Annotated in this window: 90 protein-coding genes and 1 tRNA gene (1 of these 91 running past the window's edge); 34 read left to right on the top strand and 57 right to left on the bottom strand. The window is 38.2% G+C overall.

What is annotated here, in order from left to right; all coding sequences use genetic code 11:
- The 4 genes from recG to HRT55_RS03630 form a co-directional block, all read left to right on the top strand.
- A protein-coding gene (recG, locus tag HRT55_RS03645; RefSeq protein WP_291618990.1) for an ATP-dependent DNA helicase RecG crosses the window boundary here: on the top strand, positions 1 to 2,013 show its 3' portion. Its footprint begins 81 nt before the window's first position; the window shows 2,013 of its 2,094 coding nt (coding positions 82-2,094); the start codon falls outside the window, past its left edge; the stop codon is at positions 2,011 to 2,013.
- Between the two features lie 205 nt (positions 2,014 to 2,218).
- Complete coding sequence (locus tag HRT55_RS03640; protein ID WP_291618988.1) at positions 2,219 to 5,146, top strand: DUF748 domain-containing protein; 2,928 nt, start codon at positions 2,219 to 2,221, stop codon at positions 5,144 to 5,146.
- A 79-nt stretch (positions 5,147 to 5,225) separates the two neighbouring features.
- Positions 5,226 to 6,602, top strand: a complete 1,377-nt coding sequence (locus tag HRT55_RS03635; RefSeq protein ID WP_291618986.1) for an SLC13 family permease — start codon at positions 5,226 to 5,228, stop codon at positions 6,600 to 6,602.
- Positions 6,603 to 6,720: 118 nt separating this feature from the next.
- Positions 6,721 to 7,767 (top strand): ABC transporter substrate-binding protein, encoded by a 1,047-nt coding sequence (locus HRT55_RS03630; protein WP_291618984.1) that lies wholly within the window; start codon positions 6,721 to 6,723, stop codon positions 7,765 to 7,767.
- 126 nt (positions 7,768 to 7,893) lie between these two features.
- On the opposite strand, the gene polA is transcribed toward HRT55_RS03630, so the two are convergent.
- The 5 genes from polA to HRT55_RS03605 all read right to left on the bottom strand — a co-directional run bounded on the left by polA (position 7,894) and on the right by HRT55_RS03605 (position 17,626).
- Positions 7,894 to 10,680, bottom strand: coding sequence for a DNA polymerase I (polA, locus tag HRT55_RS03625; RefSeq protein WP_291618982.1), 2,787 nt, complete (start codon positions 10,678 to 10,680; stop codon positions 7,894 to 7,896).
- Positions 10,681 to 11,281: 601 nt separating this feature from the next.
- The gene (locus HRT55_RS03620; RefSeq protein ID WP_291618980.1) at positions 11,282 to 14,482 is read right to left on the bottom strand and encodes a CusA/CzcA family heavy metal efflux RND transporter; all 3,201 of its coding nucleotides are present in this window, start codon (positions 14,480 to 14,482) and stop codon (positions 11,282 to 11,284) included.
- A gap of 15 nt (positions 14,483 to 14,497) precedes the next feature.
- Positions 14,498 to 15,841, bottom strand: a complete 1,344-nt coding sequence (locus HRT55_RS03615) for an efflux RND transporter periplasmic adaptor subunit (protein ID WP_291618978.1) — start codon at positions 15,839 to 15,841, stop codon at positions 14,498 to 14,500.
- Between the two features lie 69 nt (positions 15,842 to 15,910).
- On the bottom strand, positions 15,911 to 17,149 hold the full coding sequence (locus HRT55_RS03610; RefSeq protein WP_291618977.1) for a TolC family protein: 1,239 nt from the start codon (positions 17,147 to 17,149) through the stop codon (positions 15,911 to 15,913).
- Positions 17,150 to 17,278: 129 nt separating this feature from the next.
- A complete protein-coding gene (locus HRT55_RS03605; protein ID WP_291618975.1) occupies positions 17,279 to 17,626 on the bottom strand; it encodes a DUF2946 domain-containing protein in 348 nt (115 codons plus the stop codon).
- 351 nt (positions 17,627 to 17,977) lie between these two features.
- Between HRT55_RS03605 and HRT55_RS03600 the strand changes: the two genes are divergently transcribed.
- Both HRT55_RS03600 and HRT55_RS03595 read left to right on the top strand, forming a co-directional pair.
- Positions 17,978 to 18,679, top strand: coding sequence for a hypothetical protein (locus HRT55_RS03600; RefSeq protein WP_291618973.1), 702 nt, complete (start codon positions 17,978 to 17,980; stop codon positions 18,677 to 18,679).
- A 103-nt stretch (positions 18,680 to 18,782) separates the two neighbouring features.
- The gene (locus HRT55_RS03595; RefSeq protein WP_291618971.1) at positions 18,783 to 19,223 is read left to right on the top strand and encodes a DUF4399 domain-containing protein; all 441 of its coding nucleotides are present in this window, start codon (positions 18,783 to 18,785) and stop codon (positions 19,221 to 19,223) included.
- Between the two features lie 132 nt (positions 19,224 to 19,355).
- On the opposite strand, the gene gorA is transcribed toward HRT55_RS03595, so the two are convergent.
- Positions 19,356 to 20,723 (bottom strand): glutathione-disulfide reductase, encoded by a 1,368-nt coding sequence (gene gorA, locus HRT55_RS03590; protein WP_291618969.1) that lies wholly within the window; start codon positions 20,721 to 20,723, stop codon positions 19,356 to 19,358.
- Between the two features lie 187 nt (positions 20,724 to 20,910).
- Here gorA and prlC point away from each other — a divergent pair, with 187 nt between their 5' ends.
- Together prlC and HRT55_RS03580 are read left to right on the top strand one after the other, a co-directional pair.
- Entirely contained in the window at positions 20,911 to 22,962 is a 2,052-nt protein-coding gene (gene prlC / locus HRT55_RS03585; protein ID WP_291618968.1) for an oligopeptidase A, read from the top strand.
- Between the two features lie 155 nt (positions 22,963 to 23,117).
- Complete coding sequence (locus HRT55_RS03580; protein WP_291618966.1) at positions 23,118 to 23,849, top strand: DNA-3-methyladenine glycosylase I; 732 nt, start codon at positions 23,118 to 23,120, stop codon at positions 23,847 to 23,849.
- Positions 23,850 to 23,868: 19 nt separating this feature from the next.
- Here the strand turns inward: HRT55_RS03580 and HRT55_RS03575 are convergent, their stop codons facing one another.
- The 25 genes from HRT55_RS03575 to HRT55_RS03455 form a co-directional block, all read right to left on the bottom strand.
- Positions 23,869 to 25,299, bottom strand: a complete 1,431-nt coding sequence (locus HRT55_RS03575; RefSeq protein ID WP_291618964.1) for a mannose-1-phosphate guanylyltransferase/mannose-6-phosphate isomerase — start codon at positions 25,297 to 25,299, stop codon at positions 23,869 to 23,871.
- Between the two features lie 119 nt (positions 25,300 to 25,418).
- A complete protein-coding gene (locus HRT55_RS03570) occupies positions 25,419 to 26,540 on the bottom strand; it encodes a sugar-transfer associated ATP-grasp domain-containing protein (protein ID WP_291618963.1) in 1,122 nt (373 codons plus the stop codon).
- A gap of 55 nt (positions 26,541 to 26,595) precedes the next feature.
- Positions 26,596 to 27,612 (bottom strand): polysaccharide deacetylase family protein, encoded by a 1,017-nt coding sequence (locus HRT55_RS03565; RefSeq protein ID WP_291618961.1) that lies wholly within the window; start codon positions 27,610 to 27,612, stop codon positions 26,596 to 26,598.
- Positions 27,613 to 27,662: 50 nt separating this feature from the next.
- Positions 27,663 to 28,547 carry a hypothetical protein gene (locus tag HRT55_RS03560; RefSeq protein WP_291618959.1) on the bottom strand — a complete coding sequence of 295 codons (885 nt, stop codon included), beginning with the start codon at positions 28,545 to 28,547 and terminating at the stop codon, positions 27,663 to 27,665.
- 112 nt (positions 28,548 to 28,659) lie between these two features.
- Positions 28,660 to 29,337, bottom strand: a complete 678-nt coding sequence (locus HRT55_RS03555; RefSeq protein ID WP_291618957.1) for a hypothetical protein — start codon at positions 29,335 to 29,337, stop codon at positions 28,660 to 28,662.
- Positions 29,338 to 29,392: 55 nt separating this feature from the next.
- Positions 29,393 to 30,580, bottom strand: a complete 1,188-nt coding sequence (locus HRT55_RS03550; RefSeq protein WP_291618955.1) for a hypothetical protein — start codon at positions 30,578 to 30,580, stop codon at positions 29,393 to 29,395.
- Positions 30,577 to 32,049 (bottom strand): hypothetical protein, encoded by a 1,473-nt coding sequence (locus HRT55_RS03545; protein ID WP_291618953.1) that lies wholly within the window; start codon positions 32,047 to 32,049, stop codon positions 30,577 to 30,579. The genes HRT55_RS03550 and HRT55_RS03545 overlap by 4 nt, the downstream gene beginning before the upstream one ends.
- Before the next feature lie 27 nt (positions 32,050 to 32,076).
- On the bottom strand, positions 32,077 to 33,072 hold the full coding sequence (locus HRT55_RS03540; protein ID WP_291618951.1) for a hypothetical protein: 996 nt from the start codon (positions 33,070 to 33,072) through the stop codon (positions 32,077 to 32,079).
- Positions 33,073 to 33,120: 48 nt separating this feature from the next.
- Positions 33,121 to 34,260 (bottom strand): glycosyltransferase, encoded by a 1,140-nt coding sequence (locus tag HRT55_RS03535; RefSeq protein ID WP_291618949.1) that lies wholly within the window; start codon positions 34,258 to 34,260, stop codon positions 33,121 to 33,123.
- Positions 34,260 to 35,480: a glycosyltransferase gene (locus HRT55_RS03530; RefSeq protein WP_291618947.1), complete on the bottom strand. Its 1,221-nt coding sequence runs from the start codon at positions 35,478 to 35,480 to the stop codon at positions 34,260 to 34,262. Before HRT55_RS03530 ends, HRT55_RS03535 begins: the two co-directional genes overlap by 1 nt.
- A 74-nt stretch (positions 35,481 to 35,554) precedes the next feature.
- The gene (locus tag HRT55_RS03525) at positions 35,555 to 36,769 is read right to left on the bottom strand and encodes a polysaccharide pyruvyl transferase family protein (protein WP_291618945.1); all 1,215 of its coding nucleotides are present in this window, start codon (positions 36,767 to 36,769) and stop codon (positions 35,555 to 35,557) included.
- The gene (locus HRT55_RS03520; protein ID WP_291618943.1) at positions 36,766 to 38,232 is read right to left on the bottom strand and encodes a lipopolysaccharide biosynthesis protein; all 1,467 of its coding nucleotides are present in this window, start codon (positions 38,230 to 38,232) and stop codon (positions 36,766 to 36,768) included. The genes HRT55_RS03525 and HRT55_RS03520 overlap by 4 nt, the downstream gene beginning before the upstream one ends.
- Entirely contained in the window at positions 38,233 to 39,699 is a 1,467-nt protein-coding gene (locus tag HRT55_RS03515) for a lipopolysaccharide biosynthesis protein (RefSeq protein WP_291618941.1), read from the bottom strand. It abuts the gene before it with no gap.
- Between the two features lie 35 nt (positions 39,700 to 39,734).
- The gene (locus tag HRT55_RS03510) at positions 39,735 to 40,943 is read right to left on the bottom strand and encodes a glycosyltransferase (RefSeq protein ID WP_291618939.1); all 1,209 of its coding nucleotides are present in this window, start codon (positions 40,941 to 40,943) and stop codon (positions 39,735 to 39,737) included.
- A complete protein-coding gene (locus tag HRT55_RS03505; protein ID WP_291618937.1) occupies positions 40,944 to 41,906 on the bottom strand; it encodes a polysaccharide deacetylase family protein in 963 nt (320 codons plus the stop codon). It abuts the gene before it with no gap.
- Positions 41,899 to 43,227, bottom strand: coding sequence for a putative O-glycosylation ligase, exosortase A system-associated (locus HRT55_RS03500; RefSeq protein WP_291618935.1), 1,329 nt, complete (start codon positions 43,225 to 43,227; stop codon positions 41,899 to 41,901). The genes HRT55_RS03505 and HRT55_RS03500 overlap by 8 nt, the downstream gene beginning before the upstream one ends.
- Positions 43,228 to 43,313: 86 nt before the next feature.
- A complete protein-coding gene (locus HRT55_RS03495) occupies positions 43,314 to 44,498 on the bottom strand; it encodes a glycosyltransferase family 4 protein (RefSeq protein WP_291618933.1) in 1,185 nt (394 codons plus the stop codon).
- Positions 44,498 to 45,721, bottom strand: coding sequence for a TIGR04063 family PEP-CTERM/XrtA system glycosyltransferase (locus tag HRT55_RS03490; RefSeq protein ID WP_291618931.1), 1,224 nt, complete (start codon positions 45,719 to 45,721; stop codon positions 44,498 to 44,500). Before HRT55_RS03490 ends, HRT55_RS03495 begins: the two co-directional genes overlap by 1 nt.
- Positions 45,722 to 45,881: 160 nt before the next feature.
- Positions 45,882 to 47,846 carry an XrtA/PEP-CTERM system amidotransferase gene (locus HRT55_RS03485; RefSeq protein WP_291618929.1) on the bottom strand — a complete coding sequence of 655 codons (1,965 nt, stop codon included), beginning with the start codon at positions 47,844 to 47,846 and terminating at the stop codon, positions 45,882 to 45,884.
- Positions 47,847 to 47,853: 7 nt separating this feature from the next.
- On the bottom strand, positions 47,854 to 48,972 hold the full coding sequence (locus HRT55_RS03480) for a TIGR03088 family PEP-CTERM/XrtA system glycosyltransferase (protein WP_291618928.1): 1,119 nt from the start codon (positions 48,970 to 48,972) through the stop codon (positions 47,854 to 47,856).
- Complete coding sequence (gene xrtA / locus HRT55_RS03475; RefSeq protein WP_291618926.1) at positions 48,962 to 50,434, bottom strand: exosortase A; 1,473 nt, start codon at positions 50,432 to 50,434, stop codon at positions 48,962 to 48,964. The genes HRT55_RS03480 and xrtA overlap by 11 nt, the downstream gene beginning before the upstream one ends.
- Positions 50,434 to 51,705, bottom strand: coding sequence for a TIGR03087 family PEP-CTERM/XrtA system glycosyltransferase (locus tag HRT55_RS03470; RefSeq protein WP_291618923.1), 1,272 nt, complete (start codon positions 51,703 to 51,705; stop codon positions 50,434 to 50,436). The genes xrtA and HRT55_RS03470 overlap by 1 nt, the downstream gene beginning before the upstream one ends.
- 5 nt (positions 51,706 to 51,710) lie before the next feature.
- Positions 51,711 to 52,793, bottom strand: coding sequence for a FemAB family XrtA/PEP-CTERM system-associated protein (locus HRT55_RS03465; protein ID WP_291618922.1), 1,083 nt, complete (start codon positions 52,791 to 52,793; stop codon positions 51,711 to 51,713).
- A 70-nt stretch (positions 52,794 to 52,863) separates the two neighbouring features.
- Positions 52,864 to 53,721 carry an XrtA system polysaccharide deacetylase gene (locus tag HRT55_RS03460; RefSeq protein WP_291618920.1) on the bottom strand — a complete coding sequence of 286 codons (858 nt, stop codon included), beginning with the start codon at positions 53,719 to 53,721 and terminating at the stop codon, positions 52,864 to 52,866.
- 5 nt (positions 53,722 to 53,726) lie between these two features.
- Complete coding sequence (locus tag HRT55_RS03455; protein WP_291618918.1) at positions 53,727 to 55,130, bottom strand: TIGR03013 family XrtA/PEP-CTERM system glycosyltransferase; 1,404 nt, start codon at positions 55,128 to 55,130, stop codon at positions 53,727 to 53,729.
- A 199-nt stretch (positions 55,131 to 55,329) separates the two neighbouring features.
- On the opposite strand from HRT55_RS03455, the gene HRT55_RS03450 reads away from it, so the two are divergent.
- From HRT55_RS03450 to HRT55_RS03430, 5 genes are read left to right on the top strand one after another with little or no spacing between them, the layout of a single operon-like run.
- Entirely contained in the window at positions 55,330 to 55,965 is a 636-nt protein-coding gene (locus HRT55_RS03450; RefSeq protein ID WP_291618916.1) for an XrtA/PEP-CTERM system exopolysaccharide export protein, read from the top strand.
- A gap of 51 nt (positions 55,966 to 56,016) precedes the next feature.
- Entirely contained in the window at positions 56,017 to 57,603 is a 1,587-nt protein-coding gene (locus tag HRT55_RS03445; RefSeq protein ID WP_291618914.1) for an XrtA system polysaccharide chain length determinant, read from the top strand.
- 2 nt (positions 57,604 to 57,605) lie between these two features.
- Positions 57,606 to 58,511 carry an XrtA-associated tyrosine autokinase gene (locus tag HRT55_RS03440; RefSeq protein WP_291618912.1) on the top strand — a complete coding sequence of 302 codons (906 nt, stop codon included), beginning with the start codon at positions 57,606 to 57,608 and terminating at the stop codon, positions 58,509 to 58,511.
- Positions 58,471 to 60,069 carry a TIGR03016 family PEP-CTERM system-associated outer membrane protein gene (locus HRT55_RS03435; RefSeq protein WP_291618910.1) on the top strand — a complete coding sequence of 533 codons (1,599 nt, stop codon included), beginning with the start codon at positions 58,471 to 58,473 and terminating at the stop codon, positions 60,067 to 60,069. The genes HRT55_RS03440 and HRT55_RS03435 overlap by 41 nt, the downstream gene beginning before the upstream one ends.
- Before the next feature lies 1 nt (position 60,070).
- A complete protein-coding gene (locus HRT55_RS03430; protein ID WP_291618908.1) occupies positions 60,071 to 61,105 on the top strand; it encodes an XrtA/PEP-CTERM system-associated ATPase in 1,035 nt (344 codons plus the stop codon).
- Between the two features lie 39 nt (positions 61,106 to 61,144).
- Here HRT55_RS03430 and prsR read toward each other — a convergent pair whose 3' ends face one another.
- The 4 genes from prsR to HRT55_RS03410 all read right to left on the bottom strand — a co-directional run bounded on the left by prsR (position 61,145) and on the right by HRT55_RS03410 (position 68,888).
- Positions 61,145 to 62,494, bottom strand: coding sequence for a PEP-CTERM-box response regulator transcription factor (prsR, locus tag HRT55_RS03425; protein WP_291618906.1), 1,350 nt, complete (start codon positions 62,492 to 62,494; stop codon positions 61,145 to 61,147).
- A 39-nt stretch (positions 62,495 to 62,533) separates the two neighbouring features.
- On the bottom strand, positions 62,534 to 64,564 hold the full coding sequence (gene prsK, locus HRT55_RS03420; protein ID WP_291618905.1) for an XrtA/PEP-CTERM system histidine kinase PrsK: 2,031 nt from the start codon (positions 64,562 to 64,564) through the stop codon (positions 62,534 to 62,536).
- A gap of 166 nt (positions 64,565 to 64,730) precedes the next feature.
- A complete protein-coding gene (locus HRT55_RS03415; protein WP_291618903.1) occupies positions 64,731 to 67,805 on the bottom strand; it encodes an efflux RND transporter permease subunit in 3,075 nt (1,024 codons plus the stop codon).
- A gap of 12 nt (positions 67,806 to 67,817) precedes the next feature.
- Positions 67,818 to 68,888 (bottom strand): efflux RND transporter periplasmic adaptor subunit, encoded by a 1,071-nt coding sequence (locus HRT55_RS03410; RefSeq protein ID WP_291618901.1) that lies wholly within the window; start codon positions 68,886 to 68,888, stop codon positions 67,818 to 67,820.
- A 219-nt stretch (positions 68,889 to 69,107) separates the two neighbouring features.
- Here HRT55_RS03410 and HRT55_RS03405 point away from each other — a divergent pair.
- Positions 69,108 to 69,184: transfer RNA gene (locus tag HRT55_RS03405), tRNA-Arg, on the top strand.
- 350 nt (positions 69,185 to 69,534) lie between these two features.
- Here HRT55_RS03405 and HRT55_RS03400 read toward each other — a convergent pair.
- The 12 genes from HRT55_RS03400 to rpmH form a co-directional block, all read right to left on the bottom strand.
- Positions 69,535 to 69,714 carry a hypothetical protein gene (locus HRT55_RS03400; RefSeq protein WP_291611214.1) on the bottom strand — a complete coding sequence of 60 codons (180 nt, stop codon included), beginning with the start codon at positions 69,712 to 69,714 and terminating at the stop codon, positions 69,535 to 69,537.
- 111 nt (positions 69,715 to 69,825) lie between these two features.
- Positions 69,826 to 70,080: a hypothetical protein gene (locus tag HRT55_RS03395; RefSeq protein WP_291618900.1), complete on the bottom strand. Its 255-nt coding sequence runs from the start codon at positions 70,078 to 70,080 to the stop codon at positions 69,826 to 69,828.
- A gap of 473 nt (positions 70,081 to 70,553) precedes the next feature.
- Positions 70,554 to 71,450 (bottom strand): ParB/RepB/Spo0J family partition protein, encoded by an 897-nt coding sequence (locus HRT55_RS03390; RefSeq protein ID WP_291618898.1) that lies wholly within the window; start codon positions 71,448 to 71,450, stop codon positions 70,554 to 70,556.
- Between the two features lie 14 nt (positions 71,451 to 71,464).
- Entirely contained in the window at positions 71,465 to 72,271 is an 807-nt protein-coding gene (locus tag HRT55_RS03385) for a ParA family protein (RefSeq protein WP_291618896.1), read from the bottom strand.
- Positions 72,272 to 72,296: 25 nt separating this feature from the next.
- A complete protein-coding gene (gene rsmG, locus HRT55_RS03380; RefSeq protein ID WP_291611222.1) occupies positions 72,297 to 72,926 on the bottom strand; it encodes a 16S rRNA (guanine(527)-N(7))-methyltransferase RsmG in 630 nt (209 codons plus the stop codon).
- Positions 72,927 to 72,986: 60 nt separating this feature from the next.
- Entirely contained in the window at positions 72,987 to 74,876 is a 1,890-nt protein-coding gene (gene mnmG / locus HRT55_RS03375) for a tRNA uridine-5-carboxymethylaminomethyl(34) synthesis enzyme MnmG (RefSeq protein ID WP_291618894.1), read from the bottom strand.
- Positions 74,877 to 75,335: 459 nt separating this feature from the next.
- Entirely contained in the window at positions 75,336 to 75,833 is a 498-nt protein-coding gene (locus HRT55_RS03370; RefSeq protein WP_291618891.1) for a flavodoxin domain-containing protein, read from the bottom strand.
- A 710-nt stretch (positions 75,834 to 76,543) separates the two neighbouring features.
- Positions 76,544 to 77,959 carry a tRNA uridine-5-carboxymethylaminomethyl(34) synthesis GTPase MnmE gene (gene mnmE, locus HRT55_RS03365; protein WP_291618889.1) on the bottom strand — a complete coding sequence of 472 codons (1,416 nt, stop codon included), beginning with the start codon at positions 77,957 to 77,959 and terminating at the stop codon, positions 76,544 to 76,546.
- A 182-nt stretch (positions 77,960 to 78,141) separates the two neighbouring features.
- A complete protein-coding gene (gene yidC, locus HRT55_RS03360) occupies positions 78,142 to 79,773 on the bottom strand; it encodes a membrane protein insertase YidC (RefSeq protein WP_291618887.1) in 1,632 nt (543 codons plus the stop codon).
- Between the two features lie 121 nt (positions 79,774 to 79,894).
- Positions 79,895 to 80,143, bottom strand: a complete 249-nt coding sequence (gene yidD, locus HRT55_RS03355; protein WP_291611232.1) for a membrane protein insertion efficiency factor YidD — start codon at positions 80,141 to 80,143, stop codon at positions 79,895 to 79,897.
- The gene (gene rnpA / locus HRT55_RS03350; protein ID WP_291611234.1) at positions 80,110 to 80,496 is read right to left on the bottom strand and encodes a ribonuclease P protein component; all 387 of its coding nucleotides are present in this window, start codon (positions 80,494 to 80,496) and stop codon (positions 80,110 to 80,112) included. Before rnpA ends, yidD begins: the two co-directional genes overlap by 34 nt.
- Before the next feature lie 43 nt (positions 80,497 to 80,539).
- Complete coding sequence (gene rpmH, locus HRT55_RS03345; protein ID WP_019028786.1) at positions 80,540 to 80,674, bottom strand: 50S ribosomal protein L34; 135 nt, start codon at positions 80,672 to 80,674, stop codon at positions 80,540 to 80,542.
- 443 nt (positions 80,675 to 81,117) lie between these two features.
- Here rpmH and dnaA point away from each other — a divergent pair, with 443 nt between their 5' ends.
- The 8 genes from dnaA to HRT55_RS03305 all read left to right on the top strand — a co-directional run bounded on the left by dnaA (position 81,118) and on the right by HRT55_RS03305 (position 91,217).
- The gene (gene dnaA, locus HRT55_RS03340; protein ID WP_291618885.1) at positions 81,118 to 82,491 is read left to right on the top strand and encodes a chromosomal replication initiator protein DnaA; all 1,374 of its coding nucleotides are present in this window, start codon (positions 81,118 to 81,120) and stop codon (positions 82,489 to 82,491) included.
- 44 nt (positions 82,492 to 82,535) lie between these two features.
- Complete coding sequence (gene dnaN / locus HRT55_RS03335; RefSeq protein ID WP_291618884.1) at positions 82,536 to 83,639, top strand: DNA polymerase III subunit beta; 1,104 nt, start codon at positions 82,536 to 82,538, stop codon at positions 83,637 to 83,639.
- A 27-nt stretch (positions 83,640 to 83,666) separates the two neighbouring features.
- On the top strand, positions 83,667 to 84,800 hold the full coding sequence (gene recF / locus HRT55_RS03330) for a DNA replication/repair protein RecF (protein WP_291618882.1): 1,134 nt from the start codon (positions 83,667 to 83,669) through the stop codon (positions 84,798 to 84,800).
- A gap of 9 nt (positions 84,801 to 84,809) precedes the next feature.
- Positions 84,810 to 87,251 carry a DNA topoisomerase (ATP-hydrolyzing) subunit B gene (gene gyrB / locus HRT55_RS03325; RefSeq protein WP_291618880.1) on the top strand — a complete coding sequence of 814 codons (2,442 nt, stop codon included), beginning with the start codon at positions 84,810 to 84,812 and terminating at the stop codon, positions 87,249 to 87,251.
- Positions 87,252 to 87,428: 177 nt separating this feature from the next.
- Positions 87,429 to 88,370, top strand: a complete 942-nt coding sequence (gene glyQ / locus HRT55_RS03320) for a glycine--tRNA ligase subunit alpha (protein ID WP_291618878.1) — start codon at positions 87,429 to 87,431, stop codon at positions 88,368 to 88,370.
- On the top strand, positions 88,370 to 90,436 hold the full coding sequence (gene glyS / locus HRT55_RS03315; protein ID WP_291618876.1) for a glycine--tRNA ligase subunit beta: 2,067 nt from the start codon (positions 88,370 to 88,372) through the stop codon (positions 90,434 to 90,436). Before glyQ ends, glyS begins: the two co-directional genes overlap by 1 nt.
- A gap of 183 nt (positions 90,437 to 90,619) precedes the next feature.
- Positions 90,620 to 90,934: a TraR/DksA family transcriptional regulator gene (locus HRT55_RS03310; RefSeq protein WP_291618874.1), complete on the top strand. Its 315-nt coding sequence runs from the start codon at positions 90,620 to 90,622 to the stop codon at positions 90,932 to 90,934.
- 31 nt (positions 90,935 to 90,965) lie between these two features.
- Complete coding sequence (locus HRT55_RS03305; RefSeq protein WP_291618872.1) at positions 90,966 to 91,217, top strand: YdcH family protein; 252 nt, start codon at positions 90,966 to 90,968, stop codon at positions 91,215 to 91,217.
- Positions 91,218 to 91,289: 72 nt separating this feature from the next.
- Here HRT55_RS03305 and lepB read toward each other — a convergent pair whose 3' ends face one another.
- Positions 91,290 to 91,982, bottom strand: a complete 693-nt coding sequence (gene lepB, locus HRT55_RS03300; RefSeq protein ID WP_291618870.1) for a signal peptidase I — start codon at positions 91,980 to 91,982, stop codon at positions 91,290 to 91,292.
- A gap of 122 nt (positions 91,983 to 92,104) precedes the next feature.
- Positions 92,105 to 92,350: a sulfurtransferase TusA gene (gene tusA / locus HRT55_RS03295; RefSeq protein ID WP_291618868.1), complete on the bottom strand. Its 246-nt coding sequence runs from the start codon at positions 92,348 to 92,350 to the stop codon at positions 92,105 to 92,107.
- 183 nt (positions 92,351 to 92,533) lie between these two features.
- Here tusA and HRT55_RS03290 point away from each other — a divergent pair, with 183 nt between their 5' ends.
- The 4 genes from HRT55_RS03290 (at position 92,534) to HRT55_RS03275 (ending at position 98,364) form a co-directional block, all read left to right on the top strand.
- On the top strand, positions 92,534 to 94,465 hold the full coding sequence (locus HRT55_RS03290) for a transglycosylase SLT domain-containing protein (RefSeq protein WP_291618866.1): 1,932 nt from the start codon (positions 92,534 to 92,536) through the stop codon (positions 94,463 to 94,465).
- Between the two features lie 152 nt (positions 94,466 to 94,617).
- Positions 94,618 to 95,949 (top strand): Xaa-Pro dipeptidase, encoded by a 1,332-nt coding sequence (pepQ, locus tag HRT55_RS03285; protein WP_291618864.1) that lies wholly within the window; start codon positions 94,618 to 94,620, stop codon positions 95,947 to 95,949.
- A 287-nt stretch (positions 95,950 to 96,236) separates the two neighbouring features.
- Positions 96,237 to 96,854 (top strand): YigZ family protein, encoded by a 618-nt coding sequence (locus HRT55_RS03280; RefSeq protein WP_291618861.1) that lies wholly within the window; start codon positions 96,237 to 96,239, stop codon positions 96,852 to 96,854.
- Positions 96,855 to 96,912: 58 nt separating this feature from the next.
- Positions 96,913 to 98,364, top strand: a complete 1,452-nt coding sequence (locus HRT55_RS03275) for a TrkH family potassium uptake protein (RefSeq protein WP_291618859.1) — start codon at positions 96,913 to 96,915, stop codon at positions 98,362 to 98,364.
- Between the two features lie 81 nt (positions 98,365 to 98,445).
- On the opposite strand, the gene HRT55_RS03270 is transcribed toward HRT55_RS03275, so the two are convergent.
- The 5 genes from HRT55_RS03270 to def all read right to left on the bottom strand — a co-directional run bounded on the left by HRT55_RS03270 (position 98,446) and on the right by def (position 105,810).
- Positions 98,446 to 101,385 carry a hypothetical protein gene (locus HRT55_RS03270; RefSeq protein WP_291618857.1) on the bottom strand — a complete coding sequence of 980 codons (2,940 nt, stop codon included), beginning with the start codon at positions 101,383 to 101,385 and terminating at the stop codon, positions 98,446 to 98,448.
- Between the two features lie 152 nt (positions 101,386 to 101,537).
- On the bottom strand, positions 101,538 to 102,914 hold the full coding sequence (trkA, locus tag HRT55_RS03265; protein WP_291618855.1) for a Trk system potassium transporter TrkA: 1,377 nt from the start codon (positions 102,912 to 102,914) through the stop codon (positions 101,538 to 101,540).
- Positions 102,915 to 102,945: 31 nt separating this feature from the next.
- Positions 102,946 to 104,268 carry a 16S rRNA (cytosine(967)-C(5))-methyltransferase RsmB gene (gene rsmB / locus HRT55_RS03260; protein WP_291618853.1) on the bottom strand — a complete coding sequence of 441 codons (1,323 nt, stop codon included), beginning with the start codon at positions 104,266 to 104,268 and terminating at the stop codon, positions 102,946 to 102,948.
- 8 nt (positions 104,269 to 104,276) lie between these two features.
- Entirely contained in the window at positions 104,277 to 105,260 is a 984-nt protein-coding gene (gene fmt / locus HRT55_RS03255; RefSeq protein WP_291618851.1) for a methionyl-tRNA formyltransferase, read from the bottom strand.
- Positions 105,261 to 105,303: 43 nt separating this feature from the next.
- Positions 105,304 to 105,810: a peptide deformylase gene (def, locus tag HRT55_RS03250; protein WP_291618849.1), complete on the bottom strand. Its 507-nt coding sequence runs from the start codon at positions 105,808 to 105,810 to the stop codon at positions 105,304 to 105,306.
- A gap of 155 nt (positions 105,811 to 105,965) precedes the next feature.
- Here def and HRT55_RS03245 point away from each other — a divergent pair, with 155 nt between their 5' ends.
- From HRT55_RS03245 to HRT55_RS03230, 4 genes are all read left to right on the top strand, one after another.
- Entirely contained in the window at positions 105,966 to 107,054 is a 1,089-nt protein-coding gene (locus tag HRT55_RS03245) for a LysM peptidoglycan-binding domain-containing protein (protein ID WP_291618847.1), read from the top strand.
- An 81-nt stretch (positions 107,055 to 107,135) separates the two neighbouring features.
- Complete coding sequence (gene dprA, locus HRT55_RS03240; protein WP_291618845.1) at positions 107,136 to 108,293, top strand: DNA-processing protein DprA; 1,158 nt, start codon at positions 107,136 to 107,138, stop codon at positions 108,291 to 108,293.
- Positions 108,294 to 108,303: 10 nt separating this feature from the next.
- A complete protein-coding gene (locus HRT55_RS03235; protein WP_291611280.1) occupies positions 108,304 to 108,777 on the top strand; it encodes a DUF494 family protein in 474 nt (157 codons plus the stop codon).
- 121 nt (positions 108,778 to 108,898) lie between these two features.
- Positions 108,899 to 109,459 carry a topoisomerase DNA-binding C4 zinc finger domain-containing protein gene (locus tag HRT55_RS03230; RefSeq protein ID WP_291618844.1) on the top strand — a complete coding sequence of 187 codons (561 nt, stop codon included), beginning with the start codon at positions 108,899 to 108,901 and terminating at the stop codon, positions 109,457 to 109,459.
- An 87-nt stretch (positions 109,460 to 109,546) separates the two neighbouring features.
- On the opposite strand, the gene HRT55_RS03225 is transcribed toward HRT55_RS03230, so the two are convergent.
- On the bottom strand, positions 109,547 to 110,704 hold the full coding sequence (locus HRT55_RS03225; protein WP_291618843.1) for a 5-(carboxyamino)imidazole ribonucleotide synthase: 1,158 nt from the start codon (positions 110,702 to 110,704) through the stop codon (positions 109,547 to 109,549).
- A 10-nt stretch (positions 110,705 to 110,714) separates the two neighbouring features.
- Positions 110,715 to 111,197, bottom strand: coding sequence for a 5-(carboxyamino)imidazole ribonucleotide mutase (gene purE, locus HRT55_RS03220; RefSeq protein ID WP_291618841.1), 483 nt, complete (start codon positions 111,195 to 111,197; stop codon positions 110,715 to 110,717).
- Positions 111,198 to 111,388: 191 nt separating this feature from the next.
- Between purE and HRT55_RS03215 the strand changes: the two genes are divergently transcribed.
- The 4 genes from HRT55_RS03215 to HRT55_RS03200 all read left to right on the top strand — a co-directional run bounded on the left by HRT55_RS03215 (position 111,389) and on the right by HRT55_RS03200 (position 113,977).
- Positions 111,389 to 111,940 (top strand): Sua5/YciO/YrdC/YwlC family protein, encoded by a 552-nt coding sequence (locus tag HRT55_RS03215; protein ID WP_291618839.1) that lies wholly within the window; start codon positions 111,389 to 111,391, stop codon positions 111,938 to 111,940.
- A 164-nt stretch (positions 111,941 to 112,104) separates the two neighbouring features.
- Positions 112,105 to 112,779 carry an OmpW family outer membrane protein gene (locus HRT55_RS03210; protein WP_291618838.1) on the top strand — a complete coding sequence of 225 codons (675 nt, stop codon included), beginning with the start codon at positions 112,105 to 112,107 and terminating at the stop codon, positions 112,777 to 112,779.
- A gap of 122 nt (positions 112,780 to 112,901) precedes the next feature.
- Positions 112,902 to 113,735: a shikimate dehydrogenase gene (aroE, locus tag HRT55_RS03205; RefSeq protein WP_291618836.1), complete on the top strand. Its 834-nt coding sequence runs from the start codon at positions 112,902 to 112,904 to the stop codon at positions 113,733 to 113,735.
- 8 nt (positions 113,736 to 113,743) lie between these two features.
- Positions 113,744 to 113,977 carry a hypothetical protein gene (locus tag HRT55_RS03200; protein ID WP_291611295.1) on the top strand — a complete coding sequence of 78 codons (234 nt, stop codon included), beginning with the start codon at positions 113,744 to 113,746 and terminating at the stop codon, positions 113,975 to 113,977.
- Between the two features lie 37 nt (positions 113,978 to 114,014).
- Here the strand turns inward: HRT55_RS03200 and HRT55_RS03195 are convergent, their stop codons facing one another.
- Positions 114,015 to 114,554 (bottom strand): gamma carbonic anhydrase family protein, encoded by a 540-nt coding sequence (locus tag HRT55_RS03195; protein ID WP_291618834.1) that lies wholly within the window; start codon positions 114,552 to 114,554, stop codon positions 114,015 to 114,017.
- Positions 114,555 to 115,343: the final 789 nt, after the last annotated feature.

The following is a 115,343-nucleotide window of genomic DNA, read 5'->3' as shown; positions in this document are numbered from 1 at the left end:
CTTGAGAAAATAGGCTTGCTGTCTGTGCAAGACATGCTCTTTCATTTACCACTGCGTTATGAAGATAAAACCCGTGTCAGCACAGTGCGCGAATTATTAGTGGGTACCTCAACCAATATTATTGGTGAAATTACCGATAACCAGATCACCCACGGTAAACGACGCATGATGGTGGTTACTCTCCATGATGGCACTGGCAGTATTCAACTGTGTTTTTTCAGCTTTTCCGCCAGTCAAAAAAATAGCTTAGCCATTGGTAACAACATTCGCTGTTATGGTGAAGTAAAACGCGGCCCTCGTGGTTATCAAATAGTTCATCCTGAGTACAAAACCCTTGATGACGATAGAGCATTAACCTCTGTAGAAGAGACCTTAACACCGGTTTATCCCAGTACCGATGGCTTAAGACAAGTTTCACTACGCAGCTTAACCGAACAATCTTTAATTCGCTTGCAGCGCGGCCAAGTAGAAGAATTACTGCCAAGCAATATTTTTAATGAGCAATACACGCTCAGTGATGCCTTAGCCATTATTCACCGCCCACCGCCCGATGTTTCTATTGAGCAATTAGAGCAAGGCCGTCATCCAGCACAGCAACGATTAATTAAAGAAGAGTTACTTGCTCACAACCTGAGCATGCTTAAGCTCAGACAAAATAGTGATGTGCATGATGCGTTACCTTTGTTGGGTGATGAAAAAGTTAATCAAAAATTCCTCAAAGCATTGCCATTTACGCCAACCAATGCGCAAACTCGTGTGGTTGATGAAATAAAAACTGACCTGGCTAAAAGTCAGCCTATGATGCGCTTGGTTCAAGGTGATGTCGGCTCAGGTAAAACCTTAGTGGCTGCGCTTGCCGCCTTAACGGCCATTAGTGAGGGTTATCAAGTTGCCTTAATGGCACCGACGGAAATTCTTGCCGAACAACACGCGATTAACTTTGCCAACTGGTTTACCCCGCTAGATATTAGTGTCGGTTGGTTGGCTGGCAAAACTAAAGTAAAAGCGAAAAGAGAAGCCCTTGAGAAAATAGCCAGTGGTGAAATGCAAATGGTTATTGGCACCCATGCGCTATTTCAAGCCGATGTGATATTTAAAAATTTGGTACTGGTTATTATTGATGAGCAACATAAATTTGGTGTTCATCAACGCCTGACCCTGAGGGAAAAAGGTGTCTTTGATAACAAGTATCCACACCAACTGATCATGACGGCAACACCTATTCCTCGTACTTTATCGATGACCGCCTATGCGGATTTAGATGCCTCTATTATTGATGAATTACCTCCAGGTCGCACACCAATAAACACCGTGGCATTACCCGATTCACGCCGCGGGGATGTTATTGAACGTATTCGCCAAGGCTGTGTTAATGATGGCAGGCAAGCTTATTGGGTATGTACCTTAATTGAAGAGTCGGAAGTATTACAGTGCCAAGCCGCCGAAGCAACTGCGCTTTTATTAGCAGCACAACTGCCGGAATTAAAAATTGGCTTAGTACATGGGCGGATGAAAGCGGTTGAAAAACAACAAGTGATGGATGCTTTTAAAGCCGGCGATCTTCACTTGCTTATCGCTACTACAGTAATAGAAGTAGGCGTTGATGTGCCTAATTCCAGCTTAATGGTCATTGAGAACCCAGAGCGTTTAGGCTTAGCACAACTGCACCAATTACGTGGTCGTGTCGGTCGAGGCTCTGTCGCCTCTTTTTGTGTATTAATGTATAAAGCACCACTATCAAAAACCGCCGTTAAACGCTTAAAAGTATTACGTGAAAGTAATGACGGTTTTGTTATCGCAGAAAAAGACTTGGAAATCCGTGGTCCCGGAGAGTTGTTAGGTACCAGACAAACCGGTTTAGCCGATCTTAAAATTGCCGATCTGGTACGAGATGGTTACCTAATCCCTGAAATACGGCAACAGGCGTATTTATTATCGCGCCAGCACCCTGAATGTGCGCAAGCATTAATTCAACGTTGGTTAGGTAATAAAGAACAATACTCCAACGCCTAACTAAAACTTAACTAATAGCTAACTTATACTTAATTAAGCCTTAACTAACCTCTTAGTTAATACTTAGCCAACGACAGTAATTAATAATACTGTCGCGCCCTCCTGATCACAATAAGTCAGCAAAAATTGCATTTAAGCAAAATAGGGTAGTATTGAGAAAACATATGAATTACCATAAATAACAATGGAATAGATAAGGTAAATAATGTTATTTAATACGTTTATACAAAACAATAAGAAGTTATTAAAAATAACCTTAATAGCGCTCAGCACCATTGCTCTTTATGCCTTGCTGTTAGGTTTACTGACGCCTTATTTACTCAAAGAAAAACTTCCGGCCATAGTCAGTGAAAACTCTTCATATACCATGCAAGTGGCAGATATTGATATCAACCCCTTTTACTTATCCCTTGAAGTTAAACAATTAAAAATACTCGATAAAAATGGTGACGATTTTACCGGATTTAAGCGCTTATTTGTCAATTTCCAAATGTCCTCACTATTTCGTTGGTTATGGACTTTTGATGAATTCACCCTAGAAGCCCCGCACTTGCACTACCAGATATACCAAGATAACAGTAGTAACTTTGATGAGCTTATTGGTTCACAAAGCAGCACAAAAACTAAAGAAAATGCTGAAGGGAGTGCGGAAGAAAATGCTATTCCAGAGATCCTAATCTCGCGTTTAAATATTGAGCAATTAAATTTACGCTTTACCGACCATGCTAAACAAGAGCCATTTGATGCCAACGTTGGCCCATTAACTATTGAACTGGATAACTTCACCACGCAACGAGAGTTAAATAGTCCCTATAAGCTAAAAGCAACCTCTGCCGGTGGTGTTATTGGTTCTAGCCTTGAATGGCAAGGTCATGTCACTATTTTACCATTACGCTCTTCCGGTAAAATTAAAATAGACGGTATTGATCTGCCAACACTGTACCAATATTTTCAAGAGGACCTGCCAACGGCACTCAGCTCAGGTGAATTAAATATCAGTGCCGAATATACCGTAGATCTCTCTCAACCAGAGATGATACTTAAGATCAAGAATACTAACCTGTTGTTTACTGATTTATTTATTAAACAAAAAGCCGCCAATATTGATGATGTGCAATTAAATAGCCTTGCTATCAATGGTCTTAATTATTCATTACCAGAAAACCAAGTAACACTAGAAGAAATTGTGCTTACTGACAGCTTAATAAATGTCATTCGCAGTAAAAGCGGGGAGCTGAACTTACTACAAATGTTACCGCCAAGCCCTAACGAAGAAAGCCCTAATGAAAAAGGCGCTAAACCAGAAAGTAAAACCACTGCACCACAAAAAATGCAACTAGCTATTGATAAAATAAGCCTAGTAAACAACCAATTGAAACTAACCGATAACACCACAGATGTAGCAACTCAGGTACATTTAACGGCTATTAATATGAACTTAGCTAAGTTCAACTTACAAGCAGAGGCTATGTTCCCCTTAGACTTTTCAGCGGTTGTTGAACAAACTGGTAATATTTCCGCCAATGGAAAGCTGTCCTTATATCCGCTAACAGCCGAACTCGACTTTAACGCCGAAACTGTTCCATTGCTTAGCATTGAGCCTTATATGCATCAATTTATTATTTCAGAGCTGATTGCCGGTAATTTTGATGCAAAATTACATATTAATTATGCCGAAGCGCTTGCCGCCAATATATCAATGGCTGCCAGCCCGGAAAAATTCCGTATCACTGGCGATATGGCATTAAATAACTGGCGTACCCGAGTTACAGACAAAGATGAAGATTATATACGTATTAATAAAGTTTCAGTTCAAGGCATTAATATTGTTCAGCCAGAAAACACCATAGACATAGACAAGGTCACTATTGATAAGTTGTGGCTTAATGCTCAGCGTAATGAACAAGGTGTTATGAATGTTGCTAGCATTCGTAAAGAACGTATGGAGCAACGCCACGAAGCTGCTGAAGCAGGTAATGCCGCGGTAATTAACCTTAAACATTTTCAGCTGAATTCCTCTGCCGTGGTTTATACCGACTATTCGGTAAGTCCGCGTTATAAAATGCGTATTGAGCCTTTACAAGCAACAATTAAGGGCCTTTCAAGTAAAGTGAATAGCCGAGCAACCATTGATTTACAAGGTAAGATAAATAAATTTGCCCCGCTTAAATTAACCGGTAGTGTGAATTTATTATCTGAGACCTTGTATACCAATTTCAACTTGCTATTAAATGATGTGCAAATGAGCGACTTTACTCCTTTCTCTGGCACTTATGTTGGCCGCGAGATTGATAAAGGTAAGCTAAACCTTAATATAAATTACTTAATTGAAGATCAAGAGCTTACTGCCGACAATACTATTTTTATCGATAAATTCCACTTAGGTGAAGAAGTCGAAAGTGAAGAGGCAACCAGCTTACCAATTGGTCTTGCGGTGAGTTTATTAAAAGACAGTAAAGATGAAATTCATATTGATATGCCAATAAGTGGTAACCTTAGTGATCCTGATTTTAGTTATGGAAAACTGGTTTGGGGTACCTTAGGTAATCTGATTATTAAAGCCGTTACTTCACCATTCAGCTTACTTGCTGGTCTAGTTGATAGTGACGAAGATTTGGGCACTATTGAGTTTATTGCTGGCAGTCCAACTCCTGATGAAGCAATGATGGAACGTTTAAACTCGCTAAAACAAGCACTAATGCAAAGACCTGAATTACAACTAGAAATTACTGGCTGTTATCATCCGCAAGATAGCGAAGCGCTAAAACAGCAAATATTCAAACAAACTATTAATCCAAATGCTGTAGAGCTAAGTAATAGCCAACGCTTAGCTGCATTAGAAAATGCCTATAGCCAAAGCTATGGTCAAAGGTATAACTTTAGCGAAGCGCCAAACATGGCAGTCGATGCTTTACTCAGTTGGAAAATAGAGCAAGTTGAAGCAGTATTATTAGCAAAAGTAGTGATTGATAATAATATGTTGGTCAATTTAGCCCAAGAGCGTAGCCGTAGTATTCAACAGGTGCTACTAAGTGATGATCAGCTTGCAGCCAATCGTCTCATTATCGGTAAAGTAGAAGTACTTGCCGCGTCACCAAGTGATATTAGCTGTTCACTAGCGCCAGCAGGATAAGCAAAAATTTATTTTTAAATAAACAAATAATAAAAGCACCGTTAACTGAGTGCTACTAATAATAGAGTTTGTAATCATTATGAAATTAACCCGTCAGCACTTTATCCCACTTGGGCCAGCTATTGCCTTTGGCTTTTATTTATTACTAGGTTACTTTGGTTTAGCTGATAAACCTGCCATAGCCGCAGCAATTACGCTACTAACGGTAATATGGTGGATCACTGAAGCTATCCCAATTCCGGCAACCTCATTAGTACCTTTTGCTTTGTTGCCCTTGTTTGGCATTGTTGATCACAAAACCGTGGCGTCCTCATTAGGTAGCCATGTAATTCTATTGCTGATGGGAGCATTCATGCTTTCAAAAGCCTTAGAGAAGAGTGGCGCCCATGAAAGGCTGGCTGTTTACATGGTACGACTTGTCGGTGTCTCTAGCGGTAGAAGATTGGTACTAGGCTTTATGCTGGCTGCCGGCATATTGAGTATGTGGATATCAAATACGGCGACTACTTTAATCATGTTACCAATGGCTTTAGCAATACTGAGCCATGTAGATAATAGAAGATTAAAGGTTGCTCTGATATTAGGTATCGCTTATGCAGCTAGTGTTGGTGGACTAGGCACTTTGATTGGAACTCCCCCTAACATAATCTTCGCGGCTATCTATGAAGAGCACACAGGTAAAGAATTTGGCTTCTTTGCGTGGATGAAAATCGGTGTACCTGTGGTACTTATATCTTTACCAATCATGGCGCTATGGTTAACACGTAAAGTAAAACTTGAACATGAGCTAACTTTACCTGAGTTGGGTAAATGGCGACCTGAGGAAAAGCGTACCTTATGGGTATTTGGTTTAACCGCTCTAGCTTGGATTACAAGGGGTGAACCCTTTGGTGGCTGGAGTTCATTGCTGGATATAAAGATTGCCGGTGATAGCACAGTAGCGCTGCTAGCCGTAGTTATTATGTTTGTTGTGCCCAATGGCAAAGGCGGCAGATTACTTGACTGGAAGACAGCCAATTCAATTCCGTGGGGTATGCTGTTGTTGTTCGCCGGTGGTATTGCCATAGCAAAAGGTTTTACAGCTTCTGGTCTTAGTACCATTCTTGGTGAATGGTTAACATCATTATCTAGCCTACCGCCAATGCTGATGATATTGACTATTTGTTTGGTGGTTACCTATTTAACAGAGATAACCAGTAATACTGCCACGGCAACGTTACTAATGCCTATATTAGCTGTTGCAGCTATATCATCGGGACTCAACCCTGAGATACTTATGATACCCGCAGCGATGGCCGCTAGTTGTGCGTTTATGCTGCCTGTAGCAACAGCTCCTAATGCTATTGCCTATGGTACCGGCGAAATTGAAATTCAAGATATGGTTAAAGAAGGGTTTATTTTGAGCGTTATAGTATCAAGTATTGTCGCTATGGTTTGTTACGCGTTTCTTATTTAAATAGAAAAATGGGGCAGTGTTTTGCCGCTCTACTAAACAGACGATTATTCACCATGAAATAATCGTGATGAACAGCTACAGTTAGAAGTAGCACACCTAAGTAATGGGATTTTAGCTGATGTTATTCTATTTCTCAACGACACAAGATCAAAGCTTCTCCTCGATAAAAGCTAATGTACATACAGGTCCGTTAGCTTTACTTTTACCTGCTATTCAAGGCATTACTTTCAGCCTTATCCTCATCATTAGTTTGAATTTAGGCTTAAGCCAAGTCGCACAAGCTAAAGTTCAAGTCGAAGCTCTAAGCGATAGTCAAAACGAACAGTTAACGGTTACTTATTTCAGCGAAGGCCAACAACATACCATTCAAGGAAAACAAACAGCTCAAGGTTATCGCTTTAACGAAAGATCCAATAAAGTCATTAACCTAGCCAGCTTAAATTGGCCGCCTTATATTAGTGAAGAGCTCTGCAATAAAGGTTGGGTTTTCCAATTTGCCGTCGCAGTACTCGTCAGTAAAGGTTACCAAGTAAATATCCACTTTTACCCTTGGGCAAGATCTGTGATGTTAGTGGAGCAGGGTAAAATGGACATACTCTTCCCAGAGTATTTTATTGAAAGTTCCGCACCATCAGATGCTGTGCCAGGTAAAAAACGCAGTGAACTACTAGTGCTGTCAAATAAGTTTTCTGGCGGTGAGTTATCTTTATTGAAAAGGCTAGGTTACCCGTTTGATTTACAAGAAAATTTGAGGAATTTAAAAGGTAAGATAATTGGTGTTGTTCGCGGCTATCAAAATACCCCTGAGTTTGATGCCATGATGGATTCAAAACAATTTGCCGTTATTGAAGCGGTAGATGAATTACAATTAGTAAAGCTACTGGTCGCTAAAAGAGTCGACTTAATCATTGGCGATCCTAAAGTGTTTACCTATAGTGTCAATTACTCCAACTTATCAAATCGCAATAAACAAGCACTGCTCAATAACATAGAAATAGTACAGCCTGCGTTAAAATACAACCATTTATATTTTGCTATCAGCAATAAATATCAACAATGGTCTCAGTTACTCGATGACGTTAATTTAGCGTTATTAGAGTTTCAACAAAGTGGTGAAACCGATAGGTTTATCAAGGTGGGAAGTGGTTGTACTTTAGATTTCTAAACGGATTTTAATACCCGCAATAAAAAGGCAGTTATCTAATTCAGATAGATAACTGCCTTACTTTTGATACGTTATAGTTTATTCAGGTAAAACTTACTCAGCTAATTTAAGCTAACTTCACTTAGCTTAGTGCGCTTCATCCCAGTTATCACCTATGCCTGCTTCAGCAATTAATGGCACCTTCAGCTCTACTGCATCATTCATCAATTCAACCAACTTCTGCGTAGTTTCTTCGACAATGTCTTGATGAATTTCAAAAATCAATTCATCGTGCACCTGCATGGTCATTTTAATACGCTCATCGTTTTGCTCTAACAACCATGAATCTACCGCTAACATGGCCTTTTTAATGATATCGGCAGCAGTACCTTGCATAGGCGCATTGATTGCAGCACGCTCGGCCGCTTTTTTGCGCATGCCATTTTTAGCATTAATGTCAGGTAAATATAATCGGCGGCCATACAAGGTTTCAACATAGCCCTGCTCACTCGCTTTTATGCGAGTATCTTCCATATAAGTTAATACACCGGGATAACGCTGGAAGTATTTATCTTGATACTCTTGTGCTTGTTTACGGCCAATATTTAATTGCTTGGATAAACCAAAGGCTGACATACCATAAATCAAACCAAAGTTAATGGCTTTGGCACTTCGGCGTTGATCAGTGGTTACTTCATCAAGTTCAACAGCAAAAATTTCTGCTGCTGTTGCTCTATGGATATCTTTACCTTCGCTAAAAGCAGTAACTAAACCTTTATCATCGGACAAGTGCGCCATGATGCGTAATTCAATTTGTGAGTAATCTATTGCCACTATTTTATGATCTTTTGGCGCTATAAAGGCTTGGCGAATTTTGCGACCTTGCTCACTGCGAATTGGGATGTTTTGTAAGTTTGGATCGGTCGAAGATAAACGCCCCGTTGCCGTAACTGCCTGATGATACGAAGTATGTAAACGCCCGGTTTTTTCACTCACCATTAACGGTAACTTATCAGTATAAGTCGACTTTAATTTACTTAAACCTCTATTCTCTAAAATAACTTTAGGTAATGGGTAATCAAGTGCTAGCTCTTGCAAGACATCTTCTGCAGTAGATGGTGCACCTTTGGGTGTCTTTTTGATGACCGGGATTTTTAGATCTTCAAAAAGAATTTGCTGCAATTGCTTCGGTGAAGCCAAGTTAAAGCTTTTACCGGCTAAGTTATGCGCTTCAATTTCCAGCTCGGCTAAGCGCTGACCTAGGGTCTGGCTTTGATCGGCTAAAATATCACTGTCAATCAATACCCCTGTTTGCTCCATACGGGCCAGTACAGGTAATAAAGGCATCTCAATTTCATTAAAAACACTGAGCTGCGACGTTGACTTTTCTAACGCTGGGAAAATAGCTTTATGTAAACGCAAAGTGATATCAGCATCTTCTGCGGCATAATGACCAGCCTTTTCCAGCTCAATTTGATTGAAAGTAAGCTGCTTAGCACCTTTACCAGCAATATCTTCAAATTTTACCGTTTTATAATCAAGGTATTTCAGTGCTAGCGCATCCATATTATGGCGAGTAGCAACACTGTTGTAGCAATATGACTCGATCATGGTATCAAATTCGATACCTTGCAAAGCGATATCATAATGGCTTAATACATTGGCATCATATTTAAGGTTTTGACCAATTTTTTTAATTGTTTTACTTTCTAGTAACGGTTTTAACTGCGCTAATACCCAGTCTTTATCAAGCTGCTCGGGAGCATCTTCATAATCGTGAGTTAATGGTACATAAGCCGCTTTACCTACTTCCACTGCAAAAGATACGCCGACTATTTCAGCTTTCATATAATCAACACTGGTTGTTTCAGTATCAAAGGCGAAGGCATCACACCCTTGTAACTTCTCCAGCCACTGGCTAAATAAGGCCTTATCTAAAATGATATCGTATTCACTTTCTGTAACCGTCACGGCTTCGATTTCCGCAGCTTGCTCGCCTGTTGAGCTTGTCGATTTACTTGATTTAGTACTTGCTTCATCGACACCTTTAGCTAAATCAGCTAATAAGCGTTTTAATTCAAATTTTTGATAAAGCTTAGTAAGTGCTTCGACATCGGCTTCACTGGCAGCTAATTGTCCTGCGGTTTGATCTAGTTCAACATCACATTTAATAGTGGCTAATTTATATGACAAAGGTAGCTGCACTAGCGCATCACGTAGGTACTCGCCTATTTTTCCTTTTACTTTATCAGCATTAGCAATAACTTCAGCCATGGTGCCATGCTCTGCTAACCATTTAACGGCAGTTTTTGGACCACACTTTACTACACCAGGAATGTTATCAACTTTATCGCCCATTAAGGCAAGATAGTCGATGATTTGATCGGGGCGAACACCAAATTTTTCACTAACGCCGGCAACATCCATTTCTACATCAGTCATGGTATTAATTAAACGCACATGTTTAGTAACTAACTGCGCCATATCTTTATCGCCCGTTGAAATAACGGTTTCTATACCGAGTTCATCGGCTTGTTTTGCCAAAGTACCAATAACGTCATCGGCCTCTACGCCAGGGATGACTAATAAGGGTAAACCCATAGCAGTAATAATTTCATGCAATGGCGCTATTTGTGTACGTAGATCATCCGGCATTGGTGGACGATTTGCTTTGTATTCTGGATACATATCATTGCGAAAGGTTTTACCTTTTGCATCAAAAATAGCGATAATATTGCCATTTGGGTAGTCTTTTTTCAAACTACGTAGCATATTCAATACACCGGTGATGGCACCTGTTGGTTGGCCATCTGCGGTTGAAAGTGCTTGCAAATATGGCACGTGATAGGCTCGAAATAAATACGAAGATCCATCAACTAAGATCAAGGGTGATTGCGTGTTATTAGCATCAGGTGAGGTTGCAGAAGTTGTCATAAGAAATACGCGAAGCGAGTAAAATAAGCTAAAGGTGGCTAAGCATGCCACAAAGTGCAAGTAGGCTCCACTTTATCAGTGTGCTTAATTGCTTGGATCATGGATCCTCTTGTGGATAACCTTGTGATCAAGTACGAAAAACAGCCAAGGATTTTCAAATGGAAAATCTGGCTTGATAAATATAGTCCTTTGATTTAATTGTAAAAAAACGAAGTGCTAAAGACTTCTAATAGACAATGTTCTTATTTTTAAAATATGTGGATAATTTTATTATCAAGTTACTTTCAAGTTGTACAAAAAAGCACCTGATGAAAATAACGAGGTAAGAGATTATCAGAATTTGGCGTGATTACCAGCGCATTTTTAAACTTTTTTTACAGAGTAGTTACACTTTTAAAGAACAAAAAAACATAAGCGAGTAAGGACAATAGCTAGCAACAGATCCACCAGTTAAATAAAAATATTTATGATAGTTTTTATTTTAAAAAACAAAATTCCTGCTAAATTTTAACAGGAATTTTTATCCCCATGACACGGCAAAATGCGAGTTTTAAATTCCAACTGCATTCTGCCTCTTGGGATAGCAGGGTCAAATATTTTACTAACGCGTTAGTTGGGCAATTTTTGTTTTAGAAAACCTTGGATACAATACCGGCAAAACAAATAAAGTTAATAACGTTGCTGTCACTAAGCCGCCAACAATAACACTGGCCAATGGTCGTTGAATTTCAGCACCAACACCATTTGACATTAACATTGGGATCAAACCTAATGCAGAAGTAATAGCCGTCATCAACACTGGACGTAAACGTGATACCGCGCCATCAAAAACCGCTTTTGATGTGTCAATACCATCCTTAACCAGTTGATTAATGCTTTCTACCATCACCACACCATTAAGTACGGCGACACCAAATAAGGTGATAAAACCGACCGAACTTGGCACTGACAAATATTGCCCTGAAATATAGAGCGAGAAAATACCGCCAATAACCGCCAAAGGCACGTTAACTAAAATAAGCATCGCTTGACCGACAGAGCCAAAAGCAAAGTAAAGTAGTAAAGCAATTAGCGCCAGTGATAACGGCACTACTACAGCAAGACGTTGCTGTGCTCGTTGTTGGTTTTCAAACTGACCACCAATAACCACAGAGTAACCTGCGGGCAAGTCCACTTTGTCATCAATAGCTTTGCGAATGTCGTTAACCACACTGCCCATGTCTCGGCCTTGTACATTAGCCTGAATAACGACACGTCTTTGCACATCATCACGGCGTACTTGTGGCGGACCAGACTCAAAACTAACGGTAGCAATATCGCCTAAACGTACCCAAGCACCGGTAGGTGATTGTATTCTCAGGTCAGCAATAGCCTCTTGGTTATCACGATACTTTTCTTCAAAACGCACATAAATATCGTATCGTTCATTACCATTGATTATTTGGCCAGCACTAACGCCGCCAATGCCATCTTTAACCACGGCCATGACATCGCCAACCGATAAGCCATATCGTGATAGCTGTTGTCTTTTCGGTTTAATTACTAGTTGTGCTTCACCAGCTATTTGCTCTAAGGCTACATCTCTAGCGCCTGCAATTTTCTTAATGACGGCTTCAATTTCTTGACCTTTACTCGCCAGAACATCTAACTCAGGACCAAACAACTTAATAGCAAGTTGTGCTTTAACCCCAGAAAGTAATTCATCAACACGTGTAGCAATCGGCTGTGAAAAGTTAAGTAATAAGCCTGGAAACTGTTCAAGTTTCTCTTCCATTAACCCCTGTAACTCAAAGCGATTACTCGCACTGCTCCACTCGGAGACGGGTTTTAAGCCAATATATATCTCAATGTTATTGACTGGCTCAGGATCGCCACCAATTTCAGCACGGCCAATGCGGCTTAGGGTGTATTCTACTTCAGGGAATTCCATTAACATTGCTTCAAGAATGGGTGCCACCGACAAGGCAGTTTCCAAACTTGATGAAGGCGCCAAAGTCGCTCTTAGGTTAATAGTGCCTTCTTCGAGCTCAGGCACAAACTCAGTACCAATTTGTGGTACTAAAGCAGCGGCACCAATAAACAATAAAACGGAAGCAGCAATCACTACTTTTGTGTGTTTCATTGCCGCTTTTAGCCCTTTGCGATAAAGCTTGTTTAATGGCTTTAAGACAAAGCTTTCTTTTTCTTTAACGCCTTTGTTAAACATATAAGTCGCTAAAGCCGGTACTACAAATAATGCCACTAAAATAGCCGAAATAACCGCTAAAATAATACTGATAGCCATAGGTTGAAACAGTTTAGCTTCAACACCTTCAAAACTAAACAGCGGCATAAATACCACTAAAATGATGGAAGCAGCAAAGAATACCGGACGGGCGACTTCTTTACCGGCTTCTTTTAATCGTAAAGGGATACCAGCTTCATCACTTTCTACGTTATGTGGGTCAACATCTGTATCTGGATTTCTTGCTTGGGCATTTTTGTAATGAGTGGCATCAGGTCTATTAAGATGTTTAACCATATTTTCAACCATCACTACTGAGCCATCAACCAACATACCAATAGCAACCGCAATACCACCTAACGACATTAAGTTAGCCGATAAACCTATCCAAGACATCACCATTAAGGCAATAGCGATAGAAATAGGAATTGAAATGAGTACTAAAAACGTGGCGCGCAAGTTCATTAAAAACAGTGCCAACACTATGGCAATGAAAATAAACGCTAAGGCTAAGGCTTCAACCACAGTATCAACTGCTTGAGTAATTAAGTCCGCTTGATCATAAAACGGCTCAAAACGCACACCTTCAGGCAACGCTTGATTGATCATAGGAATACGTGCACTAATACCATCAATAGTGGCTTTGGTATTTGCCCCCATACGTTTTAGCACTATGCCGGTAACCACTTCACCTAAGTTTTCAATATTGCCTTCTGCATCTCTGCGCGTCATAGTAACCGCGCCTTGGCGAATTTCACTACCCAGTGAAACTTTAGCGACATCGTCAATAGTAACCACAGTACCAGCAACGGTTTTCACTGGTACTTGTCTAATATCGTCTAAACCTGCTTCGCCACTATTAAACCAACCGGTACCACGAATCACTAATTGCTCTTGCCCGCGGTTCATGTACCAACCACCAACATTAGCATTATTGTTCTCAAGTGCCGCAACAATATCGTCTTGGGTTAACTGATATGACAATAACTTACTGGGTTCAATATTGACCTGATACTGTCTAACGTTGCCGCCAAAAGACAAGACATCGGTAACACCATCAACCGGCATTACCAATAACTTCACTATCCAGTCATTTAAACTTCTTAAGGTCATTGAATCATAACCAGAATCTTTGTCAGCAATTAACAGATACTGAAAAATTTGACCCAAACCCGAGGTATTAGGTCCCATTGCTGGTGTACCTACACCTTGAGGAATTAATTCTTTCGCCGCTTGTAAACGTTCAAAAACCAGTTGGCGAGCAAAATAGATGTCGGTACCTTCTTTAAATACTACGGTAACGCCCGACAAACCTGTTTTTGAAATTGAACGTACTTGCTCTACATCAGGCAGTGCATACATTACAGCTTCAATAGGATAAGTTATTAACTGCTCAACTTCTTCTGCTGCTAAGCCAGGTGCTTCGGTATTTATCGCTACCTGAACATTGGTTACGTCAGGAAAAGCATCTAAATTTAACTTGGGGATCACCATAACAGCTGCCGCCATAGTGGCGATCAGTGCGATAACTACCAATAGTCGATTATTGATCGACCAATCAATCATTTTATTAAACATAATTTCATTCCTTACCTAGTGGCCGTGCGGATCAAATCCGCCTTTTGCTATTTCTGAAGCAACAAAGAATGCACCTTTGGTCACCACTCGCGTATTAGGGGCAATACCGATAATTTGACGGTAATGACCTAAGGGCTGACCGAGTTCAACTTCAACAGCTTTAAACTCACCAGGATGATCTTCAACAAATACAGTCCAATCACCATCTGCACCACGCATTAATGCCGTTTCTGGCACCGCGATTACCGGGGTTTGGGTATCAAACTGAAAATTAACATTAACGAACATGCCGGAGTGTAAAGTGTCATCTTTATTATCAACGGACAGGCGCACAATTCGGGTACGGGTAATTGGGTCTATGGTGTGTGCTTCTTGAATCACTTTAGCGAAATGTACTTGGCCAGCAAACTCAACCTTGGCTATGGTGCCTACGGGTAAGTTCAGTTTCTTATTAGGTGAAACTCGCGCTTCTACCCATAAATTTTCTTCATTGGCCAAGACCATTATTTTATCGCCCGGTGCAACTCGTTGCCCTTGGGAAAAATCATCACTTAATACCGCGCCAGCTCGTTTAGCTACTAAGGTATACTCACCCAGATTTGATGAGTTATTTTTAACAATTTCTTTAATAGCCGCTTTGGTTAAGCCAAATGCAGTTAATCGACCGTAAGCAGTAATATAAGCGGTTTCACTTGCTAATAAACGGCTTTCACTGACAGTGCCAAGACCTAGTTTTTTAGTTCGCTGCCACTCACTATAAGCAACACGGTACTCTGCTTGCGCTTCTGCCATCGATTCACTAAATAAAGTCACCAAAGCTTGGCCTTTTTCGACATGTTCACCCAAAATGGCGTGACGGCTTATAACTACCGACTCGGTACGTGGCGAGACAATATAGCTGGTGTAACCGTTGGCTTTTATTTCTCCGGGAGCATAAACACTTTTAGCGAAAATTTTGGCGGTTAAAGTAGAGACTTTGATATTGGCTAAGGCCATTTTTTCAGGGCTAAAGCTTATACCTTCTTCATGCTCTTCTTCACTAGCACTTTTACTGCCATTTTCGTTTGTAATTTCGCTAGTACCTTCGTTCGTATGGCCGTGACTATCATTAACTTTAGCTTCTTGGTCGTGCTCGTCTTTTTTATTCTCGTTGGCATGATCATGACCCGCTTCTTCTGCTACTTCATGAACATGTTCAGCTTGTACCACTATCGCTTGCGCACCCGACAGCGCGTTTTCTAGCACAACATCCTTGTAAGCTAACACTGTGGTCGATGCCACAGCTAAGCCGGTAAATAGACTACTCAGGGTAATGAGTTTTATTTTTTTAGATACTTTATCAGTTAATATATTTTTCATTTTTGATTCCAAATTCTTTGACAACTTATACCTACGCTAATGGTAGTTATATAAGATGAGATAACGGTTTTAGTTTAATAGCTTAGTGGCGACATTTAATTGGCCGACATTCAGTAACCATTGCACTTCGCTTAATTTGAACTGGGCTTGTAATTCAATGCCCGCGTATAAACCTTCCGCTCTTTGTTGTAACGCCAATAAATAATCAGAGGTATTTAAATCACCTAATTGCCATTGTTTTTGCAATAATTGCGCACTGCTTTCACCACGCCCTTGCATTAACTTTTGCCAACGGCCAAGATATTTTTTATTAGAAATTAATGACGCGGTACTTGCCTGTATCAGATACTTTTGTTTGCGCATAACCGCACGAAAACTCGCTTCTGCGGCGATAGCTTGCTGATTTTTGGCCTTGGCATTGGCTTGGTAGTCATTACGAATATTTAATGGCATAGAAAAGGTGATGCCGACTATATTATCGTCAGCATTTTTTCCGGCACTAAGACCAATAGTAGGATCTGCTTTGGTTTCAAGCATGGCATATTGAGCAATGTTTTTTTGTACTTGCCATAGCGCTTGCGCCGCTAATACTTGCGGATGCTGTGTTAACCACTGCTCAACTACTTGAAAGTTTGTAACTCCCAAGCCCTTCTCTGGATACACCTGAGTATCAGGGCGCCAGTCAGGCAGTAGTTCATTAACATCCGCTTGAGCTTGGGTTAACTGTGCTTGTATTTGCGCAGTTTTATTGAGTAGTTGCGACAAATTCAAGAACGTCAGCTCAGCATCAACCGGACCAAGATCGCCAGCCTGCTGCCTTTTAGTAACAATTTTTAGCAGAATATCTAATTGTTGTTCCTGCTCAAACGCAAGTACCGATTTGTCCGTGGCAAGTTGCCAGTTAATCAATGCTGTTAATGCTTGGGCTTTTTTTTGTGCTACTGCGTAAGTAAATTGATTACTAGCTACGGTTAATATTTTATCGCCAATGGCAACATTAACGGCCTGCTTATCCCACAAATCAATGGTTTGGCTAATACCAATATTAAAGTTATTGCCATCACCTTCTCGCTCATAACCGGTAGACAATTCAGGGTTATAAAGTGGTAACTTACTGCCCTGTGCTTTTGAGAATTCAGCATTCATCAGTTCACGCGCTGAGACAATATCAGGATGTTTATTGATTTGTCGATCAAGCCAATCACTTGATAAAGTTGTTTGTGCAAAAGCCAAACAACTTACCGACATAGTTGCCGAGTAGCTAATGAATAACGCTACGCCAGCAGATTTTACCGAGAAAAATTTCATAATAATCTCTTAATTTAACAATAAAATGTCGCAACTAAGCTCAAATAAACTAACTAAGCTAAATCAAATTCGGCTTTAGTTAAGCTTTGCTTAAAGATAAGGTTTGTTGCGGGTAGTTTTTAAATTAAATTAAGAAATGGGGGGGCGTATAAGCTCTTCAATGAAACTCTTATCAAGGTTGTCTGTATAGAAATATTGATTGGTGATTATAAATTGAGGTGTCGGTAAAGCAGATTTGTTACTGGCAACCCATTGGGTATGAGCGCCTTGACAATGACCACAGTGATGGCAGTCTTTAATATTATGTTCACTGTCAGATGATTCATCGAGAAGCTCAATGTCATCAACATCATGAAAATGTTCTGTTAGAATATGTTGAGAGTCAACTTGATGATTTTCATCTGAATTAGCCACAGCAGCATATGATTGCAATGCAATCAATAATACTAATATTAAGCCAAGCCAAGTGTTTTTCATCTGTATTATATTTACCCTAATATAAGAACCTGCGAAGGAAGATGTTAATCAAAAAAATTAACCTAGTCAATAAAAGCCATGTCGCCTACCTCGCGCGACCTCAGTATTACAAGTTAGCTAAAAACATTAAAGTGCTATCAAGTAATTAAATGTAATCAGCCCCATATTTCCCCTCTTTATTTATATTTAAGAATGAGACCTATTTTTATTTGAGCCAACTCTATAATTTTGTTATCTTTGCCGACAAAATATCAAATGGACTCGAAATTAATGAAATATTACTCCCTACTCAACAGCCTGATCTTAAGTATACTTTTATCGGCTTGTTCTACTAACCCCGTAAGTGTCTCTATGTCTACCACTCGCTTTGATAATCCAGAAGTTAGTAGTGAGCCTTTAACAGTGAATTTAGCTTTAGGTCATGGTAGTAGAACAAGGTTGATTATAGAAGATCAAGGTGATGATTATGATATTAGTGGCACAAATCTTTATGGCTATTACCGAGGTAATATCACCGCAGCAAAAGGTTTAGAAATATCACTACGAGGTGATGATGACTCGGCGACTCGAATTGGTATCAAATATCAATTTTATGGTGCCCATACTGAGCAATCAACTAAAGGGAATCTTTCACAAGCGTTTACCTTAGGTTATGAAAGAAATACTACCAGTAAGCAAGACTACATTGGTGGCTATTACAGCGATTGCGATGATTATTATTGTGATTATATCTCTGAAACGGGAAATTGGCAGCATGACACCAATGTTTATGATATTGCTTGGGTAGTCGGTTATAAATTCGCTGCCAGAGACATTATCTACGGTGGTCCGTTTTATCAATGGGGCCAGCTCCGCGGCGATAAAACCATTACCAATGCCACTACTCAGCAACTTAAAAGTGATGGTTATATGATAGGTGCAAACATCGCCATAGAACATAGGTTTTCTTTTGGTATGGGGTTAGCAGGTGAAATAGTCTATGCCAATTTAGATTGGGGAAATTACAGTCAAAATGATACCAGCTTTAATTTTAAAATTGACTACCAATTTTAATCAAATATTGACGGCTACAGTAAGTACCGCTATTTTTATCCCATCCGAAAATTAATTAAAACAATCGATTAAGATTATTTACTTGAAATAAGCGAGTCATAAGATGAAAAAACTTATCCAATTATCACTGTTAACTTTAGCGTTAAGCCCGGTGTTATTAACATCGGAACTAGCTAACGCCAATAGCATGCCGCAATCTGTATCTCCAGCGAGCGCTAATGTTTATATTATTACACCTGTCGATGGCGCAACTGTGCCTAGTACTTTTACCGTGACGTTTGGCTTAAAAGATATGGGTGTTGCTCCTGCGGGTGTTGAGAAAAAGCATACTGGTCATCATCACTTATTGATAGATAAAGACTCCCTTCCTGACTTTGATATGCCGATGGGCGGTGACGTGAAACACTTCGGAGGTGGTCAAACTCAAACAACATTAACCTTACCTAAAGGCACACATACTTTGCAGCTGATTATGGGCGATCATCATCATATTCCTCATAAACCAGCGGTTGTTTCCAAGAAGATTACTATTACCGTGAAATAAAGTACCTCTAGGTAAAAACTATATAAAAAAGCCTATGAGCCTTATTATTAAATAAGTCTCAGAGGCTTTTATTTGTTAAATGTTATCTATCGAAGCTAATGCAAAGCTGTATAAGCTCGGTGTGACAGATAATTAGCTCAACGTAACAAACTCTTCTGCTGAAGTGGGGTGGATAGCAACTGTATTATCAAAATCAGCTTTGGTTGCGCCCATTTTCATCGCTACCGCAAAGCCTTGTAATAACTCATCACTACCAAAGCCAATACTATGTAGACCAACAACTTTCTCATCCTTGCCAGCACAAATTAGTTTCATCCGTGTTGGATCGCGATAATCGTCAGTGATCGCTTGATAAAGCGCAGTAAATTGTGAGTTATAAACAGTAATATTGTCTGCTCCGTATTCGGCTTTAGCCTCATCTTCAGTTAAACCAACGGTACCGATAACCGGATGACTAAATACCACGGTGGCAATGCCAGAATAATCTAAATGCTCATCAGGTTTGTTATTAAATAACCGTTCACATAAACGTCGACCCGCAGCAACGGCAACTGGAGTTAGTTGTGCACGACCGGTGTTATCTCCGACTGCATAAATACCTTCAACATTGGTGTTTTGATATTTATCAGTAACAATAAAACCACGTTCATTAACCTCAACGCCTGTGGCAGCTAAGTTGATATTATCGGTGGCTGGCTCACGGCCTATGGCCCAAACTACAGTATCTACTGGCGCTAATGATTTACCATTAGTAAAGTGCACAACTAATTTTCCGTCACTCAGTTTCTCAATGCGTTCTGGTGTGCTGTGATTGTGTAGCTTAGGACCGTGCTTAGCCATTTGCTCAACCAAGGTATCACTTAACATGTCATCAAAGCCGCGCAATGGTTTTTCTTTACGCACTACTAAGTGAGACTCAGTGCCCAAGGCTTGAAATACTCCGGCTAATTCAACGGCAATATAACCTGCACCAATAACAGCAACGCTTTTAGGTTGTTCCGTTAAGGCAAAAAAGCCATCGGAATCGATACCATACTCGGCACCTTCAATAGTAGGGATCGCGGGGCGTCCACCCGTAGCGATAGTAATATGGTCAGCGGTGATAAGCTCACCATTCACTTCCACTGTATTTTTATCAATAAATTTGGCAAAGCCATTAATCACAGTGACATCATTCGCATCAAAACCACGCTGATAGGCCGCATGAATTCGTTTAATATAAGCTTCACGGTTAGCAACTAACTTGCCCCAATCAAATTGAGACTCACCTTGAGTAAGATGCTGGCTAAAGCCGTAATCATGGGCATACTTTAACGCATCGGCTATTTGTCCGGCATACCACATGGCTTTTTTAGGGACACAACCAACATTGACACAAGTACCACCAATGTATTTAGCTTCAATAACTGCGGCCTTTTTACCTAATCTAGCCGCACGGTTAGCTGAAGCTATACCACCACTACCGCCACCAATGGCAAGATAATCAAAATGTTGTGTCATAATTCTCTCAATAAATTTGTCGTTTCTTAATCAATATATATGCCCAACAGCCGCTGATTTCAAGTGTCATTTTATAAAGTCGACAACCGCGAACAATAAGCTTGGCTTTATTATTAGGGCAATACCTTGAAATTGTCTTAATTAAACATTACATATAAGTAATTCATAAAGCTATTTAAGTAACCCTATGACCAATCCATTATTAGTATCGAGTGAACTACCTGCCTTTTCAAAAATTAAGCCTGAGCAGGTAAAACCTGCTGTTGAGCAAGCTATCAGTGACTGTAAAAAAGTTATTGAGCAAGTACTCGCTGATAATGAGGTATTTACTTGGCAGAACTTAGTTATGCCAATTGATGATGTTGATGATGTGTTAGCTAAACTATGGTCACCGGTTTCTCATATGAATTCAGTGGTTAGTAGTGATGAATTACGAGAAGCCTATGAATCATGTCTGCCAATTTTATCTGAATATGGCACCTTTGTTGGTCAACATGAAGATTTATATCAAGCCTACCTTAGTATTAAAAATAGCGATGAATTTGAACAACTCGACGTAGCTCAACAAAAAGTAATCACCAATGCACTACGCGATTTTAAATTATCAGGCATCGCGCTAAATGATGAAGATAAAAAGCGTTACGGTGAAATAAAGACACGCTTATCTGAGCTCAGTTCAAGCTTTAGCAATAACGTACTCGATGCCACCCATGCTTTTAGTATCACCATAGAAAACAAAGATAAGTTAACTGGCTTACCTGAAAGTGCCTTAGCTGCAGCCCAAGAATTAGCTAAAGCAAAAGAAAAACAAGGCTATACCTTCACCCTAGATATTCCAAGCTACCTGCCAGTAATGATGTATTGCGATAATACTGACTTACGTGAACAACTTTATACAGCCTTTGTTACCCGTGCCTCAGATCAAGGCCCAAATGCTAATGAATTTGATAACAGTGGCATTATGAATGAGTTATTAAGCTTAAGGCATGAATTAGCGAATTTACTCGACTTTGACAACTATGCTCAACACTCCTTAGCGACCAAAATGGCAAACTCCACTAGTGAAGTAATGCAGTTTCTTGAAAACTTGGCTATTAAATCACAACACCAAGGCAAACAAGATTTTAAAGAGCTAAGTGACTTTGCTGCCAGTGAGTTCAAGCAAGAAAACTTGCAAGCTTGGGATTTGGCTTATTACAGTGAGAAATTAAAACAAAGTCGTTATGCTATTTCAGATGAGCAATTACGTCCTTACTTTCCAAAAGATAAGGTTGTGGCTGGTTTATTTGCCGTAGTGCATAAATTATTCGGCCTATCTATCACACATCGTGAAGGCGTTGATGTTTGGCATGACGATGTGAACTTTTATGACATAGTTGATAAAGCCGGTAAAAAGCGTGGTAGTTTCTATTTAGATCTATATGCGCGTGAGAAAAAACGTGGCGGCGCTTGGATGGATGTTTGTGTAGGTCGTAGTCAGAAGTCTGATGGCGCTATTCAATACCCCGTTGCCTATTTAACCTGTAACTTTAACGGCCCTATAGGCAATAATCCGGCATTATTTACTCATAATGAAGTAGTGACCTTGTTTCATGAGTTTGGTCATGGAATTCACCACATGTTAAGCCAAATTAATGCCAGCAGTGTTGCCTGTATTAATGGCGTGCCTTGGGATGCGGTTGAGCTGCCAAGCCAGTTTTTAGAAAACTGGTGCTGGCAGCCAGAAGCTTTAGCCTTTATTTCTGGTCATTTTGAAAGTGGCGAGCCATTACCACAAGAAATGTTAGATAAAATGCTGGCAGCCAAAAACTTCCAATCTGCTATGCAAATGTTACGTCAACTTGAGTTCAGCATCTTCGATTTTACTATGCATGAAAGCTTTGAGCCAAAAGCATTAAACAATGAACAGCATATTCAACAAACACTCGATAATGTTAGAAAGCAGTACTCAGTAGTCAAGGCACCTGAATTTAATCGTTTTCAACACGGTTTTAGCCATATCTTTGGTGGTGGTTATTCTGCCGGTTATTACAGCTACAAATGGGCGGAAGTTTTATCGGCTGATGCCTTTGGTTTATTTGAAGAGCAAGGTATCTTTAACGAAGCAACTGGACAGTCTTTCTTAAACAATATCCTAGAGAAAGGTGGCAGCGAAGAGCCAAGTGCATTATTCCAAAAATTCCGTGGCCGAACACCCGAAATTGATGCTCTGTTACGCCATTGTGGAATTGAAGCATAACGAGCACTATCAGCGGTTAGCGAGAATCAAGTCTCTCGTGTTAACAGAACCTTAGCCTAAACCATAGGCTAAGGTTCATTCATAAGATTAGCTTCCCGCTCAACGAATGCAGGAATGATTTAACTTATCAACAGAACCATCCGAATTAAGAAACTATGACTCACGAATCATTTAAATCACTATTCCAACGTGCTGCCGAAAGAAAAGGTGGCGTACCCGCTTTAGAAGTATTGCTAGGTAAAAAAATCCTCGGTAAGCGATTACTAGACGATACCGCAGCACAACACAGTGTTGCCGAACTAGGTGACGATCGTATTCTTGCTGCATTTACCAAACAAATTTTCAAATCCGGTTTTGTCTGGCGTGTGGTCGAAAATAAATGGCCTGATTTTGAAGAGAATTTTTTCAATTTTAATATTGAAAAAATTCTTATGATGCCAGAAGAAATGTTGGAACGAAAAGCCGCCGACCCAAAAATAATTCGTAATTATAATAAAGTAAAAACCATTAAAGCCAATGCGCAAATGATGTTCGATCACCACATTGAAAGTAATATGAGCTTTGCTCAGTTTATCAACAACTGGCCAAGTACAGATATCATTGGTTTATGGGCTTACCTGAAAAAGCACGGTCAACGTTTAGGTGGCAATACTGGACCTTATGCATTGCGATTATTAGGTAAAGATACTTTTATTTTAAGCAGTGATGTTGAAGCTTACTTAAGAGCACAAGAAATTATTGATGGTGGTTTACAAAGTAAAAAAAGCTTAACAGCTATACAAGCACACTTTAACAAGTTACAAAGTGAAAGTGGCTATAGCTTAACCCAGCTTAGCCGTTTAATTGCTTTTTCTTGTGGTGATAATTATGTGCAGGTTGGGGAGTAAGCTGCACATAATTTATTAACTAAGCTCGACCATACCTATCTTCAAAACGAACGATGTCATCTTCGCCTAAATAGCTACCTGATTGCACTTCAATCATCTCTAAAGGTAGTATTCCAGGGTTTTCTAAGGCATGCACTGCACCAACGGGGATATAAGCCGACTGATTTTCAGTTAATAACACTGTTTTTTCATCTATGGTCACTTTTGCAGTACCTGAAACAATGATCCAATGCTCGGCTCTATGATGATGCATTTGCACCGATAACTTAGCGCCAGGTTTTACCGTAATACGTTTTACTTGGAAGCGTTCACCGGTATCAACACTGTCGTATTTACCCCAAGGACGATAAACCTCTCGGTGTAATACAGCTTCAGAGCGTTGCTCTTTTTTCAACTGCTCAACAATTTGTTTAACTTCTTGTACCTTGTCTTTATTGGCAACCAAAATAGCATCAGGTGTCTCAATAATAACTAAATTATCAACACCAACCGTTGCGATCAGTTTATTTTGACTATGGATATAACTATTAGTGGTTGTCTGTGCAATGACATCACCTTTAAGAACATTTTTATCATCATCTTGCTGACAAACTTCCCATAATGCTGAATATGAGCCGACATCACTCCAGCCAGCATCAAGTGGGATAACTACAGCTGAATCTGTTTTCTCCATTACTGCATAATCAATAGACTCACTAGCACAAGCTAAAAAGGCCGCTTTATTTGGTCTTAAAAAGTCTAAATCTAGCTCAACATCAGTCATTGCTTGTTGGCAGTTGTCAAGGATATCAGCGCGATACTTAGCCAACTCATCTAAATAACGAGAGGCTTTAAATAAAAACATACCGCTATTCCATAAATAATCACCTGAGGCTAGATACTCATCGGCTATATCCTGATTAGGTTTTTCAACAAATTGTGCGACATCAAAAGTATTTGTTGTTTGCTCAGTGCCTTTTTTAATATAACCGTACCCTGTTTCAGCATGAGTCGGCACAATACCAAAGGTAACTAACTTACCTTGCTGTGCTGCAATAATTGCTTGTGCAACCGCTTGATGAAAAGCGACAGTGTCTTGAATAACATGATCGGCGGCTAACACCAGCAACAATGCATCTTTATCTTTTTCTAAGGCATTAATTGCCGCTAAGGCAACAGCAGGGGCGGTATTTCGTCCTTCTGGTTCAAGTAAAATAGTGCCTTGGCTTTGTGATAATTGCCTTACCTGCTCTGCGACTAAAAACCTATGCTCTTCATTGCAAATAAATACTGGCTCATTGCTATTTTCAGGCAAGCGTAACAGCGTGTCTTGTAGCATGCTAGTATCATTAACTAAGGGTAAAAATTGTTTCGGGAAAAGAGCACGTGACAAAGGCCAAAGGCGCGTGCCGCTGCCCCCGCACATAATTGCTGGGTAAATAGACGTAGATGAAGTATTTGACTGGCTCATATTAATTCCATTGATGAGAGTTATTATTGCTACATTAGTAATGTATCAATAATAAGCGATACTGGCTGTCAACGAAACCTCTTTCACCTTCGCTAACAACTAAGTATAAATACTTAACATTATTGACACCTATCGGCAGTCATTAACTCATTAGCGGCCTTAAGAAGTAATGAAGAAGGAATATTAGCGTAAGCGGCGCCATCTTTATCAGGTGCTACATTTACTTCGATAACCAATGGGCCACTATCTGACATACATATATCTAAACCGGCAAAGTTAGTATAGGGAAGTTTTCGAAGGGTCTCACAAGAGCAATCTAAGATTTCTTGCCATCGAGGCAAAACTTCATTATATAACGGCACTTGGCTATCGCAATGATGTTCAATATTTTCTCTATATGGAGTAGCAGTGAAGATCCCTTTAGCAAGTTTCCCTGTTTTATGATCAACAGGGCAAACAATGCCACCTGCTCCAGAATTATCTACTATTGAGTCTTTTCGGCCGATACGAAAATAAGCTCCTATGACCTCAATAGTTCCCTTTGTTTGTAGCACCCATACACGCACAGTATTAACACTTGCAGGATTAAACCTAGCGTAGCCCTTAGTTTGTTTAATATAATGCTCAAGAATGATCCCTTCATGCTCAATAACGTCTTTATAATCTTCAAGTAGAGCCTCTAAGGGAATAGTATTTAATTTACATATAGGCTTAAGAATTATTTCCTCACTGTCCTGCTCATTTTCTTGCACTTCACCAGCAAAAAAACCTTGTCCACAAGAGCCTTCTGGAATTTTTATACAAATACTGCCACCTTGAAACGAGAGCATTAAACGTTCTAATGCTGCATAAGTTCGAAGGGAATCACCATTATCATCAAATCCCTTTAGCGGATGGTAATAACCGATAAAATCAGCTGTTGGTATTTTTGCGAGTTGTAAAAACGCTTTCTCTGTTAATTTATGCTGAGTTAACTTGCGATATGGTATTGGGTTAAGAATATTTAACGCTCGGTGGTATTGAGCATGATTGATGTGCTGACATTTTTCATGCCATGACATGTTTTTATCTGCCATGCCAGCCAACAAATAATAATTAGGACCAAAACCATTCTTTATACACAGGTATAACATTTCAAGAATAATACTGATAATACTGCGATGGTACCTTTTCGCTTCTAATTGAATATAAGAATAAGTAAGTATTAACCGCTTAAATATAGAAAAACTATTGGCCTGCATATCTTCCCTTTAGAAACCACACTTGACTAATAAGCAGCCAGTCCCCCTAGTATAGTTAACTATTTACCGTTCGTAGCTTTCCGCTAATAATTAATGACTTAAGCTTTCTAAACACTTCTAATACGCCACTCACCTCAGCTTCAAAAACTATTTGAGGTATATTCTCTCCATCTAAAAAACGAGGCAATGCGAGTTTATTTGATTGTTCATCACAAAAGCCAGGATTACAGGTTGTTGCTGTTTTTATGCCTAATCGTTTTAGCCATTGTATGCTATCTGCATTATAGCTACCTGATGGATAACAATGATGTAATGGCTTTATTCCAGTTATATCTTCAATATGCTGTTGATTTGCTTGAAGGTCTTTCTCAAAAGCATTTTCATCAAATAAGTAGGTATGATGGCTATGAGTATGTAGTTGAATATCGGCACCTAATTGAGCGATATTTTTGACCTCATCCACTGACATCAATGAAAAGGATTTTTTATCAATTATCCCACCGATGTCAACATCAAGACTTCTTGCTATAACAGTTAACAACTCCGTATCTAATCTCTTCGTTTTAACAAGGGCAATCTCTTTTTTTAAATTTTCTATATTATTGATACTTACAACAGTTTTAATACACTCCTTACCTTTCAATATTATCGTTAAAGTCTTCCCCACAGATGCCTGTAGAATATAATCTAATAAAATATGAAAAACAGGTTGGTTATCCAATACATTTTCTGTTGTTAAATAGATAGTATAAGGGAAATTGAATTTACTAAAAACAGAGGATGCGTGACTTAAAGTAGAAGCCCAGCCATCGTCAACGGTAATAACAACAGAGTTAATTGGCTTATTAGATTGTTCGATCTCCGAAAGTGAAACTACATTACAGTGGGTTTTCAAATACTTTAACCGCTGGGTTAAGGTCGAATATTTAATAAACAAATTAGGCCGGAATTCACTTTCATCGAATACTTCAAAACTATGATAAGCAAGAATAAGTGTTTTATTACGGATTAATTTTCTAGATAACCAAAAGCCACCTAGAAATTTTATGAAATATAAAATAATTGTTTTCATTAGACACCTAAAACGAATTCGTGAACCAACTCTATAATCAATAGCCTAGGCTATTTAATTTTTGAGTCGGCCCAGTGAATGATTGCCTCTCTTGGCCACACCAATAAATAATTTTTGGGGGTGTATTTTCCATCATGATAAAGCTTCAGGCGTGCTTTTGATTTGGAAAATGCGCAACCCGATTTATCGGAGCCAATATAAAATAATTTAGCGCCATGCTGTAAAGGTAAATCCTGCAAATAACTCAGATGAGGGCTGATTTTTTTAATTTCAGGGTCAAAAAACCAACTTCCCCGAATAACACCTTTGATTGTTTTATCACGCTTTAACATTTCTGCAAGTTGCAAATAACTTTTCGTCCAACCATCCTCGGAAAAATTACTAATGGTCGGCGTATGAGTATGTACTTTGTAATAAGCCTTTCTTACAAAATCACTTTGGAGCAAATAGGCTATAAAACGAATGGTTTCAATTAAATTGAACGTTAAGCCTTGTCTAATACCAAAACCTGAGTAGAACTCAGCAACACCTGCACGCAATGGAAAGAGTTGTAAACGAGCAACAGCCAATTCCTTCCAAAAAATATCCATATTATCGAAACTATCATCTAATTCATTAATAAACAGATGATAAATTCGCTGTAAATAGACCTGATACTCTACAGATAACCGCCCCTTCGACTGAGCGCTTAAATCAGGCCAGTTTTTTAAGATAGATCCTATAATAAGAAGTTTTTTGTATGTTTGTAATAAATGATAATCATTGCTTTCATTTAGTTCAATAAATGCTTTCGCAAGAGTCTCGTCTTGATAGCTTTGTACCCTCACCGTTTGCTTGTAACTAACGGCAACTAAGCTATGTATTCTACTTACTTGCACAGAGCTCAAATTGCTTAATAACTCATTATATAAGTTCGTAAATAACTCTATATTCAAGATCCCCCCCCCTGGCATTAAAGCTTAGTAAAACTATTGGGATTAATCATAGAAAACGCCTTCGGTTCAACATTTAAAAGCCTCTATGTACTAGAATAAAGCAAGTACATAGTTAATTTGGCTCTATAACATACGCTTTATCAGGGTAAAATACCGACTGTATCGATAGTATTAATACTGCAACAGAGAATAAAAACTCTCTAATTTCAGAAGCCGCATCCATAGGTAATAAATCAAAATAGTACTTACCAAACACATAGGCTGCTACAGTTAATATACCGAGGCCCAGTGATGGTGCAGGGAATGCAAAAAAATGAAGTATCCTCTTGCCTGTAGCAAAGAATTTCATTATTGGAAATACCAAACCAAAGCACAATAGCATTAAAGAAAATAATCTATATTTTCCTCCCATAGTATTATCAACTATGGCTAGATTATGAAGATTAAACTCTTGCTGTAAATTTGTTTCCATCAAAGCTTCAGGAGTGGCAATAGAAAAAATTCTTTGCCCCCAGCTAATTTCCTCTCCCATAAAAATAAACATTAAGGTTACCCAAGCTAGTGTAGCCCACATACCTAAACCTATTTTAATGTCGAAATATTGTTTATTCGTTTTTATGGCAAAAGCAAAAACGAAGGATGCAACCCCAAAGAAAATAGCACTTAAATTTTCAAAAAAACCATCTTCTAGTGAGTAATCGACCAATGAACTAGGTGAAAATTCAGCCCAAATAATAAAAAGGCTAATAATACTTATTGATATAAAGTAATCAAGTCGTTTGATAATCATTCTTTCATCCTGTTTGTAAGGTAACCTTAGTCTATATCACACAAAAAATTACTGTTTAGTCTGCGATAAAGCAATTTAGAAGGTTATAGCAAAGACTTTTTGAGAAGTGAGGGTAATTTGGCAAACCAAGTTCTTCCCTATTTTTAAAGTAGTTATTAGTGCTAATTTTTTCTTCTGATAAATCTATACCAATGATCAAGTTTTTTTCCTGAATAACACTAATCCCTTGTTGTTTCGATGGTAATTTTAACATTTGGTTTACACCTATTCTATCTAAATAAATAATATTACCAACAAGTTGTATTTGATTTTTGACATGCTTAATCCCTTCTAAACCAAAACCAATCATTTGTCCGTTTGTTGACTTAGGCCCTTGTTCTAAGATTGAATTTTTTACGATAAGCTCACCGCCATTAGACATATCAATTAAACGACTATCATCCGAAGATAATGAAGCGATTACTGATGCTTCAATATAGAGCCTCTTACCTCTAACTTTAATCGCATGCCCCTCACTTTTAGCTGCAACGAATAATGACTGATAAATGGCCACTTCAGCTTTATTCGTATATATTCCATGAGCTTGACCATTAAAACCTAACCGTTCAAAACGGCTATCAAATATTTTAATAAAACCGATTTCCTTTGCTGTTTCTAATATTCCCTCTTGACTACTATGAAAATAAACATGGTTGAGAGTAAGGTCTTTACCCTCCTGCCTTATACAAGCACCATTCCCATCACTGACATTTATATAGCGACACTCTATATTTTCAACCGTTAAATTATTACCCTGACTTAATATATACCCCTTCCCCCTAGCGGCCTTTTTTTCAAAAACAACATGGCCATTACCAATGATAGTTATATCATTCTTCTTTATAACTATCGGCGTTTGATACACCCCTTCAGGAATAACTAAAGTATCTCCGTGTTGTAGGCTTCTTATCGCAGGTATGAGTTGTTCAAACGGCTGTTTATTTACTAATATTTTATTTTGAATATCTACATTTTTGGCTCGTGGCTTCCAAGCAACAAACGCTTTTGATATTTCTTGCTCAAGCGTCATAATTTTACCTTGAGTAAGTAGTTTATATTCACGCTTGGCTTGAAATTGATAATATTTATTACTTAGTTTGTTCGTTACTTTTTTAATGAGGGAGGGTTGCCATAAAAGTATTAAAACTACTAATAAATGTACAAGTACACCTGATAAAAAAAGATATCGCCTAAAAAGAGTCACTTAAAAACACCTGTATATCTTGATATTAAATTTAGCCTATTAAAGCAAAACGTAGCATCAGAATAAGCACCAAGATATCCGAATAGAGGTTTTTCACCACAGAAACTATTATTTTCAGACAGTTCATAACTTCCAATATCCCTAGCGTTTAGCCATGAAAAGTCACCTATATCTGGTGCAGAAAAGTACTCAGATAAATTATCCTTCCCAGTAAAAAAGTTGCGTTTCACTATCAGGTTGTCCTTTTGAACCAGTTCACCTTTATCTCGACTTTTAACTCGCCCAGAAATAACATTATTATAAATAAAGGCTGTTGTTTCTTTAAAACGGGCATCAATGCCTAAGGTGTTATACAAGATATTATGATGAACTTGGCTATTGGCTGCCTTGTTTAAATAAATGCCTACATCATTGGCACAATGCATGATTATATTATTACGAATTGTGCCATTGACATGTTCAGCAACATTATTATTTCTCCGATGAGCCAATGGTGATCCTCCACCACCTAAAGAAAGCGCAATAGATGTATAATTACCAGGTAAATTAGCTGCACAAATAATTAGATTTCTCTCAAAAACACCCAATTGAGAGCCTCCTTTAAAAAAGGCCGCATAACTTACTTGATTACCTGCCGACTTCTGAATATCAAAAATAAAATTATCAGCAACTTGCCAGCTATTTGCATGCATTAAATCAATAGGAGTTACAGGGTTTGCTGTATTTCTTGCGCTAGTATTAAAAAGGGTGTTTTGAATTACTTTGCCATAATCCGGATAAGAACGACCAATACCATTAACTTTAATCATGGCATTAAAGTCTTGAATAATATTATTTTCTATTAAAACATGTTTCCCTTCACCTACCACATGAAAGGCATGCTCACAGCGGCTATGTATTTTACATGACCCTATCAAATGCAAATTATGAAATTGCCAGTAGGGTTTTTTAACGACAAAACCTTCCCCTCTCAGAAATATTTTAACTGTACCTAGCTGCTGAGCTATTACTCTTATAGGTAAGAATTTAGTGCCTGATTTATTTAAGCTAATACCAAACTGATCGACAACGTACTCACCTGGAGCTACAACTATAGTTTGGCCTGCTGATACATTTTTTAGCGCTGAGAGTAACTCTGAAGCATTAAAAACGTTAATATCAGCGGTTGAACTAACAGAGAAATATTTTTTTGCTCCAATTCCAGACCATTGTTCAATATCAACTTCTCTAAAGTAATAATTCTTCGATTTAAGTAAACTCATAACGTCTAGTATTGGGGCTACTATCGCTAATAAATTGGGTTGATTGGTTTTTAATTGTTCACGCACTTTTTCACTAAATAATGGTAAAGATAATTCTAAAGATGATATTTTATTTAACAACAAACCAAAGATTACAAAGAAGGTTAAATTCCCTAATAAGCCTATTAATATGAAATACTTTTTTAATACCTTTACCCATTTATTCATGCCATATATTCTCTGATAACTTATTACTTAATAATTCCAAAACTTATCATTAGCTTTATTTTCTAATATGGTATACAAGCCTGAAAAGGCTCTTGAACTGATACGCTTATCTAATTGCTCATCCGTAACAGAAAACCCATTACTTTCAATTTCCTGTCCAAATGTAGTAAAAGTAAAACGTTCGTCTTGGTTAACATAACTACATAACTGTTCTAATCTTTTACTGTTAACTTTATTTGGTCTAACCTGTTCAAAACGAAAGTTTTTGTTTTTAACAAACTCATGAATATGGCTCAATATGATGACGTGTTCAATACCTTGTTTATGGCATGCCTCAAGTACGTCTTTAATTTCATGAAAGCTAACACTAGTTATCGTTAATAGCTTTTTTCGATTACCTACAGATCGAAAGGAAGTTATGGGTACTTCCAGTACCGAATCAAAACGTTTATTAAAATTTTCAAATTGCATGTCTGAATCAACAGGCATGAATAGAGCGGTGCCCACAGAGCTAGATAGCTTGATATCAAATTCATACAATAGTTTGTATAGATTCCGACTAATCTCTAAATTTCCTGTACGGATTGCAGTAGGTGACTTAACATCCCACCTATTAAAAACCTTTAGACAATAGTTTAAATACTCTCTGACTGTGTTTTCTGATAATTGACAAAAATTGTCATCTGGACAAATAGCTTCAGGCACTTTTTTATTATGCTTAAACTTCCCCCAACAAGGGTGAGTATGTAATTGAATATCTTGTTTAGAGTCAGTTAATTTCTTTACATAACTACCCATTTTTTCATGACCAAAATAATATGACTGCAATGGCTCAACAAAAAAAGTACATTGAACATCATTTTTATTTAATATCTCGAGAACATTTCCAAAACCTATTTTTTGGTTTTGAAAAGTAGGGCTGAATATTTCATCAGATAAAGGGGTATATTTTTCTGGAAATTGAAAAGCCCCACCAATACTAAATTCAGTATCAAATGAGATGATTACCTTAGTTTTATGCATAAGAACTGACTATATCTACCTTAAGTAAAGTAAAAACACTTAAACTCATTATTTATCTAACTGTTTTATATAATTAACTATGCTTTCTGTTCTGCATTCCCATGTATTATTTTTAGCAACCTTCTTTCTTTTAGCGACTAAGTCAGATGAGTTGCTTTCATTTAATAATATTTTAATATTATCTACCCACTCATCTATACCTTCAGCAATTGAAACTACATCAGAAAAGCTCCTAACAGCCTCGATGTTAGAAGAAATAACAGGTTTACCTGCTGCTAAATACTCATGAAGCTTCAAGGGATAACCTGAAGATGCCCAACCACTTCGATTAGATTTATAAATCATTGTATTAATATCAAAGTGGTGCATATAAGAAGCTATTCGATCTTTCTCTTTACTACCCAGATAGAAACTGTTTTTTAACAGTTTTAGCTTGTTAAAAGTATTATGATCATCCTCTGTTAGCTGATTGACCGGGCCAATTAAAACAAATGAGACATCTTTAAAATGATTAGCAAGCGCAAACCATAATGCTATATCAGCCTTTAAATTAATGGCTCCAACATAACCGATTCTAGGTTTAGGAATATTCGCCAACTCGGCTGGCTCTTCATAAGAACGTGAAAACGCATCATAATCCACGCCATTTGGTACAAACTTCACTTTATTTTCCGGTTGACTCTCGAGATAACGTTCTCTAATAAGTAAAGACGAAGTGATAATTAAGTCTGCTTGCATACACAATTGTTCTTCATCATGCTTTATTTGGTTACCATAACCATTTTGTTTTGAATAATCATCGTAAGCATGAAAAATTAAATAATCATGCTTAATGTATTGTATGTACTCAAAAAATTCAGGATGAAATATATAAAGAACAATAGGCTTATCTTTAGATATTGCGGTATTAAACTTAGATTTATAGTGATTTACGGCAAGTTTATCAAACAACTTAAACTTAGGATTTCTCAAAAAAATATAGCTTGGATTTATAACGCTAACATTGTCTTGCTTGGTATGTTTTTTTTTAAATAATGAATTAAACAGTTTTTTAAGCGTAAAATCCCAAGTAAACGCTGCACCAGATCCGTAAACAACATTATGTTGTTTGCCTATTCGGCTAAACAACTGCTGCCTGTTCATCCAGCGGCTTTGCCATTGATTTTGAGCTAATACTATAAACTGCATCACTTTACCTTTAATAATGATTGATAAATATTCGATATCTTCGATGTATAAGCACTCAAAGAATAATTATTATCGATAACACTTTGATATTTTATTGAAAAATATTTTTTTCTCCCATTCGTCATGGCAAGTGTAAGTAGCTTTGAAAGTTCGTGGTCGTTAAGCACTCCTTCGCCCGAAAAAAACAAACTTGATTGCTCATTAAGCTCAGGGTTAGTTACCAAATCAACAATACTACCTAACTCACCACAAACCACACTGCAGCCACATGCGATGGCTTCTAGCATGGAATAAGGTAAGGCGTCTGACAAAGGGTTTTGAACGTAAACATCTGACAACTGATACAATTCTTTTAACTCATTATGCGTTAACCTCCCTGTAAATATAACCATCTCTATTAATTTATACTTTTTGACTAGGGATTGCAGTTCATCTGTTTGTTCGCCATTCCCTGCTATCACAAGAATAGTATCCTCTTTAACACTAAAAGAGGAAAAAGCTTTAATTATTGACTGAATGTTATAAATTGATGCATGATTTCTTGTACTAAGTAAGACTTGCTTGTTAGCAAATCCCCACCTTTCTTTCAAAAGTTCTTGAGAGTCCTCAGAATCTAACAAAGTAAAAAAGGATGTATCTATTCCCCAAGGAAGTTTAACAACCTTTTTGCTAGCTCCTCCAAGTTTAACCAACAACTCTTCTTCAGAGCTCCCAGGAACAACGATATTAGTAGAACGTAAGAAACTCAGCTCGATATAACTTCTGTCCACAATGGTATTAAAGGCAGAAACATACAGATCAGAGCCGTGAATAGTTGAAATAATAGGCAAGGATATATTCGATAAATATAAAGTAATACAAGCTGGGCGTGTAAGAAAGTGACAATGAACAAGATCAAATTTATCTTGCTGAATGGCGTTAACTTGTCCTAAATACTTCAGAGAGTTTTGGTATAAATAAAGGACTCGAGCGCGCTCTTTCCATTCAAATAATCTCCCTTTAACTAGAAGGCTAAACAACTGCTTAGCCATATAAAGCCAACCCTTAATTGAGAAGCGACGTTTATTTAGGTGGATAAAATCAACGCCTTTTATATAATCAGGGCTATCTGGCTCTACATCTGACAAAACCGTCAGCTTATAGCCTGCATTTATTAACGGTTTAATATGCATATCCCTCAAATTAAACCAGTTAATATTACCTACAATCAGTATATTCAAAACGTCACCCCGAACCATATAAATACGCTTAAACACCTACTAACTAAGAAAGGCACTTCAATGAATAAAAGATTTTATTCAAAAACTTCATGAATTGCTTTTCTATTTATCTCTTTGAATTCAGCAATTTTCATAAATATATTTGACTTTATTTCATCATATTGAGAGAAAATCAAAGAAATATTTTCTATAATTTTAATCGGCTCAACCTGATTGATATCATGAACAAAATTTCCTAAGTCCATGGACTCAAAAAGTTCTGCTGACTTAAACTCATAGCATATATTAATAGTCGGAATATTTTTTAATAGCGCAAGAATACACGCATGCATACGAGTACCAATAAATACATCTAATTTTTCAACTTCAGACATAAACACTTCAGGGGTCATAAATGTAGAATTAATTGTAACTCTTTCTTTAGTATCCCTAGACAGTCCTGCAGTGATTTCTTCAGCAACTTTATTATCATGAAATTTATATGACTCATCACCTTGACATGTCGAGACAAAAACAATATTTGCATTATATTTATCCACCAATGAATTCACTAACTCTCTCATAGAAGAAATGTAATTTTCGTACTTTTTATCTCTATCTAGTTGTGAATCATATGGAAATGTCCATTTTCTAACAGAAATACCAATAGTTAAATTATCTTCATCTAATGTTTTATTTGTTACCTTCGTACTAATATTAAAAGCCATATCTTTAGCTTCATATAGGGAATCAACAGAGCACCCCATATCTAGCGCCTCGAGATAGCTCTTATGATCACGTACAAGTATTTTATCCATTTTCCTTAAACGAATAGCTACTTCTTCTTTTTTTATTTCTGAAGTAAAAGGCCCTATTGATTGCCCAACAAGGTAAAGAGGTTTTTTCAAATTTAAAGCGACATCATAACCTAGAAGTGTATTCTCCAAAGAATATGAATCAGTTAAGAAGCTACCACCACAAGTTATTACAATGTCTGCTTGTTTATAATCATTAAAGGCTTCTAGCTCCGCTTTTGAAAGAGTTAAGGGACCATATTTTACAAATCGATTTATAGATGAGAACCGCCAAAAGAAGCGTGGAGGAAAGAGGTTAACCGACTCCTGTATTGAACGGTTTAATGGTAAATCTTTATATTGATTTATTGCTGAATCAAAATAATCACAATGAACTTTATAAGAAAAACCATTGCTTTTTGGGAGTGTATTCAGAACATCAAAAGTCCCTTTTAATATGGCTGAATCTCCTCCATTTAAGATTACGTTATCTGTTAATAAAATATTAATAGTCATAGTTTCCCTTTTAAAATTTCCTTTATTTTTTCCATTAATTGAAATGAAAAGTGTTCGGTTTGATATATACGAAAATACAGTATTATTAACAGTAAATATATGACAGCACCTAAAGACACTTGCATTATAAAGCCTATAATTAAGCTACTTGTAAAATAGCTGTTTTCTTGAAGCAAAAGAAGAGTAAAGTACATTATAGAGCTGACAATAACAGGAGGTAAAAAAATAGATAAATACTCTTTAAAGTCAATAGATATACAGTAAGCTAAACTCCCCAAACTCATGAAAAAAACTATACACGAAACCAATAATACTGACCATGCTCCCCCGACAGCAAGATTTGTAGGTACCAAAAACAAGAGTAAAGGAATAATTAGAACTAGTCTGATTGTTGAGATTACCACTGGTATCATTGGCTTACCAATAGCAAGAAAAACACTTCCTGCATTACTTACGGATGCACGTATTAGCCCATAAAAAGCTAAGATATAAATTATATCTTCAACACCCTCCCACTTATCTCCTAGCAGTATTGCAACAATATCTTTTGATAATACCGCTATCCCAAAGCTTATGGGAGCGGCAAAAAATATAATGACGGTTGTATATTGAAGGAACATTTTTTTAAGTAAGGATTTATCTTCTCTAATTTTTGCATAACCGGGAAATATTGCCCTACTTAATGGAAAAACTAACTCTGTTGTTGGTAGATTTGAAATCTCATAACCCACAGTATAAAAACCCAATTCTTGTGCTGATGACTGCTTGCCAATAAATAAGTCAGTTATTTTGTGATTAAAAAAGATAAGTAGATTATTAAGTAAAAGCCACTTAGAGAACTTAAATAACTCTTGAGCATACACCAAAGAAAAATGGGGTCTATAAGGGTGCATTAGAAAGCTCATAATTACTTTCATAACAGCATTTACATACATCCCAATAACTAATGCCCAGTAGTTTTCTAAAAAAATAGCAAAGCCTATTGTTGCAATGAAAGAACCTAACTTTGAAACAACCTCGAGACGAAACTCTTTAGTCAGGTCTAACTTCTTTCGATATAAAACAAAACCAATATTTTGCAAACTAGAAATCAAGGGGAGGCAGGATAGGACAAGAGTTAATTGGACAAGTCTAGTATCATCATAATATAAACCAATATACTCACTTATCACCACTAATATTAAAGTAAGTACCCCTCCCGTTACGAGCTTTAAGGTCCAAGCAGAATCCAATAACCTATTACAAACTTTATCCCTCTGGATAATGTTTATATCAAAACCAAAACTAGTAAAAACCTCAAGGAAGGCAATAATGATCATGCACATTGCTATGACACCAAAATCTTCAGGTGCCAATACCCTTGCTAGAATCACTGTACTTATTAACCCTAACGATTTAACTAAAAGCCTTGTAAAAATTGCCCAGCCAGCACCGATAGCTACTTTTTTATTTAAGGCATCCATCTACAACTTTCCTTTTGAAGTAGTTTCTACGCGAAAAGTAGAAATCAATTCCATAATATCTTTAATATGAGTTCTACCTATTAGCCATATACACATTGAATAAGCTAAGCCACCTTGCACAATCATAATGCAAAGGTTTAGTAACGAATGGAGGTTAAATGGATAATAAGATTGCTGTAATGAAATTATTGACCACATAAGTAAAGCACATACAATAGGTCGCCATAAGCACTCTATAAAGAGCCTATACGAACAGCTTAACTTACTTATGGAAAAGTAAGATACTATTAAAAAGCACAACGTATAACCAAGCACTAAACCGATTACCGCATCAATGACTTCTCCATAACTACCTATTATTAAACCTACGCCAATAAACAATAAATATAACAAAGACATTTTAAGGTTAAATTTTGCATCACCTTTACTGGCAATAAAAGTATTTACAAAACTACTAATTAATTTTAATGGCATGATTAACGAGAGTAACTGTATAAAAATTATGGACTCAAGCCATTTATCGCCAATAAGTACAGGGATTAAAATAGGCGATATTGCGGCAATACCAATAAATGCAGGAAAAAGAACAACGGCAAGAAGCCTAAGTGAAAATAAAAAGTGTTGCTCATTTTCTTTACTATCATTATTTTGGCTAAAAGCAGAAAAAGCTACTTGGTTTATTGTGCCTGATATTTTCTCTAACGGCATAGACGCTAATTGCAAAGCAATAGTATATACACCCAATAATTGCGAGCCAAAAACACGACCTATAATCAATATATCGAGCTTATTATAAAATGCCCAAACAGCTCTTGAGGCAAAAGTATAACCACCAAAATTCAATAAGGATCCAAAGCCTTTAAAATTAAACATAAGGTTATAATTATGATAACCAAAGCTATTAAACAAGATTACCCGACTTAACGTATTTACCGCTTGTCCTATAAGAATCGACCAGTAACCAAAACCTGTTACCGCTAAACCCAAGGTGGTCAACGTATTAAGAGTACTGGCCAAGGTTTCAATCAATGCTCTTCGTTTAAAGAGCATTTTTTTATTCATTAACGTTTCAGGAATAACGATAAACGAAGAGAGTAATAAATTGGCCGCAACAAATAGTAAAACAGCTTCCAACGCCTTATTCTGATAAAAATCAGCAAAACTAGCACTTACACCATAAAAAAATATAAAAATAATCGTATTTAATAATAACGTTGCACTAAATACTTGTGAGTAGTTTTCTTCCTTGGTGTTCTTTTTCTGTATTAATGCATCTGCTAAGCCAAACTCACTCAATACATAAAAAAATCCGGTAAAAGCAAAAGCTAGACCAACGATGGCATAATCGTCCGGATTTAAATAACGTATAACAACAAAAGTAGCTATCCATGATAATAGCTGAGCGATCAATTTAGCTAGACTTGACCAAGCCAAACCAGAGATAACTTTATTTTTTAATGATGACAACTTTATCAACCCAATAACGATTAAATATCAAAAAATTAACACAATGATCTTAATAAAAGATCTAACTGTAGTGTTTTGGTATAACGAGAAAAGCTAGCACTTGCTCTTTCCTTAATAGCTCCCTTTAACAACATTCTTTTTATTGCTTTTTTAATATCATCTACACCCTCGACTATTTCAGTACCATGAACTTGCTGCAATAGCAGTCCAGTGGAGCCATCCCTTGGTGTTAATGCCAATATAGCTTTATTACAACGAATATACTCATATGCTTTGCTTGGAATCTGGTTATCGAATAACTGACCTTGAATAAGTAAAAGACCCGATGTTGCCGCCATTTCGCTTAAAGAATCGCTATACGATACATTTTTTTTAAAGTGAACTAAATTTCCAATTCCTAGTTTTTGTATCTGTAATTTATATCGCTCACTGCTGGCACCGCGAAATACCAATTCAAAATTATCGTTATTAAGTAGTCCTTCTTGTTGTAGCTCACTTATCGCACTAAAAATAGACTTAGGGTCCCTACCATTTTCATAGACAGCACCACTATGCAATAAGGTATATTTACTACCTATATTATTATCAACAACAGTAATATTTTTAAAGTTACCTTCATCAAAGCCATTTTCGATAAGTGTAAACTTAGTTAATTTTTCATCCGGATATAATCTTCGGTACAGCTGCGCTGCTCGTTCAGTGGTATATACCGCCTTGCTACAGTGTTGAATAGTCTTTTTTTCAATCCATTTAGCTATAAAGCTATATTTTAAGACTTTCTTATCATAACGACATTGCAAAGGATCTCTATAATCAGCAATCCAAGGAAGCTTGCTGAATTGCTGTAATTTATAAGCAATAAAGTGAGCCGTTGACACAGGATAAGTAGACCAAATAATATCAGGTTGATATTGTTCAATCAGTTTCTTGCCTAAGGGGATTGCTTTTATCGCCCATGACCACCAACGATCAGGCACTTTACTCCAAGCAAAGTACTTGCCCTTAACTGAAAAATCTCTTGCCGAGTCAAAAGCATGGCAACGATATACTTTTACATTTTCAGGAATACTTACCTGTTGATCGGTTACTGCATAAACATTTTCATCAACTGTTAAAACAATAACATCCCAGCCTAGGTCCACTAAATACTCAGCGAACTTTAACGTGCGTTGCACACCGGCACTCTGACAGGGTGGAAAGTCTAAGGCGACCATTAAAATGGTACGTTTACTCTGAGTCGTCATTTAATTGAATAGCCTTGTATATAGCCCGCTAAAGTTTAACGCTAAACGCAAACTAAATTTAGCCTCAGTAGCATCCCATGGAGTAAAACGCTTGAAATAAAAGGGGTCATCCGATTTATTTATGCAACCCCAGTCACTACTAAATGCAGCTTTAAAACCACATTCTTTGGCAAGCTCCTGATGTTTTTCATTAAAATCTATATTCTTTTTGCCATTCGGGTAAGCAATAAAGTCTACGGGCTTACCTATAATATCTTCCAATTGACGCTTTGATTTAAGCATTTCAGCTTTAGCGGTAGCGTTATCTTCGCAAGCGAGTATTGGATGATTTACCGTATGTGCACCAATGCCCATACCGGCCTGATGCAAAGTAATGATCTGCTCTTCATCTAAAAATTGATGGCATAATTCAGGTTGACCTATTTGCTTTAATAACAGTTTAATAAGCCTTTCTCTTTCTTGTAATGAACAATACTTAACTTTTTCAATAATTAGTTTTGAACAACTAAGTCTTTGGTTATAAGTAGTTAATGGGTATTTATCACCATCAAAGCTTAATTCTGAAACATTAACCGCTAGAGTCAAAATAGTTGAAGAAATAAGTTCATCCCATAAAAAACCAGATTTCAAACCTGAAGTGCTAATAAAAAAAGTAGCGGTTATTTTGTGTTTTTTTAATAAGGGAAATATTTTTGTGTAACTATCCAGATAGCCATCATCAATGGTTATAGCGACAGCTCGTTTTGGCAGTTTACCTTGTTGTTGCAGTACTAAACCTTCAGCGAGACTAACCGGATTAAAGTATCGTTTTAACCAAATGAGTTGCTGCTCAAACAAGTGTTCATCCATAAAATTTTGGTTATATGATGCACCAATTCGGTGATAAGTTAACACCCCTAACTTATTTTCACCCGATACAGCGACAACGCCATTTAAAACAGGGGCAATAATATGACTAAACATTATTTGTATACCTTCTAGAGTTAATCGCGGGCTCAACTAGTAAGTGCTTGTTGTTTTGCCTTTTAACTATTTCAGATAAAATATGGCAAAGGGCAAACAAAGCAAATGAAAGATCAAAGTAAGGTAAACTTAATGCCGACCCCCCTGCGGCATAGGCAACTAAAGACACTTTGACCATTCGCGCTAAGCCTATAAGCCATTCATCAGTAGTATTTTTAGTCACCCAAACTAACTTACGGTAAGCAAGCAACAAAATTGCCAGAAAAGTAAATAAACCGACAAAACCTTGATCACCTAAGACTTGAAAATAAATACTATGGGCAGCTTTTGGCCTAGAAACTCTATAGTCACCGGTATCAATAATAAAGTTTAAACTGTGGAAGTTATCTTCATACAAATACCAAACACTTGGGTTTTGCCCTGCTTTAAAGCCGCCACCCAAAATAGGATGGTCAACAGCCATTAATACCGCTTGCTTCCAAGCAACAACTCGTCCAAGAAAAGAAGAGTCTTGCCCCATAGTTTCTATAGTATCCATACGATTTGTCCATTTATCAGAAACAAAGACACTACCAATGCCGACACTTAAAATTAAAACGATTGATACCAGTAACTTCCGTTTACTTTGCAAGAAAAAATAGCCACCAATGACAATCAACCCTAACATGCCGCCGCGTGAGAAAGAGCCTATGATTGCCACGACATTAAAAATAACTGCGCCAATCAAAGCTAACCTTAACCATTTATATTTTGTTTGCGACAATAAAAAAATAATTAAGGGTAAAGTCATATTAACGGCAAGCGCTAGCTCATTCCTATCTCTTAGCCTACTACCAGGTATGCCCTCAATAACATGGCCGCCAGCAGTTATTATGTATTTAAGACCTTCTGCGGCACCAAAATAAGCTGCCGACAAGGTAATAGCCCAAATAAATACATTTACATGATGCTTGGTTTTAATCGTTAAAATGCACAATAGATAAAAAATTATAATTTTAAAAAATAAGCTCCACTCATACCAAACAATATCGAGGTTCGAAATAGTAAAAGCACTAGAAATAGTGGTCAAAATAAAAAAGAACAGAATTAAAGTCGTTAAAGCTGAGCTATCTGTTTTTATTTTATCTTTTTGGAAAAAATAAGAAATAATAGTCACAGCTGCAATCAACATGTTGTAGCGTATAGATGAAGCAAAACCCCAGACCCAACCATTTGGAAAAAACATTGCGCTCCAAATCCATAACGAAACACCAATATAAGGGCGCTTAAAGATAAAATATAGAAGGAAGGGAAAAACCAATACCAGTAAAATATCGCGCATTATTCGTCATCACCTTCATTTTTTACAGCCCAATAACATAAAAAGGCAATCGAAATAATGTTTACACCAAAAAGTAAACTATCCATTTAAAACAAACCCTTTATATTAGCTATTTCGTTTATCTGGCGATATTGCTGCTCTGTTGTTTTTTCCCAGCCGTAGCACTCTGAAAAACACCGGATATCCTCTTTATTTAAGTCTTTTGATAAAACGGAATTTAACGCTTTAACAATACTTTTACTACTTCTATCATTTAGCAGCTGACCCACTTCTAGTGAATATATTACTTCTTTGCTACCTCCAACATTAGTTGCAACAACCGGTGTTCCACATGCTATGGATTCCATCAGCACGTTAGGCATCCCTTCTCTACTGGATGCGAGTACTAAAACGTCCGCACTGGCGTAGTAACCCGGTAGTTCTCTTTGTAATATGTTACCCGTAAAGTGCACCCTATCAGCTAATTTTAGTTTTTCCACTTGCTGTTGTAATTTTGCCTTCAATATACCTTCACCAATAATGATCAGCTTGATATTAGGCATTAAGGCCAGTGCTTCAATAACAAGGTGATGCCCTTTTAACTCAATTAGGTTACCAACACTGAGAATCAGCTTTTCATCTTTAGATAAAGTAAATGGTAATTGTGGCTTAGGCACCTTTGGGTGAAAAACTTCTAAGTCTACTCCATTTTTTAATACTATTGGCGGCTTAGCCAATGGCGCAAGCTTCATCATTTCCTCAGCCAACGCTTGTGAAACAGCTGCACTGGCATCAATATTCATTAATGCCTTTATTATTCGTTTTCTAGCAATCTTATTTTCAGGGATAACATTAATATCACTACCACGTGCCGTTACCATTACCGGTATATTCAGTTTTTTACTTATCCAACTAGCCACTACACCATCTGGATAGAAGTAATGGGCATCTATTACATCAATAGAAAAACCTTCATCTTGAATTTCAGCAATGCTAGTTAAGCATGTTTTATATAAAAAATGAGGCGTAATATTCATACCTATTTTAGGTATAACTAAATACTTAGGATGGAAAACCTCTATATTGGCGCGAACTTCTTGCTCGAATACGGCACTATATTTCTTATATTCATTAATAGGTAACCAAGTAGGAAAATAAGGCACTGGCGCAAGTACCTTTACCTTAGCGTCAGGATAACGCTTCACTAGTTCTTTCACTCTATTTTCAATAAAAATGCCATGCCTGTGCTGAATATTATTTGGATAGAGTGTCGTTAAAACGAGGATATTCATTAGCGGCTTTGTTCAGTTAGCTTTTGATAAAGCGGTAAGTAATTGTTGACACTATTTCGCCAATTACGGACGTTTTCGACATAATCACGACCGTTAGAAAGTACGCTGTTAAGTTTATTCTCATCTGCCAATAAATCAGCCATACGCTCAGCAAGCTCGACGCTATCCCCCGCTTTAAATAAAAAGCCTGTTTCATTGTCACTAATAAGTTCTTTATGACCACCGACATCAGATGCAAGTACTGGCTTACCTTGCGCCATAGCCTCTAAAGGCTTTAATGGTGTTACTAAATTGGTTAAGCGCATGGCTTTACGTGGGTATACTAATAAATCAACTAAACTGTAATACTTGCCAACTTCACTGTGAGGTACACGACCGGTAAATATCACCTTGCCTTCTAAGCCTAACAAAGTGACTTGTTGTTTTAGACTTTGCTCTTGCGGGCCACCGCCAACGAGTAATAATCGCGCTTTCGGATTTTTAGCCAATACTGCCGGCATAGCCGTAATAGCTAGGTCTAGACCTTCATAAGCATAAAAAGAACCTATAAAACCGAGTACATCACAATCTGTTAATTCTAATGATTTAGCTAAATCGGTATTATTGGCTTTATCTTGTAATGTAATAACATTGAATTGTTCGATATTTACCGCATTAGCTATAACAGTAAATTTACTTTCCTCGAAGCCTCTACTAATTAGGTCTGCACGTAATCCCTCACAGATAGTAGTCACAGCATTCGCATTCTTGACCACATGAGTTTCCATTTTTCGGGTTAAACGATAGCGTAAGTCATCTTCTTTACAGGTGCCATGGTCAACGGCAGCATCTTCCCAGAAAGCACGAATTTCATAAACAACGGGTAATCCTGATTTCCTGCCCGCTTTTAAGGCCGCTAAACCATTAAGTGCCGGAGAATGAGCGTGAATAACATCAGGCTTTTCAATTGCAATAACTTCTAGAATCCGCTTAACCATTGGGGCTATGTAAGCCATTTGGTTCAATAGCGGTAGTTTTGACATCAAGCCAGAAATGGGCGCACTACGATAAAACTTAAGACCATCAATCTCTTCAATTTCAATTTGGTCATTACCATGTTTGGGACTGGTGACATGGCAGGTTTCAATACCTAATGCATGCTGCTGCTTTAATATAGCGCGGCTTCTGAAGGTATAACCACTATGTAATGGCAGGGAATGATCAAATACGTGTAAAATTTTCATAATATTAATACTTTACGTTAAATATACGGCAGATCCCGTAACGTAATTCCGATATTGTTTGGTAAATGCCATAACAAGTATAACTTGCCAAGATTACTCTTTTTCATATTAAAGATCATGGATTCCCGATCAGACACTTCGGGAATGACGATAGAGTGACTTATTCGCTACCCAGCTCTGCTTGTTTATAAAAAGATGCAAACATTAACAGCGTCCATAATGGCGCACTATACTCTTTGCGACCTGATTGATGATCATCTAGCCACTTTTCAACCGTTTTCATATTAAATAAGCCGCTATTTCTCATTTGCTTACTTAATAATGAATCACGTAATTTTTGTTTTAATGGACCTCTAAACCAATCAGATAATGGCACTCTAAAGCCCATTTTTTTTCGGTAAAGTACATCGTGTGGCAGATGTGGTTCCATGGCTTTTTTCAAAATATATTTACCACAACCATTTTTAATTTTTAGCGCTGTTGGCACCTTTGCTGTCCACTCAACAAACTTATGGTCAAGAAATGGCACACGAACTTCTAAGCTATGCGCCATGCTCGCGCGGTCAACCTTAGTTAAAATATCACCAACAAGGTAGGTTTTAATGTCTAAGTATTGAATGAGAGATAACGGGTCATTGCCATCAAAGTTAGCTTCATGCTCTCTAAAGACTTCTAGAGCCGTATAACCTTTAAGTTCTTGGTATAATTCATCAGAAAATAATGCTTTACGTTGGGCATCATTTAGCAGAGATACACCGTGGAAGTAGCCCTCTGCAGTATCCATTGCTAAAGACTGAAAGGTGGTTTTCGCTCGTAAAAATTGTGGTGCCCAATCCATTTTAGGATAAAGCTTGCCAAGCGTGCCAAATATTGGTTTGCGAATTGCGTAAGGTAATATTGAACGTACTTTTTCTTCGTTCATCATTAAACCGTAACGGCGGTAGCCTGCTAATAACTCGTCTGCTCCGTCACCAGATAAACACACGGTTACTTGCTCCCGCGCCATTTGGCAAACACGATAAGTAGGCATGGCGGAGCTATCAGCATAAGGCTCATCATATAAGCCTGCGAGAATATCAACTAATTCAAAATCGTTACTGGAAATCACTTGTTCATGGTGATCGGTCTTATAATCTTTAGCAACCATACGAGCAAAGTCAGTTTCGTTGTAATCTTCTACATCAAAACCGATAGAACAAGTTGTGACCGCCTTATTTGATACTATACCTGAACTGTTTTCTTTCAATTTTTCACTGTTAAGTTGCGACATCATAGCCACCACTGCACTTGAATCTACACCGCCTGATAAAAATGAACCCAATGGCACATCGGCATTCATATGGCTATCAACGGCGCTTTTAAATTGCTCGACCATTTCTTCGAGGTAGTCTTCTTCGTCCATTTCGACTTGCTGAGCATAACTTACATCCCAGTACTGCTCTATTTTAGGCGCCTTATCACCAACGGTAAGGCTTAACGTATAACCAGGCGGCAATTTAGCCACCTGTTGATAAATAGTATGCGGTTCAGCGGCATAACCTAAGGCAAAGTATTGCTCGATAGCTTTTACATCTATTTTTTTACTTAATCCTGGTACCAAAGTGATACTTTTCAGTTCAGAGGCAAAATAAAGTGTGCCGTCAATCAGGGCATAGAATAATGGTTTTATACCTAAACGATCACGGGCAATAAATAAATGCTGTTTGGATTTATGCCAAAGAGCAAAGGTAAACATACCCTGAAATTTATCAACGCAAGCCTGACCCCACTGCATATAGGCATGTAAAATCACTTCAGTATCGCTATGGCTATGGAAAGTATGACCTAATACCTCTAGCTCTATACGCGTTTCTTTAAAGTTGTATATTTCACCATTAAAGATCAACACATAGTCGCCATCGTCACTTGCCATGGGTTGCTGGCCCGATGATAAGTCAATTATGGATAAGCGCCTATGCCCTAGAGCAACATGCTTATCAAGATATTCACCGCCCTCATCTGGACCACGATGAAATTGTGCCTTATTCATTTGCGCTAATAGTTTTTGATCTATTACCGAGTCATTGGCAGAACTATCTGATGAGCTAGCAGCTGAAAAATGTATAAAACCTGTTATCCCGCACATTCTCTTATTATCCTTTAATTAGTGCTTTATACTGTTCTAAGTATGCTTGCACCATGTGTTTTTCATTAAACTTTTTCAATACCTTGGCACGGGCATTATCGCCATGCTTCACAATTAATTCAGGTTGATTGATATAGCGTAGTAACCCATTTGCTAAAGCTGCTGGATTACTTTTCTCAACTAAGAAGCCCTCTTTAGCATCATCAACGATTTCTGGAATACCGCCCACTCGTGTAGCAACTATCGGAGTTTTTCCCGACATAGCTTCTAAGATGGTCATAGGGATACCTTCGGCAATTGAAGATAAAACAAAAACATCTGTTTCCGATAATATCTGCTCTATATCATCACGAGCACCGAGAAACTCTACAGTACTTAAAGCATGATCTTGGCAGTATTGTTCTAATTGTGCTCGTTGTTCACCATCTCCGACAATTGCAAGTTGCGGCATTTTGGCGCTACCTATTTGCTCTTGCAATAAGACAAAGGCGTTTAATAAATTTTGGTGATCCTTTACTGGCGTGATACGCGCGACAATAGCAAAGCGTAGCTGCTTGGTGTTTTCTTTGTTAAAAGTTTTTGGCAGGTTAAAACGATCGGTATTGATACCGTTTTGAATAAGTAAGGCTTTACGCTGAGATATGCCGACAGTACTTATTAACCATTGATGTAAGTCTTCACTTACACAGACATACCGCTGTATAAAGTTCGCCATCAATTTTCGTAAAAAATTATGTTTTTTATTTAAGCCTTGTGGATCGCCAATGTCACGTCCATGTTCGGCATGGATATGACCTTTAACACCCGCTAACCAGGAAATTGGATGGTACTCAATGGTTGGGAGGTTATAAGTATGTAATATTGCAGGCTTTATTTTTCTTAAAAGCTTAAGTAGTTTAAAGTGAATACCAAGATCACTACCCTGCTTTTTACCTAAACAAAAAACTTCAATATGAGTATTTTCAGCTTGGGCAAAATTATTAGCATCAGTTAAAGATATAATGACATGCTGAAATTTTTCACCCTGCATCTGATTAATACAATTAAGCATCACTCGCTCTAAACCGCCGATATCTAAACGATAGATAAGGTGCACTATTACTGGGGCTTTATCCTTATCTAGCATAGCTAACGGTTGCCTTTAGTAGATATTCACGCGAGAATTCAGAAAAATTCGCCTGTATAAATGCCATAGTAAGCTTATCTTCAGCAACGGACACATCTATTTGTCCCGCGAAAGAAACAGCTCTAACTTCACTAATATCTGACTGACGAGTTAAGCTATTCCATGCTTGCATTAATTTGGCTTTATTTTCATTAACCGTGTAGAAATCACCAACTTTATATTGATATAAATAACTTCTTGGTTGGCCATTGACACTACGTAGATGTACCAACATTACTGGTTTATCAGCGATTGATAACTCTTCAGCGCTCACGACTGTCCATTTATCATGGTCATGAGTGACATTTTCCCAGGAGATCATCTCTCCTTTAGTTTGTTTATTACCATACACAGCATGAAAAAGTTCGACACCTTCATTATCACTTATTTGAGTTTTCTCTAGCGCACCAGAAAAAGAAATCCCCCAAGAAGAGACTAGCGTTTCATCATTGTCCATACTAGCAGCTGAAATTATAGGAATGGATTGCAGCAGGTAAAAAGCCAATAAAAATAACGGAAAAACTACAGATACCTTGTATAAATACCCAAAACTAGCTTTAGTGTTGTTATTGCTTTTAACTTCACTTGACTGCGTGAGGGCACTACTTTTCTCTTTATCAGCAAAAAAGCCACCAATCCAGAACATCAACATAATGACTAAACCAAAAAACAACCAACCATAAATCAAATGATCAGCGCCGGTGGCGTACTCCATATCTGAATAATAGGCAATTGCCACTATGCCGTATGCGCGCATACCATTAGCTAAAATAGGTAAACACAAAGCAAAGATAAAAAAGATGACTTGTTTATGAATTTTTTGATAGGTTAAGTGCCCATATAGAGCGCCAACCGCCGCAGAAGCGATTAAGTAACGAATACCCGAACAGGCAACCGCCACTTCAAACATACCAGTAGGTATTTGAATATATAAGCCATCAACGTAAACCGGTATGCCATTTAACTTCAAGAAGAACACGGTAAACCATGCGGTTACGTCTTGCAGCCAGGGAATAAGGTTCTCCCCCATAGGCACGGCAAACAATAAATAGGCTAATGGGAATTTATAATGCCATGCTAGTTTGTTACCAATAAGCAGCCAAAGTAGAAAAATCAGTGAAGTAACCGCAGATAACTGGCTCAAGACATTAATATCTGCAGCATAAGCGAATAAGCCTACAAACAAGGATACGGCCAGTAAAGGCAATGGCAACCAACTCGCTTGCACCTTGCTTTGTAGCAAGTTTTCTTTATCTTGCCATAAAAGCCATAAGCTAATCGGTAAGATAAAGTAGCCATGGGCAAAAGTATCCGACCTTGACCATATTGCTTCCATTCCCACTAAAGCATCTTGATAAACCAGTGCCCAAGTAAGAATGAGTAATGAAAAGGTCGCCAAAAATCGTTTATCGGTTATCTTCATCAATGACTTTCCTTAGCTGTAAAATAATTCATTAATGGCTGTAAAGTTTGCTGCCAAGTAAAGTGATCTAAAATCCACTGTCTATTTGTTAAAACCTTTGGCTGCTCATCGAGTAATGCTAAACAAGCTTGTGCGTATGCATTACTATCATCGGTGATGATGACACCATCAGATTGCTGGGCATTAATGCCAGCCATCGCCATCGTTGTGACAACAATGGCTTTATTAAGAGACATAGCTTCTAATACTTTATTTTGAATGCCACGGGCAATTTGTAATGGCGCGACCACGCATTGAGCTTGCTCTATAAAAGGCCGTACATCATGTACACGACCCGTAACAACAATACCTTTCTTTTTAGCTAAAGCACTCACTTCACTACTTGGGTTACCACCAACAATGCAAAAAATAGCATCGGGTTGCTTGGCTAAAATTGATGGCCAAACATGTTCAACAAACCACAACACGGCATCAACATTTGCCCAATAATCCATAGCACCAGTAAAACTAATAAAGGGTACCTGAGGGACTAAGCTTTCTTCAGAAAATGTGACTGCAGGGTTAAAAAAAATAACATCTACCCCATTAAGTAAACCATGTACTTTGGCTTGTTGCGCTTGTGGCTGACTATCCCTAAATAGTTGTGCTTCATCCGCTGAAACAAATAAGCTATGAGTAAATTGGGCACTAATTGAGTTTTCTTCTTTCGCTAATAACTTATATTCACGATTAAAAAACCACTTAGCAATTCCGGTTTTTTTATTCGCGTATTGACGCCATTTATCAGAATCGACATCAACAAAGTCAATCACACGCTCTAATACTTGATACTCATCATCTTTACCGGGCTTGCTTTGCACGTACTGCGCCATAGAAGAAGAATAAATAAAAACCTTACTAATATTATGCTCAGTAAGTGTTCTATTAGTCCATTGCTGCATACGTTTATCAAAATAATAAGGTAGAGTAATTGGCTGATTCGTTATAAAGCCTGTTAAGCCTTTAATTTTTGCCAGTATTTTATGCTGATCTAAATGAAACACTGCAACACAATATTTAGCCAAGGTTGCCACATATTGCTTATCAAATGGGTCATCGATAAAACAACCCAAATGCACGTCATAATGTTCACTTAATTTTTTTAGAATATTAAATGAACGTATTTTATCGCCCTTATTAGGCGGGAAAGGTATTCGATGACAAAGAAACAGTAAAGGCTCTTTTTTTATTAGACTTACATCGAGTTGAACTGGCTGACTAGCAAGGGTCATGGCAATTACCCCAAAAACTTAGATAAAAATGGACCAACAATTTGGCTTACTTTTAACGGTAATTTCTGCCAAAGCTGAATAAACAACTTATATTTTGGATTGTTAGGACTTAAGTTAGGTAATTCATCGACATTAACTAGGTGGTAATAGTAATACAGTGACTTAGGCTGCATGCCCCAGTTTTTCTTATATTTGTAGGGGCCACTATCATTTTTACTGCGACCAAAGTCATAGCTACGATAGCCTCGTTCACTGGCATTACACATCACTTGATAATACATAAAATCTGCACTTTTCAAGGCTCGAGCACTGTCATTACCGCCGCCATAATAAGGTAACACTTGTCCATTAAAATAAAAATTCATCACTGCACTTGAAGGCTGATTATCTTTGTTTTTGATGACAGCGATGTCAACATTGTCGCCAAAAAACTCAACTAAGTTAGTAAAATAGTCCTGGCTAAATATAGGCGTACCTAAGTTGCGATAGCTGGTTGACAATAGTTGATAAAAGTCATGAAAATTCGCTTTTCCTTGTTTGAGGGAGAAACTCAGTTCATTTTTAAGGGAATGACGAATAACGGCACGCTGTTTTTTCTTAATATTTGCTAGGATTTGTTCATTGTCATCGGCCAATTCACAAGCAAAACTACTATGCGCTTGTTTAAGCAATAACTCCGAATCCTGCTTTTCTTGATATCTTAATTCTAAATAATCAACGGAAAGCTTTTCGGCTAACTGGCAAGCCTCTTGTTCCAGTTGGCGTACAAGAGCTGGAGTATCGGCAATAGCGCCGCCATAAACACAAAAAGGCGTTGAGATGAGCGCGTGACCAAATAATTTACTTTTAACTTCTACTAAAGGTAGAACACCGGCAATATTGCCATCAAGCTCTATAAACAAAAAATAGCAATCATGGTTAAAGCTTTTTGAGATAACCTGTTGCCAGCCACTTAAGTGAAAAAAGCTACCTTGCGAATGGTTTTTGACATAGAGATCCCACTGTTCAAAGTCAGCGGAGGTTAGCTGTTTAATTGCAACATTAGTATTAGAAGCTGTATCAGTGCTGGTATTATAAATAGTATTCAAGTATCCATTCTCTTGTTATTTAACTTTATGATTAATACCATAAAAGCCTTATCTCCGTTTAGCGTTTTAGCTATTTATCCAAGTAAACACTTTTCATTGTATCCCATTGGTAATCCTCTAATAAGCGCACAACTTTAGCTTCCATACGGGATAAATTTAAGTAGTGACGAAGTCTTGATTTAACTGAAGCGCCAGCTACCCGAGGTTGCTCTGGGTCTATCTCCCAAGGATGAAAGTAAAAGCTATAAGGCTGCTGCTCTGTACTTAAGTAGTTATCAATTCGCCTTTTAGATAAAAAGTAAGGATAAAGACGGAAATAACCGCCGCCACCTATGCCGGTATTACGATCGTTTTTACGTACTGTCGGTACAGGAATTTCTAAAATCCCTTCCGGACGCTGGTATTTGAAGCGTGGCCAATCAGGCACGCCATATAAATCATGTTCAATCGGATAGGTACTAGAGCTGTAGTCAAAACCCAACTCAGCCAGAATTTCATAAACCCAAATATTACTATCGTTAAAGGAGAAACTCGGCGCCCTATAGCCTATAATCGCTTGCCCTGAAGTATCTTCAAGTATTTGTTTGCTTTTACTAACATCAGCGCGAAATTCATCGGGTGTCATGATCGTCGCCCGTTGATGAGCAAAGCCGTGGCTAGCCAGCTCATGCCCTTGTTCAACAATGGCTTTAATTAAATTAGGACAGCGCTCCGCAACCCAACCGAGCGTAAAAAAAGTACACTTGGCTTGTTTTTGCTCAAATAACTCGAGTAAACGATAGGTATTACGCTCTACGCGCATTTCTAAGCTTTGCCAATCTGACTTATTAATAACCTTTTCAAAGGCAGAGACATGAAAGTAATCTTCTACATCAACCGTTAACACTTGTTTTTCTGGTAATTGACTGGCTTTATTTACTACTGACATCTTAATTAGCGCCCTTTGCCAAATAATACAATTTCAACGGTTCTAATTAATATTAGTAAATCCAATAAAAAACTACGGTGCTTAATGTAATAAAGGTCATACTTTAACTTTTCTAGTGAATCAGCCTCTGTTGCCCCGTAAGGGTATTTCAATTGTGCCCACCCCGTTAAACCCGGTTTAACATTATGACGTTCGTTATAATAAGGCAGATTTTTAATTAAGCCTTGCACAAATTGTGGCCGCTCAGGTCTTGGACCAACAAAACCCATATCGCCATGGAGTACATTCCAAATTTGTGGCAATTCATCAATACGGTATTTACGTAAATATTGGCCAACTTTGGTAATACGACTATCATTTTCACTAGCCATTTGTGCGCCATGCTTTTCTGCATCTAAACGCATACTACGAAATTTAATAATATTAAAGGGTTCACCGTCTAAACCAACACGCTCTTGCCGATAAAGTACCGGAGCATTAAAGCCTTCGGTGAGTTTCATACATAACACAGCAATAAGCATAATTGGCCAAGTAACTAACAATAAAACCACTGCCATTGCTGCATTAAAAATCCAATCTAAGGTATTGCGCAAGTGATTATTAGAAGCAAAGCCGTTGGAATAAATAACCCAACTTGGATAAATAAGGTTTACCGCTATTTGCCCGGTTTCACGTTCGATAAAATCTAATATTTCGGTTATTTCGATACCACGAATTTTACAAGCAAAAAGTTCATCAACGGGTAAATTATTACGGCGTTCATCATTGGCGACGACAATTTCGTCAATTTCATGAGCTAAGGAGTACTCCACCAATGACTCAGTTAGATTAATACGTGTTTCACGTTTAATTCCGTCAGGTGTATCCCCTACCATAACGATAAAACCATGGACGGTGAAATCTTGCCTATCGACATCACGTCGCATACGCTTTTCAATTATTGATGCTCGTTCACCCGTGCCTAGCACTAAAATATTTCGTTTGCCAAAGCCAAAAAAATCGACCTTAAAGGTAAAGTAGCGAAAGCAACTTATCAGGAAAACACTAACCAATGAGGCGATAGCCAATAATTCAATGGGCAGATGATAAGGCCCATAAAAGGGATTGATTATGGTTGCAGCAAAAAAAGCCACTGATACACACATCAACATGCGACGGAAAATACCGCGAAAGCTTTCTCTCAGTTTTGAGTTATATAAACCTAATGCTAAAGCACTTAATTGATTAAGTAGTGCGAAGATAACCGCATATAGCAATAAGAAACCATCTGGAATCAACTGAAACTCAACAACTTTAAATAAGCCATTCAAATGAACAGCTAAAAACAGAGAGCCAGCGAATAGGATCTGCTCTATGAGAATTAAAGACTTACTTCCTGCTGATAAATCACGAAACTTCGAACTAGACATAACCGACTAGATTCCCTTTAATTGATAGCTGCTAAACTGCAAGTACCTTCCAACAAAAACAGCTCTAATTCTAACAAAAAACACACTAAAGTTAACGTTTAATTTACACTTGTTAATTTACGTTGTTAAAGTAAGGTAAAATATCATACAATTAATCATTATTTTCTAATTAAATTGTATTTAATAAAAGGTGTAAATTATGGATAATCGCTTTGCCAACAACTTAAAAGTTGGCCTGCTATTGCTAGCAACTTTTCTTTCAGGCTGTAGTTCACACAGTACACTTCCTAGCGCAACCTTGCACTCATCAAATACTATTAATATAAATTCGTATAAATACTTAATAGGCTCAGGTGATGTGCTTAATATTTTTGTTTGGCGAAACCCCGAAGTATCCGGCTCTTTTGTTGTTAGACCCGATGGCATGATTACCACATCGTTAGTTGAAGATATCAAGGTATCAGGTAAAACCCCAACTGAACTAGCCCGCTCAATTGAAGAAATATTAGCAACTTACCTGCGCGACCCTATTGTTACGGTTACAGTAGCAAATTTTGTCGGTCCTTTTAGTGAGCAAATCCGTGTTATCGGTGAAGCAGCGCAACCGCGGGCAATTAATTATACTCAGCATATGACTTTACTGGATGTTATGATCCAAGTCGGTGGCTTAACTGAGTTTGCCGATGGTAATGATGCGGTATTGATACGTATTGAAGATGGTAAGCAAAAGCAATATCAAGTTATGATAGATCAATTACTTAAAGATGGAGAGATAAGTGCAAATGTTGATATGTTACCTGGTGATATTATTATCATTCCTGAGGCATGGTTTTAAAACTGTCATCATTAACAACATCTCAAATTAGCGGACAATTAAAGGGTAGTAATGCAAGAAATATTTGAAGAGATAATTGATTATCTAAAAGGAATTTGGTTAAAACGTCGTTATATCATCATAGCAACTTGGCTTATTTGTCCGCTTGGTTGGTATTTTGTTTCATCTATGCCCGATGTATATGAATCAGAAGCAAGGGTTTATGTTGATACACAATCATTATTACGTCCATTATTAAAAGGATTAACTGTTGAAACTAATCCGAATACTCAAATTCGCCTAATGGTTAAAACGCTATTAAGCCGCCCTAATTTAGAACGTATATCGCGTATGACCGACCTTGATGTTCAAGCAAGTAATAGTGAAGAATATGAGAAAATAATTAAATCATTAAAAAATAACATCAAAATATCTGGGGTTGGTCGAGAAAATATTTATACCCTGAGTATTGAAGATAAAGACCCCGAAATGGCGAGGAATATCGTTCGCGCAGCGTTAACTGTTTTTATTGAAAACACCTTGGGAGAAACCCGCAGTGACTCTGATAGTGCGCAAAAATTTATAAATACTCAAATTAGAGATTATGAAAACAGATTAAGTGATGCTGAAGCTAGACTCACTAGCTTTAAACAAAAGTATAGTGGGATCCTACCTAATCAGTCGGGCGGATATTACATAAAGTTGAACAACAGTAGGGAGCAGTTAAAATCTATTGAATTAGATATTCTGGAAAATAAAACGCGTTTAGCATCCGCTAATAAACAACTTACACAGTCAATAGTTACCAATCCCAACAGTGCTAATAAAATAAAAAGTGATAGCTCTATTCAAACCACTTACGATAACCGTATTACTGAACTCGAAGTACAGCTTGATACCTTAAAACTACGTTATACCGACAGACATCCAGATGTCATTGAAGTAAGCCGAAATTTAGCGCACTTAAATAAATTGCGCAGTGCTGAAATAGACAACTACCTCGAGCAAAATAGTGAAAATAGTGGCAGCTTAAACCGATTAAGTGCTAATCCGGTTATTCAAGAAGTACAAATACAAGTTAACCAATTGGAAAACTTGATTGCTTCGCTCAATGTCAGAGCTGATAATTACCGCCAGCGTATTATTGAACTTGAAAGTAGTGTACATACTATACCTGAAATAGAAGCAGAATTAGTCGCCCTAAACCGTGGTTACTCTATTACCAAAGAAAAATACGAACAGTTATTATCACGTAAAGAAACCGCGCAACTAGCTCAACAAGCAGATGAAACAACAGATAAAATTCAATTTCGTACTTTAGATCCACCGCGTATTGCAAGCAAGCCGTCCGGTCCTAAACGTTATGTCTTATTTGCCTTTGTCACAGTAATAGGTTTTGGTGTCGGCATTGCTTTATCTTTATTAATGAGTCAATTAAACCCAGTAGCAACCTCGACAGCTCAATTATCAAAAGCCACCGGAGTGCCTATTTTCGGGGTAATCTCAGCGAATGAAAACTTAGGTTTACATAAGTGGCATCAAAAGAAAACCTTGATTTTTGTCTGTTCTAACCTGTTATTACTATCTATTTTAGTGATGTTTGTTAGTTATTTTTTATTTCCTGACCTCGTACAGGCTCCATTGAAAAGGATCTTTTAGCCATGAGTACTATTGAAAAAGCCCTGGCTAAACAAAAATTAGCTCAGCAAGAAAAAATTACTAACATCACTGAACATGAAGTGGAAAATGAGGCTATTGTTTCCAAGACAACTAGCACGTCAGTTCCTGAAACAAGCGAACCAGTTAACAACAAAGAGAGCTGTAATAAAGATAAAATAATTTTAAATGGTGATAGGTTAAATGAGCGCGGCTTTATTTATAGCCCAGATAGCGCTCATCATATTCAAGAAGAATTTCGCCATATTAAACGAAAATTGTTAAACAATGCTTTTGGCTTAGCATCAAAAACACTACACAATAGCAACTTGATTATGGTGACCAGCTCTCATCCTAATGAAGGAAAAACCTATATAGCCATTAACTTAGCATTAAGTATTGCCCTAGAGCAGGATAAGACAGTACTGCTAATTGATGCTGATGTACTAAGGCCTAGTTTGCACAGAGAATTAGAGTTTGATAGTAAAAAAGGCTTACTCGAATACTTATTAGCTGAGGTGACATCGCTTTCCGATATTATTTATAGTACTAATATTGAAAACTTAAAACTGATTCCTGCCGGTAAACCACACCATTTAACCAATGAGTTATTGGCCAGTGAGCGTATGGAGAGCTTAGCAAAAGAACTAGCTGAACGTTACCCCGACCGAATCGTTATTTTTGACTGTCCGCCAATCCTCGGCGTTACAGAAACGCCAGTATTATCCGATCTTGTTGGCCAAGCGCTTATAGTGGTTGAAGAATCAAAAACTAAAACAGATGATGTTAAAACAGCGGTAAGTCAGTTAAATAACGATATTGCTATAGGCTTAGTAATGAATAAAACCATTAGATCTAAAAAGGATATCTATGGCTATTATGGATATGGCTATGGCAGAAAAAACCAGTAATATTCTGTCACCAATACATTGCCTCGCTCTAGCTGGCTTATTTTTATCCGCCAACTCAATAGCAGGTGAATGGCGCTTTGATCCCAGTCTAGGACTCACCGAAACCTATACTGATAATATTGAACTGAATCAATTAGATAAACAAACGAGTCTAGTAAGTCAGTTCATTATTGCTGCGGATGCTAACTTTAGCTCAAGAAAATTACAATTTTCATTTACTGGTACAGAAACGCTGGTGGGCTATAGCCATGATAGTGATCTGAATGATGATTACCAAACATTACAAGCTAATTCCTCATATTCACTGTGGCAAGATAATCTAACAGTAATAGCTAACTCATTAATAACCAATGTTAATACAAATGATACTAATAATAGTATCTCGGATTTAATTACTGCGGATACAGTACAACGTCGTAGTCATGATGCTGGACTGGAATATAACAGTATAAATAGTGATTATTACATATACTCTTCAATAACTTACAGTATAGTTGACACTGAAGACAGTATAGGGGAAAGCAATGGCTACACCGCAATACTCAATAGTGAAAACGGTAATGCTGCTCGTTATTTTTTTTGGCAGGTTGATGGCTCCTTCTCAAACAGAGATAATGGCGGTTTTACCAGTGAAAACTATCAGTTAGAAACTAAAATAGGCACCATTACCCCCTACAAAATCAACCCTTTTTTCCGCTTTTATAATGAAAGAGTTACCGGTACTTTCGCAGAGAACAACTCTAAAGGAATTCCTTCTTGGGGGCCTGGTTTGCGATACCAAGCCGCAAAACATTTCATTATTGACCTGTCGTATAATTACGTACGCGATGATAGTCAAGAAAATGATGACTACATTGCTGCCGATATTGACTGGCAACTATCTGCTCGAACATCATTTAAAGCAGGCTATTCTAAACGATTTTTTGGTGACTCTTATAAGTTTGATTTTTCACATCAAACGAGACGTCTAACCAATAGTATTTCTTATCATGAAACCATTGAGGTGTTCGATCGTAATAACTACCAGCAAGTTGATAGTGAAATATGGTGTCCAAGTGATACCACTGACATTAATAACTGCTTACCTATAGGGGAGATTCCTGATGATACCAGTGATTATCAAAACCTACCTGTCAATACATTCAAACTTGTTGAAAGTAACGAATTTAGTTTGAACAAACGTCTAGCATGGCAATCGAAATTAACCTTAGCGCGCACTACTTTTAGCCTAAACCTTTCGAATCGCGAGCGTGAAAGCTTAAAATCGGGTATTATTGATGATTACCTTGATGCGCGCTTTAGTGTCACTCGCCGTATAAGTCCTAAAAGTAATGTTACTGTTTATCTTGATTACCGTAAAAATACTTTTGACAAAGATAGACCTGAAGGTCCTCGACAAGAGGATATCTATAAAACATTTTCGACAACTTATAATAGAAGCTTAGCGTCATCTCTCTATGCATTTATAACCTTACAATACCTTGACAGACAATCAAATTTTGAACGCTACACTTACACTGAAGCCCGTGCTTCCATTAATTTAACAAAAGATTTCTAATATGTATGAAAGTTACTATGGCTTTAGTGAACGGCCTTTCCAGTTAAGTCCTGACCCTCGGTTTTTCTTTGCTACCAGTCATCATCAACGGGCTTTATCATATTTACAATACGGCTTAGATCAAGGTGAAGGCTTTATTGTTATCACTGGCCCTATTGGCACAGGGAAAACAACGATTGCCCGTAATTTACTAGCAAATATTGCTGATGAAAATATTGTCGCGGCTCAATTGGTTACCACAAATTTATCTCCTAATGAGTTACTTGAGCTTGTTGCTGCTGAGTTTAAAATCACAGTCACTGGTAACAGTAAGGCTGATACACTACGAAGTATTGAACAGTTTCTTATCGGCTTAAATAAGCAAGGTAAACGTGCTTTATTACTTGTTGATGAAGCACAAAATTTGCCGGCAGAAACCGTTGAAGAATTACGTATGCTCTCTAATTTCCAACTAGATAATAAGCCGCTTATTCAAAGCTTCTTATTAGGTCAGGAAGAGTTAAAAACCATTATTTCTGCACCTGACATGGAGCAATTTAGACAGCGTATTATTGCCTCGGCTCATTTAAAGCCCCTTAGTGTTGAAGAAGTTAAAGATTATATTAATCACAGGTTAGCGCAGGCCAATTGTAATAAAGAAGCTTTATTTACTGATGATGCCTTTCAGCTTATTTTTGAAAAAACGCTCGGTGTACCGAGAAAAATAAATATTTTTGTTGATAGGCTGCTATTGTTCGGTTTCCTCGAAGAGTTGAGTCACATTAATTGTAAAGTCATTAATGAGGTAGCGAAGGAAATGTCTGTTGAATTAACCGGCTCCCTTAATGGCGCAACCCTAGAAAATGAAAGTAAGCCCTTTGTCATCAACTCAACTGAACACGTTGAGAATATAAAAAATGTTTTACGAGAAGTAGAGGAAATATTAGAAGGCTCGATTCAACAAAAAGTTAAAATGACCCGCTATATAGATAAGCTTTTAAAACAAAAGAGCCGTGAATTCGCCGAACTACAAAGTAAAGCCACTGATAATAAATAATTATCAGTGGCTAATTGTCTTTCCATAAATATTAATAACTTAAGTATTAATGGCAATTTTGTATTTTTCAATTAATGAATACAGCGTCGGTCTAGTTATTCCCAATAACTCCGACGTTTTCGACATATTTCCTTCCGTCAAAGCATAAGCATTTTGTATAGCGATGGTTTCTGCTTGTTCACGAACCGCACGTAAATTTAGCGACAGTTCATACTCAGCATTTTCTTTATCAAAAAAGCCTAAATCAAACGCAGTCACTTGGCTACCTGTACTCATGATAACCGATGATTTTACTTTGTTTTGTAATTCTCGAATATTACCCGGCCACTTATGATGCCTCAGACCATATAAGGCATCATCGGCAAATGATTTAACACTACGCTTATACTCGCCAGCGTATTGCTGTAAAAAGAAGTTAGCTAAAATAAGCACATCTTCTTCTCGATCACGCAGTGGTGGAATATTCAGAGTGATTTCAGTAATACGGTAAAAAAGGTCTTCACGGAAGGTTTTCTCCGCCACCATACTTTCTAGGTTTTGGTTGGTTGCACAAATAACACGAACATCAACCGGTATTTCTTTACGACCGCCTAAGCGCTCTATGATTTTTTCTTGTAAGAAACGTAACAATTTAGCTTGTAAGTGATAAGGCATATCACCTATTTCATCTAAAAATAACGTCCCGCCTTGAGCACATTCTATTTTTCCTAAGGTGGTTTTGTGAGCCCCAGTAAAAGCACCTTTTTCAAAGCCAAACAATTCACTTTCTAATAAGTTTTCAGGGATAGAAGCACAGTTAATGGCAATAAAAGGTTTATCACTACGATCACTCACTTTATGAATAGCTTTGGCCGCGACCTCTTTACCGGTACCACTTTCACCCAGTAATAACGCGGTGATTTGAGTAGGAGCAATACGTTGCACCATAAGGCGTAATCTATCAATACTTTCACTACTACCAATAATACCTGTGTCACAGCCTACTATTGATTTCATACTGCGGTTATCTGTTTCTATGGTAGCTAAGCTAAAAGCACGAGAAACAATGACATTAATTACATCGCCATCAACCGGTTTTTGATAAAAATCATAAGCGCCCATTTCTATGGCTTTAAGGGCATTGCTTCGGTCATCATTACCGGTAATAACAATAACTTTAGTATGTGGGGCAAGCGCTAGTATTTCTCTTAACGTTGCCAAGCCTTCGCTGGCATTGGCGGGGTCTGGCGGTAAACCTAAATCTAAAGTGACTACTTTAGGTTCATGGCGTCTCACGGCGGCAATAGCACTCTCACGGGTATCCGCTAATATTACTTCGTAATCAGCTAGGCTCCATTTCAATTGTTTTTGTATACCGAGATCATCATCAACAATCAGTAACTTTTCCATCGCAATGCTATTTCCTTTATTTTTAAATATCTATAATTTTTAAAGCGCTTTACAGGGTATAACGATTTTAAAATGACTACCTTCATTTTCCTGGCTGGTTACCTGCATGGTGCCGTTCACGCTCTCAATGAACTGTTTCGCTTCATAAACACCAATGCCCATACCAGCATTGCCCTTAGTAGTATCGAAGGGCTTAAATAGGCGATTAGCGATGAAATCTACTGACATACCACAACCGTTATCAATAATTTCAATATGTAACTCATTTGCCATCATCTGTGCAATTATCTTAACCCAGCCATTATCGTTTGTCGCTTCTTGTGCGTTTTGTAATAGATGATTTAATACAGAAGAAAGTGTCTCTTCATCAATAGAGATCCTACTTTCTAGGGATAATTGCACGCTAATATGCGGCATCTGTACATTACGTTGCTCCACTACCGCCATGATTAACGCCTGTACATCGGTATTTTTCTTACTTGACTCCACCAGTTGTTTATTGCGCAACTGGGTCAGTACTTTATCTAGCCGTCCTGTTGCCGAGGCAACAGTTTCAAAGACATCATCAATAAAAGCTGGGTTATCTCGATGACGTTTCGCATTACTATTAATTAACGACAGCTGCGCTTGAATATTTTTTAAGTCATGCACTAAAAAAGCTGACATGCGATTAAAAGCGTCAAACTGCTTAGACTCAGCTATACGTTCATTGGCTTCATTAAGTGACAGGTAGTTACTGAGTTGCCTAGAGATGGAAAAAAGTAAGTCCCGGTCTTCCCAATTTAGTAACCCTTGCTCTGCTGGCATGGCCAATAAAAAAAAACCATACACTGATTTATTCATAAAGATTGGAATGATTATATCAATGTGCTTTTGTCGACATAATTGTGCATCTAACGATAAGCCAGGGTAACTTTGCTCAACAACAGCTAGCTCTCGGACATCAATAATCCAACCATGTTGTTGACAAAATTCGTCAACTGTAACTAAACAGTTTAAATCCTCTTGCTCGAGTCGATAGTTTTTTTGGTAAAGGCACTGATAATTGCCACTCGATACTTTTTTAACTAATGCCCCTTGCTCGATATTCAAAGATGAACAAATAATATGAGTAGCGGTATGATAGTAATCATCACTTGCGCCAATTTCGAGTTGCTCTATTGATTTAAGCCACTCAATTCGATAATCATATTTATTAGCAAAAAAGTGTTTGGTGATAAATACTTTAACTTCTCGACGTAACCTCTCAGTAATTAATAGTGCCGCTAAAACACTACCGCCTAAAAGAATAAAGGCGATACTAATTACATCTCCCCAAGTACCACCAAAAAAATTAATCGCATAGCCAGCTATGGCTAATAACAATAAGTATACCCCTGAGATTAATAACATAGAGCTATAGAAAACCATTTCACGGGAGACAAAAACATCCACTGACCAGTCTTTTATCCGTCGAGTACTGACCAATATTAACGGCATACCTAACGCCGTAATGAAGCCACGGGCATACCAGTAAGAAAAGTCTAATTGGTTAACCATGGCTGCCTGAGCAAAAAGCACAAAATCAAACACTGTTGCCATACCTAGGGCAATGATCAATGACCATAGAGCCCATTTTACTTTAACATCGGCATTTCTATATAACTGCTCAAGTAAGACTAGTAGCCACAAATTAAGTAATAAAAATAATGAGAATAAAAGCTTAACGCTATCAGGAATAAATAATGCAGCTCCCCAGCAGAGTACTGATAAACCTGCCCAAATTTGTAGATACTGCTTGATTTTCTGGTCAGTAACAAAGGCTTTAACTGAGGTTATATTGGCTTGTGTGCAAATAATTAATAGCGACCAAGCCGCTAACTTTAAGGTTTCTATGCCGAGAACAATAAGTAATGAAAAACCTTGTGTGGGTTGTAGTGCGGCGCTAAGCGATGATGAAAAAACTAAAAGTGCGGCTAATAAGACTAAACCACCGGCGAGGGTTTTATTTCGTGCCGCTAACAGTAATAAAATAAAAACAGCATAAGCACAAGCTGCTAAAAAATAGCCTGAGGTACCAATTACTTCCATATATATTTACCTGAATTTTTAGCTGCGGTATTAATTAGTCACTGTATTGTATTCGTAGAAAAATAATAACTAGCCATAGTGATGCCTTTGCAGGATTGGCAATGATTATATATGAATTTACTTTTTTGTATTGGCTTTCTTAACTTCCTTTTAACAACAAAGCAACTTAGTTCGATAGCTTCTGCTCTACCTCCTTGGTAAACAGCTCAGTTAAAATAGGCACCAACAAGAAACTAGAAATAGCAGAAATACATAAGCCAGAAATTAACACCACACCAAGTGGTTGCCATAAACCGCCACCAAATAAAGTTAATGGAATTAAACCACCAATAGTCGTTAACGTGGTTAGCAATATAGGCGTAAAACGCACCGCACTAGCCTGTAATATTGCCGAGTGTTTATCTAAACCAGAGCGTAAATTAGCATTGGTGGTATCAATCAAAATAATGGCATTGTTTACCACAATACCAAATAAACTAATCAAACCAACAAAAGCCATCATAGAGAAAGATAAGCCCGTTAAATATAAGCCTATAATAGAGCCAGCCATGGCAAATGGAATTGAGCTAAAAATAATCAGCGGCTGTAAAATCGATTTAAATTGCAACACTAATACCGCAAATATTCCCATCGCTGTTATCAGCATGACTTGTGTCAACCCAGCAAAAGTTTTTTGTCGTGACTCTTCTTCACCGCCTAAAGTGAAGTACATGCCCTTAGGTAAGTCATACAACTCAAGGTAAGCCACTAATTCTTTGGTGATGTCACCGACAGAATAACCGGTTTCAACATCGGCAGATACTTTGGCCATGCGTAGTTTTTGATAATGAAAAAAGTCACTGCCACCTTTTTTTAGCTCCATAGTGGCTAATTGTTCAAGGGGAATAGCTACGCCTTGGTTATTACTAATTTCTATTGCTGATAAACTCTCAATAGTGGGGATTTTTCGACGAATCATAATAGGATAGTCTTCACCGTTATTATCATTAAACTGACCTATGGTAGTACCCGATAAAATGGTACTAATGGTATTATCTAATCGTTCAATACTAACGCCGCTGAGTGAAGCTTGTTGATAATCAATAGTAAGCACTAACTCGGTATTTGCCATACCGATCGGATTATCAATGTTTACCACCCCTGATAACTGTCGCATTTTCGCCGCTAAATCATTAGCAACTTGCTCTAAATCAGGCAAAGATTCACTTAGCAGCCGAATAGCAATAACTTGGTCGGTCACGGGTCCTTGAGTAAACTCTTTAACGGTTATTTCCGCCTGTTGCCAGTGAGAAAAATCATCACGTAGGTTTTTTACTAAAGCGGTTACTTCATCGGCTTGATAAGCCTTTAACACTAACAATGCTTGGCCAAAACGAATCATGCCACGTTTCGGCACCTCATTATAATAAATACGTGGGTTAGCATTACCGATATTAAGTGCTACTTTATCAACTAAAGCATATTGCTTAACATGCTGACGTACTTGCTGAAGAACCTCATCGGTATAGGCCAGCGATGAATTTGCCGGTGTTGTGACATCAATTAACAACATAGGTTTTTCTGCTTTAGGGAATAAGCTAACACCTACTTGGCCAAACAGAGAAAACATGGCCATTAAAGCAACCAAGCTAACAATAACAACGGCTATTTTGTGCCGTATCAATACCTTTAAAGTATTACGATAGCTTTTTTCAGCAAATATATTGGCATAATGTTGTAAGGTCTGTATTTTTAATGCTTTCGGTTTAGCTCCTTGGTCAATAACAACCAGCAACTTACTGGCTAAAAGCGGTGTTAAGGTTAATGCCACGAATAACGAGGCAAGTAGTACTAACACTACAGTTACCGGCATTGAGCGAATAAAATCACCGGTATTACTTTGGATCATTAGCATAGGTAAAAAAGCCAACATGGTAGTAATTGTGCCGCTAGCTATGGCCCAAGCAACTTTACTGGTACCACTTGCTGCCGCTTGCTTGATATCCTTACCAAGTTTCTTTTCTCTATGAATACTCTCAGTAACCACAATTGCGTTATCAACCAATAAGCCTAAAGCTATTATTAAACCGACTATGGACATTTGTTGTAAGCCATAACCACTAAAATCCAACCAACCTATAGCCATCAAAAATGAAATTGGAATAGCAAGTATCACCACTAACGCTTCTCGGAAGCCTAAAAACAATAAGGCCATCAAACCTACAATCACTAACCCTTGTGTTAAGTTATCAAAAAAACCATTTACACGAACGTTAACACTGTCGGCTTGTTGAAATAATTTGGCCAATTTTAGGCCGCTTGGTAAATTCTGTTGAAATAGCTCTATTTCTTGGTTTATTTGTTCGGTTAAAACAAATATATTGGTTTTCTCTCGCTGCTCCACCGTGATAAATATCGCTGGTATATCATCAAAATAAGCTAAATAGCTCGGCTCTGCGCTAGCAAAACTGACACTAGCAATATCTTTAACTGTCAATACACCATTAGCATTGGCTATATTGCTGCTACTAATAATAGTATTTTCAATATCAACCAGTTGAGTGAAATTGCCACTGGCTTTGACATTAAAGCGCCGGGTACCCGCATCAACAAATCCAGGGGTAATGTTCAATGCTCGACCCTGAAGAATTTGATTAATATCAATAAGCGCTAAGCCATAATATTTCAATAACGCCAGATCAATATCTATTGCCACAATTTGCCGCGGATAGCCCCATATACTTGCCTTGCGCACACTGGCTATAGTTTCAAGGCGTTTTTCTAGTAACTTGGCATGCAACTCCATAGTTTTGTAATCGGTTGGCTCTGACCACAAAGCCAACTGCATTATGGCCACACTGCTTGGTGTTGCTTTTAAGACTAATAATTCCGCAATACCACTAGGTAAGTTAGGCCTTACCGTTGATACCGCCTGCTTAACTTTATTAAATGCCGCTTCGGCATCTGTGCCATAAAGAAAGTCTATGGTAATCCTTACCGCGCCATTATGGATTTTGGCCTCAATTTTTTTAATATTTTCAATATCAGCAATTTCTTGTTCCAAAGGATCAACCACTAATGTTTCAATATCACTGGGTGAAGCGCCTGGATAAACCACCTCAATTAAGGTGACCGGTAAATCAAACTGTGGATCTTCTGAGCGAGGCATATTTAAATAGGAAAGCACACCGACCAAAACCAGTAACAATATAATAGTTATAGTGAATGGGGCATTATCTATCGCTAATCTAGGGAGTTTCATCTGCTAATACCCTTATTGATATTGTGCTTCATCTACCGACGGCTCTTTCGCCAAAGTCAGCTGTTGCCAGCCTCGAGTAACAATAGTTAAGGGTAGGGAGCTTTGCTTAGCGGACAAATAGATATATTCATTTGAGAGCTGCTTAATGACAAACGCCTGCTGTTGATAACCTTCAGCTTCTGTCGAATTACTAACTAGCACCATAATTAAGGCTCGACCTTGGCTATCAACACTATTAAGCGCCTCAATAGGTAAACGATAGGCAAGGATGTCGGTAGTGATATCAGTTTTGACATGGGCTAGTTGACCGACAATAATTTGATTGGCGGTTATATCTTCTAACAGTACTTCAATAGTAAACAAATGACTGTGTTGATCGGCAATAGCTGGAATTTTGCTGACAGTGCCCGAAGTGACACCGAATTGCGCTAAATTTACCTTAATATTTTGCTTTAATTTAACTAAATTAACTTCTGCTGCGGTTAGCGCCACACGAACCACTAAGTTGTTTTTTATAGCCGCTATTTGTAATGCACTTTGGTTTGGGTTTTGTAACTCACCTAACTCGGTAAATCGGTTTAATACTACGCCATCAAAAGGAGCTAACAATTGCGCTTTAGCGAGGTTATATAAAGCCACTTTATGGCTGGCACGTGTCGTTATCAATAACGTTTTAGCATCATCTAATGCTTGCTGAGAGCTCAATTTTTTACTCAGTAAGGTATTTATGCGCTTAACATCTCGCTTTGCTTGTAATAAACGCGCATAACTAGAGTTTTTTTCCGCTATTAGCTCAGCAGTATCAAGTTGTGCAAGCAATTGACCTTTACTAAAACGTTCACCTTCATCAATGTTAAGTTCTTCCAAGTAACCACTGCTTTTAAAAGATAGGTTTAACGTTCGCTTAAAGGCTAACTTACCGGTACGGTTAATATGCTTAACAATAGGCTCAACTTTAAGGGTTTTAGTTTCAATCGCTTGCCCATAAACGGGCGTCATTAATGACGTACTGACGACAAATAAACTTATCAGTAACATTGGGGCTATTCGTGATGAAAGTAACCCGAAAAGACGTGGTTTCATTTTGGTAATACAACCGAAAGTTTAATAGGGTATTCATAACTTTAGGCAGTTTTTTAACTAAAGTACATAAGTTTTATAAATATAGGGGATTAGCGATAAGTAAAGCTACCGACTAATGAGATATTTTCGACAACTTAACTAGACAAGTATATTGATAAATTATAGTATTTGCCGCGCATTCCTTGAGACAATATTAATCTTAGTATTTTCCTCAACAAACCACCCGTAGCTCAGCTGGATAGAGCGCGCCCCTCCGGAGGGCGAGGTCACAGGTTCGACTCCTGTCGGGTGGACCAATTATTTAAAGTAAAAACCTTACTGATTGCTTTAAGAGTCAATACTTCATAGAGCTGAAAACTAAAAGTTTGGTAATGCCCAGCACATATCCATTATCTTAATACCATCCAATTATAGGCCTATCACCCTAAATTCATTGCAATAAAGTGTGATTTAAACGTTTTATATCCATTTTGGAAAAATCAAATTGGGTAAATACTCTTTTTACATAATGTACATAAGTCATTGATGCCAACCTTTGTATTGTTCCCATAGGAAACTTTAAGATTGGAGTAATAGCTTGAGTGTCAAAGTTATAAAAATTAAATTGGTGTGAGTTAGCGTAATCATGTTGAAATAAACTGAATAACTAAGATACTCTTTGGCAATAGTCATCATTTTCTTCAACATATATTTGGGCTTGGGCAATAGAGCCAAAATAATAGTTAAGTAATTTACTACGTTTATCGCGAATAGTGATAGGGATATCGAGTTGTTGAACAACATCAAGCCAGGTTTTAACGAGAGTTAATGGCGGTAGTTCTTGCATAATTTCATCCTTGAAAGTAATAACAATAGATACTTTACGTTAAAAATTTGTTAATTCAAAGCTGGCATCTGCTATTTGTCACTTTTTATACACTTTAATTTTAAAGTACTGTTAAAAATAATATCTTAAACTAGCATAAACACTCAGCTGATAAGCACGAAACTCAGAGCCAAAAGTATATTCATTATTTGGTACATCCGCGCTAACAGAGATAAGCTGAGAGGCCAACCAAGTTAGCGCAGGGATAAGATAATGCTGACTATATAGATATACACCAGCCTTCTGATAAGGCGCTTGAGTGGCAAGTTCATGGTAATCATCAGCGTTGTTGCTACCAGCACTATTATAGTGGTACTCGATCATCACAATAACATCTTCATTCTACACATAGTCTGAGGGTAGGGTATTAGCCGAAATGCCTGCTAGAGCTTTGTGAACGAAATAGCTAATCCATTTTGTCAGTCATGCTGCGGTATCATCTACACATTCATAACTAGGTAAAAATAAAAGCAGTGAAAATAGCCCTGATAAAAGTAACTTCAACATAAACTAATCCCTAATAGTATTTACTATACCCATAATACTTCAAGATTCTAGTTTGATACTCAAGGCGCATTTTTTATTAAGAGTAGTTTTCTTAAAAATATATTATACGTTATTGATTTTGACATGAAAATAACTATTCTCTTCAACCAATGCCTTACCTCTAAGCCTTTTAAGTATCGCTGAGTAGGAAAAAACATATTTGAATTGGTATTACATTTATTAAACAATATATTTAACACAAAAAAAACCAGCACTAGGCTGGTTTCTAATATTGGGAATTTAACGATATAATATTAATTAATTTTAGCTAATATCTCTTCAAGTTTTTCTAAATTAGCATAAGAAATAACTAATTTTCCTTTGCCTTTTTTATTGTGACTAATAGCGACTTTAGCGCCAAGTTTGTCTGCTAAGACTTGTTCCAACTCTACGGTCTCAATGGCTTTTTCAACTTTTTCTTTTATCGCTACTGGATTTTGAATCTTCTTAATTAAGCTCTCGGTTTCTCTTACCGTTAACTCTTTAGTCGCTACTATTTGTGCTGCTGATGTTTGCTCATCACCTTCCAATGCTAATAAAGCACGGGCATGGCCCATATCAATATCACCATTTTCCAAAAAGGTTTTTACTTCTTCGTTTAAGTTATTTAAACGCAATAAGTTACTGACTGTAGTGCGTGATTTACCAATGGCTAAAGCAACTTCCTGATGGGTTAAATCAAACTCAGTTAATAAGCGTTCTAACGCGATAGCTTCTTCCATGGCATTAAGATCTTCACGCTGAATATTCTCAATTAAGGCTATCGCTACGGCTGATTCATCTGGTACGTTTTTAATTAAACAAGGGACAATATCAAGCTGAGCCAATTTAGCGGCACGCCAGCGACGTTCACCAGCAATAATTTCATATTGATCATCTGCAACTAAACGCACAACAATTGGTTGAATAATGCCTTGTGCTTGAATCGATAATGATAATTCTTCTAAGGCAGTATCCGACATATCACGACGCGGTTGATATTTACCGGGAATAAGTGAGGTGATGGCAATTTTTTGAAACTCATTATTGCTGGTGATTACCGTTGGACTTTCTTGCGCTGTATCTGTTGGTGCAGCTGGAATCGCTGTTGATAATAAAGCATCAAGTCCGCGACCTAAGCGACTAACGCCTTTACGTTTTGCTGTACTCATAATTTTCCTTTGCGCTAATTGGCGACACTGGCGGTAGCTTTCTGAGCTTTTTTCGCGGCATCATTTTTACGTAACACTTCACCAGCTAGGGCTAAATAGGCTTTAGCGCCGGTTGATGATTTATCATAATACATAGCTGGCGTACCAAAACTTGGTGCTTCAGCTAAACGAACATTTCGAGGGATAACACTACGATAAACTTTATCACCAAAATGACGTTTTAATTGCTCAGATACATCATTTGCTAAACGATTACGAGGATCGTACATAGTGCGAAGTATGCCTTCAATATGTAATTTGTCATTCACTACTGACGTTAACTTAGTGATGGTATCCATTAGGGCCGTTAAGCCTTCTAACGCATAGTACTCACATTGCATTGGCACTAAAACAGAATCAGCAGCCGTCATAGCATTAACGGTCAGCATATTTAGTGATGGCGGACAGTCAATAATAATAAAGTCATAAAAATCTTTTACTGGCGCTAAGGCGCTTTTTAATCGCTGTTCTCGGGCAAAAACTCCCATCAACTTTATTTCTGCTGCAGTAACATCGGCATTGGCTGAAATTAAATGATAAAGACCTGAAGTTTCTTTAATAACAACCTGTTCAACGCTCTGCTCTTCAACCAGTAATTCATAACAAGTGGCATGAACATTGTATTTATCAACACCACTGGCCATGGTGGCATTGCCTTGCGGATCTAAATCAATTAATAAAACTTTGCGTTTTGTCGCCGCCAATGAGGCCGCCAAATTAACCGCGGTTGTAGTTTTACCCACACCACCTTTTTGGTTTGCAATTGCTATTATTTTTCCCACAAGCGCCTCTATTTATATTTTGTTGCTAGTGCAATTTCTTCAAGACCAGTACATGGCGTTCACCAACCAAGTCAGGTACGATAATTTTATGACTGTCTACTAAAGTAATATTTTCAGGTAATTGGCTGATCTCATCCTGAGGATATTGGCCTTTCAGTGCAAAAAATCGTCCTTGCTCCGTGGTTATTAAATGCTGACACCAGCTTACCATATCATTAAGAGAAGAAAAGGCGCGACTCAAGACACCATCAAAAGGCTGCTCGCCTTGATAGTCTTCAACTCTTGCCTTCACTGGTGTGACATTAGTGAGCTTTAACTGAAAAACCGCTTGTCTAAGAAAGGTAATACGCTTGCCTAAACTGTCTAACAAGACAAAATTTCTTTCTGGATACAAAATGGCCAGTGGTATGCCCGGTAAACCAGGACCAGTACCAACATCGATAAAGTTTTCACCAATAAGTACTTCACCTACCATTAAGCTATCCATAATATGTTTGATTAACATATCACTAGGATCGCGAACTGAAGTGAGGTTGTAGGCTTTATTCCATTTGTTGAGTAGCTCAACGTATTGAATAAGTAAATCTATTTGCTGTTGAGAGACGACAAGCTGCGTTTTACTGATCAGTGTCGTTAATTGTTGTGTTAAATTCATTTTTATTTAGACCAGCTGACTAATTTAAAAAGTTAGTCAGCTCGCCCCTAGCTATTGCTTTTAGCCTAATTTGCGTAAAAGACCGTGTTTTTTTAAGTAAACTAATAATAACGAAATTGCCGCCGGAGTAATACCAGAAATTCGCGAAGCTTTACCAATAGTTTCCGGACGAGCATCAGTTAGCTTAGCAACAACCTCGTTAGAAAGACCTGAAATTTGCTTATAATCAAAATCTATTGGAATCAAAGTATCTTCATTACGCTTTTTCTTGGCTATTTCGTCTAGTTGACGATCAATATAGCCAGCATATTTTGTTTGAATCTCAATCTGCTCAGACGCCTGTTTATCAGCTGCTGCCGGACCTAAACCTTCAATTTTCATCAGATCGTCATATTTTACTTCTGGGCGACGGATCAAATCTTCTAAACTGGCTTCTTTACTCATCGGCGATTTTAACAAGGCATTGATCTGATCAATATTCTGATGATCCTTTTGAATCCAGGTAGATCGTAAACGTTGACGTTCAAGTTCAATATTTTCCATTTTTTCATTAAATCGTTGCCAACGAGCATCATCAACTAAACCGACTTTACGACCTAACTCGGTTAAGCGAATATCAGCATTGTCTTCACGCAACAATAAACGGTATTCAGCACGCGAGGTAAACATGCGATACGGTTCTTTAGTACCTAAGGTCGCTAAATCATCAATTAATACGCCTACATAGGCTTGGTCACGACCGAGAATAAATTCATCGCGCTCTTTCACTCTATTAGCAGCATTGGTTGCGGCAATAAGCCCTTGCGCAGCAGCTTCTTCATAACCGGTAGTGCCATTAATTTGACCGGCAAAATATAAGTTCTGCACAAATTTACTTTCTAAGCTCTGTTTTAAGTCGCGAGGATCGAAGTAATCATATTCAATGGCATAACCAGGACGAGTAATAAAAGCGTTTTCAAAACCTTTAATTGAACGCACTAAATCAATTTGCACGTCAAAAGGTAAACTGGTTGAAATACCATTAGGGTAGACTTCATGGGTAGTTAAACCTTCAGGCTCAACAAATATTTGATGTGAGTTTTTATCAGCAAAACGAGTGATCTTGTCTTCAATTGATGGACAGTACCTTGGGCCAACACCTTCAATTACGCCAGTATACATAGGCGATCTATCTAGACCATCTCGAATAATCTGATGTGTTTTCTCGTTGGTATGAGTTATATAACAGGATATTTGCTCAGGATGATCTGCGCGTGATCCCATAAAAGAAAAAACTGGACGCGGTGTATCACCAGGTTGCTCTTCCATCACTGAAAAATCTAATGATCTTGCATCAAGCCTTGGTGGTGTCCCGGTTTTTAAACGATCCATTCTAAACGGCATATCACGCATTTTTTCTGCGAGATTAACACTGGCAGGATCACCTGCTCGACCACCTTGATAATTATTTAAACCAATATGAATCAGTCCTGAAAGGAAAGTACCTACGGTAAGTACCACTGTTTTGGCTTTGAATTTAAGACCCATTTGTGTCGATATGCCAACAACACGATCATTTTCAAGGATCAAGTCATCGCAAGGTTGTTGGAAAATAGTTAAATTCTCTTGGTTTTCCAACACGTTTCGAACATAAGATCGATATAAAACTCGATCCGCTTGAGCACGAGTGGCTCTCACTGCTGGACCCTTACTTGAATTTAAGGTTCTAAATTGAATGGCGCTATGATCAATGGCCGTTGCCATCAAACCACCGAGAGCATCAATTTCTTTAACAAGATGCCCTTTGCCAATACCACCAATGGCTGGATTACAAGACATTTGGCCTAGAGTGTCAATGTTATGAGTTAACAGCAACGTTTTGCAGCCCATACGTGCTGCTGCAAGTGAGGCTTCGGTTCCCGCATGTCCACCACCAACAACGATTACGTCATAAGACTCTTGATACCACATAAAATCACAATCCTGCTTGGTTAAAATTAGTTAAAGTTTTTATTTAAAAGCGCATAGCAAAATTTGCATCACTCAAAAATTATGGAACGTATTTTAACGCTTTTTTCTCTTCAGGGATACGATCAAATTCGTAAAAAAGATCGGGGTAGATCTTTAATATATATAAAGAGATCTTTATAAAGATCTTATTATTATTACTTATTAGGATCATAGTTTTCTGTGGGTAAGTACTTTTTCCTTATATTTATTAACGAGTAACACCAATGATAACCTTGTGATCAAGCTTTGATCAACCAGCAAATAAGCTTTGATCAAAAGTGCTAGTTATCCACAGGCATATTTAAATGTAATTTAATCCACTGAATAATAATAGAAAAATAACCGGTTATTCACTGTTTTATCCACAATGGTAAAAAATAAGATCATAAACTGTGAATAACTTATGGGTAACTGATCGTGCTAGATCGAAAGTAGATCTATATTTGTACTGATCCACTGCTGTGCTAGATCTTCTGGATCAATGTCTTCTGACATATCAAAGGTTTTAATAGGCACTATCTCAACACAACCCTTTGAAATCATTAGTTTTGATAATTCTTTAGCTGCTTTGCAAAAAGTATCATAACTAGAATCTCCGATCCCTATGATTAAAAAACTAACCGTGGATAGATCTTGTTCACAATTACTTAGATCACTGACAAATTGCATGATGTTGTCAGGGTAGTCACCGGCACCATGTGTAGAGGTACAAATGATCCAAAGAGGGTTTTTGTCGGAATTACTGTGTTTTTTTTGTTCGTTAATGCTCGGGAAAGTATTATTGAGGATGCTTTTAAGATCAGGTTTAAGGTGAATATCAACCTTATGATCAAGATCATTTAGGGTTTCTTCACAGGCTTCAGCAACATATTCTGTGCCACCAAGCATACTGCCAACAATGATTTGAATTGAGCTCATAGGGGTCTCTTTTTAATAAAACGGGGCTATTTTTAGCGATAATATATAGGCAGTTATTGTATTACTTCAGCACAGATAAACAATAATCAATGTATAGATAAGCTTAAATTGGAGGGGAAATAGGGCACTTAAACCGCTATTTTGTGCATTTTTTAGTGTGCTATAGGCTGTTATAACCCGTTATGACTGTCAAAAAGGCCGTGAATAACGGTATAAATCATTATTATTAAGGGCTTCAATAGCGATAATACGGACTATATAATTATTATATATGAAAGAAATTATGTGCAGTTATCGAGACGCAGGTAAGCTCCCAAAGGACAAAGACCTAATAAAAGGTAAAGGCTTACAAACTGCGTTATTGATTTTGATAAGGACGCTGTATGGATGCAGCTTAATAGAGAATGCAGACGGTACAGGAAGTAGCTTATAGACAATGCAGGAGCATATTATCCTGAGCTTATTCTCCTGAATAATCATTATCTTCAATCAATGCATTGCCTCTAAGCCTTTTAAAGCTCGCTGAATGGGAAGAAACTTATTGGAATTGGTATAAATAACGGACGGTTTATTGCTGGACGGATAGATATTTTGCCATAACTAACAGTAATTAGTTAGTCAGTGAGAACCGGGGGATTGAGTTGCGTTAGTAGTCGAGAGAGCAGTAGTAGAGGTAAATTAATACCTTTACTACTAAAAAAATAAGTCCGTTATTTACCAATACAAAAAGAGCTGAATATTTTACCTAGCAAATCATCACTAGTGAATTCACCAGTGATTTGATCTAACTCTTGCTGACAAATACGTAACTCTTCAGCCAATATCTCACCGGCGACGTAAGATTCAAGTTGCTCAAGTCCTATTAGTAAATGTTGATGAGTATTCTCTAGCGCAACTAAATGGCGTCTTCTTGCCATAAAGCCGCCTTCAGTACTACCTTGGTAACCCATAATGGTTTTTAAGTGCTCTTTTAGGCTGTTAACGCCATCACCAGTTTTAGCTGATAAGGTAATGATGGCGTGCTGCGTGCCATCGGTATCGGTAAAATCGCTAAAACCTGTTTTAGCATTATTCACGTCGGCTTTATTTCTTATCAGTGTAAGACCCATGTTTTCCGGTAGTTTGGCAAAAAACTCAGGATAGTAATCTTTTATATCTTGTTCATCTTCTAAGACACTGTGATCTTCACTAGCATCAACCATTAATAACACGCGATCAGCTTTTTCTATTTCTTGCCAAGCACGTTCAATGCCTATTTTCTCAACCACATCATCACTGTCTCGTAATCCTGCGGTATCAATAATATGTAATGGCATGCCATCAATATGAATTTGTTCGGCCAATACATCACGGGTAGTACCGGCAATATCGGTAACTATCGCCGTTTGTTTACCACTTAAGGAATTTAGTAAACTTGATTTACCGGCATTTGGACGACCGGCAATCACTACGCGCATACCCTCACGAATAATACTGCCTTGTTGTGCTTGCTTACGAACATCTTCTACCTTGCTGATAATAGCTTTTAAGTCAGTGACTATTTTTTTATCGGCAAGAAAGTCAATTTCTTCTTCTGGGAAGTCTATGGCGGCTTCTACATACATGCGTAGGTGAATAATATTTTCGACCATTTCATGCACTAGTTTTGAAAAATCACCTTGTAAAGAGTGTAGGGCAGAGCGAGCTGCTTGCTCAGAACTAGAGTTAATTAAATCAGCGATGGCTTCTGCTTGGGTTAAATCAAGTTTGTCATTCAAAAAAGCTTGTTCGCTGAACTCTCCAGGTTTAGCCATAATGACCTTCGGTAGCGCAAGAATTGCTTTAAGTAGCATATCTAATATAACCGGACCACCATGACCTTGAAACTCAATAACATCTTCGCCGGTAAATGAATGTGGTGCTTTGAAAAAGATCGCGATACCTTGGTCTAATATTTGTGCTTTATCTGTTGATGCGCTATCTGAAAAAGATAGATATTCAGCTTTTCTTACTTCAGGTATTTTACCTAAAATAGCTTGCGCAACATTTTTGGCTTCTGGCCCAGATACTCTAATTATACCTACGCCACCACGGCCAGGTGCGGTTGCTTGTGCGGCTATTGTTGTTGTGTGAGAAATTGATGTCATGGCTAGGTAATTAATTTGAGCTGTTGAATACTGGTATTTTACTTTATTTCAAAATTAATACCAATTTCATTAAATTATTGCTGAGTGGCAATTGTTTTTAATGCTCCAAAATAAAAAAGGCGATTACTGTTAAACAGTAATCGCCTTTTTATTTATTAGTATTTTGTTAACTAAATACTAGGTTAAGCAGCTTGTTCTGCTTTTTTCTTGGCAATACCAGCAAATATTATTTTCATTTGCGCAATTGAAATCAAGTTACTGACTAACCAATAAAGTACTAAACCTGATGGGAACCAAGCCATAAAGATTGAGAATACTACCGGCATGTATTGCATGATTTTTTGCTGCATTGGGTCTTGAATGGTCATAGGCTGCATTTTTTGCATAACATACATACTTGCACCCATTAGCACTGGTAATACAAAGTAAGGGTCCATTGCTGATAAATCTTGTATCCAGAAGAAGAACGGCGCATGACGTAGTTCAACACTTTCTAAGAATACCCAGTAAAGCGCTAAGAAAATTGGCATTTGCAGTAATAATGGTAAGCAACCGCCTGCAGGATTCACTTTCTCTTTACGATACATTTCCATGGTGGCTTGTGACATCTTTTGTCTGTCATCGCCAAAACGTTCTTTTAGCTGCGCCATTTTTGGTGCTAAATCACGCATTTTAGCCATTGAGGTATATTGCGCTTTAGTTAATGGGTACATACCACCTTTTACAATTAAGGTGATGATAATAATAGCCACACCCCAGTTAGTAACAAAGCTTTGGATAGTTAGTAGTAACCAGAATAATGGTTGGCTGATCATAAATAAGAAACCATAATCTATGGTTAAGTCTAAGTTATCAGCTATTTTCTCTAGGACTTCTTGATCTTTAGGGCCAACATAAAATATTGCAGAAGTTGAACCTTGCTGACCAGCATCAATAATAACGGCTGGAGCTTTAAAGCCAATTACCGCCTCAAAGTTATTACTGTAACTGGTATAAATTTGGTTATTCTCTTCAGCCTTTGGTACCCAAGCAGAAACGAAGTAATGTTCAAGCATAGCAACCCAGCCGCCAACCGTTGCTTTAGTTAAGTTAGCGTCTTGAATATCATCAAAGTCATATTTCTCGTAACGCTCTTCACTGGTTGAATAAGCAGCGCCACGGTAGGTTGGTAACATGCCACCACCTGTATCGACCATGGTAGATTGTTTAAGTTGACCATACATTTGTACCGAGACACTATTTGCTGTGTTGTTATCGATGATGTATTCAACATTAACGCTGTAGCTATTTTTATTAAAGGTAAAACGTTTAGTTACCGTCATACCGCTAACATCGTTAAAAACTAAATCAATGATTAAGCTATCATTGATTAATTCATAATCGGTTTGCGCAGTGGTATAGATTGGGCGACCTTTAATAAGACGGTCAATACCATTAGCACCGGTTAAACCACTTTGAGCAATATATTTTTGATTGCCATTCTGCATAACGGTAAAGGGAATACCATTGCCTTGCTCGGTATCGTAGTTAAGTAATTTTACTTCTACGATATCACCACCTTGACTATTAATTTTTAAGTTGAATGTGTCTGTGGTCACATTGATTAACTTGGCAGAAGTCTCGCCTGATTTTACAGAACTTATTTGTGCATCTGATGATTCAGGCACGAAGTCTGCGTTAGCATTTTGACCAGACTGATTTTGGCTAATACTTGTTGGTGCAGCTATTGGGGCGTTTTGTTCCTGCCATTGACTAAACAGTAAGTAGGTAACAACCATAAGCGCAATAAAAAGTAGACTGCGTTGGGATTCCATAAAATTTACTTCTCTTCTTTGTGATGGCAGGGGAACTTCCCTTGCATAAATTAAATATGATAAGTGTGCGGCATTTTAATATACGTTAGCTTGATAACCAACACTCTTTTAGTCGAGCGGGCTATTTATTCTTTTTATCTAGTGGTACAGGATCTTCGCCGCCTTCATTGAGCGGATGACATCTTAATATACGTTTGCTTGCTAACCAACCACCTTTTATCACACCAAAGCGATTAATTGCTTCAGTAGCGTAGGCAGAGCAGCTTGGAGTGAATCGACAATTAGGACCTAGTAACGGGCTAATAAAGCGTTGATAGCCTTTTATTCCGGTAATTACTAGCTTTTGTGGCGTTGAATTATTTTTCGCCATATCTTCTCTAATTCTTGATTTATCGTATTGTTATCAAGTTGATCAATGCCTGACTTTACCATAACGACTATATCGATAGCAGGTAAATCATGTTGATTAAGACGGAAGCTTTCTCTGATTTGCCTTTTTATGCGATTTCGTTGTACAGCAAGTTTTACGCGTTTTTTGGCAATAGCTAAGCCTAAACGGTTTTTGGCAACTGAATTATTTTTATCAGAGACGAGAGTATGAGGTTTTAGTGTTACTAATAAAGTAAAGTGGCGAGAGCCAAAACGGACAGGTTTAGAAAAAACTGTCTGAAAATGACCGGGAGTCAACAAACGTGACTCCCGATTAAATTTGTAAGTAGCCATAGTCTGACTACCTTATATCAAAAATTGTAAACAAGGTTTGATATTATGCGCTAAGGCTTGCACGGCCTTTGGCACGGCGACGAGCTATTACAGCACGGCCGTTTTTAGTTGCCATGCGAGCACGGAATCCGTGGTTACGCTTACGCTTGAGTATGCTAGGTTGAAATGTTCTTTTCATTACGCTAATCCGTCGGTTGTTGTTGCCCTGGCGAAAAAGCCTTTTGAGCACACTGGTCTAAAAAAAGAGGCAGAATAGTAAAGCTTAATAGAGCAATTGTCAATCATTTATGTGAGCTGTTTTCATAATGATCATTGGTTTTAAACTAGAGGATCATCGTGATCTTTATTGCTATTGGCAATTATATTCACAGTTTTATCACATTGCAGTTTAGCCATCTGAATAACTAATTCTGTTAAATGCTCATTTAAAGAGAAAATCACCAATAAAAAGCAGAGTTTTTTTTGTTGGTAATGTTGCGTTATACGTCATATTAACAGTGTGTTAGCTGTAGATGAATGAAAAAAGTGTAGAATAGTTAAAAGTCAATATTGCACTTGTGGATAACTCAATAGATAATAGCCCTCAGAAAAATAATTACCTAGTAACTACTGGAGTTTTGGTTGGATCATTCCCCTTGGCAACGATGCCTCTCTGTTCTGCAAGAAGAATTGCCTGCTCAGCAATTCAGCATGTGGATCCGGCCCTTGCAATGCGTTGTTAATGACAATGTTATGACTTTATATGCACCAAACCGTTTTGTTCTTGACTGGGTTAGAGATAAATACGTCAATCGAATTAATGAACTTCTCACCATTAATGAAGCTAATAATCCATTATTGCTGCGTTTTGATGTTGGCAGTAAACCGGTTGTTAATAATATTTCTATAGCCGCAAGAACTACGGGTAACGAAAGTCTGTTTGCTAAATCTATTCTTGCTCCTCAAGTTGCAGAGCCTGAAAGTAATATACCTAAAAAAACCAATATTCGATTAAATTACACTTTTGATAATTTTGTTGAAGGTAAATCGAATCAACTTGCTCGTGCTGCGGCCTCGCAAGTTGCAGATAATCCTGGCACGGCCTACAACCCTTTATTTATATATGGTGGTACCGGCTTAGGTAAAACACATTTATTACACGCAGTTGGCAACGGTATTTTACTTAAAAATCCCAATGCTAAAATTGCTTATATGCATTCAGAACGTTTTGTCCAAGATATGGTTAGAGCATTACAAAATAATGCTATGGAAAAATTCAAACAATACTACCGATCTGTTGATGCATTACTCATTGACGATATTCAATTTTTTGCTGGTAAAGAGCGAACCCAGGAAGAGTTTTTTCATACTTTTAATGCTTTACTTGAGGGAAATCAACAGGTTATTTTAACTAGTGACCGTTATCCAAAAGAAATTAATGGTGTTGATGACAGGTTGAAATCTCGTTTTGGCTGGGGCTTAACATTAGCCATTGAACCTCCAGAGCTTGAAACGCGTGTTGCTATTTTAAAACGTAAGGCGCAAGAGAGCCAAATCAATCTAGCAGATGAAGTTGCTTTTTTCATCGCTAAACGCTTACGCTCTAATGTCCGAGAATTGGAAGGGGCATTAAATCGTGTTATTGCGAACGCGAATTTCACTGGGCGTGCTATTACTATCGATTTCGTCCGTGAAGCATTACGTGATTTATTAGCACTACAAGATAAATTAGTGACTATCGATAATATCCAACGCACAGTTGCTGAATATTATAAAATTAAAATAGCGGATCTGTTATCAAAACGACGAAATCGTTCAGTTGCTCGACCTCGCCAAATTGCCATGGCATTATCTAAGGAATTAACTAATCATAGTTTACCTGAAATTGGTGATGCTTTTGGTGGCCGAGATCACACAACTGTTTTACATGCTTGTCGAAAAGTTAAATCTTTACGCGAAGAAACGCATGATATTAAAGAAGATTATTCTAATTTGATCAGAACACTTTCGTCTTAACCTTTGTATAAAATAAAAATACTAGCATTTAAGCAGGTAACAAAATGAAGTTTTCATTGAATAGGGAATTATTACTTAAACCATTATTATTGGTTTCTGGTGCCGTAGAGCGAAAAAGCACTTTACCCATTCTAAGTAATATACTTTTTGAAATAAGTGGTCAATCACTTACTCTGACAGCGACAGACTTAGAGTTAGAAATGGTTGCTTATGCAAATGTTGATAATCAAGGTGATGATGGCAAACTTACTATTCCTGCCCGGAAATTATTAGATATCTGTAAAAGTTTACCTGATAACTCATTAATTTCTTTTGAGTCCATTGATGAAACGATAAAGTTATCGTCTGGTCGTAGTCGTTATTCGTTGTCAACGTTACCAGCGGTCGACTTTCCTAATATAGAGGAATGGCAGGGCGATGTTGAATTTAAGCTGTTAAAGTCTGAATTTTTACGCCTAATTGAAAGTACACATTTCTCCATGGCCAACCAAGATGTGCGTTACTATTTGAATGGTATGTCCATTGAATGTGAAGGCAATGAAATTCGTTCAGTGGCTACCGACGGTCATCGTCTGGCTATCTGTAAAATTTCAAACGACACGCTCGCTTTACCGGCCAGACAAGTTATCGTGCCGCGTAAAGGTATTTTAGAGATTATTCGTTTACTCGCTCCGGTTGATGAGTCAGTAAAAATATTCTTAGGCACTAACCATATACGTATTATTGATACTGAATTTTCTTTTACCAGCAAATTAGTCGATGGTCGTTTTCCTGATTATCGTCGTGTATTACCTCGTAATGGTGATAAGGTTTTTGAAACTAATAAGGATGCGTTACGTCAGGTACTTTCACGTGCATCAATATTATCGAATGAAAAATTTAAAGGTGTACGTCTAAATTTCTCTGAATCAAATTTAAAAATAACAGCGAATAATCCTGAGCAAGAACAAGCGGAAGAAGAAATTGAAATCCATTTCCCATACGGTGATTTAGAAATCGGTTTTAACGTAAGTTATGTACTTGATGTATTGAGCGCTATTAAAGATGAGCAAGTTAAATTTACTTTGGCTGATGCTAATAGTAGTGTTGTTATCGAAGGTAGTAATAATGGCGAAGCGCTTTACGTCGTTATGCCGATGCGTTTATAGTTTTCAATAAAGTTATTATATCTACTGATGAGTGTTGCCAAACTTACGACTTATAATTTTAGGAATTTATCATCGGTAGCTATAGATCTTCATCCTAAGCTTAATTTCTTTGTTGGAGATAATGGTAGTGGTAAAAGTAGCTTACTAGAAGCTATCTTTTTTATTGGTCACGGAAAGTCTTTTCGAACCACTAAACTTGAGCATCTAGCAAGTTACGAGAGCGATAACTTTGTTGTTAGTATTAAAGACGATAATGATTTACAACTTGGTCTTAGTAAAAATATAGATTCAGGTCTTACGTTAATAAAGATTAACGGTGAGCGACATGCTAGATTATCTGAGCTAGCCAAAAATATCGCAGTACAAATAGTTACCCCAGAAAGTTTTAAGCTTTTTTTTGGTGGGCCAAAAGAACGTCGACGCTTTATTGATTTAGGTATGTTTCACGTGAAACATGACTTTTCCAAACAGTGGCGTGAATTTAACCGAGTGCTTAAGCAGAGAAATGCTTGTCTTAGAAATCACTTAGATGATTCCACCTTAGATTACTGGACAAATATTTTTTGTCAGTTGTCGGAAAATGTTGCCCAGATAAGATCACATTATGTAGCAGGTTTAATTGCAGAGCTACCTTATTGGTTGGCTATCTTATTACCTAATATAGCTGATAAAGTGACTGTACAGTATTTACAGGGCTGGCCACAAAAAAAGTCTTTGCTTGAAGCTCTTCATGATAGTCATGAAAGAGAGCAAGCTTACGGTTACACCTTATATGGTGCACATAAATTTGATGTGAAATTCCTCATTGCAAAGCAGCCGTTAGAAAGCCAGCTTTCAAGAGGGCAACAAAAGTTGTTTTTATTGGCATTAACATTTGCACAAGCTAAATTGATTGCAAGAGTTAAGCGAGTAAAACCAATTTTACTTATTGATGATATAGGTGCTGAGTTAGATAGTAATTCAAGGCATGCTTTATCAAATGCAACGAGTAAATTAGATTGCCAAGTGGTAATCACGGCAATAGAGGAAAGTGTGCTACAACCTTTTATAAATGACCTTAGTGTTATTAATAATAAGGGTAGCGACAATAATAATTATCATATGTTTCACGTGAAACATGGTGTTATATTACCTGTGAATAATTCAGTAATGATTGAGTAGGCTAAAACTATGACAGTAGAAAATGAATATGGTTCGTCCAGTATTAAAGTACTAAAAGGACTTGATGCAGTACGAAAAAGACCTGGTATGTATATAGGTGACACGGATGATGGCACTGGTTTACATCATATGGTTTTTGAGGTTCTAGATAACTCAATCGACGAAGCATTAGCAGGGCATTGTTCTGAAATTGTGGTAAAGATTCATTTAGATGGTTCAGTATCTGTGCGCGATGATGGACGTGGCATTCCGACGGATATTCATCCAGAGGAAGGTATCTCTGCCGCTGAAGTTATTATGACTGTTTTACATGCCGGTGGTAAGTTCGGTGGTGAAGACTCAGGTTATAAAGTTTCCGGTGGTCTTCACGGTGTGGGTATTTCAGTGGTAAATGCCTTAAGCTCAAAACTTAAGTTAAACATTCGTCGCGGCGGTAAGTTGTTTGAACAGTTTTATCATATAGGTGTTGCGGAAGCGCCACTGGCAGAAGTTGGTGTAAGTGATAAAACGGGTACTGAAGTTCGTTTCTGGCCAAGTACCGATACCTTTACTGATGTGTTATTTCACTATGATATTTTAGTTAAACGTATCCGTGAGTTATCTTTCTTAAATTCAGGTATTTCAATACGCTTAATTGATGAACGAGAAGAAGGTAAAGAAGAGTTGTTTTGCTACGAAGGTGGAATACAAGCCTTTGTTAATTATTTAAATACCAATAAAACAGCCGTTAACGAAGAGATATTTTATTTCGATTTAGAGCGTGAAGACGGTATTATTGTTGAAGTAGCAATGCAGTGGAATGATGGTTTTCAAGAAAGTATTCACTGTTTTACCAATAACATTCCTCAACGGGATGGTGGTACTCATCTAAGTGGCTTTAGAACAGCACTAACCAGAACACTTAACTCTTATATGTCTAAAGAAGGCCTTAATAAGGGTAAAAAAGGTGGCAATGAAATGAATGCTACGGGTGATGATGCCCGTGAAGGCTTAACTGCGGTTATTTCGGTTAAGGCGCCTGATCCAAAATTCTCGTCACAAACCAAAGATAAACTTGTTTCATCTGAAGTGAAAACTGCAGTAGAACAAGCGATGGGCGAAAAGCTAGGTGAATACCTGTTAGAAAACCCTTCAATTGCGCGCACCATCATTATGAAAATAGTTGATGCGTCAAGAGCCCGTGAAGCTGCTCGTAAAGCCCGTGAAATGACCCGTCGTAAAGGTGTGTTAGATATCGCCGGTTTACCGGGTAAGCTAGCTGATTGTCAGGAAAAAGATCCTGCTTTATCTGAAATATATATTGTGGAAGGAGACTCTGCTGGTGGTTCAGCCAAGCAGGGACGTAATCGTAAAAACCAAGCCATATTACCGTTGAAAGGTAAAATTCTTAACGTTGAGAAAGCACGTTTTGATAAGATGATATCTTCTCAGGAAGTTGGCACGCTAATAACAGCACTAGGCTGTGGTATTGGCCGTGATGAATATAACCCTGAAAAGTTACGCTATCACAGTATTATCATCATGACCGATGCCGATGTCGATGGTTCTCACATCCGTACTTTATTATTAACATTCTTCTATCGTCAAATGCCAGAAATTATGGAACGTGGCCATATTTTTATTGCCCAGCCTCCACTTTATAAAGTGAAAAAAGGTAAGCAAGAGCGTTACATTAAAGATGATGAAGGTCTAACCGAGTACTTAACAACACTAGCACTCGACCATGCCTCAATTCATGTTAATGAAGATGCACCGGCTATATCGGGTGCTGGCTTAGAACAGTTAGTAAATCAATATCGCAAGACTATGGATATAGTTAAGCGCCTATCTAGACAGATGCCTGCTGATATTTTAGAAAAAATGATTTATAGCAGCACTATCACAGCGGAAGACTTTACTGACGAAACTAAAGTGCAAGCGTGGACCAAAGATCTAATTACGCAACTAGAAAATCAAGATGGTAACGGCTCAATCTATCAAGCTGAAGTAAAGCATAATCTAGAGCGTAATATATATTATCCGAACTTTATTGTCAGACAGCATGGTATTGATAAAGAATACCATTGTAGTTATGAATTTTTACAATCAAAAGAGTTCGCGGCAATTATGTCACTAAACTCGGCAATTAATGGCTTGATGGAAGAAGGGGCTTACGTTAAACGTGGCGATAAAGTTAACCCTGTAGAAAGCTTTGATGAAGCTTTGACTTGGTTGATGGCAGAGTCGAAACGTGGTCAATACATACAACGTTATAAAGGGCTAGGGGAAATGAACCCTGAACAGCTTTGGGAAACTACCATGGATCCTGATACGCGCCGTATGTTACAGGTAACAATCGAAGATGCCATTGCTGCTGATCAACTGTTTACTACCTTAATGGGTGATCATGTAGAACCGCGTAGGAAATTTATAGAAGATAATGCCTTAAGAGTTTCAAACTTAGATGTATAGTTATTGTTAAAGGTAAAATAAGATGCCCGGTCTTCATGTCCGGGCATTTTTGTAGGATAAATACTCTAAAAAAGCTATAATCGTCACCCGTAAAAAACGCAAGATAATTTCCCGCAAATATTATTTGCTCAATTAATCCGTTTGGCATTAAATAAGACAAAAGTGAATTAGAACACCATGACAACTTACAATAGTAAAACTTTTCAAGGCTTAATTTTGCAATTGCAAGATTACTGGTCACGTCAGGGTTGTGTATTAGTGCAACCTCTTGATATAGAAGTTGGGGCAGGTACCTTCCACCCAATGACTTTCTTACGCTCAATTGGCCCAGAGCCAATCAGCAGTGCCTATGTACAACCTTGCCGTCGCCCAACGGATGGTCGTTATGGTGAAAATCCAAATCGCTTACAGCATTACTATCAATTTCAAGTGATGTTAAAACCGTCTCCTAAGAACATTCAAGAGCTTTACCTCAACTCATTAAAAGAGTTAGGTGTAGATCCGCTAGTACATGATATTCGCTTTGTCGAAGATAACTGGGAATCTCCGACATTAGGTGCTTGGGGCTTAGGCTGGGAAATTTGGCTTAATGGTATGGAGATCTCTCAATTTACTTATTTTCAACAAGTAGGTGGCTTAGAGTGTACGCCAGTTACCGGTGAAATTACTTACGGCCTTGAACGCTTAGCTATGTACATTCAAAATGTCGATAGTATATATGATCTTGTTTGGACTGACGGCCCATTAGGGACTATCTATTACCGTGATATTTTCCATCAAAATGAAGTGGAGCAATCTACTTATAACTTTGAGCACGCAGATGTTGATGCATTATTTAAGCAGTTTGATCAGTGTGAGAAAGACAGCCAAAAACTAATTGAAGCTAACTTACCATTACCTGCTTATGAGCAAGTTATGAAGGCATCACATGCCTTTAACTTACTTGATGCTCGTCATGCAATATCTGTGACTGAACGTCAGCGTTATATCTTACGTGTACGTGCCTTATCGAAAGCAGTGGCACAAGCCTACTACCAGAAACGCGAAGAGCTTGGTTTTCCATTATGTAAGAATAATGAAGCCAGTACTACACAAGCTTCAGCTAAAGGAGAGAAATAATGACTACTGAAACACTCCTTATTGAGCTTGGTACAGAAGAGTTACCACCAAAATCATTAAAAACATTAGCGATAGCTTTCTATGACAATATTAAAAGCCAGCTTGATAGCCATGATTTAGCCTATAGCGATATTAAATGGTTTGCTACCCCACGCCGTTTAGCGGTACAAGTTTTTGATTTAGTTGATAAACAACAAGATAAAACCGTAGAGAAGCGTGGCCCAGCAGTGAATGTTGCTTTTGATGAGGCCGGTAATGCCAGCAGAGCCGCACAAGGTTGGGCAAAATCCAATGGTATTGAAGTTGAGCAAGCTGAGCGTCTAGTAACAGATAAAGGTGAGTGGTTACTTCACCGTGCCACAGTAGCCGGTAAATCAGTTACTGAATTAGTACCAGCGATGGTAACTACGGCATTGAATAAGCTACCTATTGCTAAGCCAATGCGCTGGGGAGCAGAGCGTATTCAGTTTATTCGTCCTGTGCACACCTTAACTATGTTATTTGGTAGTAAAATTATTGCTGGTGAAGCCCTTGGAGTAAGTTCAAGTAACCAAGTACAAGGCCATCGCTTTCATCACGAAGGTTTAGTAACCCTTAATCATGCTAATGATTATCAAGCAGAACTAGCCAAAGCTTATGTAGAAGTCGACTTTGAGCAAAGACAAAGCAAAATTGTTGCTCAAATAAAACAAGTTGCTAAAGACATTGATGCGGTTGCCCTTATTGATGAAGAGTTACTAAACGAAGTCACAGCACTGGTTGAGTGGCCTGTTACTTTAGTAGGCACATTTGATAAAGACTTCTTAAATGTTCCTGCAGAGCCGTTAATATACTCGATGAAAGATCATCAGAAATATTTCCCAGTTACCGATCACAAAGGTCAATTGGTTAATAAGTTTATATTTGTTGCTAACATTGAATCTAAAGAGCCAAATACAGTGGTATTTGGTAATGAAAAAGTTATTCGTCCACGCTTAGCGGATGCTGAATTCTTCTTTAAAACAGATAAAAAGCAAAGCTTAGAATCAAGACTAGACAGCCTTGAATCAGTATTGTTTCAAAAACAACTTGGTACATTGAAAGCAAAGTCTGAACGAATTGCGACATTATCTCAGTTCATTGCCGAGCAATTAAATGAGAATGCCCAAGATGCGTATCGTGCTGGTTTACTCAGTAAAACGGATTTGATGACCGAAATGGTTTTAGAGTTTCCACAAGTGCAAGGCACTATGGGTAAGTACTATGCTTTACATGATGGTGAAAATGAAAATATTGCCCAAGCATTGGAAGATCAATACCGTCCACGCTTTGCTGGTGATACTTTACCAGAAGCTAATATTGGCTGTGCAGTTGCCATCAGTGACAAGATTGATACCTTAGTAGGCATCTTTGGCATTAATCAGGCACCTAAGGGTGATAAAGACCCATTTGCGCTACGAAGAGCTGCCATTGGTAGTATTCGTATCATAATCGAAAAGCAGCTCGATTTAGACCTATCCGCATTGATTAAAAAAAGTATCGAATTATTCGGTGATAAATTAGTTAATGAGAATACCGCCAGCGATGTGCTTGATTTTATTATGGGTCGCTTCCGCGCCTTTTATCAAGAACAGGGCATCAGTGTTGATGTTATCCAAGCGGTATTAGCGAAAAAGCCAAGTGCGCCACTTGATTTTGAAAAGCGTATTAAAGCGGTTACTTTCTTTGGTGAGCTACCTGAAGCGGCGACACTTGCTGCGGCCAATAAACGTGTCGGTAATATCTTAGCAAAATTTGATGGTGAGCTATATCAAGCATTCAATCAAGATTTAGCAACGGAACAAGCAGAGCAAGATCTAGCTAGTATCTACCAAGAGATAAGCTTAAAAGTAGCGCCGTTAATGGCTGACAAAAATTACCAAGCAGCTTTAACTGAGTTAGCACAACTTAAAGCACCAATAGACACTTTCTTTGATAACGTTATGGTAATGAGTGATGATGAAGCGGTTAAAATTAACCGTTTAACATTGCTGAATGAAATTAGAAATAGTTTCTTTGCTATCGCTGATATTTCAGTGCTTCAGTAATAAACCAGATAAAAATATTGATAAAAGGTCATGGCAACATGGCCTTTTTTTATGTCTAAAATTTGATAACTACTAATATTAATAATGACGTGAATAATTTGAGCTAGATCAACAACAAGAAAATAGATAAGCGTAAGGTAAATATAAGAGCTGATATAGATACTGACCAATAAGGAGCTACTAATGCCAAGTAAAGAGATAACGATATTATTGGAAAACAAAAAAACGCAGCTAACCAAGCGAATTGCTGCGATAGAAGCTGACTTCCATAAAGGACGCTCGCAGGACTTCGCTGAACAAGCAACCGAAACCGAAAATGACGATGTCCTCGATGAAATTCATCACGAAGCAAAATTAGAGCTAACTTTAGTCAAGTCAGCATTACAACGAATAGCTGAAGGTTTATATGGACACTGTGCTGAGTGTGATGAGCTTATTAACCCAGACAGATTGTCGGCAATACCTTATACAACGAAGTGCATTAATTGTGCACTATAAACCGATTTTTAAATAACTTTTGGAGCAGAGAATGACATTAGAGAAGCATGATTTACACCACGAATTTCCAAATTTAACAGATGAAATACATTACCTGAAAATGAATGATAATCACTTTGCTAGACTATTTAAGGACTATCATGAAGTTGACCAAGAGGTTAATCGTATTGAACAAGGCGTTGAGAACACTAGTGATCAATATTTAGAGGGAAGAAAGAAGCAAAGGCTTAAACTAAAAGATGCACTCTTTGTTATGCTGAAAAAAGTCCAAGTTCCCGCATAGCGGTAGTAAAAAAACTAAAATATAAATCCCCATGCCTTAAACGAGGTTGGGGATTTATTTTTGGAAGTTATACTAAATATTATAAAGGTCTTGGAAGAAGCGTTGTGCTCGGGGCAGATAATAATTATCGTAATCAACAGAAAAGGCAATTGCTGTAGCTTTGCCTCGTAACTCATGATGAGGGACAAAGCCATAAACACGAGAGTCTGCACTATGACGACGATTGTCACCTAACACCAAATAATGTCCCGCAGGTACTTTTATTGGGGCAAAGTTACTCAGCCTATTACTGGCGTTGTTATCAATACTTACCCGATGTTGGATGGCGCCTAAGTTTTCTGTTGCTGTGATTACTGCTGGTGAGCCTTGCGGTAATTTGATTTTACGCGAAGGTTCAAAAGCTAGCTGCTGGCCGTTGATTTTAAGTACTTCATCAGTCATTGATACGATATCACCAGGTAGACCCACGACACGTTTAATTAATCTAAGATCAGCCGCTTTCGATTCAAATACTACTATCTCACCACGTTGTGGAGTATTAATAGAAATTAATGTTATATCAGTGAAAGGTAGCCGTAAGTCGTAAGCCATTTTATTCACCACTATGCGGTCACCGACTTGAATGGTGGGTTGCATTGAGCCGCTAGGCACTGAATACCAGTCAGCAACTGCACTACGAAATACCGACATTAATAAAATAAAAAGCAGAAGCTGCTTATTACTTTGTAGCAGGGAAAGAAACTTATTATTACTAGGTTTTACCATTGTGTTTTACTCCATGTATGTATTAGCTATCACTAGCTGTCCCGTTTAAGGCAGTACATTTAAGAGAAAGTTCCGTGTGGAAATACTTACTTACAACTTGGTAATAAAAAGTTAAGTGCTTGTTAGTTTTTTTTTATAACATAGAGAAAAGGCAGAGTATCGGTCTGCTTGGCCAGAAGTTCATGTTCCATGAAACGACAAAAGCTTGGAATATCTCTAGCGGTAGAAGGGTCATCACATTTAATTAATAAAGTTTCGCCGCTAGCAATTTTTCTAATATTCATACGCACCATCATTACTGGCTCTGGGCAGCGTAGTCCAATAGCATCGAGGGTATGATCCGTTTGTTGAAAAATAGTTAGAGACATAACACATACATTATTAAAATTAGTTAAAAAAGAATTATACCTTATTCAAGCAATTCGACATAAGAAATAAAGTAAATACGACTTTGAAAAATTTAGCTTCAACTATACTCAATCTATCGTAATAAGTTAGAAAAACGATGAAACTTTTCCGCATAAATTTATATGCCGACTCCTGAGGTGCCAGTGAAAAATACAGTTAAAATTTTACTCTTGTCTGCTTTTACCTTTGCCTCGATAAATATGTCTAAAGCAAATGACAACCTGAAAATAATGACAGATATCGGCCAGCAAAAAACCTTTTTAAAGGCCGAAAAACTCTTAGCGAAAAGCTATTCTCAGCAATATAAAAATCTATATAACCAACTGTATTACTACCCATTGCAACCTTACTTAGACCAACGACGCCTTAGTGAAACCATGCAGTTATCATCTGCAGGTGAAATTGCGGTTTTTTTAGAAAAATATAGAGATTCACCATTAGATTGGCCACTTAGAAAGGCGTGGTTAAGGTATTTAGCAAAAAAAAATAAAGGCACACTCTTTCTCGAGTTTTACAAAAAAACTAGCAATACCGCGTTGACCTGTCAAAAGCTACAATTTTCATTAGCGGCGGGTATGCCAGCAAGTGTGGTGCTACCGCAAGTAACAAAATTATGGATAGTGGGTAAGTCGTTAGATAAAGTTTGTGACCCACTAATTAAGCAGTGGCAACAAGCTGGCTATAGAACCGATGATGTTGTCTGGCAGCGGATAACTTTAGTGGCTGATGGCGGTAAACATTCATTAATCCCTTATTTAACCGGGCTTCTTCCTAAAGAGCAGCAATACTTGGGGCGATTATGGCATCAAGTAAGGCGTGATCCGGCAAAAGTGGCACGGCAAGATAAGTTTATTAAAAAATCGGCCAAAGAGAGTCAAATTTATACTTATGGTATTAAGCGTTTAGTGTGGCGCGACCCCAATAAAGCATTGGCGAGTTATAAACAGGCGCAGCAAGATTTTAGCTTTTCAGCAAGCCAAAGCCAGAAAATAACAGAGAAGTTTGCAGTCGCTTTAGCCAGTAAAAACCACCCTCAAGCACGAGTTTGGTTGGAAAAATTAGATCCGGTAAATGTAGAACCTAGTATTATGCAATGGCAGTTAACCGATGTATTGAAGCAGCAAAATTGGCATTTAGTATTGCAAGAGCTAGCCAAAATGGCGTCAAGATATAAAACAAAGCTACAGTGGCAGTATTGGTATGCAAGGGCGCTGATTGGCACTGGTGAATTGGAACGCGGTCAAGACGTTATGAGTGAGCTAGCCACTAAACGTCATTATTATGGTTTTCTAGCTGCAAGTTACTTAGAAACACCGGTCAGTTTACAAAATAGTCCATTAGCGATCACTAGCCAGGAAAAAAATGGTGTATTGTTGCACCCAGCAGCGAAGCGGGCTTTTGAATTTTACTACTTAGGTCGTTATGTCGAGGCGCGTAGAGAATGGCGTTATTGGCTTAGCCAACTAAATTATCGGGAAAAGCTGGTTGCAGCAAAATTAGCTAATGAAAATGGCTGGTTTGACCGCGCTATTTTCACTTTAGCTCAGGTCGGTTATTTAAATGATGTCGAGTTACGTTTCCCAAAAGCCTTTGATAAAAAAATAAACCGACATGCACAGCAGCAAGACATAAATCCTGCTTGGGCTTTTGCTATAGCCAGGCGTGAAAGTTCGTTTATGACCGATGCTCGCTCACCCGTAGGAGCTAAGGGCTTGATGCAGCTGATGCCCAACACGGCCAAACAACTGAAGCGCGGTAGTCTCAGTAGAAGATATCTTTACAATGCAGAGAACAACATCCAACTTGGGACAAAGTATTTACGCAAGTTACTAGATAAAAACAAAGGAAATCAGATTCTTGCTACTGCATCTTATAATGCAGGCCCTTATAGAGTCAAAAAATGGCTAAAAAATACTAGTGCCATGCCAGCCGATATTTGGATAGAAACGATCCCGTTTAAAGAAACACGAAACTATGTAAAAAGCGTATTAGCTTATCAAGAGATTTATCAGCACCAGCCGGGGCAGGTTAGTCGAGTTTTTGAGCAAGTCATTAATATGAATATTGGTGATTAATTAACGCATAGCTTTCAGGTGAAATTTGCAAAGTTTTATCCACAAATTGAGCGCATTTAGCTCGAGTGTTTCTTCTGTCAATAACCAGGCCTACTAGGGATATGCTATCATGAGGGAAATTTCTTGATGGCCGTCTTTCGGAGACCGAATATATGACAACACTTAATGCTAAGTTGGCTAGCCAATATCCAGCTCATATTACCCAATTACAACAGATGACTAAAGCCGTACTGGCACGTGAAAACTTAGAAGGTTTAGTTATTCATTCTGGGCAAGAAATTAAGGCTTTTCTCGATGATAACTGTTATCCATTTAAGGTAAACCCACACTTTAAATATTGGTTACCATTAATTGAACTGCCAAACTCTTGGCTGGTGATTAATGGGGAAGATAAACCGACACTGATCTATTATCAACCCGTGGACTTTTGGCATAAAGTCACTCCGTTAAATGAAAGCTATTGGGGTGAATATTTTAATATTAAGATTTTAACCAACGCCAGTGAAGTCGATAAGTTACTGCCTTATGACAAAAAGGGCTTTGCCTATATTGGTAGTCATATTGAAGTTGCCACGGCATTAGGCTTTGAAGCTATTAATCCGGAACCGTTACTTAACTACATCCATTATCATCGTGGTTATAAAAGTAAATATGAGCACGAGTGTCTTCGTCAATCTAATGCTTTAGCGGTAAAGGCGCATCAGGCAGCTCGCAATGCTTTTTTTCAAGGTGATAGTGAATATGATATTCAACAGGCTTACCTTAAGTCTATCGGTTATGGCACTAACGATACACCATACGGCAATATTGTCGCGCTAAATAAAAACTGCTCAATTTTGCACTATATGTCTTTAGATAAAGTGACTCCACAAGTGCATCAATCATTTCTTATTGATGCTGGTGCTAATTTTAACGGTTATGCAGCAGATATTACCCGTACCTATTCATATAAAAATGATAAGTTTGCCGAGCTAATTGCTCGCATGGATCAATTGATGCTTAATGCCGTATCAGGATTAAAACCTGGCGTAAGTTATGTTGACCTTCATATTGAAACACACAGAGCCATTGGCCAAGTTTTGCGTGACTTTAACTTTATCAATGTTGATGCGGATACTGCAGTTGAGTCAGGTATTATTTCTACCTTCTTCCCACATGGCTTGGGTCATCATTTAGGCCTTCAAGTTCATGATGTTGGTGGTTTTATGGCTGATGAACGAGGTACTCATGTTAATACGCCTGCTAGCCATCCATTTTTACGTACTTCTCGTACGATCGAAGCCAATCAGGTGTTTACCATTGAACCCGGTCTATATTTTATTGATTCATTGTTGGCAGATTTAAAAGCGTCGGCTAATGCCGATCAAGTTAATTGGCAAAATGTTGATGAAATGCGCTGTTTTGGTGGTATTCGAATTGAAGATAATATTATTGTTCACCAATCCCATAATGAGAACATGACCAGAGATCTAGACTTAAGTTAAGCTCAAGGGCTGTTGAGCTTTCGAGATTATTTTACAGCCGTTCGTTTGATGTTTAGATAAAGCAGAGCAGGTGAAATGTAGCTTGCTACATGAACCTGCGATAACGTGGTCTAAATTTTAAACAAGCGCTGCCTTTCGGGTTCATTTAAAGCGATTTTACTCATTGTTACTCGTTTTTCATATAGAACAACTACATTACAAAAATCGTGCCGCGATTAAAGTCGCTTTAATTTGAATAAATTTTAGCCCTGACAGATCAACAACCCCTAGATAAGAAGCAAGCTATTGTGACTCAGTCCTTTCCTATCGCGATTAATCATGTCGAAGATGAACTCATTGTTAATCGCAGTCGTTTTATCTGCTATTTACGCCCCTGTGGGGATATAGCAGAAGCAAAAGCCATGCTCAAAGAGCTACAAAAACTTCATCCGCAAGCTAGCCATCATTGCCATGCATTTTTAACTAAAGCGTCGGATGATAGCCAAGGCTATGGCTTTTCTGATGATGGTGAACCGAGCGGGACGGCGGGGAAACCTATGTTAATAGCCTTGCAAGGTGGTGGTATAGGTCAAGTTTGTGCGGTTGTTGTCCGGTATTTTGGAGGCACTAAATTAGGTACTGGTGGATTACAAAGGGCATATGGTGGCAGTGTTCGCCAAGCCATAGCATTTTTGCAGTCAAAAATTAAAATAGCTATGGTGCACAAAACCTTAGCATGTCAATATAGCCAAGTAGATGATGTTTTGCATTTACTTAGGCAAGTTGAGGGTCAAGTAATCACTCAAGACTACCAACAAACAGTCATTTTTACACTCGCCATTCCAAGCCAAAAATTGGCTTTAATGCAGGATAAGTTACACACATTGTCATCCGGACAATTACAGTTCTACAAAACGGATCAATAAATTAGTCCGATTGGTATTAACCACTCTCGAACAATAAAGCGAACAAGAAAAATAAAACGTGCAATATAAAAATATTATCCGAATTCTAGGTTTGTTGGTTGCGTTACTGAGTGTGACCATGCTGCCGCCGGCATTAATTTCATTAGTCTATCGCGATGGCGGTGGCTTATCTTTTCTTCTGGCTTTTCTTTGGTGTCTCGGCACCGGGTTCTTGGCTTGGTATCCTTACCGTTATGAAAAAACCGATCTTAAAGCGAGGGAGGGTTTTTTAATTGTTGTGCTCTTTTGGTTAGTATTAGCCAGTTTCTCCGCGATTCCGCTGATGCTGTTAGATCAACCTAACCTGTCGATTACTGATGCCTTCTTTGAATCCTTTTCCGGGTTAACGACCACAGGGGCAACTATTTTAAATCACATAGATGATTTACCCCACGCGGTTTTATGGTATCGCCAGCAATTACAGTGGTTAGGAGGTATGGGGATAATTGTTTTAGCTGTTGCGGTATTACCCATGCTCGGTATTGGTGGTATGCAGTTATATCGAGCTGAAACACCAGGGCCAGTGAAAGATTCAAAAATGACGCCTCGTATTGCCGATACCGCAAAGCACTTGTGGTATATCTATCTAGGTTTAACTATTGCTTGTGCGTTTGCTTATTGGCTGGCTGGCATGTCGGGCTTTGATGCAATTTGCCATGCTTTTTCGACCATTGCTATTGGTGGGTTTTCTACTCATGATGCCAGTATGGGTTACTTTAATAGCCCTGCGATCAATTTAGTCTGTGTTAGCTTCTTACTTATTGCTGGGGTGAACTTTGCCTTGCACTATGCGGCAGTACAAAATAGATCACTGAAAAACTACTTCTTTGACCCTGAGTTTAAAGTATTTATCGGCATTCAAGTGGTGTTGATATTGATCTGTTTTACTGTGTTAATAAGCACTGGCACCTATCAAGATGCCGACCAAGCACTCGACCAAGCACTGTTTCAATCAGTCTCTATTAGTACTACTGCGGGATTTACCACAACCTCATTTGCTGATTGGCCAACGTTATTACCTATGTTACTTATATTTTCGAGTTTCATTGGTGGCTGTGCCGGTAGTACCGGTGGCGGTATGAAGGTTGTACGTGTGGTACTACTTTATTTACAAGGTCTTCGAGAGTTAAACAAGTTGGTCCATCCTAGAGCTATCTTCAGTATTAAGTTAGGTCGAAAAGTTTTACCTGATCGCGTAGTTGAGGCAGTATGGGGATTCTTTTCTGCTTATGCGGCAGTGTTTGTCATTTGTATGTTATTGCTACTTGCTGCCGGCATGGATAACGTCACCGCCTTTACCGCTGTTGCTGCTTGTATTAATAATCTAGGTCCAGGACTTGGGGAAGTGGCTGCTAACTTTTCAACGATTAATGATATGAGTAAATGGGTATTAATCATGGCAATGTTGTTTGGCCGTTTAGAGATATTTACCCTGTTAGTTTTATTTACCCCTGGATTTTGGCGCACATAAAGTTCAGGCACACATCAGTAAAGTGGTTGTATATACATACCCATAATATGTATATACAACCCAAATATTTAACTGAAATTACTACCACTTATAACTAAAAGCAACCCAGCCTTGCGTATCTGAACTATCATTCTCTGGGTTTACCTGCGCTACTCCATAATTAATGGCCAAATTAGTTAAGCCAGTAAAACCAAAATCATTAAGCAAGGTACCTTTAATGCCGTAACTATCGATAATGGCTTGTTCTGCCATTTTGTGTCGAGTATAAAATATCTCAATAAAACCTAATGGCAGGTAAGCTTGATAAGCTTGATAGTCATTAGCTGTTTGTCGATAAAAGGCTAATTCAGGTGCTAATTGTTTGTTTAGGTGTGCTTTCTCTTGGATTAATGTTGAAGAGTAACCGCCTAAACTGAGTATATCGCCGGCATCCTCTGAACGTTGCGCCCATAGATATTTAAAGCCTAAACCATAATTATGAATATGCGCACTTAAGTTAACCAAACCATTACTACCGGTATAACTACCGTCATTACCATTAACTTCAGCTTGTTCATCTTTAGCGGTAATGAACTGGGCGTTTAGTGTTTGTGATATGCCCCAGCTCTGTTGGTCATGAGACCAGCTTTGCTCAAGACCCAGAGCAAAAGATTGACTGGAAAAATCTACATCTTGGCTATTTTTAAAACTTGCAGCCTGCACTTGGGCAAATACATCTATAGCAAATGTTTCTACGCTATAGGGGTAACGTGCTTCTAAAAACAGTCCTTTCTCAGTTGTTTTGCCTAAGGCTAATGCATCACTATCTTGCTGGTCTATTTTTAAGTTAAACAGATAACTGTGAGCAAGTAATTTAATCGGCCAGCCTTGCCAGCGAATTGCGGCTGAGGCTCCCGAGATAATATTGCTAAAGACATCTTGGCTGGCGTTTACCTGCCAATCAAAGCGGGAAAGCACATCGCCAGACTTATAACCAACTTCAAACATACTACTACTGGCGGAATAAAAGCTTTCAGCCAGGGTTATTGTGCCTTTTTGCGGACCTATGCCATAAGTTGATTGTTCGCCAAGGCTTTCATCTATAACAGTACTTGCCTCTGCTAGCTTTATGTTGCCGGCTAAATCATTGGTGATTGCCGAGCTTATCGTAGTGTTGGTGATTACTTTTTTATTGGCTTTGCTTAAATCAAGTTGATAAACATCGGGCCCTTGAGCATTAATAGCTAAATGCAGTAATTCATTATCGCCTTTTATCATAGGCCAAGTTATGACTTGCTTACCTGAAGTGACAGCAGATAATGTTTGCTTAGAAAAATCATATTGATATAAGCGAGTTGCACTATCTAAACCGGCAACAAAATATAGCAATTGTCCATCTGTAGACCATTCAGGGAAAGAAAGAAATTGGTAATTTTCAGGTAAGGGTACTATTTGCTCTTGATCGCTATCAAGTTGGCGAACTTTTAATTGCCATTTATTGTTCAAACTTGAACTGACATAAGCAAAGCTTTTAGACGGTGAGCCATCAATAGTTGGTCTAAGTCGCGGGAAATCGTAGACTTTTCCGAGGCTTTTTACTGTTAATTCAGCGGTTACTTCGCCTAATGAATCAGGAACTAAACTTACTTTTACTAATTGTGAATAGCCAGCACGGCTTCGCTCAGCAATGATAAATTGACCATTTTTGCTAATATCAAAGCGACGTATATTAGCGCTAGTTGTTAGCTGCTTGATGGTATTGCTCGGTAAATGCCAAGAAAATATATCTTGATGGTAACTATATTTATCCGCTAAGCTGCTTGCCCCATAAATTAGCGTGTCATTATCGAGCCAGCGCGGATTTTTAATGCCACGGTTATTTCTTTGGTTTAAGGTATAGGCAACTTCACGCTTAAAAACATTGGGTGCTTTATCGGCAATATCTTGCGGGTCGTCAGCTAATACCTCTTCAGTATTTTTGCTGAATTTCTCAGCGGCTTCGGTATTGTCACTGGTTTTATAGACTTCTAGTTTAGTGGTTTTACCTTCATCGTTTCTTTGAGTATCAACGATAGCGAGGTAATCACCTCGGGGACTTAAACTTGCATCACTGACATAGCCAGATAAGTCTAACCATAACTTTGAGCGACTATCCTCGTTACTGCGAGCACTTAATTGCGCCTCATTTTGCATGGCTTTATAGGTGTATTCAGCAACAAAGCGCTGATAGAGGTTTTTGGCTGTGTCAGGAAATACGCCTTTAAAGGCTTGTTCGAAATCACGTTGTTCAACGGCAGACCAACGTGTCCAAACGGCATCAAGAGTTTCTTCACCGTAATTCTCTTCTAACCACTGTAAATAACGGACACCCACTAAGTAAGCCATAGAGCCAGACATGAAGCTATCGTCGCCTTCATTGAGTTGCTTATAGCTGGGTAAGGCGCCTTGGCGAGCAAACTGTTGAATGATAGCTTCAACATGGTTGTTGAATAAGCGACCTCGGCCGGTGAGCTTGGACTCCAGTAAAGTGGCGTAACCTTCACTGACCCAGCGCTCACCATTAATTTGCGACGCATCAAAAAGATCGTACCAATTAGCTAGGCTGTTACGCCATTTACTGCGACTTTTTTGCGCCAAATGCACTAGATGCACATATTCATGTAATACCAGTAATTGCTGCCATCCGCTAGAGTTGGCAATGATACTGTCTGATTGTGCAGGGGTGGTAAATAAAGCCATATAAGGTCGATGACTTAACGGCAGGGCAAAGCCATTGGCAGCATTATAGGGATCGATAATATAAGCATCCACCTTTTCCGTTAAGACTCGACCTTGTTGGTCTTTGATTAATTGGCGGACAACTTCCATTTCTCTGGCACTTGATAAAGCCCATTGGCGATACTCTGGAGTGAAGTGCACACGAAAGTTTTCTGTTTCAAATGTTTGCCAATCTTGAGCACTATCAACTAATTCTGCTTGGCTAGTAAAGACTGTACTGGTTAAAGCTAAGGTAATAGCAGCGAGTACTTTAGATACTTTCATAAAAATCCTTTTTAAATTTGAGTTTTGTCTGATGTTTTTCTATAGGGTGAGAATGGGAAAGTAATATGTTCAGGTTATATCAGGGGATTATTACAGCTAATCAAGCTAAGGATAAGTGATTAGCTGTAAGTAATTATGTCAAGTAGAGTGGCTTAAAAGTAAATAGCACTGACTTGAAAGAGTTTTTCAATATCATAAATATAGCGTTTGTTAACTAAAAACAGTATTACGTGGTCTTCTTCGTGTATTAATGTATTTGAGTGGGCTATAAGTACTTCACTACCGCGAACAACTGCTCCTATAGTTGCTCCGGGAGGTAGCTTAATATTTTTAATGGCTCGGCCAACAACTTTAGATGACTTTTCATCCCCTTTGGCAACTATCTCTATCGCTTCTGCCGCACCACCACGTAGGCTATAAACATTATCGATTGCGCCACGCCTAACATGGGTTAACAGCGCCGAGATGGTTGCTTGCTGTGGTGAAATGGCAATATCAATAGTGCTGCCATGGACTAAGTCTATGTATGCATCGCGCTGAATAAGCACCATGGTTTTACGGACGCCAAGTCGTTTAGCCAACAATGATGACATGATATTGGCTTCATCATCATTGGTAACTGCAATAAAAATATCAAATTGGTCAATATTTTCTTCCATAAGTAGTTCTTGATCAGAAGAGTCACCATGAAAAACCAAAGTATCATTGAGTTCAGAGGTTAATTGTTCGGCACGTTTTTGTGAGCGTTCAATAAGTTTTACTTGATGATTCTTTTCTAAAATTCTTGCTAAGCCGGCACCAATGTTACCGCCACCGGCGATCATAATGCGTTTGTAAGCCGGTTCGAGCTTTTGTAATTCATTCATCACCGCACGAATATGAATACTGGCGGCAATAAAAAACACTTCATCATCAGCTTCAATAACGGTGGTGCCAAGCGGGCGAATAGGTTTACCATTACGATAAATTGCCGCTACTCGAGTATCAACATTAGGAATATGATCTCTTAATGCTGACAGCGCATGGCCAACCAGTAAACCACCATAGTAGGCTTTTACCGCAACTAGACTTACTTTTCCATCAGCAAATTCTAATACTTGCAGTGCGCCTGGGTAATCAATTAAGCGGGCAATATCTCGAGTCACCAGTTGTTCAGGGGCAATAATATGATCAACAGGAATGTGTTTTTTATGAAAAAGTTGCTCAGAGTATTTTAATATATCATTAGAGCGGATACGGGCAATTTTTTTCGGCGTGTTAAATAATGACGAACATATTTGGCAAGTGATCATATTAGTGGCATCGTCACTGGTAACAGCTATCACCATATCGGCATCTTCACCGCCGGCTTCTTTTAATACATCAGGATGGCAGCCTTGGCCAATAACCACTTGCAAGTCCATTTTATCCTGTAACTCGCGTAATTTTTCACCATCAATATCAACAATCGATATTTCATTATTCTCGCCAACAAGGTTTGCAGCTAAAGTACCGCCAACTTGTCCTGCACCCACTATGATTATTTTCATGTGTTACTTTTCTGCTTGTATTATATATATATTAATTGAGTTTTAATAATTTGGCGTAATAAAAACCGTCCATATTTTCACTATCAGGTAATAATTGCCAGCCGATTACATTTTCATCAGTATCAAGGTTATTATGGGTAATGGCAATTAATTGTGCATCTCCATTTTGCTCAATAAAACGAGAAATTTGTTGGCTGTTTTCTTCAGGTAAAACACTGCAGGTGGCATAAAGTAGTGTGCCGCCTGGTTTGAGTAACGACCAAATATTATCAAGAATCTGCTGCTGTAATATAACTAACTTATCAATATCGTCGGCTTTACGTAACCATTTGATATCAGGGTGGCGACGAATAACGCCAGTACCAGAACAAGGAGCATCGAGTAATATGCGATCAAATTGTTCACCGGACCACCAATCTTTACTGGCTGCATCACCAACAATAATTTCTGCGCTTAGGCCTAAACGATCTAAGTTTTCATGAACCCGTGTAAGGCGATCTTCTTCAATATCTATTGCCGTCATTGAGGCAATATCAGGTGTTTGCTCAATGATATGGCATGTTTTACCACCAGGGGCGGCGCAACAATCTAATACCACGTCATTTGGCTGACAGTCTAGTAAGCGGGCTGCTTGCTGTGCCGCTCCATCTTGTACTGAAACCCAGCCTTGATCAAAGCCCGGTAACTTAGCGACATCGAGTGGTTTAGCAAGGGCAATGGCTTGGGAGTTTTCTTCAACGTTAGCTATTTCAATTCCTGCCTCAATGAGCAAGGCTTGATATTCTTCACTAGTATGGTGCTGCTGGTTGGTGCGTAACCACATCGGTGGCCTTTGTTGGTTAGCATCTAGGATAGCTTGCCATTGCTCAGGATAACCTTGTTGTACTTTTTTAATAAACCAACCTGGGTGGTTATATTTTATTGGATCGGGTAGGTTTTTAGTTGTCTTATTTTCTAGTTTACTTTCGGCCTCAAGGGTACGAAGAAAACCTCTAAGCACAGCATTAACAAGCCCTTTCATGTGATTGTTTTTTAATGTCTTGGTAGCCGCAACGGTTTCACTAACCGATGCGTGATCTGGTATTCGCATGTATCTTATTTGATAAACGCCTACTAACAGTAAAAAGTGAAATACTCGCTGCTTACCCTTAATTGGCTTTTGCACTAAGTGACGAACATCGTTTTCTAATTCTGGTAGATAACGCAGTACGCCATAACAAATTTCTTGTAGTAAACCTTTATCTTTACCCATCAACTTATCTTGCTGTCTAGGTAGTTCGTCACTTAAGCTACGCCCTTGATCTATAACGGCGTAACAACACTTTGCTGCAAGAGCTCTTATATTAATTATCATTGTTTCTCTTAACCCAGCTTATTGATAGGACTGTCAACAGTGAACCATTCGCTGCGACCATTAAGGATATCTTTCACCGCTAATGCTTTTTTACCTGGCAGTTGCATTACTTCTAGGCGCAATACACCATCAGTTGTTGCTACGTCTATGCCTTGTTTATCCGCTTTTATTATAGTACCCGGAGCAGCGCTGCCTTGATATTCCTGCACTGAGGCTTGCCATACTCTTAATCTATGCTGCTTACTTTCTGATTCAGTGAAGGTAAATTGAGATACGGGCCAAGGGATATAGGCACGGATTTTTCTGTGCAGTTGGTCCGCACTGAGTTGCCAGTTAAGCTCAGCTTCTGTTTTGTCTAGTTTATGCGCGTACGTTGCCAGCTCATTATCTTGGGCAACATTGTGCTCGCTTGCTTGGTAATTAGGCTGTGCCATAAGTGCCAGTGTTTCTACTAAAGCACCGGGACCTAAATTGGCTAGTTTTTCATAAAGGCTTGCACTGGTGTCAGTATTTTCTATGGCACACTCGGCCGTTAATATCATATCGCCAGTATCGAGTCCTTTATCCATTTGCATTATGGTGACACCGGTTTTTTTATCACCCGCTTCAAGTGAACGTTGAATTGGCGCAGCACCGCGCCACTGAGGTAAAATTGAACCATGCACGTTAATACAGCCCAAGCGTGGCGCATTTAATATGACTTCAGGTAATATCAAACCATAAGCGACCACTACCATAATATCGGCATCATATTGAGCTAATTGTTGTTGGTCTGCTGCACTTTTAAAGTTAATAGGTTGTTCAACAATGATGTTGTGCTCTAGCGCTAACAATTTTGTTGCACAAGCAGTTAGCTTTTTGCCACGACCAGCGGGTTTATCTGGTGGACAATAAACGGCAACAACATTATGTTCAGAGTTAATTAATGCTGCTAAATGTTGAGCAGCAAAGTCAGGAGTGCCAGCAAAAGTTATATTTAATGGGGTAGCCAAGGGAGTATCCTATAATGGTAAGTATGTACTTACTTAGTTGTTGCTATTTATCTAAACGAGCTTCTTTTTCAAGCTTTTTTTGAATGCGTTGACGCTTTAACGGCGATAAGTAATCAATAAATAAAATGCCATTCAAGTGATCTATTTCATGTTGGATACAGATGCTTTGTAAGCCTGTGGCGTTTAAAGTGAATTCTTTACCCTGACGGTCAAGTGCCTTTACGGTGCAAGCATCATGGCGATCTACTTTGGCATAAGTCCCTGGTACGGATAAGCAGCCTTCTTCGTTGATCGATGTTTCCTCACTGCTGGCAATAATTTCAGGGTTGATAAGTATCATCGGCTCATCGCTATCTTCGGAGGTATCCATAACAACAATACGTTGATGGATATTGACTTGCGTAGCGGCAAGGCCGACGCCTTTCTCTTCGTACATAGTTGCCAGCATATCGTCTATAATTGTTGCTGTCGCATCAGTAACAGCGGTAACCGGTTGCGCTTTTGTTCTTAAACGCGGATCGGGGAAACGTAAAACAGTTAAAATAGTCATATTTTGTTAAAAGAATTAGCGATAATTCACCTAGAATGTTATGTTTTAATTATATACTCAAGTAACTGTAACTGAAACCTGCATTTTAAAGTCACTCGATATAACTAATAATTATAGTGCGTTATAGCAGTAAGTACGCAAAAGGAACGAGCTCAATGCTTAAAAAAATAATACTCTCGCTATCTTTAATGTCATGTCCATTGATTGCACTTGCTGATCAGATAAAACTTAATGATGACGCACCTAAAACACATGTGGTCGTGAAGGGTGATACGTTATGGGATATTTCAGCTCTGTTTCTTGAGCAACCTTGGTTATGGCCTAAATTATGGCGCTTAAATCCAGAAATTAATAACCCACATTTAATTTACCCCGGTGATATTTTAAAGCTAGTTTTTGATGAAAACGGTGAGCCTATGTTAGTGGTTGAACTGGCTAAACCTAGTTATAAATGGTCACCTAAGATTCGCCAAGAGAAGAAAAAAGACTCTGCCATTACCTTATTACCGCTAGAAGTTATTGCGCCTTTTATTCGCTATGATCACTTATTTACCGAAGATGAGTTAGACGCCTTACCTTATATAATTGGTAGTGATGAAGGCTATAGAATGAGCATCAAAGACTTTAAGGTTTATGTTAATGCTGATCTAGATGTAGCGCAAAGTTATGCTATTTACGATAAAGGTGAAGAGCTCTTCGATCCAGAAACCGATGACTCTTTAGGTTTTTATGTCAACTTAGTCGGTACCGGGCAGGTGTTAAAGCGTGGTGATATTGAAAATGATGTGCCATCTACCATGAATATTGGCTCGGTAAAAAGAGAAATTCATGCGGGAAACTATGTTGTACCTATTAATGAAGGGCAGCTATTACCAGCGGTTTTTTCAATGAAAGCTGCGAATAAATCATTACGTGGGGCAATTGTTAAAGCGACTAGTAATGGTCGTGAATTTGCCAAGCTGGAAGTTGTTATGATTAACCGTGGTTTGGATCATGATGTGACCGTTGGTGATGTTATGGCAATAAAACGTACTAGTCCTGCAGTAGTTGATACTGGCGATGGCCCTGCTTATGTTGCTGAAACATCCACTTGGAATAGAATTACTGGTGGTGATTATAAAATGCCAACAGAGAAATTAGGTGAATTAATGGTTTTTAAAGTCTATCAAAAAGCCAGTATGGCACTTATTTTACACACAGAAAAACCTGCCAGAATTAATGATTTAATTACTGCACCAGAATAACCCACTGTTAAATGTTTTACTTTCCTCTTTTGTATAAGAGATAGTTAAGCAGACCACTTGTTCTTAGGGAGAAGACAAGTAATGAATAATAACAGTAAAAGTAACAATGAATATTGGCTAGCTTTAAGGCTTGTTCCTCGGTTAGCCACTCACAAAAAAATAGCGCTGGTTGAAACCTTTGGTTTAACCGCGCTTTTTTCGTTTAATGATAAGCCTTCAGTGCTTACTTCTGCCAATGGCTTAAGTGTTAAACAACTTGGTGCTTTCTATCGGCCTAACTGGCAACAAATAAGCCAAATTATACAAGACAGTGCAAGCTGTAATAGTGAGTTAATTTGCTTTGATCATGCTTACTACCCGCAGTTATTAAAGCAAATTTATGATCCACCTTTGGTGTTATTCCTTCAGGGCAATGCATTATTACTCAATGCACGACAGCTCGCCGTAGTTGGCAGTCGTGCTGCTAGCGCAGGAGGTCGAGATACCGCCTTTTCATTATGCCAACAACTCGCTCAATACAGCTTTGTTATCACTAGCGGCTTGGCACTTGGTATCGATGCTGCAGCTCATCGTGGCGCCTTGAGTGAGTCTACCGGCACTATTGCAGTAGTTGCTACTGGCTTAGATCAAGTCTATCCAGCAAGACACCGTAGCCTAGCCGAACAAATAATTAAATCTGGTGGCGCTATTATTAGTGAGTTTGTTCCAGGCACGCCAGCTAGAGCAGGGCACTTTCCAAAAAGAAATCGTCTTATTAGCGGCTTGAGCTTAGGGGTCTTAGTGGTAGAGGCTGAATTAAAAAGTGGTTCTTTGATTACTGCGCGCTGCGCACTAGAACAAAATAGAGACGTTTTTGCTATACCAAGTTCTATTGAAAACCCGCAGGCTAAAGGTTGTCATTGGTTAATTAAACAAGGCGCTAAACTAGTTGAGCAATGTGCCGATATAATAGATGAGTTCGCTTTTGCCGATAAACCTAGTCTACACTTAAAGAGTGATGAACCGCCGTTAAAACCAGTTGAACAAGGCATTAACAAAGGAGCAAATGAAATAAATCAAAAAGGCTTGTGTAACGATGCATTGTTGGCTAGTGTGGGATTTGAAATTACTCCCGTTGATAAAGTAGTTTCACGAAGCGAACTTCCCGTAGAGGAAGTGTTAACTCGATTAATAATGCTTGAGCTAAGTGGTCTGGTAACTGCGGTGCCTGGTGGCTACATTAGAACACAAAGTATATAAGGGGCTAATTATGTTCGATATCTTAATGTATCTTTTTGAAACCTATATCCAAAATGAAGCAGAAGCTATGGTGGATCATGAGCTGTTAACCGATGAGTTAACACGAGCTGGATTTCACCAGGATGAAATATATAAAGCATTAAATTGGCTAGAAAAATTGACCGCGTTGCAAGACAGCGACGCTTATCCTTACCTTACCCGTGTTGGCAGCAAATCGGTACGCATTTATACCAGCGAAGAAATGCAGCTGCTTGATACACCAAGCCGTGGTTTTATTTTATTTTTAGAGCAAGTGAATGTACTTGATTTTACTACCCGCGAAATGGTTATTGATAGGGTGATGGAGCTTGATACTAAGTACTTCTCTATGGATGACCTTAAGTGGGTAATTCTTATGGTGTTATTCAATGTACCAGGCAAAGAATCTGCTTACTCCCAATTAGAAGATTTAATCTTTGAAGAACAAGAAGGGCCACTACACTAATAATTACTAGCAGGCTGACTAATAAATAGTAGAGTATTTATGTCAGCTGTCGCTCAGCATATTGTTTAGTGAGGTTTTGTGGCATAATAGCGCCATAATTTTTTACGCGCAAACGCCTATAATGTCTGAATCTGATAAACCGCTTTTTACTCACCATGAACATGCTTTAGAGAAAGAGTATCAAGTGTGTCCAGAATGTGGCTCAGAGTTGACTATAAAACGTGGTAAATCTGGAGCCTTTTTAGGTTGTGTAAATTACCCAAATTGTCAATATACCCGTGCAGTAGTAGAACATGAACGTGTAGAAAATAAAATATTACCGGGTAGTGAATGTCCATTGTGTTCCCATGAGTTAGCGGTGAAACAAGGTCGTTATGGTATGTTTATTGGTTGTAGTAATTTCCCTGAATGTCATCATATTGAGCAAGAGGCACAAGAAATCTTACAGGATGTGGCATGTCCAAGCTGTAAAGGTGGAGCATTACAAGAAAAGACCAGTCGTTTTGGTAAGAAGTTTTACTCCTGCGATGCTTACCCTAAGTGCAAGTTTGTTGTTAACCATGAGCCTATTAGTGGTAATTGTGAAAAGTGTCAATTTCCACTCTTATTAAAGAGAAATATGGCTGCCGGGCTTAAATACCAGTGTGCAGATAAAAAATGCTCTCATATGCAGAAGACATGACAAGGTTATGTAACTATCCTAGAAATAAAAAAAGACGCCTTTCTATATGTGAATAGGCGTCTTTTTTGTTATTAGCTACAATATTTATTACTTTTGCTTTGCTAAATAGTCTTTAGCGAAGTCGCTAAGATCAGGGAAGGCTTTATTGCAAAGAATATCAGCTAAACTTTGCAAACGCTGAGCAAGTTGCAATTCATTGTTACCGCTAACATTAATATGACCCATCTTGCGACCGACACGCTTGCTTTTGTTGTACCAATGTACTGAAGCACTTGGTATAGCAAGTACTTCGTTAGGAATACTATCCTCACCAATAATATTGATCATTGCAGTTGGACGAACAAGCGCTGTACTACCTAGAGGTAAATCACAAATTGCTCTTAAGTGATTTTCAAACTGACAGGTGTCAGCACCTTGTTGAGTCCAATGACCTGAATTATGTACTCTTGGTGCAATTTCATTTACCAACAGCTGATTGCCTACTTGGAAAAACTCAATTGCCATAACACCAACATAGTTAAGCTTGTCAGATATTGCTTTAAATACAGTACCTGCTTGCTCTTGTAGTTTAGTATTAACAGGGTTGGCAACGGATACACTTAACATGCCATCAGTATGATGATTTTCAGTCAGTGGATATACCGCAACATCGCCATTTACGCGGCGAACACCGACAAGAGAAATTTCGCGATCAAAAGGCACCATTTGTTCAGCAACAAGGCCTTGCTTGACTGTTGTCGTTGAAGCTTTTAGAAAGTCAGCCATATCTTGCCAAATTGCTTCGGCATCTGCGGCTACTTTTAATCGCCATTGGCCTTTACCATCATATCCTTCTAGTGCGCTTTTAAAGATAATAGGTAAAGATAAGTGGCTAATTGCTTTATCAAAGTCTGCTTTTGAGTTAACAAAATAATGCTTGGCATTGGCAACATCACAAGATTCAAGTAATGCTTTCTCTAATCGTCTATCACCACCAATCTTAATGGCTGCACTCGTTGGAAAAAGCTTTCCTGATAGCTCACACTCAGCAAGTACGTCATGGGCTACATGTTCAAACTCTGCGGTAATGACATCGGCATCACTAATGCCAGCTTTTAAATCGCCGTATATGTATTTCGGAGCAAGAGGGCGTACAACCTTGTTACTTAATACATCTAGAGCTTTAACATCCAAGTTTAAAGGTGTGCCCGCTAATTCCATCATGCGAGCTAATTGACCTGCGCCAAGTACTAGAACTTTTTTCATAATGCTGTGCTTATTCTGCCGGGTTTGGGTTAGCAAGTATGGTTTTGGTCTGTTTTTTACGAAACTGTTCGATATTTTCTTGGATTTCAGCGTCATAAGTACCAATAATTTGTGCCGCAAGTAAACCTGCATTAGCAGCACCTGCATTACCTATAGCTAACGTACCTACAGCGATACCTTTTGGCATTTGCACAATTGATAATAAAGAGTCTTGTCCATTAAGAGCTTTAGATTGCACCGGTACACCTAAAACAGGTAAAGAGGTATAAGCTGCAGCCATACCAGGTAAGTGAGCAGCACCACCAGCACCAGCTACAATTACTTTAATGCCTCTGTCTTTTGCACTTTCAGCATACTCGGCAAGTAGGTGAGGGGTGCGATGTGCTGAAATAACCTTGGTCTCGTACTTTACACCTAAAGAATCAAGCATTTCTGCTGTGTGTTGCATTGTTGGCCAATCTGATTTTGACCCCATGATGATACCGACTGTCATGAATGTATGCCCTTTAAAAAATAAAATGGTCTTCGGGTACGAAGAAAGTAGAATTTAGAGCTGCAATTATAACCTTCTTTATCGCAATACGGAATCGAGAAGTGTTTTATCGATAAATTAATCCATCATTAGGTATTTCTGCTGGGGGTTTGGTAATATTGTCATTAATGTGATTATTAGAAGGCTGGTCTGTGAACGAAACAAATGTAGTTGATGCTTTTAACCGTGGTGGCATTATTGCCTACCCAACAGAAGCGGTGTTTGGTCTCGGTTGTGATCCCGACAACGAAGAATCACTTAAGCGGCTGTTAGCACTAAAAAAAAGATCCGCAGAGAAAGGCTTAATATTGCTTGCTGGTAACTACTCTCAATTACTCCCTTACATTGACGACAATCAAATTCCGCAAGATATGCGCTTTACTGTCTTATCTAGATGGCCAGATGGCATCACTCAACTCTTACCTAAAAATAAAAAGCTATCACCATTATTATCCGGTAAATTTGACACTATCGCGGTAAGAATAACCAGTCAGCCAGACGTTGTTGCCCTGTGCAAACAAACTAATAAGCCGATAGTATCGACTAGCGCTAATTTATCGGGTCAAGAGCCAGCTAAAACATGGCAAACACTGTCACCACTATTGCTTGAAAATCTCGATTTTATTATTAAAGGTGAGACCTTAGGACACAACAAGCCCTCACAGATAATTAATGCGTTAACAGGAAAGGTGATTAGAGTTTAATTTTAAGCTGAAAAGGGCTAAGAACAGCAGCGACAGACCAAAAACTTGATCAAAATCAATATTAAAGCACTTTCAAAAAGTTCACTTTAAAAGTTTGCGCTGAATCAAACTTTATTAAATCATTGGCCTTATTATATCCATAATTAATTTAAGGATATAATATCATGAAAAAAACGTTATTAACTCTAGCCCTATTCTCATGCACTTCAACAGTAGCTCTAGCTAACCAAGCTGGTGACATATTAGTTCGTGGTGGTCTAACAATGGTTGCACCTGACAGTGGTAAGACTCCAATTTTATTAGGTGGAAGTGCAGACAATGGAATGTCACTTACCGTAGATGATAATACTCAACTAGGTTTGAACTTTGTTTACTTTTTTGACAGTAACTGGGCAATCGAATTACTTGCTGCAACACCATTTACCCATGATGTAACACTTCAAGATCCTAAAGGTACATTACAAGCTGATGGAGCACAGTTAGCAGAAGTAAGTCACTTACCACCAACATTAAGTGCTTTGTACTATTTTGATACCGGCACTTCACTTAAGCCATACGTTGGTATTGGTTTAAATTACACAATATTTTTTGATGAAAAGTTTTCAGATACAGCTGCAAGTTTGGGCTTAAGTAACCTAGAACTAGATGGCTCTTTCGGTTATTCAGTTCAAGTAGGTGCTGACTATCATATTAATGATAAGTGGCATGTAAATGCATCAGTTCGCTATATTGATATCAATTCAGATGCGACATTTGATTTTGATGGCGATAGCATTGGTAGTGCCAGTATTGATGTTGACCCTATGGTTTATTCAATCATGCTGGGTTATAAATTTTAAACGGTCTTTTTAGCACTCAAAACAAAAAGCAGTAACTTATATAAAAGGGTTACTGCTTTTTTGTTTTCATTAATTGTTGATTCAGTTAGGCTGTAGCCATACGTTAACTTCTGCCAATAACTATGACTCAACAAAATCCAGACCAATACCTCGTTTACGGAAATCCGATCGAACAATCACGCTCGCCAGATATTCATCATATATTTGCCAGTAAAAGCCAACATAATATCAGCTATAAAAAACAGCTAGTGGCTCTTGATGATTTTTCTACGGCAGTTAGTGATTTTATTAGCCAAGGCGGCAAGGGAGCAAATGTCACTGCACCTTTTAAAGAACAAGCACTTAGATTAGCCGATGTTTTGACTGAACGAGCCTCTTTAGCGGGTGCTGTTAATACACTTACCTTTAAAGAGGGAAAGATATTTGGTGATAACACCGATGGTGAAGGCTTAGTACAAGACTTATTAATGCATGGCGTTATTTTAAAGCAAAGCAGAATTTTGATATTAGGCGCAGGTGGTGCTGTTAGAGGTGTGCTGTTACCAATGCTTGCGCAAAACCCTGATGCGATTACTATTGCGAATAGAACGGTAAGCAAAGCAAAGGACCTTTGTCAGCATTTTAGCGATGAACGACTTAGTGCTTGTAGTTTTGATGAAACTACAGGGCAAGAGTTTGACCTGATAATAAATGCCACCTCGGCGAGTTTATCTGGTGATTTACCACCTATCCCGGCATCGATAATAACAACTACAATGATCTGTTACGATATGGTCTATGGTAAAAATAAGACGCCATTTCTTCAATGGGCAAGGGAGCAAGGTGCCCTTAAAGTTATTGATGGCTTAGGTATGTTAGTAGGGCAAGCCGCGGTAAGCTTTGCTATTTGGCGCGGCGTAATACCAGATGTGCAGCCAGTAATTGATGTATTAAGAACTGCTATTAAAGAAGGATAGGAGGCGAAATGAATCAGGCAATATTATTTAACGATGATTTAGTATTTGATAAGGAGCAGGATGCTTGGTGTTTTACCGCATTACTCTCCGGTCAATCGGTGACTATATACTTTCATTCAATGCAATTAAAGCGATTGGATGAAATAGACAATTGCACAAAATTTGATTTAGAAGAGATAGTTGAACTCTGGCTCGAGAAGAATGAACCAGAGGGAAATACTATTAATATACAAATGCGTTAATTACCTTGTTCACTCAGGTATTTATTCATTAACACAATCACTCACTAAGATAATCATTTTTTAGTTCGACATAGTTTATGGCTGACTGTTTAAGAAAGTTCGCTTCACTTTCCTTTAAAGGTCTAACTTGTTTTACCGGATTACCGACATATAAATATCCACTGATTAATGTTTTATTTGGTGGAACTAAACTACCGGCACCAATAAAAACATCATCTTCGACAACAACACCGTCCATAATTATAGCACCCATACCAACTAGTATACGGTTACCTAGCTGACAGCCATGCAGCATACATTTATGACCAACAGTTACATCGTCGCCAATAACTAAGGGGTTTCCCTGTGGGTTACTCGGGCTTTTACGGGTGACGTGTAAAACACTACCGTCTTGTATATTCGTACGAGATCCAATGGTAATTGTGTTTACATCTCCTCGGGCAGCAACAAGCGGCCAAATACTGACATCATCAGCTAAGCTAATGTCTCCAACTAAAACGGCAGAATTATCGATATAGATATCAGAACCAAGGGAGGGGAGAATACCTTTATAAGGACGTATGTTAGTTATACTCATATAGCACCTATTGCAATACTGCAATTTAATTGAATGGCAAGTGAGAGTAAAAATAACATAGACAGTCAATAAAACCAGTATTAGAGCAGCTTAGTATTCAAAAAACCTATAAAGATAAAACTAAGTAATTGAAATAGGAATACTAAAGTCGAGTGAGTAATGAGCGTATCGAGGTAAACTCACACAAGGGCTGTATGAAAGTTGAACTAACGGTGCTTTAATACAATTTTAGGTGAAAAAATGGTTGACCTAATTATAAAAGTGTCTAAAATGCGCATCCAGTTCCAAGGGGTAACCCAAAGAACTGTTTTGATAAGTTATCTTCTACCTTTTAAGGTGAATAAGTTAACTTAACGTTCACTTTTGAAATTTATTTAAAATAAACGTTGACATCAAAACTAGGAAGCGTATTATACGCATCCTGCTTCGGGGCAACGGCAACGAGCAAGGCAAATTAAGTTCTACTTACTTTGCTAAGGTGAAGAGCGAATGCGACTCTCATCTACTTCTTAATTTTCTTAAGAAGTTCTTCTTTAACAATTAGTTATCATGCAATTTGTGTGAGCACTCACATTAATGTTGTTTTACATAGTTTTCCTTTCGGGGAGAACAAAAACGCTTAATGAATGATGTTCATGCAAATAAATATAGTTACTTATTTCTAGCGAGATAGGTAGCGACTATGTAATGCGCTATTTACTTAGGTAGATAGCACGACAGAATTCATTGAGCAGTAACACATCACTTGTGATGAGGTTACACAAACGATTTTTAATTGAAGAGTTTGAT

The sequence above is a fragment of the Colwellia sp. genome, assembly GCF_013214175.1.
In the GTDB taxonomy this organism is placed as follows: Bacteria; Pseudomonadota; Gammaproteobacteria; order Enterobacterales; family Alteromonadaceae; genus Colwellia.
This window is presented reverse-complemented; position numbering and strand designations above follow the sequence as displayed.

Coding starts and splice junctions, on each gene's coding strand:
- HRT55_RS03640 (WP_291618988.1), top strand. CDS start 2,219: ATGTTATTTAATACGTTTATACAAAACAATAAGAAGTTATTAAAAATA.
- HRT55_RS03635 (WP_291618986.1), top strand. CDS start 5,226: ATGAAATTAACCCGTCAGCACTTTATCCCACTTGGGCCAGCTATTGCC.
- HRT55_RS03630 (WP_291618984.1), top strand. CDS start 6,721: ATGTTATTCTATTTCTCAACGACACAAGATCAAAGCTTCTCCTCGATA.
- polA (WP_291618982.1), bottom strand. CDS start 10,680: ATGACAACTTCTGCAACCTCACCTGATGCTAATAACACGCAATCACCC.
- HRT55_RS03620 (WP_291618980.1), bottom strand. CDS start 14,482: ATGTTTAATAAAATGATTGATTGGTCGATCAATAATCGACTATTGGTA.
- HRT55_RS03615 (WP_291618978.1), bottom strand. CDS start 15,841: ATGAAAAATATATTAACTGATAAAGTATCTAAAAAAATAAAACTCATT.
- HRT55_RS03610 (WP_291618977.1), bottom strand. CDS start 17,149: ATGAAATTTTTCTCGGTAAAATCTGCTGGCGTAGCGTTATTCATTAGC.
- HRT55_RS03605 (WP_291618975.1), bottom strand. CDS start 17,626: ATGAAAAACACTTGGCTTGGCTTAATATTAGTATTATTGATTGCATTG.
- HRT55_RS03600 (WP_291618973.1), top strand. CDS start 17,978: ATGTCTACCACTCGCTTTGATAATCCAGAAGTTAGTAGTGAGCCTTTA.
- HRT55_RS03595 (WP_291618971.1), top strand. CDS start 18,783: ATGAAAAAACTTATCCAATTATCACTGTTAACTTTAGCGTTAAGCCCG.
- gorA (WP_291618969.1), bottom strand. CDS start 20,723: ATGACACAACATTTTGATTATCTTGCCATTGGTGGCGGTAGTGGTGGT.
- prlC (WP_291618968.1), top strand. CDS start 20,911: ATGACCAATCCATTATTAGTATCGAGTGAACTACCTGCCTTTTCAAAA.
- HRT55_RS03580 (WP_291618966.1), top strand. CDS start 23,118: ATGACTCACGAATCATTTAAATCACTATTCCAACGTGCTGCCGAAAGA.
- HRT55_RS03575 (WP_291618964.1), bottom strand. CDS start 25,299: ATGAGCCAGTCAAATACTTCATCTACGTCTATTTACCCAGCAATTATG.
- HRT55_RS03570 (WP_291618963.1), bottom strand. CDS start 26,540: ATGCAGGCCAATAGTTTTTCTATATTTAAGCGGTTAATACTTACTTAT.
- HRT55_RS03565 (WP_291618961.1), bottom strand. CDS start 27,612: ATGAAAACAATTATTTTATATTTCATAAAATTTCTAGGTGGCTTTTGG.
- HRT55_RS03555 (WP_291618957.1), bottom strand. CDS start 29,337: ATGATTATCAAACGACTTGATTACTTTATATCAATAAGTATTATTAGC.
- HRT55_RS03545 (WP_291618953.1), bottom strand. CDS start 32,049: ATGAATAAATGGGTAAAGGTATTAAAAAAGTATTTCATATTAATAGGC.
- HRT55_RS03540 (WP_291618951.1), bottom strand. CDS start 33,072: ATGCATAAAACTAAGGTAATCATCTCATTTGATACTGAATTTAGTATT.
- HRT55_RS03535 (WP_291618949.1), bottom strand. CDS start 34,260: ATGCAGTTTATAGTATTAGCTCAAAATCAATGGCAAAGCCGCTGGATG.
- HRT55_RS03525 (WP_291618945.1), bottom strand. CDS start 36,769: ATGACTATTAATATTTTATTAACAGATAACGTAATCTTAAATGGAGGA.
- HRT55_RS03520 (WP_291618943.1), bottom strand. CDS start 38,232: ATGGATGCCTTAAATAAAAAAGTAGCTATCGGTGCTGGCTGGGCAATT.
- HRT55_RS03510 (WP_291618939.1), bottom strand. CDS start 40,943: ATGACGACTCAGAGTAAACGTACCATTTTAATGGTCGCCTTAGACTTT.
- HRT55_RS03505 (WP_291618937.1), bottom strand. CDS start 41,906: ATGTTTAGTCATATTATTGCCCCTGTTTTAAATGGCGTTGTCGCTGTA.
- HRT55_RS03500 (WP_291618935.1), bottom strand. CDS start 43,227: ATGCGCGATATTTTACTGGTATTGGTTTTTCCCTTCCTTCTATATTTT.
- HRT55_RS03495 (WP_291618933.1), bottom strand. CDS start 44,498: ATGAATATCCTCGTTTTAACGACACTCTATCCAAATAATATTCAGCAC.
- HRT55_RS03490 (WP_291618931.1), bottom strand. CDS start 45,721: ATGAAAATTTTACACGTATTTGATCATTCCCTGCCATTACATAGTGGT.
- HRT55_RS03485 (WP_291618929.1), bottom strand. CDS start 47,846: ATGTGCGGGATAACAGGTTTTATACATTTTTCAGCTGCTAGCTCATCA.
- HRT55_RS03480 (WP_291618928.1), bottom strand. CDS start 48,972: ATGCTAGATAAGGATAAAGCCCCAGTAATAGTGCACCTTATCTATCGT.
- xrtA (WP_291618926.1), bottom strand. CDS start 50,434: ATGAAGATAACCGATAAACGATTTTTGGCGACCTTTTCATTACTCATT.
- HRT55_RS03470 (WP_291618923.1), bottom strand. CDS start 51,705: ATGACCCTTGCTAGTCAGCCAGTTCAACTCGATGTAAGTCTAATAAAA.
- HRT55_RS03460 (WP_291618920.1), bottom strand. CDS start 53,721: ATGTCAGTAGTAAATAAAGCCAGTCAATTACCAGAAAAACAAGTGTTA.
- HRT55_RS03455 (WP_291618918.1), bottom strand. CDS start 55,130: ATGTCTAGTTCGAAGTTTCGTGATTTATCAGCAGGAAGTAAGTCTTTA.
- HRT55_RS03450 (WP_291618916.1), top strand. CDS start 55,330: ATGGATAATCGCTTTGCCAACAACTTAAAAGTTGGCCTGCTATTGCTA.
- HRT55_RS03445 (WP_291618914.1), top strand. CDS start 56,017: ATGCAAGAAATATTTGAAGAGATAATTGATTATCTAAAAGGAATTTGG.
- HRT55_RS03440 (WP_291618912.1), top strand. CDS start 57,606: ATGAGTACTATTGAAAAAGCCCTGGCTAAACAAAAATTAGCTCAGCAA.
- HRT55_RS03435 (WP_291618910.1), top strand. CDS start 58,471: ATGGCTATTATGGATATGGCTATGGCAGAAAAAACCAGTAATATTCTG.
- HRT55_RS03430 (WP_291618908.1), top strand. CDS start 60,071: ATGTATGAAAGTTACTATGGCTTTAGTGAACGGCCTTTCCAGTTAAGT.
- prsR (WP_291618906.1), bottom strand. CDS start 62,494: ATGGAAAAGTTACTGATTGTTGATGATGATCTCGGTATACAAAAACAA.
- prsK (WP_291618905.1), bottom strand. CDS start 64,564: ATGGAAGTAATTGGTACCTCAGGCTATTTTTTAGCAGCTTGTGCTTAT.
- HRT55_RS03415 (WP_291618903.1), bottom strand. CDS start 67,805: ATGAAACTCCCTAGATTAGCGATAGATAATGCCCCATTCACTATAACT.
- HRT55_RS03410 (WP_291618901.1), bottom strand. CDS start 68,888: ATGAAACCACGTCTTTTCGGGTTACTTTCATCACGAATAGCCCCAATG.
- HRT55_RS03400 (WP_291611214.1), bottom strand. CDS start 69,714: ATGCAAGAACTACCGCCATTAACTCTCGTTAAAACCTGGCTTGATGTT.
- HRT55_RS03390 (WP_291618898.1), bottom strand. CDS start 71,450: ATGAGTACAGCAAAACGTAAAGGCGTTAGTCGCTTAGGTCGCGGACTT.
- rsmG (WP_291611222.1), bottom strand. CDS start 72,926: ATGAATTTAACACAACAATTAACGACACTGATCAGTAAAACGCAGCTT.
- mnmG (WP_291618894.1), bottom strand. CDS start 74,876: ATGTGGTATCAAGAGTCTTATGACGTAATCGTTGTTGGTGGTGGACAT.
- HRT55_RS03370 (WP_291618891.1), bottom strand. CDS start 75,833: ATGAGCTCAATTCAAATCATTGTTGGCAGTATGCTTGGTGGCACAGAA.
- mnmE (WP_291618889.1), bottom strand. CDS start 77,959: ATGACATCAATTTCTCACACAACAACAATAGCCGCACAAGCAACCGCA.
- yidC (WP_291618887.1), bottom strand. CDS start 79,773: ATGGAATCCCAACGCAGTCTACTTTTTATTGCGCTTATGGTTGTTACC.
- yidD (WP_291611232.1), bottom strand. CDS start 80,143: ATGGCGAAAAATAATTCAACGCCACAAAAGCTAGTAATTACCGGAATA.
- rnpA (WP_291611234.1), bottom strand. CDS start 80,496: ATGGCTACTTACAAATTTAATCGGGAGTCACGTTTGTTGACTCCCGGT.
- rpmH (WP_019028786.1), bottom strand. CDS start 80,674: ATGAAAAGAACATTTCAACCTAGCATACTCAAGCGTAAGCGTAACCAC.
- dnaN (WP_291618884.1), top strand. CDS start 82,536: ATGAAGTTTTCATTGAATAGGGAATTATTACTTAAACCATTATTATTG.
- recF (WP_291618882.1), top strand. CDS start 83,667: ATGAGTGTTGCCAAACTTACGACTTATAATTTTAGGAATTTATCATCG.
- gyrB (WP_291618880.1), top strand. CDS start 84,810: ATGACAGTAGAAAATGAATATGGTTCGTCCAGTATTAAAGTACTAAAA.
- glyQ (WP_291618878.1), top strand. CDS start 87,429: ATGACAACTTACAATAGTAAAACTTTTCAAGGCTTAATTTTGCAATTG.
- glyS (WP_291618876.1), top strand. CDS start 88,370: ATGACTACTGAAACACTCCTTATTGAGCTTGGTACAGAAGAGTTACCA.
- HRT55_RS03310 (WP_291618874.1), top strand. CDS start 90,620: ATGCCAAGTAAAGAGATAACGATATTATTGGAAAACAAAAAAACGCAG.
- HRT55_RS03305 (WP_291618872.1), top strand. CDS start 90,966: ATGACATTAGAGAAGCATGATTTACACCACGAATTTCCAAATTTAACA.
- lepB (WP_291618870.1), bottom strand. CDS start 91,982: ATGGTAAAACCTAGTAATAATAAGTTTCTTTCCCTGCTACAAAGTAAT.
- tusA (WP_291618868.1), bottom strand. CDS start 92,350: ATGTCTCTAACTATTTTTCAACAAACGGATCATACCCTCGATGCTATT.
- pepQ (WP_291618864.1), top strand. CDS start 94,618: ATGACAACACTTAATGCTAAGTTGGCTAGCCAATATCCAGCTCATATT.
- HRT55_RS03270 (WP_291618857.1), bottom strand. CDS start 101,385: ATGAAAGTATCTAAAGTACTCGCTGCTATTACCTTAGCTTTAACCAGT.
- trkA (WP_291618855.1), bottom strand. CDS start 102,914: ATGAAAATAATCATAGTGGGTGCAGGACAAGTTGGCGGTACTTTAGCT.
- rsmB (WP_291618853.1), bottom strand. CDS start 104,268: ATGATAATTAATATAAGAGCTCTTGCAGCAAAGTGTTGTTACGCCGTT.
- def (WP_291618849.1), bottom strand. CDS start 105,810: ATGACTATTTTAACTGTTTTACGTTTCCCCGATCCGCGTTTAAGAACA.
- HRT55_RS03245 (WP_291618847.1), top strand. CDS start 105,966: ATGCTTAAAAAAATAATACTCTCGCTATCTTTAATGTCATGTCCATTG.
- dprA (WP_291618845.1), top strand. CDS start 107,136: ATGAATAATAACAGTAAAAGTAACAATGAATATTGGCTAGCTTTAAGG.
- HRT55_RS03235 (WP_291611280.1), top strand. CDS start 108,304: ATGTTCGATATCTTAATGTATCTTTTTGAAACCTATATCCAAAATGAA.
- HRT55_RS03230 (WP_291618844.1), top strand. CDS start 108,899: ATGTCTGAATCTGATAAACCGCTTTTTACTCACCATGAACATGCTTTA.
- HRT55_RS03225 (WP_291618843.1), bottom strand. CDS start 110,704: ATGAAAAAAGTTCTAGTACTTGGCGCAGGTCAATTAGCTCGCATGATG.
- purE (WP_291618841.1), bottom strand. CDS start 111,197: ATGACAGTCGGTATCATCATGGGGTCAAAATCAGATTGGCCAACAATG.
- HRT55_RS03210 (WP_291618838.1), top strand. CDS start 112,105: ATGAAAAAAACGTTATTAACTCTAGCCCTATTCTCATGCACTTCAACA.
- aroE (WP_291618836.1), top strand. CDS start 112,902: ATGACTCAACAAAATCCAGACCAATACCTCGTTTACGGAAATCCGATC.
- HRT55_RS03200 (WP_291611295.1), top strand. CDS start 113,744: ATGAATCAGGCAATATTATTTAACGATGATTTAGTATTTGATAAGGAG.
- HRT55_RS03195 (WP_291618834.1), bottom strand. CDS start 114,554: ATGAGTATAACTAACATACGTCCTTATAAAGGTATTCTCCCCTCCCTT.